At 41.3% G+C, this 105,889-nt stretch carries 89 protein-coding genes, 1 tRNA gene and 2 pseudogenes; 46 read left to right on the top strand and 46 right to left on the bottom strand.

Going from position 1 to position 105,889, the window contains the following annotated elements; all coding sequences use genetic code 11:
• Nucleotides 1-174 precede the first annotated feature (174 nt).
• On the top strand, nucleotides 175-543 hold the full coding sequence (gene rpsF, locus QUD05_RS31550) for a 30S ribosomal protein S6 (RefSeq protein ID WP_289799482.1): 369 nt from the start codon (nucleotides 175-177) through the stop codon (nucleotides 541-543).
• Between the two features lie 201 nt (nucleotides 544-744).
• Nucleotides 745-1,305 (top strand): Npun_F5560 family protein, encoded by a 561-nt coding sequence (locus QUD05_RS31545; RefSeq protein ID WP_094348024.1) that lies wholly within the window; start codon nucleotides 745-747, stop codon nucleotides 1,303-1,305.
• Nucleotides 1,306-1,789: 484 nt separating this feature from the next.
• On the opposite strand, the gene QUD05_RS31540 is transcribed toward QUD05_RS31545, so the two are convergent.
• On the bottom strand, nucleotides 1,790-2,143 hold the full coding sequence (locus QUD05_RS31540; RefSeq protein ID WP_094348023.1) for an STAS domain-containing protein: 354 nt from the start codon (nucleotides 2,141-2,143) through the stop codon (nucleotides 1,790-1,792).
• A 477-nt stretch (nucleotides 2,144-2,620) separates the two neighbouring features.
• Between QUD05_RS31540 and QUD05_RS31535 the strand changes: the two genes are divergently transcribed.
• Nucleotides 2,621-3,250, top strand: a complete 630-nt coding sequence (locus QUD05_RS31535) for a DedA family protein (RefSeq protein ID WP_289799481.1) — start codon at nucleotides 2,621-2,623, stop codon at nucleotides 3,248-3,250.
• Between the two features lie 121 nt (nucleotides 3,251-3,371).
• Here the strand turns inward: QUD05_RS31535 and QUD05_RS31530 are convergent, their stop codons facing one another.
• Nucleotides 3,372-4,574: an argininosuccinate synthase gene (locus QUD05_RS31530; RefSeq protein ID WP_289799480.1), complete on the bottom strand. Its 1,203-nt coding sequence runs from the start codon at nucleotides 4,572-4,574 to the stop codon at nucleotides 3,372-3,374.
• A gap of 820 nt (nucleotides 4,575-5,394) precedes the next feature.
• Nucleotides 5,395-6,156 carry an Npun_F0296 family exosortase-dependent surface protein gene (locus QUD05_RS31525; protein WP_289799479.1) on the bottom strand — a complete coding sequence of 254 codons (762 nt, stop codon included), beginning with the start codon at nucleotides 6,154-6,156 and terminating at the stop codon, nucleotides 5,395-5,397.
• Nucleotides 6,157-6,649: 493 nt separating this feature from the next.
• On the opposite strand from QUD05_RS31525, the gene QUD05_RS31520 reads away from it, so the two are divergent.
• The 4 genes and pseudogenes from QUD05_RS31520 (at nucleotide 6,650) to QUD05_RS31505 (ending at nucleotide 11,649) form a co-directional block, all read left to right on the top strand.
• Complete coding sequence (locus QUD05_RS31520) at nucleotides 6,650-7,912, top strand: anhydro-N-acetylmuramic acid kinase (protein WP_289799478.1); 1,263 nt, start codon at nucleotides 6,650-6,652, stop codon at nucleotides 7,910-7,912.
• Nucleotides 7,913-8,032: 120 nt separating this feature from the next.
• Nucleotides 8,033-8,479 carry a hypothetical protein gene (locus QUD05_RS31515; RefSeq protein WP_094348018.1) on the top strand — a complete coding sequence of 149 codons (447 nt, stop codon included), beginning with the start codon at nucleotides 8,033-8,035 and terminating at the stop codon, nucleotides 8,477-8,479.
• A gap of 224 nt (nucleotides 8,480-8,703) precedes the next feature.
• Entirely contained in the window at nucleotides 8,704-9,717 is a 1,014-nt protein-coding gene (locus QUD05_RS31510; RefSeq protein ID WP_289799477.1) for a glycosyltransferase family 2 protein, read from the top strand.
• A gap of 378 nt (nucleotides 9,718-10,095) precedes the next feature.
• Nucleotides 10,096-11,649: pseudogene (locus QUD05_RS31505) on the top strand (serine/threonine protein kinase).
• A gap of 459 nt (nucleotides 11,650-12,108) precedes the next feature.
• On the opposite strand, the gene QUD05_RS31500 reads toward QUD05_RS31505, so the two are convergent.
• From QUD05_RS31500 to QUD05_RS31475, 6 genes are all read right to left on the bottom strand, one after another.
• On the bottom strand, nucleotides 12,109-12,306 hold the full coding sequence (locus tag QUD05_RS31500) for an NblA/ycf18 family protein (RefSeq protein ID WP_289799476.1): 198 nt from the start codon (nucleotides 12,304-12,306) through the stop codon (nucleotides 12,109-12,111).
• A 682-nt stretch (nucleotides 12,307-12,988) separates the two neighbouring features.
• The gene (locus QUD05_RS31495) at nucleotides 12,989-13,726 is read right to left on the bottom strand and encodes a PP2C family protein-serine/threonine phosphatase (RefSeq protein WP_289799475.1); all 738 of its coding nucleotides are present in this window, start codon (nucleotides 13,724-13,726) and stop codon (nucleotides 12,989-12,991) included.
• A 15-nt stretch (nucleotides 13,727-13,741) separates the two neighbouring features.
• Entirely contained in the window at nucleotides 13,742-15,427 is a 1,686-nt protein-coding gene (locus QUD05_RS31490; RefSeq protein ID WP_289800127.1) for an ABC1 kinase family protein, read from the bottom strand.
• A gap of 152 nt (nucleotides 15,428-15,579) precedes the next feature.
• A complete protein-coding gene (locus tag QUD05_RS31485) occupies nucleotides 15,580-15,906 on the bottom strand; it encodes a DUF6825 family protein (protein ID WP_181931036.1) in 327 nt (108 codons plus the stop codon).
• A gap of 96 nt (nucleotides 15,907-16,002) precedes the next feature.
• On the bottom strand, nucleotides 16,003-17,616 hold the full coding sequence (abc-f, locus tag QUD05_RS31480) for a ribosomal protection-like ABC-F family protein (protein ID WP_289799474.1): 1,614 nt from the start codon (nucleotides 17,614-17,616) through the stop codon (nucleotides 16,003-16,005).
• Nucleotides 17,617-17,919: 303 nt separating this feature from the next.
• Nucleotides 17,920-18,357 (bottom strand): hypothetical protein, encoded by a 438-nt coding sequence (locus QUD05_RS31475; protein WP_289799473.1) that lies wholly within the window; start codon nucleotides 18,355-18,357, stop codon nucleotides 17,920-17,922.
• 299 nt (nucleotides 18,358-18,656) lie between these two features.
• Between QUD05_RS31475 and QUD05_RS31470 the strand changes: the two genes are divergently transcribed.
• The 3 genes from QUD05_RS31470 to QUD05_RS31460 all read left to right on the top strand — a co-directional run bounded on the left by QUD05_RS31470 (nucleotide 18,657) and on the right by QUD05_RS31460 (nucleotide 20,146).
• Complete coding sequence (locus tag QUD05_RS31470) at nucleotides 18,657-18,995, top strand: DUF433 domain-containing protein (protein WP_289799472.1); 339 nt, start codon at nucleotides 18,657-18,659, stop codon at nucleotides 18,993-18,995.
• A complete protein-coding gene (locus QUD05_RS31465) occupies nucleotides 18,992-19,360 on the top strand; it encodes a DUF5615 family PIN-like protein (RefSeq protein ID WP_289799471.1) in 369 nt (122 codons plus the stop codon). Before QUD05_RS31470 ends, QUD05_RS31465 begins: the two co-directional genes overlap by 4 nt.
• Before the next feature lie 84 nt (nucleotides 19,361-19,444).
• Nucleotides 19,445-20,146: a Uma2 family endonuclease gene (locus QUD05_RS31460; protein ID WP_289799470.1), complete on the top strand. Its 702-nt coding sequence runs from the start codon at nucleotides 19,445-19,447 to the stop codon at nucleotides 20,144-20,146.
• A gap of 12 nt (nucleotides 20,147-20,158) precedes the next feature.
• Here QUD05_RS31460 and QUD05_RS31455 read toward each other — a convergent pair whose 3' ends face one another.
• Entirely contained in the window at nucleotides 20,159-22,900 is a 2,742-nt protein-coding gene (locus QUD05_RS31455) for a CBS domain-containing protein (protein ID WP_289799469.1), read from the bottom strand.
• A gap of 150 nt (nucleotides 22,901-23,050) precedes the next feature.
• On the opposite strand from QUD05_RS31455, the gene psbZ reads away from it, so the two are divergent.
• The 7 genes from psbZ (at nucleotide 23,051) to QUD05_RS31420 (ending at nucleotide 30,127) form a co-directional block, all read left to right on the top strand.
• Nucleotides 23,051-23,239: a photosystem II reaction center protein PsbZ gene (psbZ, locus tag QUD05_RS31450; protein ID WP_289799468.1), complete on the top strand. Its 189-nt coding sequence runs from the start codon at nucleotides 23,051-23,053 to the stop codon at nucleotides 23,237-23,239.
• Between the two features lie 192 nt (nucleotides 23,240-23,431).
• The gene (gene ribH / locus QUD05_RS31445; protein ID WP_289799467.1) at nucleotides 23,432-24,010 is read left to right on the top strand and encodes a 6,7-dimethyl-8-ribityllumazine synthase; all 579 of its coding nucleotides are present in this window, start codon (nucleotides 23,432-23,434) and stop codon (nucleotides 24,008-24,010) included.
• Nucleotides 24,011-24,158: 148 nt separating this feature from the next.
• Nucleotides 24,159-24,230 (top strand) — tRNA-Gly (locus QUD05_RS31440).
• 683 nt (nucleotides 24,231-24,913) lie between these two features.
• Complete coding sequence (locus QUD05_RS31435; protein ID WP_094348002.1) at nucleotides 24,914-25,321, top strand: hypothetical protein; 408 nt, start codon at nucleotides 24,914-24,916, stop codon at nucleotides 25,319-25,321.
• A gap of 4 nt (nucleotides 25,322-25,325) precedes the next feature.
• Nucleotides 25,326-26,591: a glutamate-5-semialdehyde dehydrogenase gene (locus tag QUD05_RS31430; RefSeq protein WP_289799466.1), complete on the top strand. Its 1,266-nt coding sequence runs from the start codon at nucleotides 25,326-25,328 to the stop codon at nucleotides 26,589-26,591.
• Between the two features lie 423 nt (nucleotides 26,592-27,014).
• Nucleotides 27,015-28,586: an alkaline phosphatase D family protein gene (locus tag QUD05_RS31425; RefSeq protein ID WP_289799465.1), complete on the top strand. Its 1,572-nt coding sequence runs from the start codon at nucleotides 27,015-27,017 to the stop codon at nucleotides 28,584-28,586.
• 689 nt (nucleotides 28,587-29,275) lie between these two features.
• Nucleotides 29,276-30,127: a universal stress protein gene (locus QUD05_RS31420; protein WP_289799464.1), complete on the top strand. Its 852-nt coding sequence runs from the start codon at nucleotides 29,276-29,278 to the stop codon at nucleotides 30,125-30,127.
• A gap of 176 nt (nucleotides 30,128-30,303) precedes the next feature.
• Here the strand turns inward: QUD05_RS31420 and psbM are convergent, their stop codons facing one another.
• From psbM to QUD05_RS31395, 5 genes are all read right to left on the bottom strand, one after another.
• Nucleotides 30,304-30,420, bottom strand: a complete 117-nt coding sequence (gene psbM, locus QUD05_RS31415; RefSeq protein WP_084227279.1) for a photosystem II reaction center protein PsbM — start codon at nucleotides 30,418-30,420, stop codon at nucleotides 30,304-30,306.
• Nucleotides 30,421-30,669: 249 nt separating this feature from the next.
• The gene (locus QUD05_RS31410) at nucleotides 30,670-30,966 is read right to left on the bottom strand and encodes a 2Fe-2S iron-sulfur cluster-binding protein (RefSeq protein WP_289799463.1); all 297 of its coding nucleotides are present in this window, start codon (nucleotides 30,964-30,966) and stop codon (nucleotides 30,670-30,672) included.
• Between the two features lie 185 nt (nucleotides 30,967-31,151).
• Nucleotides 31,152-31,289 carry a photosystem II reaction center protein K gene (locus tag QUD05_RS31405; RefSeq protein ID WP_006195022.1) on the bottom strand — a complete coding sequence of 46 codons (138 nt, stop codon included), beginning with the start codon at nucleotides 31,287-31,289 and terminating at the stop codon, nucleotides 31,152-31,154.
• 78 nt (nucleotides 31,290-31,367) lie between these two features.
• Nucleotides 31,368-32,516 carry a tRNA guanosine(34) transglycosylase Tgt gene (gene tgt, locus QUD05_RS31400; protein ID WP_289799462.1) on the bottom strand — a complete coding sequence of 383 codons (1,149 nt, stop codon included), beginning with the start codon at nucleotides 32,514-32,516 and terminating at the stop codon, nucleotides 31,368-31,370.
• A gap of 540 nt (nucleotides 32,517-33,056) precedes the next feature.
• On the bottom strand, nucleotides 33,057-33,509 hold the full coding sequence (locus QUD05_RS31395; protein ID WP_099102673.1) for a hypothetical protein: 453 nt from the start codon (nucleotides 33,507-33,509) through the stop codon (nucleotides 33,057-33,059).
• 377 nt (nucleotides 33,510-33,886) lie between these two features.
• Here QUD05_RS31395 and cobS point away from each other — a divergent pair, with 377 nt between their 5' ends.
• Nucleotides 33,887-34,666, top strand: a complete 780-nt coding sequence (gene cobS, locus QUD05_RS31390) for an adenosylcobinamide-GDP ribazoletransferase (RefSeq protein ID WP_289799461.1) — start codon at nucleotides 33,887-33,889, stop codon at nucleotides 34,664-34,666.
• A 53-nt stretch (nucleotides 34,667-34,719) separates the two neighbouring features.
• On the opposite strand, the gene QUD05_RS31385 is transcribed toward cobS, so the two are convergent.
• The 4 genes from QUD05_RS31385 to QUD05_RS31370 form a co-directional block, all read right to left on the bottom strand.
• Complete coding sequence (locus QUD05_RS31385; RefSeq protein WP_289799460.1) at nucleotides 34,720-35,175, bottom strand: PPC domain-containing protein; 456 nt, start codon at nucleotides 35,173-35,175, stop codon at nucleotides 34,720-34,722.
• Nucleotides 35,176-35,261: 86 nt separating this feature from the next.
• A complete protein-coding gene (locus tag QUD05_RS31380) occupies nucleotides 35,262-35,939 on the bottom strand; it encodes a ComF family protein (protein ID WP_289799459.1) in 678 nt (225 codons plus the stop codon).
• Between the two features lie 26 nt (nucleotides 35,940-35,965).
• Nucleotides 35,966-36,454, bottom strand: a complete 489-nt coding sequence (locus tag QUD05_RS31375; protein WP_289800126.1) for a GNAT family N-acetyltransferase — start codon at nucleotides 36,452-36,454, stop codon at nucleotides 35,966-35,968.
• A 382-nt stretch (nucleotides 36,455-36,836) separates the two neighbouring features.
• Complete coding sequence (locus QUD05_RS31370; protein ID WP_289799458.1) at nucleotides 36,837-38,003, bottom strand: AI-2E family transporter; 1,167 nt, start codon at nucleotides 38,001-38,003, stop codon at nucleotides 36,837-36,839.
• A 286-nt stretch (nucleotides 38,004-38,289) separates the two neighbouring features.
• Here QUD05_RS31370 and QUD05_RS31365 point away from each other — a divergent pair, with 286 nt between their 5' ends.
• Together QUD05_RS31365 and QUD05_RS31360 are read left to right on the top strand one after the other, a co-directional pair.
• On the top strand, nucleotides 38,290-38,631 hold the full coding sequence (locus tag QUD05_RS31365) for a hypothetical protein (RefSeq protein ID WP_099103054.1): 342 nt from the start codon (nucleotides 38,290-38,292) through the stop codon (nucleotides 38,629-38,631).
• Between the two features lie 286 nt (nucleotides 38,632-38,917).
• Nucleotides 38,918-40,342, top strand: a complete 1,425-nt coding sequence (locus QUD05_RS31360) for an LCP family protein (protein WP_289799457.1) — start codon at nucleotides 38,918-38,920, stop codon at nucleotides 40,340-40,342.
• Here QUD05_RS31360 and QUD05_RS31355 read toward each other — a convergent pair.
• Nucleotides 40,314-41,407, bottom strand: a pseudogene (locus QUD05_RS31355) (anthranilate phosphoribosyltransferase family protein). The gene QUD05_RS31360 and the pseudogene QUD05_RS31355 sit on opposite strands and share 29 nt — an antisense overlap.
• An 834-nt stretch (nucleotides 41,408-42,241) precedes the next feature.
• Here QUD05_RS31355 and QUD05_RS31350 point away from each other — a divergent pair.
• On the top strand, nucleotides 42,242-42,469 hold the full coding sequence (locus QUD05_RS31350; protein WP_289799455.1) for a hypothetical protein: 228 nt from the start codon (nucleotides 42,242-42,244) through the stop codon (nucleotides 42,467-42,469).
• A 239-nt stretch (nucleotides 42,470-42,708) separates the two neighbouring features.
• Nucleotides 42,709-45,054 (top strand): GNAT family N-acetyltransferase, encoded by a 2,346-nt coding sequence (locus tag QUD05_RS31345; protein WP_289799454.1) that lies wholly within the window; start codon nucleotides 42,709-42,711, stop codon nucleotides 45,052-45,054.
• Between the two features lie 363 nt (nucleotides 45,055-45,417).
• On the opposite strand, the gene QUD05_RS31340 is transcribed toward QUD05_RS31345, so the two are convergent.
• The 4 genes from QUD05_RS31340 to QUD05_RS31325 are packed head-to-tail and all read right to left on the bottom strand — an operon-like array spanning nucleotide 45,418 to nucleotide 50,042.
• Nucleotides 45,418-46,059: an FHA domain-containing protein gene (locus QUD05_RS31340; RefSeq protein ID WP_289799453.1), complete on the bottom strand. Its 642-nt coding sequence runs from the start codon at nucleotides 46,057-46,059 to the stop codon at nucleotides 45,418-45,420.
• Entirely contained in the window at nucleotides 46,037-48,226 is a 2,190-nt protein-coding gene (locus QUD05_RS31335; protein WP_289799452.1) for a substrate-binding domain-containing protein, read from the bottom strand. Before QUD05_RS31335 ends, QUD05_RS31340 begins: the two co-directional genes overlap by 23 nt.
• Entirely contained in the window at nucleotides 48,219-48,899 is a 681-nt protein-coding gene (locus tag QUD05_RS31330; RefSeq protein WP_289799451.1) for a response regulator transcription factor, read from the bottom strand. The genes QUD05_RS31335 and QUD05_RS31330 overlap by 8 nt, the downstream gene beginning before the upstream one ends.
• Nucleotides 48,900-48,920: 21 nt before the next feature.
• Nucleotides 48,921-50,042, bottom strand: a complete 1,122-nt coding sequence (locus QUD05_RS31325; protein WP_289799450.1) for a sensor histidine kinase — start codon at nucleotides 50,040-50,042, stop codon at nucleotides 48,921-48,923.
• An 815-nt stretch (nucleotides 50,043-50,857) separates the two neighbouring features.
• On the opposite strand from QUD05_RS31325, the gene QUD05_RS31320 reads away from it, so the two are divergent.
• The 9 genes from QUD05_RS31320 (at nucleotide 50,858) to QUD05_RS31285 (ending at nucleotide 60,144) form a co-directional block, all read left to right on the top strand.
• Nucleotides 50,858-51,697, top strand: a complete 840-nt coding sequence (locus QUD05_RS31320; protein ID WP_289799449.1) for a Pvc16 family protein — start codon at nucleotides 50,858-50,860, stop codon at nucleotides 51,695-51,697.
• 30 nt (nucleotides 51,698-51,727) lie between these two features.
• Nucleotides 51,728-53,389, top strand: coding sequence for a phage tail sheath family protein (locus QUD05_RS31315; protein WP_289799448.1), 1,662 nt, complete (start codon nucleotides 51,728-51,730; stop codon nucleotides 53,387-53,389).
• Nucleotides 53,390-53,485: 96 nt separating this feature from the next.
• Entirely contained in the window at nucleotides 53,486-53,941 is a 456-nt protein-coding gene (locus QUD05_RS31310; protein ID WP_094347975.1) for a phage tail protein, read from the top strand.
• Between the two features lie 174 nt (nucleotides 53,942-54,115).
• A complete protein-coding gene (locus QUD05_RS31305) occupies nucleotides 54,116-54,631 on the top strand; it encodes a phage tail protein (RefSeq protein WP_289799447.1) in 516 nt (171 codons plus the stop codon).
• 87 nt (nucleotides 54,632-54,718) lie between these two features.
• Nucleotides 54,719-55,066, top strand: a complete 348-nt coding sequence (locus QUD05_RS31300) for a hypothetical protein (RefSeq protein WP_251959044.1) — start codon at nucleotides 54,719-54,721, stop codon at nucleotides 55,064-55,066.
• 231 nt (nucleotides 55,067-55,297) lie between these two features.
• The gene (locus tag QUD05_RS31295; protein WP_094347971.1) at nucleotides 55,298-55,681 is read left to right on the top strand and encodes a hypothetical protein; all 384 of its coding nucleotides are present in this window, start codon (nucleotides 55,298-55,300) and stop codon (nucleotides 55,679-55,681) included.
• Entirely contained in the window at nucleotides 55,624-55,827 is a 204-nt protein-coding gene (locus QUD05_RS34220; protein ID WP_313931140.1) for a DUF6760 family protein, read from the top strand. Before QUD05_RS31295 ends, QUD05_RS34220 begins: the two co-directional genes overlap by 58 nt.
• Entirely contained in the window at nucleotides 55,824-57,770 is a 1,947-nt protein-coding gene (locus tag QUD05_RS31290; protein WP_289799446.1) for an FHA domain-containing protein, read from the top strand. The genes QUD05_RS34220 and QUD05_RS31290 overlap by 4 nt, the downstream gene beginning before the upstream one ends.
• Nucleotides 57,771-57,963: 193 nt before the next feature.
• Nucleotides 57,964-60,144, top strand: a complete 2,181-nt coding sequence (locus QUD05_RS31285; RefSeq protein ID WP_289799445.1) for a CHASE2 domain-containing serine/threonine-protein kinase — start codon at nucleotides 57,964-57,966, stop codon at nucleotides 60,142-60,144.
• Between the two features lie 150 nt (nucleotides 60,145-60,294).
• Here QUD05_RS31285 and psbA read toward each other — a convergent pair whose 3' ends face one another.
• Nucleotides 60,295-61,377, bottom strand: coding sequence for a photosystem II q(b) protein (gene psbA / locus QUD05_RS31280; RefSeq protein WP_289796474.1), 1,083 nt, complete (start codon nucleotides 61,375-61,377; stop codon nucleotides 60,295-60,297).
• A 426-nt stretch (nucleotides 61,378-61,803) separates the two neighbouring features.
• On the opposite strand from psbA, the gene QUD05_RS31275 reads away from it, so the two are divergent.
• Nucleotides 61,804-63,144: a transposase gene (locus tag QUD05_RS31275; protein WP_289794346.1), complete on the top strand. Its 1,341-nt coding sequence runs from the start codon at nucleotides 61,804-61,806 to the stop codon at nucleotides 63,142-63,144.
• A 284-nt stretch (nucleotides 63,145-63,428) separates the two neighbouring features.
• Here the strand turns inward: QUD05_RS31275 and QUD05_RS31270 are convergent, their stop codons facing one another.
• The gene (locus tag QUD05_RS31270; RefSeq protein ID WP_289799444.1) at nucleotides 63,429-63,881 is read right to left on the bottom strand and encodes an Hsp20/alpha crystallin family protein; all 453 of its coding nucleotides are present in this window, start codon (nucleotides 63,879-63,881) and stop codon (nucleotides 63,429-63,431) included.
• 499 nt (nucleotides 63,882-64,380) lie between these two features.
• Between QUD05_RS31270 and QUD05_RS31265 the strand changes: the two genes are divergently transcribed.
• Together QUD05_RS31265 and QUD05_RS31260 are read left to right on the top strand one after the other, a co-directional pair.
• Nucleotides 64,381-64,692, top strand: coding sequence for a hypothetical protein (locus QUD05_RS31265; protein ID WP_289799443.1), 312 nt, complete (start codon nucleotides 64,381-64,383; stop codon nucleotides 64,690-64,692).
• Nucleotides 64,693-65,296: 604 nt separating this feature from the next.
• Complete coding sequence (locus tag QUD05_RS31260; RefSeq protein WP_289799442.1) at nucleotides 65,297-65,956, top strand: hypothetical protein; 660 nt, start codon at nucleotides 65,297-65,299, stop codon at nucleotides 65,954-65,956.
• Nucleotides 65,957-66,150: 194 nt separating this feature from the next.
• Here the strand turns inward: QUD05_RS31260 and QUD05_RS31255 are convergent, their stop codons facing one another.
• Nucleotides 66,151-71,820: an alpha-2-macroglobulin family protein gene (locus tag QUD05_RS31255; RefSeq protein ID WP_289799441.1), complete on the bottom strand. Its 5,670-nt coding sequence runs from the start codon at nucleotides 71,818-71,820 to the stop codon at nucleotides 66,151-66,153.
• A gap of 495 nt (nucleotides 71,821-72,315) precedes the next feature.
• Here QUD05_RS31255 and pbpC point away from each other — a divergent pair, with 495 nt between their 5' ends.
• Complete coding sequence (gene pbpC, locus QUD05_RS31250; RefSeq protein ID WP_289799440.1) at nucleotides 72,316-74,676, top strand: penicillin-binding protein 1C; 2,361 nt, start codon at nucleotides 72,316-72,318, stop codon at nucleotides 74,674-74,676.
• 36 nt (nucleotides 74,677-74,712) lie between these two features.
• Here the strand turns inward: pbpC and QUD05_RS31245 are convergent, their stop codons facing one another.
• Complete coding sequence (locus QUD05_RS31245) at nucleotides 74,713-76,317, bottom strand: sensor histidine kinase (RefSeq protein WP_289799439.1); 1,605 nt, start codon at nucleotides 76,315-76,317, stop codon at nucleotides 74,713-74,715.
• Nucleotides 76,318-76,363: 46 nt separating this feature from the next.
• A complete protein-coding gene (locus tag QUD05_RS31240; protein ID WP_289799438.1) occupies nucleotides 76,364-76,867 on the bottom strand; it encodes a hypothetical protein in 504 nt (167 codons plus the stop codon).
• 477 nt (nucleotides 76,868-77,344) lie between these two features.
• Between QUD05_RS31240 and QUD05_RS31235 the strand changes: the two genes are divergently transcribed.
• The 3 genes from QUD05_RS31235 (at nucleotide 77,345) to QUD05_RS31225 (ending at nucleotide 80,365) form a co-directional block, all read left to right on the top strand.
• The gene (locus tag QUD05_RS31235; RefSeq protein ID WP_289800125.1) at nucleotides 77,345-78,109 is read left to right on the top strand and encodes a red chlorophyll catabolite reductase; all 765 of its coding nucleotides are present in this window, start codon (nucleotides 77,345-77,347) and stop codon (nucleotides 78,107-78,109) included.
• A gap of 411 nt (nucleotides 78,110-78,520) precedes the next feature.
• Entirely contained in the window at nucleotides 78,521-79,939 is a 1,419-nt protein-coding gene (locus QUD05_RS31230; protein WP_289799437.1) for an aldehyde dehydrogenase family protein, read from the top strand.
• A 267-nt stretch (nucleotides 79,940-80,206) separates the two neighbouring features.
• Nucleotides 80,207-80,365, top strand: a complete 159-nt coding sequence (locus QUD05_RS31225; RefSeq protein WP_289799436.1) for a hypothetical protein — start codon at nucleotides 80,207-80,209, stop codon at nucleotides 80,363-80,365.
• A gap of 100 nt (nucleotides 80,366-80,465) precedes the next feature.
• Here QUD05_RS31225 and QUD05_RS31220 read toward each other — a convergent pair whose 3' ends face one another.
• From QUD05_RS31220 to QUD05_RS31210, 3 genes are all read right to left on the bottom strand, one after another.
• Entirely contained in the window at nucleotides 80,466-80,627 is a 162-nt protein-coding gene (locus QUD05_RS31220; protein WP_289794484.1) for a hypothetical protein, read from the bottom strand.
• 195 nt (nucleotides 80,628-80,822) lie between these two features.
• Complete coding sequence (locus tag QUD05_RS31215) at nucleotides 80,823-81,095, bottom strand: hypothetical protein (RefSeq protein WP_289794483.1); 273 nt, start codon at nucleotides 81,093-81,095, stop codon at nucleotides 80,823-80,825.
• 129 nt (nucleotides 81,096-81,224) lie between these two features.
• A complete protein-coding gene (locus tag QUD05_RS31210; protein ID WP_289795575.1) occupies nucleotides 81,225-81,632 on the bottom strand; it encodes a transposase family protein in 408 nt (135 codons plus the stop codon).
• Nucleotides 81,633-81,884: 252 nt separating this feature from the next.
• Between QUD05_RS31210 and QUD05_RS31205 the strand changes: the two genes are divergently transcribed.
• From QUD05_RS31205 to hisS, 3 genes are all read left to right on the top strand, one after another.
• Nucleotides 81,885-82,175, top strand: coding sequence for a GIY-YIG nuclease family protein (locus QUD05_RS31205; RefSeq protein ID WP_289799435.1), 291 nt, complete (start codon nucleotides 81,885-81,887; stop codon nucleotides 82,173-82,175).
• Between the two features lie 7 nt (nucleotides 82,176-82,182).
• Complete coding sequence (locus QUD05_RS31200) at nucleotides 82,183-82,389, top strand: hypothetical protein (RefSeq protein WP_289799434.1); 207 nt, start codon at nucleotides 82,183-82,185, stop codon at nucleotides 82,387-82,389.
• Between the two features lie 309 nt (nucleotides 82,390-82,698).
• Nucleotides 82,699-84,087 (top strand): histidine--tRNA ligase, encoded by a 1,389-nt coding sequence (gene hisS, locus QUD05_RS31195; protein ID WP_289799433.1) that lies wholly within the window; start codon nucleotides 82,699-82,701, stop codon nucleotides 84,085-84,087.
• Between the two features lie 235 nt (nucleotides 84,088-84,322).
• Here the strand turns inward: hisS and QUD05_RS31190 are convergent, their stop codons facing one another.
• On the bottom strand, nucleotides 84,323-84,778 hold the full coding sequence (locus QUD05_RS31190) for a hypothetical protein (protein ID WP_289799432.1): 456 nt from the start codon (nucleotides 84,776-84,778) through the stop codon (nucleotides 84,323-84,325).
• Between the two features lie 1,114 nt (nucleotides 84,779-85,892).
• On the opposite strand from QUD05_RS31190, the gene QUD05_RS31185 reads away from it, so the two are divergent.
• On the top strand, nucleotides 85,893-86,468 hold the full coding sequence (locus QUD05_RS31185; RefSeq protein ID WP_289799431.1) for a TMEM175 family protein: 576 nt from the start codon (nucleotides 85,893-85,895) through the stop codon (nucleotides 86,466-86,468).
• A 26-nt stretch (nucleotides 86,469-86,494) separates the two neighbouring features.
• Here QUD05_RS31185 and QUD05_RS31180 read toward each other — a convergent pair whose 3' ends face one another.
• The 6 genes from QUD05_RS31180 to QUD05_RS31155 form a co-directional block, all read right to left on the bottom strand.
• Entirely contained in the window at nucleotides 86,495-87,688 is a 1,194-nt protein-coding gene (locus QUD05_RS31180) for an MFS transporter (RefSeq protein WP_289799430.1), read from the bottom strand.
• 196 nt (nucleotides 87,689-87,884) lie between these two features.
• Nucleotides 87,885-88,598, bottom strand: coding sequence for a rubrerythrin family protein (locus QUD05_RS31175; protein ID WP_289799429.1), 714 nt, complete (start codon nucleotides 88,596-88,598; stop codon nucleotides 87,885-87,887).
• A 238-nt stretch (nucleotides 88,599-88,836) separates the two neighbouring features.
• Nucleotides 88,837-89,931: an alkene reductase gene (locus tag QUD05_RS31170; RefSeq protein ID WP_289799428.1), complete on the bottom strand. Its 1,095-nt coding sequence runs from the start codon at nucleotides 89,929-89,931 to the stop codon at nucleotides 88,837-88,839.
• Between the two features lie 75 nt (nucleotides 89,932-90,006).
• A complete protein-coding gene (locus QUD05_RS31165) occupies nucleotides 90,007-90,747 on the bottom strand; it encodes an SDR family oxidoreductase (RefSeq protein WP_289799427.1) in 741 nt (246 codons plus the stop codon).
• A 392-nt stretch (nucleotides 90,748-91,139) separates the two neighbouring features.
• The gene (locus QUD05_RS31160; protein ID WP_289799426.1) at nucleotides 91,140-91,595 is read right to left on the bottom strand and encodes a hypothetical protein; all 456 of its coding nucleotides are present in this window, start codon (nucleotides 91,593-91,595) and stop codon (nucleotides 91,140-91,142) included.
• A gap of 650 nt (nucleotides 91,596-92,245) precedes the next feature.
• Nucleotides 92,246-93,556, bottom strand: coding sequence for an efflux RND transporter periplasmic adaptor subunit (locus QUD05_RS31155; RefSeq protein ID WP_289799425.1), 1,311 nt, complete (start codon nucleotides 93,554-93,556; stop codon nucleotides 92,246-92,248).
• A 496-nt stretch (nucleotides 93,557-94,052) separates the two neighbouring features.
• On the opposite strand from QUD05_RS31155, the gene psaK reads away from it, so the two are divergent.
• From psaK to QUD05_RS31135, 4 genes are all read left to right on the top strand, one after another.
• Nucleotides 94,053-94,313 carry a photosystem I reaction center subunit PsaK gene (gene psaK, locus QUD05_RS31150; protein WP_289799424.1) on the top strand — a complete coding sequence of 87 codons (261 nt, stop codon included), beginning with the start codon at nucleotides 94,053-94,055 and terminating at the stop codon, nucleotides 94,311-94,313.
• A 116-nt stretch (nucleotides 94,314-94,429) separates the two neighbouring features.
• Nucleotides 94,430-94,681, top strand: coding sequence for a hypothetical protein (locus tag QUD05_RS31145; RefSeq protein ID WP_289799423.1), 252 nt, complete (start codon nucleotides 94,430-94,432; stop codon nucleotides 94,679-94,681).
• A gap of 373 nt (nucleotides 94,682-95,054) precedes the next feature.
• Nucleotides 95,055-95,642 carry a LemA family protein gene (locus tag QUD05_RS31140; protein WP_289799422.1) on the top strand — a complete coding sequence of 196 codons (588 nt, stop codon included), beginning with the start codon at nucleotides 95,055-95,057 and terminating at the stop codon, nucleotides 95,640-95,642.
• A 6-nt stretch (nucleotides 95,643-95,648) separates the two neighbouring features.
• Nucleotides 95,649-97,580 carry a M48 family metallopeptidase gene (locus QUD05_RS31135; protein WP_289799421.1) on the top strand — a complete coding sequence of 644 codons (1,932 nt, stop codon included), beginning with the start codon at nucleotides 95,649-95,651 and terminating at the stop codon, nucleotides 97,578-97,580.
• 130 nt (nucleotides 97,581-97,710) lie between these two features.
• On the opposite strand, the gene QUD05_RS31130 is transcribed toward QUD05_RS31135, so the two are convergent.
• The 7 genes from QUD05_RS31130 to QUD05_RS31100 all read right to left on the bottom strand — a co-directional run bounded on the left by QUD05_RS31130 (nucleotide 97,711) and on the right by QUD05_RS31100 (nucleotide 105,703).
• Nucleotides 97,711-97,872, bottom strand: a complete 162-nt coding sequence (locus QUD05_RS31130; protein ID WP_289794484.1) for a hypothetical protein — start codon at nucleotides 97,870-97,872, stop codon at nucleotides 97,711-97,713.
• A 195-nt stretch (nucleotides 97,873-98,067) separates the two neighbouring features.
• Complete coding sequence (locus QUD05_RS31125; RefSeq protein ID WP_289795576.1) at nucleotides 98,068-98,349, bottom strand: hypothetical protein; 282 nt, start codon at nucleotides 98,347-98,349, stop codon at nucleotides 98,068-98,070.
• 119 nt (nucleotides 98,350-98,468) lie between these two features.
• Entirely contained in the window at nucleotides 98,469-98,876 is a 408-nt protein-coding gene (locus QUD05_RS31120) for a transposase family protein (protein WP_289795575.1), read from the bottom strand.
• 439 nt (nucleotides 98,877-99,315) lie between these two features.
• Entirely contained in the window at nucleotides 99,316-99,840 is a 525-nt protein-coding gene (locus tag QUD05_RS31115; RefSeq protein ID WP_289799420.1) for a hypothetical protein, read from the bottom strand.
• 73 nt (nucleotides 99,841-99,913) lie between these two features.
• A complete protein-coding gene (locus QUD05_RS31110; RefSeq protein WP_289799419.1) occupies nucleotides 99,914-100,927 on the bottom strand; it encodes a condensation domain-containing protein in 1,014 nt (337 codons plus the stop codon).
• A 20-nt stretch (nucleotides 100,928-100,947) separates the two neighbouring features.
• Nucleotides 100,948-104,988, bottom strand: a complete 4,041-nt coding sequence (locus QUD05_RS31105; protein ID WP_289799418.1) for an aminotransferase class III-fold pyridoxal phosphate-dependent enzyme — start codon at nucleotides 104,986-104,988, stop codon at nucleotides 100,948-100,950.
• On the bottom strand, nucleotides 104,978-105,703 hold the full coding sequence (locus tag QUD05_RS31100; RefSeq protein WP_289799417.1) for an acyltransferase domain-containing protein: 726 nt from the start codon (nucleotides 105,701-105,703) through the stop codon (nucleotides 104,978-104,980). Before QUD05_RS31100 ends, QUD05_RS31105 begins: the two co-directional genes overlap by 11 nt.
• Nucleotides 105,704-105,889: the final 186 nt, after the last annotated feature.

Genomic DNA, 105,889 nt, shown 5'->3' with positions numbered 1-105,889 from the left:
GGGACATCCAAAAAATCTAAACTTTGGCGATTTGGCTAATGAAACAAAATTGAAAACTGGTAAGATTATAGTTCCTTGTTGCTTCAGATGTTGATTAATACTGGCATTNNNAATAAANAGNNNGGTATAAATTAATATCAGCAGCCACTTTTGTCCATGAGGAAACTGAAAAATATGACTACAAATTACGAAACAATGTACATCCTCCGTCCTGACCTCGGAGAGGAACAGGTAGAGCAAGCGGTTACAAAATATCAGAATTTGCTTCGCGATCAAGGCGCCCAGGAGATCCAAATTCAAAATCGTGGTAAGCGCCGTCTGGCTTACGAAATCAAAAAACACCGGGATGGCATTTACATCCAATTAAACTACAGTGCGCCTGCAACTGCGATCGCTCCTTTTGAACGCGCCATGCGTCTGAGTGAAGAAGTAATTCGCTATTTGACAATTAAGCAGGACATTGAAGAAGAAAAACCCCCTAAAGAGGAAAAAGAAAAGCCCACTAAAGTAGCTGCACCTGCACCTGCAACTGCAACAGTTTAGGAAATGAGGAGATGAGGGAGATGAGGGAGAAATAATTAATCCCTAATCCCCAATTCCCGATCCCTATTCAATAAAATTTTGTCTTTTTCTTTTTTCGTGACTTGTTTGGGAATGCTAAATTAACAAATACTTGCCAAAGGTAGTACTCCCGCAGTTATACCTAAGAGTGGACAAGATTCTGAATGGGAGCTTTAAGCTACTGTGAGCCAATCTGATACACCTAATATTCAAGTTCTCTCGACGGAAGTATCGCAGCTACGCCAGGAGTTGCAACTTCGCGATCAATTAGTGCAGCAACTTTCTCAAGAACTCTTCCGGCTGGTAAAGGGTAACACTAGTTTTATGCCTCAGCAGCCGGAATTTGAGCGCGATCTGACCCAGTTACACGCTTTACAAGAACAACTGCAAGCTGTAGAACAGCAGGTGGCATTCTACCAAGAGCAAATTACAACTCGTGACTCCGAAATTTATCAATTGCGACAGTCAGTTCAAGAACTTACCGATCGCACTCGGATGTTGGAGCAAGTAGTACAAGAGTTGCCTCAAATTTACCGTCGGAAGTTTGAGGAGCGGATGACGCCAGTGAGAGAAAAGGTAGCAACGCTACAACGGGAAAACCGCCAACTGCAAGCAGAACTGCAAAGTGTGAGTTACCGTTTAGCACTCAAAACTCGCAATGCTAGTCACAGTGGTATTGATTTACCAAATTTTCCCCGCCCAGCATCCGAACAAACTAATATTTCAACTCCCCAGAATGCCTAAAGTTACCATTATGGTGGAATCTAAGAGGTAAGAAATTGGTGTATCGAAGCATCTTGGAGGCATCCAAGTAGTAGATCGAGGCAAAAATAACTATAGAGTTAGAAATAACGTCAAAGCTCATATTCTAACCTTTCTTACCTCCTGCTTCCTTTCACTAGTTACGCCGTATATAAAACAATTAGCTTAGAGTAATTTGAAAAACCCTGTCTTTAAAAGGCTGGGGAGTATCACAAACAGTTGCATTTGCTTTGACCAATTTTAGTCATTTCTGAACTTGACTGCTTTAGGTAGATGATTATCCAATAAGCAGATTCATTCATCTGTAATTTATACTGCCTAGCTCAAAGCCATGAGTTTCCCTCAACATTCTTCTCTAGACAATAAAGAATATCAGCCTGCTAGCACCAGACTGTTATCTTAAGAGAATGTGAAAAAATGCAAATATTGCTTGACTCCGCCATCCTTCTATAGGTAGATTTATTAGTTAGTCTGCTAGCACCAGACTGTTATCTTTGACGGTGGTAAAAATATCTTGGTAAGTGTGAAAAATTTCAAACACTGTATCGAGTTGGGTAAGTTCCAAAATCAACCGTACAGGAGCTTGTACATTGCATAGAACCAAGCGGCAACCACTCTGACGTGCAGCTTTTAAGCCTTTTACTAAAGGAACTAACCCAGAACTGTCCATGAAGTTAACTTCTGCTAGGTCGATAACCCAGAGTTGATAAGCTTGAGGGACTACTCCAGCCATCTGTTCGCTCAAAGCCTTACCGCCTTCCAAATCTATGCTTCCTTGGGGTTTAAACAAAATCACTTGAAGTTCTTGTGTGAAAGCCATGAATTTAACAGGGTAATTGGAACACTTGACAAAAAATTGAAAAAGACATCAATACTTACTTCTTCTCTTTCAACGGTGAAATGACCTTTTACCCAGATATTTGGGCAATTGCAGTCCTACAGTTGAGAGAGATTATTTCAGTATTCATGTCGTATAATTTGTGATAACTTTCATCAATATAGGCATAAGCGCCTAACAATTTCGGTATCAACCGTATCTTTTACAAGATTTTCACAATTTAAACGGATATTTATAAATTTTCTATAAATTTTTTAATCTTTTTTCAATAAATTATGAACATGTGGTAAAAATTCCAAAAATATTCAAAAGTTAATAGCTACCATAGAATAAAAGCTATGGATTATTCAGTATTAAACTAATGACTTAATGACTCTATGTATTAGTTTGATTGACACCCCACCCAAAAACAAGCAAAGATATAGTAAAAGTAAAAATTTGTAAAGACGGCGGTGCGGAATGTCTTTAGAGCTGATTTCACTAGAAAATATCCAGGAAGTTGCTCATAATTACGGGTATTGGGCAATTTTTTTCGGAATTTTGCTAGAAAATTTAGGCATTCCCCTTCCTGGTGAAACCGTGACCTTAGTAGGCGGGTTTTTAGCTGGCAGCGATGAACTAAATTTCTGGCTGGTTCTCGGTGACGCAATCATGGGTGCTGTCATTGGTGGCATTTGTGGCTATTGGATTGGTAGAGTTAGTGGTTGGGCTTTTCTGGTAAAAGTTGGCAGCATATTTCGGATTTCTGAAGTGCGGCTGCTGAGTATTAAAGATCAATTTAGTCAAAATGCTGCTAAAGGGGTGTTTTTTGGGCGTTTTTTGGCATTGTTACGAGTTTTTGCTGCACCACTAGCTGGTATAGCTGAAATGCCCTTTGGAAAATTCTTTTTATACAACTTGTTAGGAGCAGTTGCTTGGGCTAGTTTGATGGTGACATTAGCTTTTTTTGCAGGCAAAATTGTCTCTTTAGAACAATTGGTTGCTTGGGTGGGTCAATTTGCGATCGCAGCGTTACTAATCCTCGCTGCCTTAATTATTGTCCCCCTGTGGCTGGAATCTCGCCAGGTTAAAGGTGCAGCAGAAGAGTAGTCAAGCATAAACTAAGTGAAAAGTGAGGAGTGAGGAGTGAAGAGTAAAGTAAAAAGTGAATTTTTTTAACTTTTACTTTTGTATTTTGCTTTTTTAACTCTTAACTCCTAACTCCTAACTCTTAACCCCTAATCTGCTTTGACCAAATGCGAGTCGGTAGTCCCCAAACGTATATAAAGCCTTCAGCAGCTTTGTGGTCAAATTTGTCTTCAGCTCCGTAGGTTGCCAAATCGGGAGTGTAGAGGGAATTATCACTCGAACGCCCAACTATCGTAGAGTTGCCCTTGAACAACTTCACTCGTACAGTTCCAGAAACTTGCTCTTGTGTCTTTTGAATAAAGGCATCGAGTGCAACTTTGAGCGGACTGTACCACAAACCGTTGTAAACAATTTGGCTGTAAGTTTCTTCAATCCCACGCTTGTAATGGGTAACGTCTGCCGTCAAAGTCAAGCTTTCTAAATCCCTATGTGCCTGAATTAGCACCAACATTGCGGGTGATTCGTAGATTTCCCGCGATTTGATCCCCACCAAACGGTTTTCAATCATATCGATCCGTCCGATGCCGTGATTTCCCACCGCCTGATTGAGTTCTTCAATTAGCTCAACTGGCTTTTTGGATATGCCGTTGAGGGTTGTGGGAATACCACCGTGGAAACCAATTTCGATGTACTCTGGCTCGTTGGGAGTGTGAGCGATCGCTTTGGTCATCTCATAAATTTCTTCTGGTGGCTCAAATGAGGGATCTTCGAGTAAACCAGCTTCAATGCTACGACCGAGCAAATTCTTGTCAATACTATAGGGAGAAGATTTTTTGACTGGTGAAGGAATACCAAATTTTTCCCCATAAGCGATCGTTTCCTCACGACTCATTCCCCATTCTCTGGCTGGTGCGAGGATCTTCAGGTTGGGGTTTAAGGCAGTGACAGAGACATCAAAGCGAACTTGATCGTTGCCCTTGCCAGTGCAACCGTGAGCGATCGCATCAGCACCATATTTTTCGGCTGTTTCTACTAATACCTTGGCAATTAGTGGACGAGCCAGGGCGGTTCCTAGAGGATAACGATTTTCATAAAGGGCGTTGGCTTGAATCGCTCCAAAGGCGTAATCTTTAACGAAACTGTCTTTGACATCCGCCACTAGGGATTCACTTGCACCCGATTTCAGAGCTTTTTCTCTGATTGGCTCTAATTCATCTCCCTGACCTAAATCTGCTGCTAGGGTAATCACCTCTTCCACACCCCACTCCTGTTTGAGGTAGGGGATGCAAACTGAGGTATCCACTCCGCCAGAATATGCCAGGACAACCTTTTTGGCGCGACCCATTAATTTCTCCAGTTAGGACAACAAAGAATGAGTCATTATTATATCTAAACTAATCCACGTATATTTTATTCATGCAACAACCTATGGGAGGATTTTGGAGCTAGGAGTCAAAGTTAAAGTTCACTCTCAATACGGTTAGGTTAAGCTCTAAGTAGGATTGAGTAGACCTGCCTTGAAAATAGAGGCTAAAACAACGCAAAATCATTACCAGATTATTTTCATTGTTCCTTGTGAGCGCAGCTCATGGAGTCTCTTGCACAAATGTAAAATTTGCCCACCCTACGGAATCTTGCTACATCCCCCAACCCCTTCTCCCAATTTTGCAAGAATGGGAGCCAATTTCCAAGTTCCTCTCCCAAGCTTGGGCTACCGTGTATATACAAGTCCTAAAATCCTTGTCTGGTAAGATATAAGCTTGAATTGGCAAAGTTTTAAGTTAATTTAGTTGATTGTCAATAGTGTCAGATTATTGATAGAGAGATAACGGAAAATCAAGGATTTTAAAAATAATTTTCCGTTCTTTTCTGTCTATTTGATTCCCAACTCGACTTGTGTATACACGGTAGAAAGCTTGGGAGAGGGATTTAGGTTGAGGGCTTTTAATTCCTGCAAAAAGTCTAGTTAAAGAAAATTTTTCTCAGCTTGCTACGCGTAGCATTGACTTTAAAAGAAGCCCCGATTATAAATGGCAAAAGGATTAGGGTGAGCTTACTTGGTAAGCTCACCCTGATTTTTATTTAATATTAACTAAGTTTTGAAATGCTTGTACAAGCTAAGAGTAGAGTGTGGAGAAAATCTTACTGAGCTAAAATTGATATATTTAATGAGATTGCCTTACACTTTGCAACTTTTCGTTCTTGCGCTTGCGTAGAAACATACCACCTACAGCCAGCATACCTAATGTAATACTAGGCTCAGGAACAGACTTAGGGTCAAAACCTGTAAATTTGTCAGTTCCTAGATGGAAAGAATGGTTGTCGCTTTCAAATCCACCACCACCTGTTTGGGTAATGACAATCTTGTTGAAAATATCGTTGCTACTATCTGAGTAGAAGTGAAGGTAGCCATTGCCTTCACCGCCATGCTGTGATGCACGAATTGGAGCAACTGGGTTCACATCCTCAGTTGTAAATGATTTGATTAGATTATCGCCATTGTAGAAGGAAAAAACGTTACCAGAACTAATAGCTCCCCAGTCAATACCGAAATAATTGAGGGAACTTGCAAGGTTAATTGTGACATTATCGCCGTTGAAAACTGCCAAATACTTCCCATTATTGACCTCACCATTTGCCCCAGCAGGTGCCCATACATCTGACCTCACACTGCTGCTTCCACTGTTATTCTCAAATGAGTATTTAGCAAAACCAGTGGTTGGTGCTTGACCATTATTGAAGTTAACAGTTGTCGTACCAGGAAGTTGAGTAAACTCAGAAAAAGCACCTTGGTCAGTTTCTCCATTAGGGCCTGCAATGCCAGTGGTTATTTGGAAGGATATAGCCTGGGCAGAACCTGCATAGATAAATGAGGAGATTGCAGATAGAGATAGAGCAGCGATACAAGCAATTTTTGTAAGAGACATAATTTTGAAATTCTGTATTTTTAATTGTTGAAAAGTTCGTTGTGCGACTTGGATTTATTATGTAGTGTCTTCTAGAAGAAACAATAGGATGAAACTACTGGATTTTTATTTATTGAAAAATTCCTAAATTTAGCCAATAATTTGCCCTGTTTTTGAACATAAATAAGTAGTTTCACTTGCCGGAAAAGTGGATATAATATCTGTTCTTTATCTGAAGATAAAAAATGTGAAGTTAGCTAGTATATATCAAGAATTTGTATCTTTGGATGTTGTCTTGATTAAGGATAAATCAAGATAATAAACAAAACTATTTGAAATTCTTTGTTTGCTGATAAATAGAAATAGATTCGTGGTCATTGCTTTTGGTTTTGAGCTTCTTCCCTCGCTCTATTTACTTTTTCTTTTGTAGTCAACTATGCAACTTGAGTGTTTTGACATAGTTAGTAACATGAATTAAACTAAACTCTTGCAACCAACAAAAGAATCTCGATCGATGCATCCAACTGAAAAAGCTGTTGTCCCTACTCGCGTTATTGGTTTAATTAGTGGCACATCCGTAGATGGCATAGACGCTACGTTGGTAGAGATTTCCGGCACAGAATTGGATCTCAAAGTTGAGTTGCTAGCCGGGGCAACATATCCTTATCCAGCCCAACTTAGAGAAAGAATATTAGCAGTTGGTGCAGGTGTTGCCATCTCAATGGCAGAATTAGCGGAAATAGATGATGCGATCGCTCAAGTCTTTGCCCAAGCCGCCCAAAATATTCAAATTGGTCATCAGCCAGCCACTCTCATTGGTTCCCACGGTCAAACGGTTTATCATCGACCACCCAAAGAGGGAGCAGGGGGAGCAGGGGAGCAGGGGAGTAGGGGAAGAGAAATGATCGCTACCCACGGGCTAAACCCTAGCTATCCGTTAACAGCACTGGGCAGTCCCTTGGGTTACAGTCTTCAACTAGGGCGGGGTGCATTAATTGCCCATCTTACGAACATTGCAACTGTGAGCAACTTCCGCGTTGCTGATATTGCTATTGGTGGTCATGGTGCGCCTCTCGTGCCCAGAGTCGATGCTTATTTACTCAGTCATCCCCAGGAGGGGCGTTGTATTCAAAACATTGGTGGTATTGGCAATGTTGCTTATATTCCGCCTCGGCATGGTGACTGGCTCTCAAAAATTCTTGGTTGGGATACTGGCCCAGGAAATAGTCTGTTGGATCTAGCGGTGGAGCATTTAAGCGGTGGTGCTAAAACTTATGATGAAGATGGCAATTGGGCAGCAAGTGGTACTCCTTGCCATCAATTAGTAGAACAATGGCTCAATCAAGACTACTTTCATCTACCGCCACCCAAATCTACTGGACGCGAATTATTTGGTGTGACTTACTTGCATCAGTGTTTAAAAGATGCTCAAGCATACCAACTCAATCCTGCTGACGTACTGGCAACTCTCACAGAACTTACAGCTGCTTCAATTTTTCATAGTTACCGCACTTTTTTGCCAGAAATGCCACAACGAGTACTATTATGTGGTGGTGGTAGTCGCAATCTCTATTTGAAACAAAGATTACAGTTGTTGTTGGCATCAATACCAGTTTCGACAACAGATGAAGTCGGCTTGAGTGCAGATTTTAAAGAAGCGATCGCCTTCGCGGTTTTAGCCTATTGGCGACATTTGGGTATTCCTGGCAACCTACCTACTGCCACAGGTGCAGCTCAAGAAGTACTTTTGGGAGAAATTCACCAAGGTCAGTCCTGAGTCAGGAACAATAAACAAGATAAAAAATTTCTTCATTCTTCACTCGCAACTCAGCACTCGTAACTTAGCACTGCTATAACTATAGTCTTGGCGGCACTTGAGCAAGACAGGGAATAAAAGGTGGCTCATACTTTTTTATTGGAACCAGGACGCTGGGCAATGGAAGGAAATTGGCTGGAACGTAATGGTATGCCAATCAGCGTCAAGGGTATGACCTTGGTCGCTTGGAATCGAGATAACTGGTTTACTATGGCCACAAAACTGATTTTCCCGGGTAGCGATCGCTCTGAAATCTCTCTGCAATATAAAGGGCGGTTGCATGATGGAGAGCGTCAGTATACTTTTCTACTACAACATAATATTTTGGGGCAGGTTGAAGGCGAAGGCTGGATTGGTCTGGATACTATCGTACAGCGTTACTGGGTACTAGGCGATCGTCAGCGTCGTAGTGGCTTTGAAACCCTACACCGGATTTCGCAAGATACATATTACCTTAGTAGTGGTATCTTGGCTGGTCATTTTTTAACTAACACAATGGAAGCTAGCCTAGAGCGTCAGTCAGCTTAAAAGCATTTCTGCCTCAACGCTTTGCTGCTCTTCTAAGCCAAAAACCGCCGTTCAAAAACTCTGGCAACGCACTGGTTTACCAACGCCTAATATCTCCTGCCCAACTTTAACCACTCATCGTTTATTCTCACCGACCGACTGAGTTGTATAGTAAAAAAGAAATGATCAAATTATGGTCAGGATTTTAGTATTTTACCTAACCATGTAGTCAGGAGTTCAGTTTCGTGAATCCCAAAGTCTCCGTTATTATCCCTGCTTACAATACTGAAACTTATATTGGGAAGGCAATAGAGTCAGCCTTAGAGCAAACACTCACTGACATTGAAGTTATCATAGTCGATGATGGCTCAAGTGATAAAACTGTAGAAGTCGCTAAAAGTTTCACCGATCAACGTCTCAAAGTGATAGTTAATCAGCAAAATCTTGGAGCGGCGGCGGCACGTAATCGCGCCTTCAGAGTAGCCCAAGGAGAATGGATTGCTGTACTTGATTCAGATGATTGGTATGCTCCCGAAAGATTGGAAAAGCTTGTATCTCTGGCAAATAAAACAAATGCAGACATGATTGCTGATGATGTTTTTTTTATCAAAGACGGTACAACATCTCCTTGGAGTACATTGATTCAAGAAAGTGGAGAACGTATAGATAAAATCTTCCAAATTGATATCGTTTATTTTGTAGAAACTGATGTCTTCGGTGAACCAGGATTGCATCTTGGTCTAAGCAAGCCTCTATTCAAACGAGAATTCTTGGTTAAACACGGCATTGAGTACGATGATGAAATTAGAATGGGTCAAGATTTTTGGCTTGATATGAAATGCTTAATTAAAGGAGCTAGGTTTTTTATTGAACCAAAACCCTATTATTTCTACCGTTCACGCCCTGGCTCTCTTGTATATCAAAGCCAACTACCACGTCTCAATCAATCTTGCAAAGCTGCTACCTATTTCATGCAACAAGACATTGTGAAAAAAAATCCTGCTCTAATGCGTGCTCTATCTTATAATCTCTCAGTCTATAAGAAAAATCTAGCTTATCTTCAAGTTGTAGAACCTATAAAACAAGGAAAATGGTTAACAGCATTCACACAAATTAGGAAATATCCGGGTTTCTTTTATGATTTTATGTCTCGACTTAATAGTATTGTCGAACGTCGAATTCAATACTATTTGATGAATAATAAATCAAGTTTTGATATATATCCTAACCAGCAGAAAAAACGAAAAACTATCACTTAGGATATTACACTTTTATAAATAAAAAATACGTCCTTACATAGTAAGAATTAGCTTGAAGGTTAAAAAGATTGTTAGGTAATGAGAAAATGTTTTAAAACTATTGGGCGAATATAATTCTCTATTACACAAACAAAGCCTACTTCCGTAGACTAATGCGAATTTAAAGGTTTGTTAACTTACAAAGGCAGGTAAGGTTTCGTGTAGCCAAACTAGTGCCGTCATCTTCGTCCCAATACAAAGCAACGTGTTGTAAAGAAGAGGAGATGCTAAGAGTGATAGCGCATTAGTCAAAATTGGGCAAACTAAAACTACACCACAATTTTTGAATGCACTTGTCCTCCCAAACATTTACAACCTGCTTTTGGAGTCGAATTTTCTATGTCAGACCCCAACATTGGTCGCTTACTCAGCAAACGCTACCAACTCCAAGAGTTAATCGGTACTGGAGCAATGGGTCGGGTTTATCGTGCTAAAGATACATTGTTGGGAGGTGTACCTGTTGCGGTTAAGTTTCTGGCTCTATCAATCCAAAATGAAAAGATGCGATTGCAAGACCGTTTTGAGCGAGAAGCAAAAACCTGTGCTTTACTAGGGCAAAAAAGTATCCATATTGTCCGAGTTATGGACTATGGCGTAGATGACAATAACACGCCGTTCTACGTCATGGAATACTTACAAGGACAAAGCCTGAACAATATTATTCGCAAGCAACGATTACCTTTACCAAGATTCCTCAGTATGGCGCGTCAACTCAGCCTGGGTTTACAGTGCGCCCATGATGGCATCCCGGTTGATGGCACTATTTGCCCAATTATCCATCGTGATGTCAAGCCAAGCAATATGCTGGTGATTCAAGATCCCAGTTTTGGAGAATTGGTCAAAGTTCTAGATTTTGGTATTGCTAAGTTATTACAGTCAGATGGCGACCATACAAAATTTTATTTGGGGACATTGGCTTATTCTTCTCCCGAACAGATGGAGGGTAAGGAATTAGACAACCGTGCTGATATTTATAGTTTGGGCGTCATGATGTTTGAGATGCTCACAGGCAAAATGCCACTGGTGGCACCAACTCACTCTTTTGGTGCGTGGTATAAAACACATCACTATCAAAAACCACGTTCTTTTGCTGAGGCTGCGCCTGGATTAGAACTACCAAAAGAAATTGAAAATTTGGTGATGAGTTGTCTAGCTAAAAAAGCAGGCGATCGCCCCCAAAGTATTACTGAAATCCTCAAAGTTTTAGCATCTTTAGAAAAGCCTGAGCATACACGCAAAATTCAGCAAGCCACCCATGCCCTAGTTCCCACTACTATAGCTAGCACCGAGCTTGAACAAAAGACCAAAGCCGATTTACGGGTATCCTGGTCAAACGATGAAATCGCTCGTGCCATTTCCTAGCCCAAAAATAAACCAATTGCCGATATTGTGTTTCCCCAGCCCATTCAGACCAATGGGGAGGTTTTACCAGCTTTGTGGGTGATGCTACCGCAAGAGGAAATTCAAAAACGCTTACTCTGTACGCGCTATAACCAATTTCTGTTCATCTCTATCCCCCATCCCATGCTGCTATGGATTACTGTCATCTACAATCGCAAGCATGGCGCTAAATGGTTGCCTTATTACCTCGATCTCAAAACCAGCCTTGGTCAAGAAATTGCTCGGTTACTACAGCAGACAGGTTACTACCGCCTTTTATTCTTTGCCCGAGAAGCACCAAATAGCTGTAACCACATCTTACTTTCCAGCGTCGCTTCTGCCCAGCGGCAACGACTGCAAGAGTGGGTCGCAATGAGCAATACGTTGATGTCCTCTGCCGACCCGCAAATTAGTAAGAGTTTGCTCAAAAACGAGTACGAAAAGATTAAGCCTCAAATTATAACAAAACTGGAAAGTATTGATACAGATTCTCCATACGATCTTTCCAGCTAGGCATAATTTCTTTATGTTACGTGTTTTATAGGTAGCCGCTCCAAGAATGTAACGTTTTATAAACAAAAGATATATAAAGATGCAACTTCTAGTTATATGTATAAAGAGTGAAATCACTAGCTGCTAAAGCAGTGGTATCCAAATAGTCTCTAAATCTTCCTGTGCAAATATTCCAGTGGATTATCAATTTATGCAGGTGTGATTCCCCTGCTAGAGGAAACAACAAAAAGTTTGGCTAAAGCAAACAAAGGATTTAGTCTGCAATGCTAAAGTTAGTCTAGACTGCAGCAGATATGCCGTAGACAATGTTTACTCATTCTTAGTTAATCTCGTAATATTGAACTTTTGCGTCATATCGTGGAATTACTTATCGAAGTTGACGCCCCGACATCCCCAGCTCTTTTCCTCCTTGGAACCAAGCAAGAGAAGGAGGTCGCCCACTGCGACATTAGAACGACTCTATGCCATAGTGGAACCTGAATCTAAGCCCCACTGATGCTTCAGAAGCTCTTGATAAGTTGCCTCGCGCACGACCATTTGCTCATAGAGCTTTACTAAAAAGTCTTTAGCTTGCTCGTGGCTCATACTTTGCACCTGAGTTGAAAATGAGCAGATGCTGAATTGCTGTTCCAAGGATAGTTTCATTGGTTGATTCATAATTACTCCGAAAAAACAACGCGTAAAGGTGATATCGCTCACAGAAGTCCAAATGGGATAATATTTGGACTTATATCTGTCCAACATTTGTTCCTCCGTATTACGAAAGATAACAATTGTTTGACAGATTGCCCACATCCAAAGTGTGGACTTTTTTCTGCTTTGATATCTTGCACCTAATCCTACTGATATACCACCCAAGTCAGCTGAACCATATTCCGGAAAATAAGCTCTATTTGGTCNNNGATAGGTATAACTACCTCCTCATTCCTTCCTGCTTTGCACAAATATCTTTTAAAGAGAATATTTGGTGCTATGTAAAACCCGTCNNNGTCTTTGTGTTTNAAAAAGCCTAAGATACTGTCTCCGCAAGGGTGGAAGAAGCTTCGGAGGAGGAAAATTGTAAGGAGGTTGGGGAATTAATGGTAATAAGCGTGAATTATAGTCGCTTTACCTTATTACGTGCAAGATGTCAATTTACCAATTTATACAAATTTAGGCTCTTTGGGTGATTTTAGAGGCTAAAAATATTTGTATCAAATTGTAAAAAGGAAAAATGCTCACGCTGAACAAATTACTGAGTATATTTACCAGATTTGTCCTTTGTCCTACCCTGCGGAAAGCCGCTGGCGCGTCTATGTCCTTAGTCATTTGTTTAAAGTTACTAAGCATCGACTAATGACTAATGACTATTTTCTTCAAGCGAGACGATGACAACTGTGATGTTATCGTGCCCTCCATGCTCTTTGGCAGCCTCAACAAGAGAGATGGCAGCTTTATCAAGCCAAGGACTATCTTGGAGGCAGTTAGCAATCTTCTGCTCGACAAGTTCTTCTGTAAGACCATCACTACATAAGAGCAAGCGATCGCCAACTTTTACATCTAGTGGTTGCACATCGATTTGATGCAAGTCTTCGCGCCCCAAACAGCGCGATAATACATGACGAAAAGGATGTAATCGTGCTTCATCTAAACTTATGTCACCAATTTTAATTGCTCGTGCTACCCAAGTGTGGTCTTCCGTTACCTGTTCCAAGTGCGACTCTCGGAAGCGATACAGCCGCGAATCGCCAACATGAGCGCACCAAGGCGACTCTGGAGAGCGAAAAATCACTGCTACAACAGTTGTCCCCATGTCGGCGCGTTCGGGATGATTTTGCTGATCCTGCAAAATCGCTTCATTGGCACCCCACAAAGCTTCCTCTAGTAATTCTTGAGAAGACTTAGAAGTTTCCCAATTTGCTACCAAATATGCCTGAATTTCTCCAGTAGCAATCCGACTTGCCTCTTCACCTCCAGCATGACCACCCATGCCATCGGCGACAACAAAAAACCGCCCTTCTGGGTCTATATAGTAAGCATCCTGATTATTAGAACGAATAAGTCCCGGATCGCTAAAACCCGTGAAATTAAGTTTCATAATTTTTTGCAACAATTAATACATACGATCGTAACGGTCGAGGCGTAAAAGTAATCGGATCATGATCGCTGAAAGCGCCGCTGCGATTAAACCAGGTAGCAGTGCCAACCATACATAATCCTTAACCACTAAAATAGTAGCTGAAAGCGTGAAACCGCTGATTAACAGAGCATAGCTTATTGAGAGCTGAATACTACTCTGTCGCCGCAGCAGGCGTTCGGTTTCTATAGACCGAACGCGCAAGCGCATGTCTCCCTGCTCTAGCTTCTCTAGTGTATCCTCTAATCTACGTGGTAGACCAAAGGCGGTACTACTTACCTGAGCTGCTTGGCGACTTAATTCGTTAAGAAAGCTATTCCCCTCAGAACCATTCATATCGGTCATAAGTTGCATTGCATACGGTTTGGCAACTTCCATAAAGTTAAACTCTGGATCTAAGCCTTTGCCTACCCCTTCTAAGGTAGAAAAGGCACGCATCACAAAAGTGAAAGTTGCAGGAAATCTAAATGGCTGATTATAAGCTATTTCGTAAAGGTCGTCACTGATTGCTGCAACTGACTGGTTCTCAAAAGGCTTATCCATAAAATTGTCCAGCATATACTGGACGGAACGCCGCACTGGCCCCATATCATCAGTTGGGGCGATCGCACCTAAATCTATCAGAGATTGCACAACGCGATCGCCATCTTTTTGAGCAATGCCAAACAGTGTTTCCATCAGTCCTTCTCGGACGTTGGACTTAATCCGCCCCATCATCCCAAAATCGTAGAATATTAGAGCGCCATTTGCACTAACGGCAATATTACCTGGGTGAGGATCGGCGTGGAAGAAGCCACTATTGAGTAATTGTAGTAAGTAGGCTTGAGCGCCTTGACGAGCGATCGCTTTTCGATCTAAACCCGCTGCTTCTAAAGCTTCGTATTGACTAATTTTAATTCCAGGAAGATATTCTAAAGTCAGCACTCTGGAAGTAGCGTAACGCCAGTATATTCTGGGGACATTCACCCAATCGTAGCCACGAAAGTTCCGGCGAAAAGTATCGGCGTTACGACCTTCGTTAAGATAATCAATTTCTTCCCAAAGAATGCGACAACATTCTTCGTAAATACCCAACCAATCTCGTCCCCGTCCCCATTTGGGATGGTTTTGAAAGTAGCGGGTAATTCCTTTGAGAATCTGTAAATCTATTTCAAATAACTTCTTTAGTCCAGGACGTTGCACCTTGACAACAACTGATTCTCCAGTATGTAGTACAGCTTTGTGTACTTGCCCCAAGCTAGCAGCAGCTAAGGGAATAGGTTCAAAATTATGGAAGAGTTCAGGAATTTTCTTGCCTAGTTCTTTCTCAACGATCGCTTCTACTTGCTCATAGCTAAATGCCGGTACTTTGTCTTGTAACTTGGCTAATTCTTCTACATATTCACCAGGGAATATATCAGCACGGGTTGAAAACAGTTGCCCAACTTTGATAAAGGTTGGCCCTAAATCTAGTAGGGTATTGCGAATCCAGACCGCTTGGGTTTTTCGTCTTGTAGTTTGCTTTGCGTCAGTCACACCACCCGGATAACTCCAAGATTTGTTGTATAGCCAAAGTTTGAACAATAAGGTCAAGACAAAAGACCAAATGTCCACAAAACGCCTTCTGCTAGAGTATTTTTCCCGATTCCAACGGTATGCCTTCTCTGAATAACCTTGTTCCATATACTTTGTGTACCGTTGGTTTGCAACCGAATCACTTGGAAGAAAAGACACTCTGATTCCTAAACTGTTTTTTTCTTAAGTGTCCTTTGTCATTTGTCTTTTGTCATTCGTACATAATTTTTCACCAATGACTAATGACCAATGACTAAAATTTATGCAGAAGTTCGGCGATAATGTTGCAATTCTGTTCGTAACAGGGCAATTTCTGCTCGTAATTCGTCAATATCTGCTTGCAAGTCACCGGAATCAGAGCTAGCTTGCCCACTACCTGCGGTAGCTTGACCAGCATTAGCTGATTCTGCTGCCCGATTTGCCCGCTCTAGGACTTCTTCTGTAAACTGGCGCAGCTGCTCTCTAGCTTCTGCATCAAATTTGCCCAGATCGCTCAAAGCATCGGTCAAGGCGACCTCTAAACGCTCATTAACTACTTCTGCTACCGCTCTGCCTACGAAAAAGGCTTGCACAAGGGGATTACTCATAAATTTTTGTTACGTTGCACCGCAAGAGAATTATAACTTGCCTGTATGCTTTGCGGCTTCTATTGTTGAGCTAGAAATTTACATGAGGCGATCGCTTTATTTATCACATTCCAGCAACTCTCGATAATATTGCTCTGGTGTACTCGGTAAATAAGTTGTCATTTGCAAAGTTTGTTCCCTGAACTTGAAACCTTGGGTAATGTTAATTCGGCTGAGGAAATCGATATCGTGGGATATTACCCAAAGCGCTCCTTGGTAATCATTGATACCTAAGACCATTTGTTCAACAGTTTCAATATCTAGGTTATTTGTTGGCTCATCGAGAATCAGTAGATCGATTTCTAAGATACTGATCATAGCGATCGCTAATCTTGCTAATTCACCCCCACTCAGTATGGAAGCGCTTTTGTGAACGTCATCATATTTAAAGAGGAAGTGTCCCAACTGTTGACGCAAAAGCTGATAGCTGAGATTCGGATTGGCAGCTTGCATATTTTCCAGAATTGTGTATTGGCGATTTACCAATTCGTAAGTTTGATCGAGATATACAGCTTTCATCGTTGGTGTGAGCAAAACCTCACCTGATTCTAAAACTGCTGTTTGGTTTTCCATTCCCAAAATTGCCTTTACCAGACTCGATTTACCAGAACCGTTTGCGCCGATAATAGCTATGCGATCGCCAGATGATATATGCAGTTGAATATTTTGAATCAACAGACGTTCTGATACTTTAAGATTTGCACCCTGGATATTGATTAGATTTCGGTGCTTGTGATTTTTTTCTTCTAGCTGAATACTCGTTACTTTCGTAGTTTTGACCTTCGTCTCTGCAACTTTTTGATTGGCCTTTGCTACTGCTGCTTCATGTTTCTTCTTTGCAGTTCCGGTAGACACCTCAGCTTTGGTTTTAATCAGTCCGGCTGCCATTCTATCAATACTACCATTCAGAAACTTGGCGCGACCGTTGCGACTAGATTGGGCTGCGCGTTGCTGTTCTTGCATAGCTGTGGCTTGGGTACGTTTGAGTTCCTTTCTGGCGGCTTCGTGCGATCGCAATGCTGCCTCTAACTCTATTTCTTTCTGTTCTCGATAGTACGAGAAATTACCGCCATATATTTTCAAGCCAATAGGTGTAAGTTCCCAGGTAACTTCTGTTACTTGGTCTAAGAAAAAAGGCTTATGAGAGACAATTACATACGCACCTGTGAAATTCAAAAGAAAGTGTCTTAAGCTTTCTAATGCTTGCAAATCCATGTGGTTGGTTGGCTCATCGAGTAATAGCAAGTTTGGTTCTTGAGCTAAACCGATTGCCAAAAAAAGTTTAGTAAGTTCTCCACCACTCAAGTTAATAATTGGTAAAGATAAGTCAATTTTGGTGTGGAATTGTGTTTGCAGAATATCGTCAATCTTCCACCAATCATCAGAGATAGAAATCAAAAAATTAAGTATTGTATCTGCTGTGATTTCTTGTCTGACAGTACTTATTTGTGGCAAATAATAGACAATACTATTACACCAAACTGAACCTGTACATGGGTTAATTTGACCTGCAAGTATCTTGAAAAGGGTTGATTTTCCTATTCCGTTGCGACCAACCAAAGCGATGCGATCGCCCGCGTCGATATTCACATAAACCCCTTGAAATAAAGTTCTGTCTAAGCTGAGATTATAGGCTAAATTCTCAGCTACCAATATTGATTTTTTCGGCATTATTTTCAAACCTCAATTCGCAAAATTTCACCCGCGTATTTACAAAAGCTGTGGGTAGATTAGACATAAATAAACTCAGCCGCAGACACTCGTCAAGCGGTTATATGGAGATAGGAGTGATGACAATATTTTTAGTGCATGACTATGTGAAGTAACCCTGTCAAACTAGTTGCGTTTATTCTTCGTTGACATTTGTTGCTTTGGCGCAACAGGTATTTGGTACTACTTCATTTCTGCTATCTCGTTGGAGTTGTGATGAGGTTTGATATTGACTACAGTGTAGCACGAAGGTATTTCGGAAGGCTAGCGATCGCTTTTTCTATTTCCACACTCCCCAGCCCTACTACAAAGACTTACAGCAGTTTGATTCTGTCTTAAATACTCTTGTGGGGTGGGCATCTTGCCTGCCCCAGGACGGGCGAGACGCCCATCCCACAAGAAGAAATAACTATTGTTAAAAAGGTTGATTAATTGAATAACTGCTGCTGTTTTAAGTGTATTTGCGTAATACAGAGCAAATTTAGCATATTTTATTGTGAATTTTGCTGTGGGTTCGGCTGTGGATTGGGTTATAAATTTTGTAGATTGGGTTATAGATTTGGCTGAAGACTCATTTACAACTGTACTAATACTACTAACATTAGGATTTGGAGCTAGCGCAGGAACTGGGATAATAGCAAGCTTTCTAAATCCATTAGTTTTGTTAGCACTAACCGGAACCAGTTTACCTACACTTTCCATGCTGCTTTATTCACCCCTAAAAAGACGTAGGTTAATTACTAAATATCGCCAGTCTGAAGAATCTTTAATTAAACCGTAATGAAACAGATCCCCGACTTCTTAAAGAAGTCGGGGATCTAGTCTTGTTTGTGACAAAGATAAGATTGCGCTCTCTTTTTTTATGCCTAACTTAAGAATGCAAAGCCTTTTTTTTGCAAAGCCTTAATGTAGTGCGGTAAGCGATCGCTATGCCGTCAACCTTATCGTTGGAACAAAAAGATTACTATATATAATAACTAACTATGAATATAGGTCAATCTATGTCTACCAAACATATCGCAGAGTATTTCAACTTTCTCTCTTCTGAAGACATTAGACTGAAAGACTCAAGAATTGGGATTGAAACAATTCTTTATGAATACATTGATTGTGGGCGTTCTCCAGAAGAAATTGCCCAAATTTATCAAACAATATCTTTAGAACAAGTATATGCAACAATTCTTTATTATCTGCAAAACAAAGAAACTGTCAGTGCTTACATGAAACACTGGATAGAACACGGTCATAGAATGCGAGAACAACAGAGGCTTAATCCCCCGCCAGTGTCGGATAAACTGCGCCAACTCCGAATTGAAAGACAAGCTAAACAGCAAGCATGACACTGCAATATCTGATTGATGAAAATGTCAATCCTGTATATCCAAATCAAATTAGGCTAAGAGAACCTGGTATTGCGATTAAAGTGGTAGGAGAATCAGGAACTCCACCAAAAAGTACACTCGATCCAGAAATTCTGTGTTGGTGTGAGGATAATAATTTTATATTAGTGACAAATAACCGAACTTCTATGCCAGGACATTTAGCTGATCATATCGCTGTTAATCGTCACGTACCAGGAATTTTTATCCTCAATCCAAATTTAAGTATTGGTGAAAATATAGAAGAACTCATAATAGTTGCTTTGGCATCAGAAGACGATGAATATCAAGACAGAATAGTTTATTTACCCTTACCCTACAAATAGGCGATTACCTGCGGTACGCTAGGCGATCGCTAACTCAAAGACTGTTAAAATAAATCCATAACTACTTGATGCCGTATCCATTCTATGACCATTGCTCAAGAATTAGATTCTCAAGAAGGCATCTGCCAAGATGTTATATTTCCCCCTGGTGATTTATATAGTGATGAGCCTCCCTTGGAAAGCGAACTGCATTTACGGCAAATAATCCTACTTTTAACTTGTCTGGAATGGTTGTGGCGAGATCGAAATGATTTCTATGCGACGGGAAATCTAACTATCTACTACAGTCCACGCCAACGCAAATCAGAATACTTCCGAGGGCCAGACTTTTTTGTTGTGCTGGGAACTGAACGTAAAACCCGCAAAAGTTGGGTAGTCTGGGAAGAAGATGGCAAATATCCGAATGTAATTTTAGAAATTTTGTCTAACTCAACAGCTAATACTGATAAAGGTTTAAAGAAAACAATTTATCAAGACACCTTCCGCACGCCCGATTATTTTTGGTTTGACCCTTACACACAAGAATTTGCGGGATTTCATTTAGTAGATGGAGAATATCAAACTCTACAAGCAAGTGAACAAGGATATTTGTGGAGTCATCAGCTTGGATTATATTTGGGAGTTTATGAAGGTTTGTTACGGTTTTTTACGCGAGATGGGCAACTAGTACCAACACCGGAAGAAACGGCAGAACAAGCTGAACAAAAGGCAGAACAAGCCGAACAAAAAGCTGAACGTTTAGCAGCAAAACTGCGGGAGTTAAATATCGATCCAGATACAATTTAGATCGGAGCTATTTCATTTAGGATAGTGTTGCGCTAAAAACTCCTCAGCTTCAGTCCTATCTTTAATCACTCCATCTAAGGTAGCAGCAACTACATCATCTAATATTTGCCGATACTGCGGACCTGGTTTGTAGCCAAGTTTCTTTAAATCATTACCATTCAATAGTGGCTGCACATTAACCCAAACAGTTAAATATTCCCAAATCTGATGTCTAAGCGATCGCGGACTTTGCACAGCGATTAAAATCAGGATTGGTAAATCGTACTTTCGCAACATATGTACTACTTGACTGGGACTTTGACATTTAGGCAAAGATTCCATCATCTCAAATTGCGCAGAAGCCAAGTTTTGCAAGCGTTTAATGCCATCTTCTTGTAGTTGCAGATTTTTTGCTACTTTCGCCCGATATTGTGGTGTGAGATGGGCGATTAATGTTTCTAAGCGCATTTCCCAATGAATGAGGGTTGGTTGCAAGTCAAATCGCCGCAAACAGCTTTCTAGCAAACGTAATTGTCGTAGGACTTCCACATCTAGCTTTAGGGTAGGATGGATGCATTGCAATGCCCCTAAGTTATCGAGCAACTGCAAAGCTGATTTCCAGTAGGGGGCTTCTAGGATGTGTTTTAGTTCTGTTTTCAGTCGAGTTTGCAGGGCTGGGGTTCTGCTATTCTCTTGAGCAGTGCGATCGTAAACACCACTGTTAATGGCATAGCGGATAAACTCTTCAGTTTGCGCTTCTATCTGAAATCCGAAGCGCACGGCAAAGCGCACGCCACGAAAAATGCGGGTGGGGTCTTCGATAAAGCTGTTGGCGTGTAAAACTCGAATTTGTTTAGCTTGTAAATCGAGTAATCCGCCAAAAAAATCGAGTAATTCACCAGCACGGGGAGTAGTAAGCCGCAAAGCGAGGGCGTTGATAGTAAAATCGCGGCGATACAAATCTTGGCGAATAGAACTCGCCTCAACTTCTGGATTCGCCGCTGGATAAGGATAAAACTCTGTTCTAGCGGTGGCAATATCCACCCAAAGAGAATCTAATTCTGGGTCTTTGTGCCATAACAAAGCGGCAGTTTGAAAAGCCCCGTGGATTTCTAAACGAGCCGTAGGGTAAAGTTGTTGGAGTGCTTTTGCTAACTCGACACCAGCGCCGACATCTGCTGATTTGTCAAAGCCATCAACTACGAGGTCAATATCTTTAATCATCAAAGTACCTGATGCTGCTTCAGCTAATAGCAAATCCCGCACAGCACCACCCACTAGATAAAGATGCCAACCCCGTTTCTCTGCCTCTTGCGATGCTGTGGTGAGTAATTGCCACAGTTGCGGAGCAAGGCGATTTTGCAATTCAGTGCTGAGAGGAATTTTAAATTTTGTTAGCGCAGCGTTAGCAAGTCCGAGAGCGTCATTTTGAATTTTGAATTTTTGCTCTTCTTCTTGGTCTTCATCCCTTTCTTGATGTAATTCCCGCAAGACATCAGTACGGGTGACAATGCCCACTAACTGCTCATTTTCCAATACTGGTAAGCGTCCGATATCATAAGTCACCATCACCGACTCAATTTGTGGCAGTGTTGTATCGGGTGTAATTGTTTTGAGATTCTTGGTCATATAGCCCTTGACTGGCGCATGACTAAATCCGTGGTGCAAGGCAATATCAAGATCCCGGCGTGAAATAATACCTACTAGTTGCTCTTGAGTATCAACTACAGATAAACCAGAGTGTCCATAACGTAATAAAATGCGCTGTGCTTCAGCAATTGTGGTTTCAGGCAGAATCGTGCGGACAGGAGAAGACATCAAATCCCTAGCAGTGGGGGGATGGGGAATTTGTGCTTTTACCCCGTCAACGAGTTGTTTTAAGATTGCTTGCGAATCAACTCCCCTTAGATTTAGCGATGCGGCTTGCGAATGACCGCCACCGCCCAAGAGTTGAAATAATAGGTTAAGATTTGTTTTGGGAATTTGCGATCGCCCAATTACAGTTAAGCGTGAATCCTCTTCACCTAAAGGATACTCATTAGCCAACAGTAGGGCATCAATTTCGGTTATTTCTACAAGTTCCGATGCCAAACTCGACAACCCCGGCACAAAAGACTCGGTTTTTAGAGTTACCCAAGCAACCGTATATCCGCGTAGACAAAGATATTCTAAATTTTCCAACGCCTCAGTTAATAACTGCTGCAATTGCAAAGACAAGCCAGGGTCACGGTAAGTAGAAATTACTGATAAACTGGCACCTTGTTGCATCAACCAAGCCAAAGCTAAAGCATCTCGTGGGGTGGACTGGTCAAACGTTAAGGAGCCAGTGTCAACGTGGATACCCAAAGCCATCACAGTTGCTTCAGCAGGAGTGAGAGAAATTTGCTGTTGTTGCAATTGCTCCACGATGAGAGTTGTGGTAGCTCCTACTGAGTCAATATGCGATCGCGTAGCGAGAATATCTGATTCTTGTCCTAAGTGATGGTCATAAACTATAATCTCTCTCAGATTGGGTAAATCTAACCACTCAGCAGCTTTACCCAAGCGATCGCGCTGTTGTGTATCCACCACAGTCAGAGAGCGAATTTTTTCTGGATTCACCGAACGGCGTTCAATCAGAGGATATTCATCCCGATGCAATGCTAAAAAATCCCGTACAGGAGGATGAGAGCCGCCAGTTAGCACAATCTTGCTTCCCGATAGTAGGCGCGTTAAGCCTACTGCGGCTCCTAATGCGTCAAAATCAGCTGTTGTGTGGCAAAGAATTAAATCCATAGTTAAGAGTCATTAGTCACTTGTACTTAGACAAAGGACAAATGACAAAAATGTTGCAATTTCTGCTAGCTTAAAAATAATAAGAAAGTGTCAGTGTCGCCCTTTAGGATATTCTATCCTTAGTATTTCGCTGTATTGGGAGAAGCAAAAATGACCATAATATTCCAATTTGCCTTAATAGGTCTAGTCCTATTGTCCTTTGTCTTGGTTGTGGGCGTTCCAGTTGCTTACGCCACTCCCCAAAATTGGGGTGAATCTAAAAAACTGCTCTGGGTTGGTTCTGGGGTCTGGATTGCTTTGGTGTTTTTAGTTGGTTTGTTAAACTTTTTTGTCGTTTAGGCGACGGCTTTGCTCTGGCGCAGGCACATAATATAAGAACTAGAGGGGCAGAAAAGTCAAGGTCAAGGGTTAAGGGAAACAAGGGATTTTTTCTTTTTCCTACTAACTTTATTTTGACCGCGCTTTCCTGCTCCTCTACATTTAAATAAGAAATGTATATTGGCCAGAAGTATAGTTGATAAAGAGGCAGTCATGGCAGTTTTCGAGGGAACTTTTACCCAAACGGAGCCTTTGCGGTTTGCAGTGGTGATTGGTCGATTCAATGACCTCGTTACCGGAAAGCTGCTAGAGGGATGTCAAGATTGTTTAAAACGCCACGGTGTAGACCCTAATCCCCAAGGTAATCAGGTGGACTATGTTTGGGTTCCGGGAAGTTTTGAGGTACCTTTAGTAGCTCGCCAATTAGCACTTTCCCATCGTTATGATGCTGTAATTTGTCTTGGCGCAGTCATTCGAGGACAAACACCCCATTTTGATTACGTATCCTCAGAGGTTTCTAAAGGCATTGCCGCCGCTAGCTTTCAAACTGGAGTGCCAGTAATTTTTGGCATTTTGACAGTAGATACTATGCAGCAAGCCCTAGAACGGGCAGGCATAAAAGGTAATCATGGCTGGGATTATGCTCTAAACGCCCTAGAAATGGCAAGTCTGATGCGGCAATTGCGTTCTAACCTAGCAGAGCCATATTCTCGTAATAGCCAGTCTTTGCCAGCCGCTTTTCCAAGTGCCAGCGTTGGCAATTTAACTTTGGAATCAGAAGAACTCGGCTAGTCCGTCATTAGTCATTTGTCCTTTGTTATTCACTAATGACCAATGACGAATGACTAATGACAAATGACCAATGACCAATGACCAATGACTAAATAAAAGGGTTGACAATTAAGAATAAATCTGAGATATTGATATATGGCAATTGATTGCGGGTGTAGCTCAGTGGTAGAGCGTCACCTTGCCAAGGTGAATGTCGCGCGTTCGAATCGCGTCACCCGCTTCCAACTAAAACCTCTTAAATTTAAGAATTCCAAGAGTTTTAGTATTTTTAGGGTGCGCTAAAGCATTTGTAGATTAGCTATGCACCCTTGTAAACCCCTTCAAGTGTTTACAGGTCAAGAAAACTAGCCACAATCTATATATTTAGACAAAGAGTTTCACACTACAATAGATATTTTAGTAATTCCTGCTCTGTAAACACTTGTAAACTCGAAGGAATAGATATTGGACATAATGCCGATCTAACCTTGAGAACTGATAGTAATATATAGTTACAGTGACCCAAATAAAAATTAGCGGGTTTGTTGATGTGTGTTGTTTACGAGCGTAGCCTTCCCAAAGGATTTGCTTTAGGAGTGGTTGCCACCTATGCTTAAAATTGTACCAGGTGTGTCAGCATAATAAATCCCCAAAAACGCAACCACATTACCTTGAAAGCGACAGATGAAGAGAAGGAAATTTTTAAACAAGATCGCCAGCTACGGGGAAAAATTACAAATAGATAACTCCGTACTGATTTGGCAATTAGTAGGATACTTAAAGTTAGCTGCATCTACTGTTTGTAATCAGGGCAATGTTTGCATCACCTTTTTATGTGTATAAAGACAGAAACCTTTAAAGTGTTTACCAAGGCATTATATTCTCATAGTTCGTGTAAAACACGCTCAAGTTATTAGAACGCTTGTGCAATCTCAAAAACCCGAAAAAATCGATTTCAATACCGAATACCCCTGTCCCTGTCGTCGCCGGGGTCAGTTAATTCCGATTACGCTGACAGAAGCATTTGGTTGCGATCGCTGTCAGCAAATCTTTGTTGTAGAAGATAATGGTCATGTCCTAGAACAGCTTTCCACCACCTATCCCTACAAACGGGCTTGGCGTTGGATGGGAAATAGTTGGCATGTTGTCCATCCCCGCTTGGGAGAAAGCTATCTGCCTATAGCGCTGGGCATTATTTTCGTGCTAGTGATTATATGGCTGCCTTTAGCACTGCGATTGGCAAATGGTTCCAGCATTATTGCTTGGGCAATGGTGGCGGTGCTATTGGCTATCTTACCAGCACTAATGGTCTGGCTTACCTACAGACGTTAACTCAATGACTGTTGAAGTTTTGGATGACCACCCCGAACCGATTACTAGTGCCCAACGAGCCTATCAAGCTTCCCTAAAGTTGGCGCTTACAAAGGGAGCAGACCGAAGTCGTGCAGTATTGGCAATGGCAAAGGCGATTGAGCGCTCATTTGACGACATTCTAGAAGCCAATACCTTGGATTTAGAAGCCAGTCGGGAAATGGCGGTGCCTGAGTTGATATTGGATTGGCTGAAGCTGACTCCCACCAGGCTAGAGATGACAGTAGATATTTTACAACGGTTGGGGGAATTATCAGATCCGCTGCGACGCGTTAGAACCGCTGATTATCAACTGGAAGATTCCCAGAGTTACACCCAGTTAATGCCTTTGGGAGTGATTGGATTTATTTATGAAGCGTTTCCCGATTTAGGGGCGATCGCAGCGGGTTTTTGTATCAAAACTGGTAATTGTATAATTCTCAAAGGTAGTACCGAAGCTAGCCATTCCAACGCCGCTATCGCTGAGGCATTGCAAAATGCGATCGCAGAAGTTGGTCTAGCTCCTGGTTGTCTAGAACTGATCACAGCAGAACATGGGGCTTCGGTTCGGGATCTAGTCACCCAAGACCAGTACGTGAATTTAGTGATTCCCTATGGACGTTCTAGCTTAGTGCAGCAGGTAGTCAGACAGTCAACTTGCCCAGTTTTAAAGTCAGCGATGGGTAACTGTTACCTCTACTGGTCGCTGAATAGTAGCTTAGAAATGGTACGCTTGATGATTCTTAATAGCCATCAAAGTGAACCCGATCAAGTCAACGCTATTGAAAAAGTACTAATTCATCGTCAAGCTTTGCCATCATCTTTAGCTGTCTTGTGGAACAGCTTGATGGAAAAAGGCTTTGAAATAAAAGGGGATGCAGAATTAGTCCAAGCCTTTCCCCAGTTGCAGCTGGTGAAGGAAGGCGAATGGGGAAACCCTTATTTAACGAGGACAGTAGCTTTTAAACTAGTGGATAGCTTAGAGGCTGCGATCGCCTGGATTAATGAATACAGCAGTGGTCATGCTGACTCCATCGTGACTGAATCTTATCAGGAAAGTCGGCAGTTTGCCTTGGGAGTTAACAGTGCCTCTACCTACATCAACACTTCCCCGCGTTTTTCCCGCAACCCTTCGCGGGGAGATTCAGTATTTCTCGGCATGTCTAATCAAAAAGGTCATCGCCGGGGATTTATCAGCCTGGAAACCTTGACTACCGTTAAGCACATTGTTCAGGGAAATGGCAGATTTTAAATAATTCGTAATTCGTAATTATAAGAGGGTTTGCCAAAAGTGCCTGTAGCGGCAGTTCTGTTTAGGTTAGGGTCTAAATGTCCTACAAAATTCTCCCAATAGCCCAATCCAATTTTAAACTTAACACAATCTTAATTTCTGCTTGATCCTGGGTTGGTAACTTTTTTGTGGTTGGTTGAGCAGCTATTAGGAGACAAGTTAAATCAACATAATTAGTAATTACTAATTCATAATTCATAATTATTAGACGATTTAGAATCTGCTGTTTCTATAAGAAGCAGCCATATTTGTTTAGGTTTAAATCCCCATACAAAACGCAATTACGAATTAGGAATTACGAATTATTTAAACTACTATTTGTGCTTTTCACAACTGACCCTCCTAAAGTTTGCCAACTGTATTTACATATGGGAACGGGTGAATATGGAACTTATGGATGGCACGCGCCTGCTAGCAAATCGGTGCAAACGGCGGAATTTTTTGTTGGGTGCAGGATTGTTAACAGGGTTAACAATCGCTAGCCAATGGCATCCGGTATTGGCTAAATCAAGGTTTTCTAGCTATCCGTTCAGTCTTGGTGTTGCATCTGGCGATCCTTTGCCGGATGGTGTTGTTATCTGGACACGACTGGCTCCCAATCCACTCTCTGGAGGTGGAATGCCACTGGTAAATGTTCCAGTGCGGTGGCAAGTTGCCCTTGATGAAAACATGAAACGGGTGGTGCGGCGAGGAACAGTACTAGCGACACCAGAGTTAGCACACTCAGTCCACGTTGATGTCCGTGGACTAGACCCTGACCGTTGGTACTGGTATCAATTTCAAGTAAGTAAGGAAGTTAGCCCCATTGGACGGACTCGTACAGCACCAGCATTTTATAGCTATACCCAACAACTGAACTTTGCTTTTGTCTCCTGTCAAGATTGGCAAAATGGCTACTATACGGCTTATCGGCATTTAGCTGAGGAAAATCTTGACCTTGTGGTTCATCTGGGTGATTACATCTACGAATACGGGCCACAATCTGGTGGGCCGCGCCAGCATAATAGTCCAGAAATTATCACTCTTAAAGACTACCGCGATCGCCACGCCCTCTACAAAACTGACCCAAATCTTCAAGCTACTCATGCGGCTTTTCCCTGGATTGTCACTTGGGACGATCATGAAGTTGACAACAACTACGCCAACTTAATTCCCGAAGACAACCAAACCCAAGAGGCTTTTAGAAAACGCCGAGCCAATGCGTACCAGGCTTACTACGAACACATGCCCTTACGTCAGTCTTCATTGCCCAAGGGCCCAGATATGCTGCTTTATCGGCGGTTCACCTACGGTAATTTGGCTGAGTTTAATGTACTAGACACAAGGCAATACCGCACTAATCAACCTTGTGATGATGGAATTAAGCCTCGCTGTCCCCAAGCTTTTGATCCAAATGCTACCATGACAGGCTCAGAGCAAGAGCAATGGCTACGGAAAGGGTTAGACCAATCGCGATCGCGCTGGAATGTGATTGCTCAACAGACTATGTTAGCCGAGTACAATTTCAATAGTAGTGCAAGTGCCGATGTCTTCAATGTGGATCAATGGGACGGTTACGTGGCTGCACGTAATCGGCTTTTGAGTTTTCTCAACCAGCGCCAACCCTCTAATCCAGTGGTAATTACTGGAGACATCCATTCTAGTTGGGTACACAACCTCAAGCTTGACTTCAATAACCCCAACTCGCCGACGGTAGGCACTGAGTTTGTAGGAACTTCAATTACATCTGATTTTCCCACCGCATTTATCGCTCCAGTTCAAGCTTCCCTAAGCAACAATCCCCATACTAAGTTCTTTGACGGTGCTTACCGAGGATACGTCCGCTGCAACCTGACTCCAAAACGCTGGCAAACTGACTATCGCGTTGTATCAAGCATCGTTGAGATGAATGCCTCTGTCAAAACCCTAGCTTCGTTTGTGGTTCAAAACGGACAACCAGGGGCACATCTAAGTTAAGCAAATCTCACAAGTCATCAAACAAACCCTCCAGATTATATTTGGAGGGTTTCAATATAGTATTAAATATGATTTCGACTATTAGAATATCCGAATTTGGATGTTGTTATCCCGCATTTTGCAGATGTTCGGATATAGCAATCCTATCTGATTTACCAAAACTGTACAACACTTAAAAAAGCAGAGAATATGGGAAACTCAGGAATAATGTATACTATCCAAGTCGAGAAGCGTAGGCATAGCCCGCACTTCGGCTCATTTCGGCTACGCTCAATGACCAACGCTCAGTGACCGTCGTAGACATCGCCTCTTCAGGCTTATACTGAATCAATTTTACTATAGAATTATTTTGGCATTTGTTTGCAATACTTAACTAAGTTCTAATTAACAAAAGTAAACATAGATTAAAAATAATAACTAACATCGTAATTTATTAAGTTCATCAGACTAAGTTGAGAGTATGCTGAATAGTTGAAGTCTGGTTAAAAGTTTAAGTAACTAAGTGCAAATAAACTTAAATATTTGTTTAGTTTTTTATCCTTTGTCATTTATTTGAGTGTTAAATACTAAAAAATAAAGTTTATTTATGCCAACTTACTAACTAGGCTGTCAAACAAGGTGGTGAAAATCCGACCAGAGCCAAGTACCAACAGCGAAAACAAAAGTAAACTTCACAAAAATTACGTAAGATGATCAGAAGAATTTTGCTGGCTGTATCGGGATTGGGACACGCAGAGGAAATGCTCAAAACCCTGAAAGAAATCCCTTCAATTCAATCTGCAAAAGTTACGATTTTGCATGTTGTTCAAGCACAAAATGCTGCTGCTACCATGACAACTAAATGGGAAAATGGTGGCAAAATTCTGGCGAATGCCATTCAAACCTTGAACTTAGATCCTAGCCAAGTTTCTTCAATTTTGCGTGAAGGCGATCCCAAAGATGTAGTTTGCCAAGTAGCTGATGAAATCGACGCTGACTTGATTATTATGGGTTCACGCGGACTGAAGCGACTGCAATCGATTTTATCGAACTCAGTCAGTCAGTATGTTTTTCAGCTATCTTCTCGCCCCATGCTGCTGGTAAAAGATGACATTTACGTTAAAAGAATTAAGCGCATTATGGTGGCGATAGATAACTCTGATTCAGCAAAAAACTGCTTGAAATTGGCATTGTTTTTACTGCGAGATATTCCAGGTGGCGAGTTAATTTTGGCAAATATTAGTACAGATTTAGGTGGTAAAAAATCGGAAATAATCAAGGTTAACTCAGACAAAAATCCAGTTTTAGCAGCCGCAGTTGCAGAAGCGGAAAAACTAGGCATCCAATCTCGTTCTTATATCAGCAGTGGCAAACCTGGTGAAGAAATTTGTCGATTGGCAGAAGAGTTGAATATAGACTTATTATTACTCGGTTCTCCAGATCGTCGTCCATCGATCGCTAAGAGTTTTGTTGATATAGATAGACTCATCGGATCTTCCTTGTCTGACTATGTTCGAGTCAATGCCACTTGTCCGGTATTGTTGGCGCGGACAATCGCTTAAAGTAAACAGTGCTGAGTATAATAATTGCTGTAATGGAATAGTAAAGAAATAAGATTTGTCTTGTCTTTACTATTTAGCAGCCAGCACAGGCTACGCTAACAGCACTAAATTGATGGTTGATAAATAAAAACCCCTACACTTTTGGTGCAGGGGTTATTTATTTTATACACAAACTCTTAACTATCTTTTCCACCTTCGCGGCTAGCAGTTTGGATGTAAAGAATTAGTAAAAACACGGCGGGGACTAGTACGAACAAAATGCTCGCTATGAACCCCAGGTCATTAACTTGCATGGCAAGAAAACCTCTCTTTAATTTCCAGTCAACAACATTAGGATAGCATTATCGATGACAGAGTTATACCAATTCAAAATTCAAAACTTGTACTGAGCTTGTCGTAAAGCCTGCGGCATAGCTACGCTTCGGGCGTAGCCTTTTTGCCAGGAGAAGTATTCAAAATGTCGGCGTAGCGTCTCGTAGAGAGGAAACTCAATTTTGGTAAGTATTTTGACTACTGACTGGATACATGACAGATTTGAGAACTTAAGGCTTCGTGACTACGCTGACTGAGCCATTCACTAAAGTTTGACAGGCAAGGCGATAATTTTCTGGCTTTTTCTTGAATTTCCGGTTTTCTACTTCTGTGCGGGGGGAAAGATTTTCTAGTCCTTCGACTATCTCGACAACGCAAGTACCACATTGACCATTACCACCGCAATTGGTCATTTTACCAATAAATGTATATATATCAATGTCATTTTGTATCGCCTTGAGCCGGAGATTAGCACCATCTGCTGCCACTACTTCTTTATTTTCTTTAACAAATTTGATATTACCCATAATTGATTCCTCTTTGACTGTAACCTTGCCTTTCAAGGCTTCATATTGACATAGCTTGATTAACATCTTATTTATTATAATAATTCATTGCAAAATATTAATAAATATTAATTTTCTCAAACACGAGGCTGCAAAAAAATAGGACAGGTAAACTACCTGTCCTATAAATTGAAAAATAGATTAACTTATCTAAATCCCACAGCTGCTTGCCAAACGAAAGCAAGCAACAAGAAGAATACCGGGATAACTGGGAGAACGTCTACCAAAGGATCGAAGATTTGGTAAGCTTCTGGCAGTTTTGCTAATAAAAGTGCTGCTTCCATGTTTGTTTAAATCCACCTATCCAACACAGCTTTCATAATTGAGAAGTATCTTAACATGGTTTGAGTCTCGATCATTGGTCAATAGTCATTTGTAATTTCACCCTCATCTAATGCTGATTCAGATGAGTTGAGCCAGTGACCAAATTCTGTAACAAAGCGATCGCTCAATATTGCTTCTCTAATTTTTTGCGTAAAGCGAATTAGTTCGGTAATGTTGTGAATGCTCAACAAGGTATAAGCCAAAATTTCTTGCGATCGCACCAAATGAGATATGTAAGCACGGCTAAAATTTTGACAAGTGTAGCATGGGCAAGTTTCATCTAATGGCGTAAAATCTTCACGAAACTTAGCATTTTTTAAATTCCAGCGTCCGCCTTGGACTATCGCTGTACCATGTCTTGCCCAACGGGTGGGAATGACGCAATCAAATAAGTCTATACCAGATGCGATCGCGATCGCCATTTCCCGATAAGTACCCACACCCATTAAGTAACGCGGCTTTTCGGGTGGTAAAAGTGGTGCTGTCACTTTGACAATCTCAGCCATCAATTCTGGCGGCTCTCCCACACTCACGCCACCAATGGCATATCCGGGCAAATCTAACTTAGCTAAAGCTTCCGCCGCACGGCAACGCAAATCTAAATACACGCCCCCTTGCACAATCCCAAACAATGCCTGATCGCTGCGTTGATGAGCTGTTATACAGCGTTCTAACCAGCGGTAAGTGCGCTCAGTTGCAGTTTCTACCTCTTGGCGAGTCGCTGGGTAGGGCGGACACTCATCAAAGGCCATAATCACATCAGCCCCCAAAGTATTTTGAATCTCAATGGAGCGCTCTGGTGTTAAGTTAATAATTTTTCCATCATGGGGCGAGCGAAAAGTTACGCCTTCTTCAGTAATTTTTCGCATCTCGCTTAAGCTGAAGACCTGAAACCCACCCGAATCTGTGAGCATTGGGACGTTCCAACCCATAAATTTGTGTAACCCACCACCCCCAGCCACGATCGCTTCTCCTGGTTGTAGGTGAAGATGATAAGTATTGGATAAGATCATTTGCGCCCCAGTATCTCGTAGTTGAGATGGAGTAATAGTTTTGACATTTGCCAGCGTTCCTACTGGCATAAATCTGGGGGTTTCTACAAGACCATGAGGAGTGAAAAACACTCCTGCTCTAGCTTTTGTCTGACTACAGCAAGCAAGACATTGAAAAGAAAAATTCGCACTCATGCCATTTGGAATTTTAGATTTTAGACTTCGGCTGCGCTCAGTCGAACGATTTTGGATTGTGAAACACTAATAGTAAAGAGTTTCAGAAATCCATAACTAGTACAACGCGGCAAAAATAAACCTATCATTCAAAACAGTCAGAAAGCTCAAAATAAAAGCTTTTTGACTTTTGCCTTGCGGTACTAGCAGCCATAAAACCAAATGGTATTAGGGCAAGTTGAAGAAAAATTCAGAAGTCAGAATCAATCAGTGGGGGATTCAGACCCACCACTTTCTGCTNNNNCTACTAAATTTTCAATTTGGCGGGGGTGCAAAAACGCGGTTTATTCATCCGCCATTTGTAAAGAATTCATTCTTAATTCTGACTCACTTCGACTACGCTCAGTGACCTCCTGACTCCTGAATTCTGTTTCGATTAATATTATTTGGCCATAATTTAGCCAAACACCAAAATTGGTAATTTAGTTTGAGCGAACACTTAAGCATTCATTACTAAGATAGTTACCAACTTTACGAGTATATACTCTAAATAATTGTTATTTAGAAAGAATCAGAACAGTCATCGTCAATTTCTGCATCCCACCTGGCTGAGAGTACTTGTTCCATCATCGCTTCTATGGCGCTGACATTGAAGCTTCGCTCTCGGCGCTCTTGTAAAGGTGTCGATCGGGGAATTAACCGCAGACACACTCCATCTTGCATCAAATCGAAGTAGGTTTCTTGTTGCGACGACTGTTTTAGTTCCAAGTAATCAAAACTACAAACATTCAGATATAGCGCGCGGTTAGCCACTAAGGTAGACCTTTGCGGATTGGCAAAAACTTCCATCACATCCCCTTCACCCTCGCTCAGTACCTTATCTTCTTGGGTGTAGATGTAGTGGACTCGACCTAAATCTGCCAGCAATCGCCGGATGTCGAGCTTATTCACAATGATGCCCGTGTTAATAATGCACGGAGCTGGTATCCTGGTGTCGGGTAGATGGTGACTCATAGGAAAATTGCGATTGAGCTAAGGAGAGCAACAACATAGCTAAACTGTCATAATTGAATAGCTTGTTTACTCCCTACATTTAAAAAAATATCAATTTTGTGGGGCAATCGTCTAATAATTTGGAGTAAGTTTTTAGTTAACGAATACAAAACACAAATTTTGCATCCCTGATGGAATTTTAACTTCCTAAGTTACTCGTTTTTGTATAAAAAAGTACCCAAAATTATTTGTTTACCACTTAGACCAGCATAACAAAATTTTCAACGAGAATGTTTAATGGAAGTAAATCTTATTTAAAGTTTTAAAGTCTAGTGATGTCGGTTGTACCGAAATTATGACTATTATCCAGCAATTTACCAAAAATTAATGTAATTCAGATGACGAAACAGCAACAGTGGTGGAAAAAACTGCTGTTAAAGCTGGCAGCTAGTATCATATTTTACACAATAATTCCACTGCCGTATTTAAACGGATTGGACTTTCGGGGAGTGGCACGTATTGCTTCGCTTGTCGGGTTAATAATTGGGGGAATTTTAGGATTGCTAGATACGGGGATGGATTATATTGGTATGCCCGTGTTAACTCGTAGTGCTTTGGTAGTAAGTGTTTGGATTGCCATAACTGGAGGATTGCACTTAGATGGGGCAATGGATACTGCCGATGGTTTGGCAGTAGGCGACCCAGAGCGGCGACTGGAGGTAATGGCAGATAGTGCTACAGGAGCCTTTGGAGCAATGGCTGCGATCGCCTTGGTGATACTGAAAATAACAGCTTTGACCGATATGCCAGAAAACCGTTGGTTATTGCTGATGGCTGCTTGTGGCTGGGGACGTTGGGGACAACAATTAGCGATCGCCCGATATCCTTATCTGAAAGCAACTGGTAAAGGCGCATTTCACAAACAAGCCATTCGTTCTTACAAAGATTTGTTGCCGGGATTGTTGTTGTTGTTTAGTTTGAGTGGTTTACTTTGGCTAATAGATAAACAACAGCTATTTCTTGCACTGACAATGATAATTGCTGGTAGTGCGATCGCCACTTTAACTGGTGCATGGTTCAACCACAAACTAGGTGGACACACTGGAGACACCTACGGCGCAGTCGTTGAGTGGACTGAAGCCTTATTTCTCTGCGTATTGACCGCTGTAGGAAGTTAGGAGTGAGGAGTGAAAAGTGAGGAGTTAAAAATCCTAACTCCTAACTCCTAACTCTATTTAATCGGTTGCAACTTTGTCACTTTGAGTTTAAAAGCCCCAACCCCAGTTTCTCCAAAAGACCGGACACGAATAACATAATTCCCTGTCTCTACGATGCGAGTAAAGAGTAAGGAATTGCTACTACCATCAGGGCCATCATCATTTTCTGCCAGAGTTGAACCATCAGGAGCCAGCAGTGTGATGATGCTGTCAAAGTTTTCCGATGACAGGTCAACTGCTAAATTATCGCCCTTCTGCAACTTCACTGTGTAATCACGGGCAAACCCACCTTGACCGGTGGGAATATCTTTGTCAGACAGGCGATCGTCAATTTCAGTACTGTTAGATAAAGGAATTGGACTATACAATTTATTTTGAGCAAAAGCTGCACTGGTACTAATGCCTATTGCCAGCAACGTGGCAGGAATGATGATGAGTTGTTTTAAACCTGCCGCCAAAACTTTATTCATACATTTCAAGCAATTTTTCTACAAAAATAGGGTAATTCGGTCAATTTATGTACTTATCTGTCAAAGCTTGCCCATTGCTTCTTAATTTATCCGTCTTTGACGGCAGTGGCTACAGCTACTAATCCTAAGACCACAATTCCATACTGACGAAGTGTTTGCACAGCAGACCTGGCAGTAGCACCAGTAGTATAAATGTCGTCCACTAACAGCACAGGGACATTTGGAGGACGATGGCGAAATTCTTGCCCAATAGCAAAAGCTTGGTTCAAGTTTTTTTCTCGTTTAGATACCGACAAACCAAACTGCGCTTCAGTTTCTCGCACTCTTGCTAAACCGTTTAGTTGCAATTTTAATCCAGTTATTTCGCAAAAACTTTGTGCTATCAGTGCGGCTTGATTGTATTTACGTTGTTTTTGTTTGCTAGCGTGAAGTGGGATAGGAACTACTACAGGCTGGCTATCTCGCTTCGGTGAATTTAACAACCATGCTTCCCCTAACCATTGACCTAAAGGACGAGCTATTTGGGGTTGATTTTCGTATTTCATCGCTGCGATCGCTCGTTTCACTGTGCCACCATATTCTCCCCAGCCAAACACAGGTATAGGCTCTTGCCATAGAGAAATCGGGTCTTTACGTTGACATTTTTGCAGTTGTCTGGTGCAGTTCTGACAGAATTCTTGGGAAGTTGAGCGTTGACATAGAGGGCAATGGGATTGGAGAAAAAGATTGAGTAAGCCTGTGAGATTTTTAATCCAAGCGTGCATTTAGAATTGTCCTTTGTCATTAGTCATTAGTCTTTGACCAATGACTTAAAATACACGCGATCGCACCTTGTTGTTTCTACTCCTGTTGCTGGAGTGTAGCCATTGCTTTCATACAGCTTGACTGCTTCCACCAAAACACTGGCGGTTTCAATCCAAATTTGTTGAAAACCACGCTTTGCGATCGCTGCTTCTAGCTGTTGTAACAAATATTTCCCTAATCCTAAACCCCTGATGCTGGGCAAAAGATACATTTTGCGGATTTCTACAGCTTTTTCGCCTCGGTGTATGGGGTAGTATGCTCCAGTACCTACTAACTGACTTTGGTGTTCAATTACCCAAAACTCTCCCCCAGTAGCTAAATAACATTCCTCTACTCGCAGCACATCTTGGTCAGCACCCTTGGGTTCCCAAGCCAGACCGTATTCTGATAATACATAACTGATGACTTCAGCGGCTCTTGTGCGATCGCTTTTCACCCAATCACGAATTAAAAAATCTTGATAATAGTTTTTCATTACCATTTGCTGGTCAAGTTTACCCAGAAAAATTTTCCGCATCTATATCCCAATTTACTCAGCAAATCGCAATTCTTGCAGAGTTCATTTCAAGCTGTAATCTCAAGGCGTGAATTTAAAAGCTTAAAAGCTATTTAGAATATTGAAGCGAAACACCAATTGGCATTCATTTCTTGTGGCAAGGACTGACTTTTCACGGTATTTGGAAAATTTTTATATTAAACAATCGCTGGCAACAGAATTTAAGAAATAAGAGGGGTAAAGGGTAAAAGGTTGATAATAGTCTCCCACCATAGGAGCAATAGCTTTTTACCCTTTACCTTGCCCCTTAACGTTCAGGGTAAATAACTGATGATACACTTCCTGCTCCTGCCTTCTTGTATTAAGGCAATGTTGGTTCAGAAATGCTCAAAGTTTTGTTGGCGTCAGCTTTCGAGGACTCATTTGCTGGAACGGATGCAGTTGTCTCCCCAGTGGTGCTGTCGTTTGTCCCCCTACCAGGACGCAAGGCACTTAAAGCAGTCTTAATCACAACAGCTGTAGGTACTGCCACAATTACACCCAACAGTCCGCCAATTCTTGCCCCTGTTAAGACCGAAATTAAAATCCAAACTGGATTTAAACCAGTAAAACTACCTAAAATTCGGGGGGCAATTAAGTTTTCGAGAATTTGCTGTACAATTACCGCTGCGATCAACACTCTCACACCCATTGAAAAATCTTGCAACGCCACCAACAGTGTAGTCATTGCAATGCCTACAGAACCGCCAAAGGGGACGAGAGCCATCAGGCCAATAGTTAGTCCGAATAGCAATCCAAACGGCACTTTCAACCACAAAAAGGTAGGAATAAGGGCTGAAGCCATACAGGTAGATAAAATCAACTGGGTGATGAAGAAATTTTGGAAGCTTAGGCGGACTGTTTTAGAGAAAGGCTCGCGAAATTTATTAGGTAGCCATTCGACTAAACTTTGCCAGAGTTCACCCCCGTGCTGTAAAAGATAAAAAGTCAAAACCATCGTCAAGAGAATATCTAGCAGACTAGTAACTGTCAGTACAGCTAGATTTAAAACTTGTCCAGCGATCGCTTGTAATTGTCCTTTGACGCGATCGTTGATTTGCACCACCAGAGCATCGAGGTTAATCGGTAAGCCAAAAGTCTCAGCTTTTCCGTTTAAGATCATTAACTGAGAGCGTCCAGAGTCGATTAAATCTGGTAAACGCGCCACCAGTTGTTGAGCTTGGGTAAGAGCCAGGGGAAAAAGTGTCACACCCAACGCCAATAAAATCGATAAAGCCAAGAGAAATACTAAAATAGCGACTTGCTCTCTTCTAGCACCATGATGCTCCATCCAGCTCACGGGGTAGTTGAGCAGAAATGCTAGCACTGAGGCTCCGACTAAAATGACTATGAGAGAATGGAAATAATTGAAAAATACCGAAATTGCCCAACCATTGATAACTAGCAGCGGAGCGAATAGCGCGATCGCCCCGATTCGCGCTATTGGAGTAAATGTTTGCCACCAGTCGAGTAGCTTACGTGTCTGCATTTTGAGCTGATTGCGGAATATAACTAAATGAAATTTTTCTTTACAGCTTATTATCTCTAACTATACGAGTCTTATTCATCCTTCTAGTTTAGGAGTTAGACTAACCCCAATGAAGAATTTTGAACCAAAAGAGAATTGGGAGTGGGGAATGGGCAATGGGGAGTGGGGAAGCAGAACAGCAGGGGAGCAGGGGAGCAGCACTTCTCTACGAGAGGCTTCGCCAACGACTACGCTCAGTGACCGGGGAGCGGGGGAGCAGGGGGAGAATAATAATGCCCCATCCCCAATGCCCAAAACACAGTTGCTTTTACATTTAGTTCCGATCGTCGGCTTTTTTCCATCCTTGTGGACGCTCTATCGGGGCCAGGGTAGTCGGGAACAACTTGCTATTAGTCGTCTGTCTATTACTTTGGCAATTACTTGGTTGTTGAGTTATCTATTATTAGCTACCGGAGCAGCAACTTCAGATTTTTTTCCGCTACGTCTATTTATCCTCAATAGCTTTCTCACATCAGGTTACTTTTTAGTAAGTATTTGGTTGATTTTGCGCCTAATGCAGGGCAAATCTAGTCGTTTACCAGGGTTTAGTAATTTAGCTGAACGAGTGCTTGGCAAGTATTTATCTTAATTTTTTATGGTGACAAATTGTCGGTGTTTTTACTGATTTTTGGAAAATTTCTGGCTGATTTCTCTATATATCTAGTCAAATCCAGTTTATTATTGCCATACTTCAGTAAAACATCTCCAGGTTGTCCCAAAAAAAGAATAAATGCTGCTATAAGTGTTGTGGTTGACACTACATTAAAAAAGTTAGCACCGATAATTAAGAGTTAGCTATTATGGGTTGATTTGTTTGGGTGTTTTTAATCTGCAAAATTACTGAATTTGATTAGTGAGTAAGTGTGAGGAAGTCTGTGACCATTCAAAGAAGTTCGGCGGAAGAAAACCAGTCGGGAAAAGCCTCAAAGTCCAATAAAAAAATTCCCCAAAACTCGACATCAGGACGGTGGCTGTGGTTTTGGGTAGGTATGGGTGGTATTGCGATGGTATCTGCAACTGCGGGGGCGCTTTTAGCAGTGTCTTTGACCAGTACGCCTTTGCAACAAGCGCAGCTAACTCCAAAGGATGAGGCGGCCTTTGATAGCGATCGCATTTCTGGAGGTGTGCTGCGATTTTCAGAATTAACTCGTCCAGTGAATCTTTTGGTAATGGGAATGAGCGTACTTCCCCCAGATGTCCAAAACCCTCCTGAAGATACCAAAAACCTCAAATACCTACCCCAAGTCAACTCCTTTGATGGTCTTTCTGATGTGATGCTCTTGGTCAAATTTGATCCAGAGACGAAAAAAATAAATATGCTCTCCATTCCCAGAGATACCCGCACGGAAATAGAGGGGTATGGAGTGAAAAAAATTAACTCCGCCAACGTTGAAGGTGGCCCAGCTTTGACTGCCAGAACTGTTAGTAATCTCTTAGGAGGAGCGGGAATTGATCGCTATGTCCGAATTAACGTTTTGGGAGTTGGCAAGCTGATTGATGCTTTGGGTGGCGTAACTGTCTACGTTCCTAAAGATATGAAATATCAAGATGATTCTCAGCATTTGTACATCAATTTGAAGGCTGGTAAGCAGCATCTCAATGGCGACCAAACATTGCAATTACTGCGTTTTCGCCATGACGAACTCGGTGATATTGGTCGGATTCAGCGCCAGCAAATGGTCATGCGTGCTTTGATGGATCAAACACTCAACCCAGCAACTGTTGCTCAATTACCTAAAGTTCTTGATGTTGTGAAAGACCATATTGATACTAACTTGACTGTTGAAGAGTTAGTGGCGCTAATGGGTTTTGGGGTGCGGACAAATCGCTCTAATATGCAAATGTTAATGCTGCCAGGTCGCTTTAGCGAGAAGAATGAGTATGATGCTAGCTATTGGTTGCCAAACAAAAATGGGATTGCGAAACTGATGGCTCAACACTTTGGCTTGGAGTCAGAACAGGAACAGCTGGCAACTACAACTAACCCCCGCTCTTTGCGTGTAGCAATTCAAGATAGTACAGGTGGCGATCGCTCTGAACTGCAACCGTTAATTAGAGCCTTGGAAAAATCTGGATATCGCAACATCTATGTTGCCAAGGCATGGGGTGAACCCCTAGATGTAACTCATATTGTCGCCCAACAGGGAGATGGTGACAGTGCCGAATCAATTCGCAGCACTTTGGGATTTGGTGAAGTGCGCGTGGAAAGCACTGGCAACCTTGGCTCAGATATCAGTATCCAAGTAGGTAAAGATTGGTTGGAACAAAAATCTATTTTGGAGAAGTCGTTGACACCCTAAAGGATATATCTGCTGACACTGAATTTACTATCTGGCTCAGTTCTTGGAGTTTAGCTACTACTACACCATTGGTTAATAATTCTTCTGCTTTCGCTAAACCCTCTACCATATCTGAACAAATACCACTCCGCCATAAATAAAATCCGCCATTCCACAGGGCTGTTTGCATCAATTCACCTGGTTTACCTGCCAAAACCTCTTGAATATCTGCCACCAGTTCTTCAGTAGTTCCAAGGGGTACGTTCTTGGTAGTAAAGCCGTAATCACGCGGTACGAGGTGCAATCGTTCTACCTCTTGGGGTGCTACGGATGAAGATAAGCTGATGATTGCAGTGCGATCGCGCGGTAAGTCGCAACTACCTTCCAATCCTTTGACTAATGTAAATTTTGTCACTCCCCGCAGTCCTAGAGCGATCTGAAACATCCCTTCTGTTGGCGGATGGACAAACCCAGCAATTACGTGAGCATCGCCAGCATAAGGACACCAGATTAGCTCCATTGTCGCCAACGGTGGACGTTTGCCAAGTTGGTCACGGTACTCCCAAATACTTGTAGTTAAGGGAAAATGCTGAGGTAGATAAATAAAGCCGATTCCCGTTTGCTCAAACACTTGCTGAGTTTTTGCTAGGGGTAAGTTAGTCCAATCGACTCCTAAACCCTGCCAAATATCTATCAGCGGTAAGCCGTACTTTGTTGGTAAGCGATCGCCACCATGCATTACCACTGGTTGTCCCACTGCGGCGAGTAGTAAAGCTGTTACGGGACTAATTGGTGCTGTGCGTGTTCTACCATCATAAGGGATGCCAAGAGCGATCGCTGGTCGCCCAGAGGCTATGGGTTGCAATTTTGGCCCCAGTTCCTCATAAGCATCCAACATTCCGGCTAACTCTTCCCCCGTGGGACGCTTGATTCGATGAGCAATCAAAAACGCCCCAATTTGGGCTGGTGTCGCTTCACCCAGCAGCATCATTTTAGTAGCGGTGGCTGCTTGGGTGCGAGTTAAATTCTCGCCTGTGTGGTTTCCGCTGCCTACTTTTTGCAGAATTCCCGAAATACATTGCTCATTTTTCCTTTGTCCTCTGTCCACCGTCATGTGTCCATTGTCCTTTGTCTTTCGTGATCAGCGAAAATGGCTAATGACCGAATATTGGATTTTGGATTTAATAAAGAAATGCGAGTTCGACTAACTAAAAATAGCAGGATATTGAGCAGGTAAGTCTTGGGGGTAGATGTAGATAGATATCAAGAAATGGTTGTTAAAGCAAATAAGTATACGCAGTCAATCAATTTACGATGTTTGGATTAACCTCTCCTTATAAACAAGAGGCTTAAATATTGAAAAATTTTTGTTTTTCTTCTCCGTGAAACCAGAGGCTTGAGACCAAATATTTTAGATTTCAGATTTTCATTTAATCCAAAATCTAAAATCGCCTCGGTCAAACCCGCAATTAACTTGATAATTAAATTGAAAACATTACGATGTCTAAAGTCCGTAAAATACATTGATAATCAGGACTTACAGGCAGTTTTAGTTGGCATAAATTTCATTATCAAGCCGAAAACGCTAAGAATAATGACTTTTATTATTGCCCAGCCAAGGTTTCAAGCTGATTTACAGACGTATTTGGCATCCTATCTGCTGAAGAACAAAATTTTTATACTACTTTAGATAGATTGTGTTACATGCTTAATTACTGGTAGTTATTAAACAACAAGCGCCTGAGGGCAAGAAATCTTAGTACGTCATTCGTGTCAGCGCTGTCGCCGCCGCAAAAACCCAGGTTTTTTCTACACTTGAAAAAAAGAAATTTCTTGTCCCCAGTCCAAGTATAGTTGACGCGTCAAGACTAAAACAGTTAACACAAATCAAATCACTTTTGATCCAGGAGAGGAATCTAAATGATTATTAACGACTTGACATACTTAGAGCAAGCTGAATCCGCAGATACAAACACTGTAGTAGGCGGTGGCGACTACGGCAAAGGCAAAGACTGGGGCAAAGACAAAGACAAAGATAAAGATAAAGACAAAGACAAAGACAAAGACAAAGACAAAGACTGGGACAAGTGGGGTAAGTGGGGTAAGTGGGGTAAGTGGAGCAAGTGGGTCAAGGTCTATGTCAAATAATAGAAATTGAGTGAGTGTTGCGTAACCCAAATGGTTGTGTAACTTTCCAGCGCGCTGGAGCTTAACTTTTCTCACCATTTCGGAATCACCGCAACCTCATACTTGCAAACCTGGGTTATTCCACTTTAGCTTTTGATAATTCACAAATCTCCTGGTTGTTGAAAGTCGATACTTGGCCGCTTTCAAGAACCAGAAGATTTTTTGCAACTGCGTCACTTTGCATCTGCCAGAGAGTCAGCATGAAAGACATTGAAATTGAGATCGTTGATAATTTTGAAACGTTCCAAACGATTAGAAACCATTGGGACTCCGTATACAAAACTGATCCTGAAGCTCAATTCTTCTTGTCTTGGACTTGGCTATCTGGTGTGCTGAAATGGTGCAGCCAGTTCCGTGCAACGTGGTTTATATTAGCGGCAAAATCAACTGCCCCAACTTCAGAGTATGTGGCATTTTTTCCGCTAGAAATTGCGATCGCAGAACATCCCGAAGGCTGTCTCCAGAGTCGTCTCTCAATGATGGGAGTTGCAGATTCAGAGCATCTTGGGTTTATTTGCTTGCCAGAATATGAAGCAGCAGTCACTTCTGCCTTTGCCCAGTTCCTTCAGCAACAGCAGGAAACTTGGGCTATTTTTGAAGTCGAAAAGATTCAAACTAACATTGGGCGAATGAGTCGGTTCCTGGATCAATTCTCCACAGAAGCCTTTGAATTGGCACAACAGGAACGGTTGAGCGATTTAGTAGATCAAATCGACAATAGCATTGTTCCGTACATCGCTTTGCCAGACGACTGGGAACAGTACCTACAAACCGTCGTTAGCTCCAACACTCGGCAGAAAATCAGACGCCTATTGAGAAAAGTTGAAAGCTCCAACGACTTCCACGTGACTCAGGTCAACGCAGAGAATTTAGATGTTCATCTAGAGATCCTCTTAGGATTTTGGCAAACCAATTGGGAAGGTAGAAAAGGCGCAGACTACTGCCAAAAAATCGTAGAGAAAATCGGGTTTTTTTTGCGTCATTGCTTTGAACACCAAAGCTTATACTTACCAGTTCTCTGGCATGGAAAGCAACCGCTGGGCGCGATCGCGAACCTAATGGATTTTGATCGCAAAACGGCTCTCTTCTTCATTGCAGGTCGCGACGACACCGTGAAAGAGTTTTCTTCTGGTCTGGTTCTTCATGCTTACGGGATTAAATATGCGATTGACAATAAATTTAAAGTCTATGATTTCCTGATGGGCAACGAGGCATACAAGTTTTCGTTTGGCGCTAAAGCCCGCCAGATCAAAACTATGGCGATCCAACCCAAGGGATCGCACCAAAATCAAGTGCTAAATTTAAGAACAATTCCAGAAGCGCTCCACCATTTTATCCATTACCAACAAACTAACCGACTCGATCGAGCAGAGCAAGGCTATCGTCAAATTCTCAACGTGCAACCTCAACATCCAGACGCACTCTATCGGTTAGGAATCTTGATGCACCAGAAAGGAAATTACTCAATCGCTGAAGAGTTGTTCAGAGATGTCCTTCAGGTGCAACCTCAATATGTGAAAGCCTGGTTTAGTTTAGGCAACTTGCATCAAGCTCAAAATAAATTACCAGAAGCAGAAGCAGCATATCAGCAAGCTTTAGCACTCCCCTCCGAATCCTCAATGCTTTCATCAGCAATCCATCATAATCTTGGCTATACGTTGCAACAACAGAATCAATGGGAAGCTGCGATCGCACATTACCAAAAATCCCAAGAACTCCAGCCCAACTCCATCGAAGCAGAAGTAATTTTGGCAAATGCCCGCTATGCTCAAGGAACATTATCCCCAGAAAAGCAGCTGCATTACGCCACCCTCAACTATGAATTGGGTCGCAGACGAAAACAGGTAGGTGATTTCAAGGTTGCGATCGAATACTATCGCCAATCCATCACAATGCAGCCCACTCTAGCAGAAGCTCACTATCACCTGGGCATGACATTCCAAAAACTAGGAAACTTGGACGACGCGATCGCATATTACCAAAGCGCCCAAGCCCTGCAACCCGACTATCTTCAAGCCGAAGTGAGTTTAGCGAATGCTATTTATGCTCAGGGAAAGCTGCCCTTAGAAAAACAAGCGCATTCTGCTGCCCTCAATTATAAATTAGGCAACCACTGCAAACAGGCAGATGATTTAGAAACTGCAACGGAATACTATCGGCAATCTCTCGTCCTCAATCCAAACCAACCAGAAGTTCACTATCATCTAGGATTTGCCCTAGAAGAACAAGGAAACTTGGACGAGGCCATCGCACATTACCAAAGCGCCCAAGCCTTGCGACCCAACTACCTTGAAGCCGAGGTAGGAATCGCAACCGTCCTCTATGCACAAGACAAGCTATTGGCAGCCGATCGAGATCACTATGCTGCACTCAATTACGATTTGGGCAAGGTTCACCACCAATCAGGAGATATGAAGACTGCAATCAAATACTATCAGCGAGCGATCATACTAAAGCCAGATTTGACAGAGGTTCGCGATCGTCTACGCCAAGCACTGCAAGAAGAGGACGGTATTAAAATTAAGGTCAGTGTTGCGAAACAATAGAAGTCAAGTGCCCGATTGAAAATCGCTGTAATATGTATGGCACTTTATTGACTTGATTCTTAATAAACTCAGGACTCTTTCAAGTCCGTTAATTCTTCAAACCTATACATGTCAGATTTTTCAGGCTTTATCAACAGTCGAACTCACGTTAAATCATCACAAAGACGCGATAAATGCCTTCTCTACAAAGGGATTTCCAAGAAATAAATTATTCAATTTTGTGGGGTAGGCAACATGAGCGCCCCTAATCAAGGGCTATCGTGTCGCCCACCCCACAATAAATAGTTGGATATTTTTTTATTTGGAAGTCCCAAAACGACTGATTATTGTAGAGATGGCGATTCATCGCGTCTCTTTGCAAAACTACACTACATATATAGTGAAATTAACTAGATTATCTTGACCAAATCGCAGCAAATCACCGTTGAGTAGGCGATACTGCATACCGGGAGTCAGAGGATTGTTGTTCAAATAAATACCATTTGTACTCATGTCAACAATCATGTAAGAATTTTGCGACCAGTCCCAATCGACTCGCGCATGACGACGAGAGACTATTCCCTCACTGGGAATGCTGGTCAAGTCAATTTCTGGCGGCGCTATTCCTGGACTCTGACTGCGGCGACCAATATAACCTCCTTCCCCAATGAGATGAAATTCTCTGCCAGTGCTATGAATCAGCTTTAAGGCTGGCGCTCTTTGAGGCGGGGGNGTATAAACAGGTGGTGTTGGTTGATAGGGAACTCGTGGCTGATAGACTGTTGAATAATCAATGGGGGCTTGTTGAGGAGCTTGGTAGTTAGGTTGGTCTGTAGGCGGCCGCTGATACTGAACAGGTGGTTGACTAGGTTGTTGTTGAATAGGTGGAGGTTGAGTAGGTGGTTGTGGTGTAGGAGAAACTACATTACCCACAGGGGTGGAACACCAGGGACAAACCTTAGCATTGTTAGGCAGGGCGCGGTTAAAATATTCGCAACTAGGATTAGGGCACCGATTTGCAGGCATAAGAATTTATATCATCAGGCATAGGTTGTAAAGCTACAAGACCTACTTTACTAAGTAAACACTGACCCTGACGAGTAGTTAGCATCTGGGCAAATGTAGAGCCACCAGGCAAGCGGCTGCTGTCTTTAGGGTACACTACAAAAATAGGGTATCCCAAGGGGTAGCTTTGGAAAGTTGTGACATCAACATAATAATCATCATGTTGACACAAATCATCTGAGGGAGTAATTGAGCGCCGATCGCGCTTTTGAAACAGAGGTTGAATAAGGGACTTTTTACCATCTGCGATCGCTAGAGGATAGCCAGTACACTGACTCGAAGTTTTACTGATAATCCCAAAACTGATAATACCAGTAGTTCGCCCATCTAAAGTTTCACTGCGTATCAGGTTTTGGGTTTTTGTTGTATCAAGTTTAGTAACTTTCGCTGCAAATAAAGCTTCGTCTTGAGGGGCATTTTGCAGAACTATTTGTTGAAATTTACTAATTGCTTCCGGTTCGGTTGGGGCAAAAGGTTTCACTGGCAGATTTGGAAGTTTGGGATTAATCTGCTGCCAATTAGTAATTTTACCTGTGTAAATTTGACGCAATTGCTCAAGATTAATTTTCCCCCCAAGAGCATTGGCAAGATTTGAGTCTCTTTTATTAAATGCGACAAAAACAAGTAACCCATCATAGGCTATTGCTTTTTTTGCAAGTTTATCTGTAATGTTGTCTACCAAACTAGTAATGGCAAAATCTTTTTTGTTTGTTTGAACTTCTTCAAGACTTTTAATTGGATTATTTATATTTGATGACAAAACAGATTTATAGTCAAATGTTGCTGTCGCATCTGGCTTTGGTCTGGTCAATAAATCTCCTAAACGACTGTTGTCCACTAATTGCGTTAAAACAAAACTCCATGTACTATCTTTTTCTCCTGTATAAGTAAATTGTCCAGAAGGAACGTTAGGGACTTCAGAAAAATTCCGCACAAGTTTAGACCATTGGATATATTGCTTAGGATTATCTGTTTTCCTGCCCCACAGCCAATACCAAATTCCCCCACCAAGTAGTAATAAAAATAGGATCACTAGCAAAATTAAGGGCATTGGCAAAGGCTTTTTTAGTTCTTGAGAACCTGGAGAACGCACTGAACTTGAACTTTTAGCACGATCTTCTTGAGGAAGTTCTAGTAGTGCTTTCCGAGCCGCTTCTGCACTCTCAAAAGGAGTTTCCAGCCCAATTAAACGATAAATAAATTGCTTTAAATAGCTATCAGTATCCGGCCATTGTTGACGATCTCTAGGGTCGAGAGGCTGGTTAGATGAAAAATTAGTTGTCCGTCCTACCCATAAATAAAAGGCTAATAATCCTAATGATTCTAAATCTTGCTCAGGTCTAGCAGGAGCAGGTTGAGGAATTCTTGGGGGAATAAATAAGTTTTCCCAAATAGCTAAATCACAAAAGTATATAGAAAACTTTTGATTATTTTCTACTTTAATTAAAGTACTATCTAAATTGATATTGCCGTGAGTGATACCTAGTTGTGTTTGATTGGAGGGGAAACGCAGTTTTTGGGTGTGGAGAAACTGGAGAGTTTGTAAACCTTGGTTTAGTACCTCACGCACCTCAAGAGATGTCATTGCTCCCTTTTCTATGAGATACTTACCTAAAGTTTGAGATGATTCGATTCCTTGAGTAATAAGATAACAGCGTTCTCCTTTTTCATCTGCGATCGCTTCTTTCGTTTCTACCAGACGGAAGTTTTGAATTCGACTATCGGCTAAACTTACTCCACCCACCCGTTTAAAAGTCTCTTTCCGCTTTTGAGTCTCACTTTCATTAAAAGAACGATTGGGGAGCAGATATTCTTTGATGATTACAGGTTGTTTGTCTTTAAGTTGAACACCTGAGTATAAACGGCCTAAACCCCGCACACCAACAAAACTAGTTATTTGATAAGTTCCCTGACTTCCTTTAATCTCAGCCTCCTGTGGTAAAGTTGCTGGAAAACCACATTCCAAGCAAAACTTAGCACCCTTGATTTGCTGCGCCGTTTGGAAGGGGCGATCGCAACTTAAGGGAGAATTGTACGAGCAGGGGTATTCTTGATAAAAAGATTCAAATGAAGCCATATCCAAAAAGTTTCGTAAATTGCGCCGACTACTTCCGTCGCGCTCAAGCATGAACTAATCCTAACTTGAGGGCAGTCACAATCGCTTGAGTCCGGCTAGTAACCTTCAATTTTTCAAAAATACTGGTGAGATGCGCCTTAACAGTAGCAACTGTTACATACAAATGTTTAGCGATTTCTTCATTAGAAGCACCTTGAGTTAACCAATATAAAACCTCTTGCTCTCTTTCAGTTAAATGCACCTCATGACAAGCTTTTACACAAGAATCTGAATAAGCTTGAAAAAACCGGAAAAATCGACTAGCAACTTCTGAAGGTAGATAAATTTCTGACCTAGTTACAGTATCAATAGCTTCACACAATTGGGTTGCTACACGATTTTTAAACACATAACCTGCGGCTCCCCCCTGCATCGCTCTAAAAATCCAGTCGTCTTCTTGATGAGCCGACAATACTAAAACTTTGCCAGTGTAAGCAGCTTCTTTAAGACGTGCCAAAACTGTAATTCCATCACATCCTTTCAATTGCATATCCAGCAAAATTAAATCTGGACACTTCTGGGTTGTAAACTTTAAAACCTGCTCAACAGAATCTGCATCACCAATAACTTCTACAGGTAACGCAGAATTAATACTATAAAAATTTAGGAGAGTACGTAATCCTTGACGAAAGCGTTCTTCGTCATCTACGAGTAAAACTGACAGTTTATTACTATTATTAATCATATTTTTATGAGGAATTATGAATTAATTCACGCTCCTTGAACGAGGTAAAATAATCGAGAATTGTGCCCCACTTTCTGATAAAACTTGTGCCCAGATACTTCCTTGATGATCCAAAATAATTTTTTTAGCAATAGTTAAACCCAGTCCTGTGCCTCCTTTGCGTCGAGAATAAAATGGGGTAAATATTTTTTGTAAGTCTTCTTGAGACAATCCTGGCCCTTGATCGGAGATTTTAATTAATACTTCATCTTGAAAAATTTGCCAACTACAGCTAATAGTTCCTGAATTAGGGCTGAAATGAACAGCATTACTGAGGATATTATCAAAAACTTGTTTCATTTGTAATTTGTCTATTTTCAGTATTGTCGATGTGTCGGGAATCAATATTTTCAGTTTTTTCTGACTAATTAGAGGTTGTAAATTTGTGATACTTTCACCCACTAAACTTCTTAAATCTTGATGTGTTACCCTTAATTTTGTACTTTGACCGCAATCAATTAGTTCATTTAAATTAGTATCTAAATCTTGTATACTTTCGCCGATGATTGTTGCTTGCTCTTGCCAAGGGCTATTTTCTAAACCTAAGCTGAGATTATGTGCATACAATCCGATGAGTCCTAGAGAGTTACGTAATTGATGACCGACTCGATGTAAGATATCTTCTAGGAGTTGAATTTCAGTTTTTTGTCTGCCATAGTCCAAGGAAATATCTACATACTTACTCAGCAGCATCGCAGAGCGTTTTACATATAGTTGTAAACTCGCCGAGAGAGGTTCATGAGTAATGATTTGAATATATTCAGTTTTCTGATTTCTATAGGATATGGGGCAAATGTAAGAAATAGATGAAAAGTCCTTAAGCTTAAATTCCTGTAAAGTCAAAACAGGCGGAAAATCTGTAAGCCATGCTTCCGAATGCAAATAAGCTAAAGTTTTTTGAGAAAAAGGAGCTTGATCTTGACTATAATTTATAACTTCTTGATTAGTTCTCAATAATGGATTGTGATAGACAATCCGAGCAAATAAAATTGGATATTGACTAGTTAATTGCTCAGACTCAAGCTGACAAAAGCCTTGGATGTCTGAGGGACTCAAATAATTAGAGCCATTGTCTAGTTTTTGGACAGAAAAGCCTAGTGTCATAGTTTCACTCGCTTTTTGCAACCAAATGTTTTTACTTTTCTGCTGACCAGTATAAAATTATGCAGTCTCAGTAATGTTTATTTTTTTGTTAAGTTATCTTTTGGGATAATTCATCCAAATAATTATTAAGGTTTGTATTCACACGTATATCAAGCTAACTTTGCTGTGTAAAGAAGTTTGTAGTAAAGACTTTAGTCCTGATGTTAAGCACTGAAATGCTTACTACGTACCCAAGCTTTCGTTAGCTTAATGGACTACTTGGGCGGGCTTTTCAGCCATTAGTGTCGAGTTAAGATGAAATCACTAGGGTCAACTAGTATAGCTGGAGACTGGATGAAAAGTCTTTTTATCTTTAGGTTTTATCCTCCTCAAATTAAAATTGAACAAAAATAATAAACGGCTGCCCGAATTCAATAAACGGCTGCCCAAATTCAATAAACAACACCTTGAATTCGATAAACGACTGCCCGAATTCAATAAACGGCTGCCCAAATTCAATAAACAACACCTCGAATTCGATAAACGACTGCCCGAATTTAATAAACGACACCCCGAATTCGATGAACTTACCTTTAACATTTGGGCTTCTGCCTTAATTAACTTGACACCAATGCTTTTCAGCCCACTCCACATAAAAAAATGTAGTGTGTCTAATTAAGAACTGCTCTAGATTAATCTACAAACTGAATTTGCTGCTTTACGGATTCTTGACCCGATACCCCATTTAAAAAATATCGACAAAAGTCTAATTAACTTTAGAAGCCCGATACATATACTGTAGAGGCATCTGGATTAGCTACCAGCAGCACACCTTCATGCTTATCTTCGTTCTTCAAACTTTAGCCGAAATTCTCGCTGGAGGAACCTCACTTACCAGTACAGAGCAAATTGACTTTAGCCATCCTGGTAATCGGAGGGAAGAGGGAGCAGGCCCGACTCTCAATTTATATATTTTTGATATACGTGAGAGTAAGCAGGTACAACATTCTGGTAGGCAAGTAGAACGCAAGCTAACACGCGCTTTACAACCTGCCACTGTAAATTGGGCACCAGCTTGGTTTGATGTTTCGCTGCTATTAACAGCCTGGGATAGAACAGCTTTAGGTGAGCATCACTTTATTAGTGAGGCGTTGACTGTGCTGTTGCGCCATCGCACCTTGGAAGAGGAGTTTTTGGTTCCTGAATTACGCGGCTATGGTAATTTGAACATGACAGTTGCCCTAGAGCCGCCAATTGAGATTGGCTCTTTATGGAGCGCTCTCAGTGTGCCATTGCGTTCAGCCTTATATTTGACAGTTACAATACCCTTCGAGCCACAACCGACTCCTGTGCCTTTGGTTTGGGAGCGAATTTTCAATTTGCGAAATCAATTGTCTCGCGATAGTGACAGTTTAGTATTAACCAGACGAGTTGCGATCGCAGGTATTGTCAAAAGTGCGGTGACAAATCTGCCGTTGGTAGCGACAGAAGTAGCTGTGAGGGGAACTGAAAAATCCATATTAACTACTAAAGAAGGGCTGTTCTTCTTTGAAGACCTTCATTTAGGTAATTATGTTTTGACTCTGAATCATCCTGGCTATTTACCCCAAAACGTCAATGCATTGGTAGATAACCAAAGTAATACTTTCAAAGAAATATTTCTAACTCCTGAATAATTAGATTTTTACTGACTTGGAGAGACTTTCATGGCTAGACTTGATTACTTTGCTCCTGGTGTCTACATTGAAGAAATTGACCGGGGTAGCCGACCAATTGAAGGTGTTAGCACGGCGGTTGGTGGATTTGTCGGCTTTACAGAAGATGTTCGGGGTGGGGCTGAATTATATAAGCCTGTGCTAATAACCAATTGGACGCAATATCTTAATCATTTTGCCCGTCCCAATTCTGATGGGTTCACCGACTTCAACGCCTATTTACCATTTTCAGTCTACGGCTACTTTATGAATGGTGGCGGTCGCTGTTGGGTAACAAGCATTGGAACTCAGTTACCAGGCGCACCTAGACCTGCGACTCCAGAACCGGCTACCCTCAGAATCAACTCTAGAGGTAATCGTCCAGCCCTCCGTTTTACTTTGCGTCCTGAGCAAGCATCAGGTGGATTAGTAAATATTGTAATTATTGATGGTTCGCCCCGCGCCTTACCCGAAGGTACTGAAGGAGAAGCGCCTCCAAATACAGGCGAATATTTCACCATCCAAATTCGTCGGGGAGATGAACTTCTAGAGGAATACGAGAACTTGACAATGAACCGCGAACCTGCTGGCCAGGTAGCAACTTATGCGCTGGCGGCATTGAGAAATTCGATGTATGTCACCGTAGAAGACATCACTCAAAGTGGACAGCCTTTAGCTCGTCGTCCCGTGAATGGTCAATATGAACTAGCGCCACCCATTGTTGCCGCCACACCGGATAGATTTTCGCAAAATTTAGAAGGGGTTCGAGACGATCGCACCGGGGTACGCGGTATCTTTGAAGTTGATGAAATCACAATGCTGGCTTGTCCTGATGTGATGCGGGCTTATCAAGAGCAAGTACTGAATTTAGATCAAGTCCACGGTATCATCGAACTGATGATTAGTATGTGCGAGGGTTCTGCCAGTGGCGATATTCCCAATCCGCCCAACCGCATGGTTGTATTGGATTCGCCACCGGAAGCCGTCAAACCGCAACAAGTAGTGGAATGGTTGAACAGATTTAACCGTCGTTCGATGTTTGCGGCCCTTTATTATCCTTGGATTAAAGTACCTAATCCACGCGATCGCGGTAATCCAATTTTAGTACCTCCTTGTGGCCATGTGATGGGTGTTTGGGCACGCACCGACGAAACCAGAGGAGTTTACAAAGCCCCAGCCAATGAAGTTCCCAGAGGCGTAATTGGTTTGGGCTATGACACAAACTTCCGCGAACAAGAACTATTAAACCCCTTGGGGATAAATTGTATTCGCAGCTTCCCCAATCGAGGTATCCGCATTTGGGGCGCACGCACTCTAGTTGAGCCAGATAAAACAGAGTGGCGTTACATCAGTGTGCGTAGATTAATTAGCTATATCGAGAAATCCCTAGAATTAGGGACTCAGTGGGTAGTTTTTGAACCGAACGACCAAGATTTATGGGCGCGTGTAACCCGCACCGTCAGTAACTTCTTAGAGCGCATTTGGCGTGAAGGTGCTTTATTTGGGGCATCTCCAGCACAAGCATTTTATGTTAAGTGCGACGAAGAATTGAACCCACCAGAAACCAGAATTTTAGGACGTTTATATATTGAAGTCGGTGTTTGTCCCGTCAGACCGGCTGAGTTTGTTGTTTTCCGCATCAGCCAATGGAATGGCATTGAAGATAGCGAATAGGGCATTGGGAATAGGGCATTGAGGAGAGAATTCTTATAATTCCTAACTCCTAACTCCCCATTTCAAAATTAACTACACACAAAGGAGTCTAAAAGTATGGCAGGCGAATTTTTAACCTCTTGTAAATTTTACTTCGAGGCTGACGGAATTACTGATAAATTCATCAAAGAAATTAGCGGACTAGGCGTTGAAAATACCCCAGCACAAGAAGTCCACGGTTCATCTAAAGGCGCTAAACTAATGCGTCAAGCTACACCAACTGTTGTTAAATTTACCAACATCACAGTAAAAGTCATCGCCACTGATGATATCGACCTTTATAAATGGTATCAAGACTGTAACGAAGACATGGGCGACCCTCGGAAGTGGTCACAGAATCGTAAGACTGGTTCAGTGGTTGCTTACGACCAACAAGGCTCAGAAAAAGCACGGTGGAACATTGTTAATTGTTATCCCTGTAAATACACCGGGCCGACCTTAACTGCCTCTGGTGGTGATATGGCGAATGAAACAGTTGAATTGGTTCACGAAGGAATTAAACGAATCAAATAATGGTAATTACGTAAAGCCTGCGGCATAGCTTTGCTTAGAACGTAGCAGTAGCGAGTCGCAAGCTTCATTACGAATTACGAATTACGAACTTGTATTGAGCGTCTTGCCCTGAGCGTATCGCTAAAGCGAAAGCTCCGCTAACGCGCAGCGTCTCCGTTAGGAGAAGCCGTTGGCGTGGTCACTGAGCCTGTCCTGAGCGTAGCCGAAGGGCGTAGTCGAAGTGCAGCCTCTCGTAGAGAAGGGAGCCGAAATATTACGAATTATTTAACAGTGGTACAATCCGCAAGCCGAATTCCAGAAGTTCTGACAGCCCATCGGTTCTATTTAGAACTGACGTTAGAAGGTCAAAACGATGCCAATTGTTTCTTTTTGGAGTGTCAAGGCTTCAAAAGAACCCAAGAGGTTATTGAAATTACTGAAGTTACTTCTCAAACCTGGGGTACAAAAGGGCAATCAAAAGGTCAGGTGGTGAGAACTAAGCTTCCTAGCAATCCCAAGAGTGGTAATCTCATTCTGCGTAGAGGTACCACCAATTCTATGGATTTTTGGAAGTGGTTTGAAAAAGTCCAGCAGGGTAATTGGTCACAGCAACGTAGACTTGTTGCTTTGTCTATTTATAATCAGGCAAATCAAGAAGTGGCTAGATTTGAATTAGCCGAGTGCATGGCCTGCAAGTTACAAGATTGCTGATGTCAACGCCCGCAGCCATGACATCGAAATTGAGGAGGTGGAGGTTGCTTTTGAGGAATTTAAACGCGTGAAATAATTAGGAGAATTATGTTTCCCACAGAGTTTGAATTTACATTGCCAAAGGGGTATCTAGACTCTGAAGGCAACCTCCACCGCAAAGGTGTAATGCGGTTATCAACAGCGATAGACGAGATTGCACCCTTGCGTGACCCACGCGTTAAAGCGAATCCCGTTTATGCCACAATTATTATCTTGTCACGAGTGATTACCCACTTGGGTGCTTTATCAGAAGTTACTCCGGCAATCGTGGAAAACTTTTTTTCCCAAGATTTAAATTACCTCCAAGATTTTTACCGTCGAATCAATGGCTTGGAAGGCGAAACTTCCATACCGGAAGATACAGTAAATTCTCCCGAAGCACTTCTTCATAATTGAATTGGGGAGTGCTGAGTCCTGAGTGCTGAGTCCTGAATGCTGAGTGCTGAGGTTAAAGTTCCGAGTTCAAAGGCTCAACTTCCGAGTTCAAAGGCTCAACGTTCAATCAAAAAGGCTCAACTTCCGAGTTTTAAGCTTGAAACAATAATATTTCTTCCTAACTCCTAACTCCTAACTCCTAACTCTTAACTCCTAACTCCTAACTCAGCACTCAGCACTCCCCAATAACCTATGCGCCGTAAAAAGGATACTCTCTGCACAGAATTTGCTTTCACTCTTCCTAGAGGATTGAGTGATGGCGAACAACGAGTACATCGTCATGGGGTGATGCGTTTAGCCACCGCCAAAGATGAAATTTTGGTGCAACAAGAACGCAAAGTTCAAGAAAATCCGGCTTACGGTGTCTTGGTAATGCTTGCAAGGGTTATCACTCGCTTGGGCAGTTTCAATTCTGTTAGTCCTGATTTACTTGAAGGACTTCTCCTACATGACATTGCCTATCTCCGAGAATTTTACAATCGAATCAATCAGCAAGGCAATGTACACATTCCGACACAATGTCCCCACTGCAATACTCAATTTTCAGTGGAGCTAGAACTAGCGGGGGAGTCGTAAGCTACCCCTCTGATACTTTATATGAGGAGGTAGCTTTTATTGCTTATCATTTCCACTGGTCACAAGATGATATTTTAAATTTAGAACACACTACCCGTCAGCGCTGGGTGGCAGAAATCAATAAAATTAACCAAAAATTAATATGAAAGTTAAAGTTAGCTACTCACCAAATTTAAGTGAAGTCAATGAAGTTGACCTTACCACAGAAACTCCAACAAGAGGAGAATGGATAATAGGTCGTTCTCCTGATTCTGATTTACTCTTAGACAGCCCTGATATCAGTCGGGTACATGCTAAGTTTTTTGTTAAAAATGGAAATTACTACTTTTCTGACCTTGGCAGTAGAAATGGCTCAATAGTTAATGGGAAACAGGCTGAAAAAGATCGACCATATTCTTTGAGTGATGGAGATATTATTCGGATTGCAGATTATGTTTTGATTTTGGAAGCAGTTGCTCCCGTTTATGAGCAACCAGAGACAGTCTTTAGAATTATAGATCCTTCACTGTTTTCTCGGCCGCGATCGCCTGAAAATATCAGCACTCCCAATGTCGTTAATCCAGGGCCTATTAGCCAAGAAATAGAAACACCTTCCCCAGAAATTAGCGAAATCTCCGAAGTTGTTTCTACTCCAAGTGATGATGTCATCCCAGTTGTGGAGATAATCGCCCCTGAAAACATCATTCAGCCAGCAGAAGCAGTTAGCGAAGTTCCCCATGATGTGCGTAATGAAATTGTGGATTTGCGGACATTAGTTGCAGCAGATAGTGAAGAAGTAGAAATTCCAGAAGTCAGCGAAGCCTCAGAAGTTTCTTTGCCTGAGCCTGATGACGCCATCGCTGCACCTGAAAACATCATTGAAACTCCCGAAAATGAAAGTGTCCTTCCAGAAGCTAACCACGATGAGGCTGTAGACTTTAAAGCAGCACGGGTGACAGAATCGACTTTCGTACAACAGCGTGATATAAGTGCTAGTCCAGAAACTAATTACGACGAGAATGCAGAGTTAGAGGCAGCACTAGAAGCAGAAGTTACCTTCGTACAACCACGTGATATTTTCAACGAAGTTCCTGTACAAAGTGCTATTCCAGAAACTACCTACGATGAGAATGCAGAGTTGGAGGCAGCACTAGCAGCAGAAGTTACCTCCGTACAGCCACGCGATATTTTCCACCAAATATCTGAGTCAGAAAGTGACATTCCCGAAACTACTCACGATGAAGTAGTGAATTTGGATATGCCAGTTGCAGAAGAAGTCAGTGAAGTTGTTGAAAACGCAGAAATTCAGCCGCCAGAAGCATTGAGCCAAGCAACACGGGATATAGATGAGGCGATAGATTGGGATGCGTCAGTTACAGCAGCAGATAGTGTAGATGTTGACGAAGTAGAACCTACTTCTGCGGTGGATGAAACAATAAACGAAGTTTCTGAAGCATCAACTGCACCTGATGATGCCGTTGCGGAAGTTTTAAGCAATCAATACATTGATTTGAGTAATGCAAGTACTGAAGAAGTTAGTCTATACGTTGATGGCGTTGCTGCACAAATAAGTGAAATTTCTGACTCAGCTGATATTCCATCTTTGGAAACAACAGAAAGTGGAGCTACTGAGAGCATCAGTCAAACTATTGAAGAATTACCTGAAGTAGAAGAAGCTCGTTTTGATGAAACTCCAGAAGAAACAAATGTTAGTGAGTCTCCTCAAGCAATCATTGAAAGAAATATAGTACTGATTGCTCATGAAAGCAAGAAATCAGAACTTGTTGAATTGGTTTCTGAGCATCAAGAATTTTTCTCGCAGAGTTTTACTATTACTTGGCCATCTGTTAGTGAAATTTTACATCAACAGGCAGGGATAACGATTAGTCAACAAACCCCCGCACCAACTTCTGGAGGATATCAAACAATTGCTTCATTGGTTGGAGCCGGAGAAATTGTAGCAGTTATTTTCTTGCGAGATTTGCTGCAACCTCAGCCAGGTCAAGCAAATGAAGAAGCACTGTTAAGATTATGCACTATTAATCAAGTTTTATTGGCTACTAACTTGTCAACAGCAGAGGCGATTGTGCATTATCTGAAACAGATATAACAATTCTAAATGAGTTATGAACAAAAATATCCCCGATTTCTTCAAGAAGTCGGGGATTTGAGCATTTTGGTGTTTAAAAGTAAAATATGATTACTATATTTTTTGAAAAGTTGCAAATTGCGTAGAATAATTTCAATATTAAAAATTAATCTCAAAATATACGTATATTTTAAAGTAAAACCTATTTAAAAAAATGGTTGTAACTTTTAAAAGTTTATTTAGACAGCCAGTTATTCTTTCAAGTGCGATCGCTACAATTTTACTAGTAGGAATTCAAAAACTAGGGGTTTTCGAGCCTCTAGAAATGAAGGTCTACGACCAAATGATGCAATTACGTGCCGACCCAGGCCCAGACACTCGTTTGTTGATTGTTGCGTTAAGTGAAAAAGATATCCAAAAATGGAATTGGCCCCTGTCTAGTGAACTTCTAGACCGACTATTAGGAAAACTTGAAGAATATCAACCGCGAGTCATTGGTTTAGATATTTTTCGTGACTTACCAGTGCCGCCTGGTCATGACAAGCTACTGCAACGCCTCCAACAGAGTGATATCATCATTCCTATTTGCAAACATTCGGGTTCTAACAATCCGGGAATAGCACCCCCAAAGGGCGTTGAAGCAGAGCGAGTGGGATTTAATGATGTCGTAGAAGATACTGACGCTACAATTCGCCGCAACCTCTTATTAGTAAGTGCAGAAGAATCCGATTCTTGTCAAAGTACTTATTCTTTTAGCTTACAACTAGCACTCAAATATTTAGAAGTTGGAGGCATCCAACTAGAATTTACCCCCAAAAAAGAACTACAACTACGTAATACTGTATTTAAACCCCTACAAAGTAACGCTGGCGGCTATGAAAAAGCAGATACCAATGGCTACCAAATCCTGTTTAATTACCGTTCTGGTCATCAGATTGCCCAGCAGGTAACTATTACAGAAGTACTTGCAAATCAAATTAAACCAGATTTAGTTAAAGACCGCATCGTTTTGATTGGTTCAACAGCTAATAGTTTAAATGATATTTTTAATACGCCTTTTGCTAGCGGGAAGTCAGATAATTCTGGCAAAATGGCCGGAATTGAAATTCATGCCCACAGCGTTAGTCAAATTCTCAGCGCTGTTCTGAACAAACAACCTCTACTTTGGTTTTTGCCTGAGTGGGGTGAAGTCCTTTGGATATGGGGATGGACTATAGTTGGTGGGTTGCTGGTATGGTGGATTCAACATCCGCTAGGCTTAGGATTGGCAGCAGCAACAGCCCTTGCAGTGTTATTTGGAGCCAATTTTGTCATTTTTACCCAAGCTGGATGGTTTCCAGTCATACCTCCGGCGTTGGGGTTAGTATTTACCGTCGGCAGTGTCCTTGCCTATAGTGCTTATCAAACCAAGCAAGAGCAAAAAGAAATTACCCAACGGGTTCAAGAACACCAACAATTAATTCTAGAATTGCAAGGTCTTTTACGGCAGCGTGGCAACGCCTCAAATGAAGCGCCAACGGTAATTGTTGATTCCATTGGGCAAGAAATTGCAGTAGGAACGCTACTAAACAACCGCTACAAAATTACTCAACCCTTGGGTTCTGGAGGATTTAGCAATACTTATTTGGCTGACGATATCCAGCGTCCTGGTAATCCGCAGTGTGTGGTTAAACAGTTGCGACCTCCTCGCCAAGATGCAGAATATTTAAATGTTGTCAGACGCCTATTCGACGCGGAAGCAGAAATTTTAGAAACTTTGGGTAAGCACCCACAAATTCCCCAACTGCTAGCTTTCTTTGAAGAAAATCGGCAATTTTCCCTAGTGCAAGAATTTGTTCGAGGACACGCTATGGATAAAGAGCTAACTGCTGGGAAGCGACTAAAACAAGCTGAAGTTTTGGAGATGCTCAAAGAAGTTTTAAACGTCCTTGTTTTTGTTCACAGCTATGGTGTAATCCATCGAGATATCAAACCTAGTAACTTAATTAGGCGAGAATCAGATGGGCACATTGTTTTAATTGACTTTGGCGCTGTTAAGCAGATTCAACCCCAGCAGCAAGAAGCTCAAACTATTTCAATTGGCACTCCTAGTTATGCACCTTCGGAACAAATGAGTGGGTTGCCAAAACTCAACAGCGATATTTATGCGTTGGGAATTATGGGAATACAAGGTTTAACAGGGGTAGAACCCAGAGAGTTTCGTAGAGACACAAATACTGGTGAAATAATTATCCAAAGTGTAGCTGATGCTAATCAACAAATTTGGCAACATTGGCGCGAATTCACTGAGGCTACAGACGAGTTAGTGATGATTTTAAATAAAATGGTACATTTCGACTTCACTCAACGATATCAGTCAGCCGCAGAGGTGCTTAAAAATCTCGAAAATGTTTAGTAAAAAGGTTGTATTCATTCTGAACATCGATTACTAATAAGGCTCGTTTCATATTGATTATTCTCCCTAAGTGCTAGTGTTAAAATGGACACTAAAAAGCGCTCTCCGTAAAAGGAGAGCGCTTTTTGATGATTTAGCGAAACTTCAGAATTAACCGTTGATAGCAGGAGCAGTAAGAGCAACAGGAGCAGAATCGCCAGCAGCCAAATCGAGAGGGAAGTTGTGAGCATTGCGCTCGTGCATTACTTCCATACCCAGGTTAGCCCGGTTGATTACATCCGCCCAAGTTGCAATCACACGACCTTCAGAGTCAATGATTGATTGGTTGAAGTTGAAACCGTTCAAGTTGAACGCCATTGTGCTTACACCCAAGGCGGTGAACCAGATGCCGATTACAGGCCATGCTGCGAGGAAGAAGTGCAGTGAACGGCTGTTGTTGAAGGAAGCGTATTGGAAGATTAACCGACCGAAGTAGCCGTGGGCTGCAACGATGTTGTAGGTTTCTTCTTCTTGACCGAATTTGTAACCGTAGTTTTGTGACTCGGTTTCGGTGGTTTCACGAACTAAGGAGGAAGTTACGAGTGAACCGTGCATTGCTGAGAACAAACTTCCGCCGAACACACCTGCTACACCTAGTTGGTGGAAGGGGTGCATCAAGATGTTGTGTTCTGCTTGGAACACGATCATGAAGTTGAAGGTTCCTGAGATACCTAAAGGCATACCATCAGAGAATGAACCTTGTCCGATGGGGTATACCAAGAATACTGCACTTGCTGCTGCTACTGGTGCTGAATATGCAATCGCAATCCAAGGACGCATTCCTAACCGGTAGGATAGTTCCCATTCACGTCCCATGTAGCAGAATACGCCTATCAGGAAGTGGAAGATTACCAATTGGTAAGGACCACCGTTGTATAACCACTCATCTAAGGATGCTGCTTCCCAAATTGGGTAGAAGTGTAAACCGATAGCGTTGGAGGAAGGTACTACTGCACCGGAAATTATGTTGTTTCCGTATATCAAGGAACCTGCTACTGGTTCGCGGATTCCATCGATGTCAACGGGAGGAGCGGCGATGAAGGCGATTACGAAGCAAGCTGTTGCGGCTAGCAAGGTTGGAATCATTACTACGCCGAACCAACCGATGTAGATCCGGTTGTTGGTGCTGGTGATCCATTCACAGAATCGATCCCATACGTTAGCGCTTGAGCGCTGTTGTAAGGTTGTTGTCATTGTTTTATGATTGCGGTTAGTTATTTATGAATCAGGCGGTAAGGTCTTTGCCTGTGAAACTACTTTACACTGCTTTACATTTTTTAATCAAGTTCTATTACTACAGTAAACCTGATACTAGTTATCAGGTTTGCTTATTTAAAAGCAAATTTTTTTAAGATGGGTAGATATAGTCCAACCCAGTCATGGCGCTTTGCAATGGTGTACTCACCTACGGGAGGCAATGTCTTCTCTAGGAGACGCTACGCGTAGCTTGCTTCTGCATAGAGGTACAATGAGCTACGCCTACGCACCCTTGGGTTCTGTTGCTCACTCATACTATGGTATACATCAATACCTTAGCCAAAATAAGAGGATGAGGAGAGAGGGCCGATGTAGTAGAGTTATTGTCTCTCACAACGACAACTCAAAAACTACAATCAGCCCATGTCCGATATCTTATCACTGCTACAATGCTTGCTACCGCAGATAAACGCTACGACGATGCGGCAATTGAACCAGATAATCCTGGCTATGTTAGCGATGAGCGGACGAGTCACGATGTTGGGAATTTCCCGTTGGGCAGGCATTGGTGGTAGTTATCGGACGATGTTGCGGTTTTTTCATACAGTAATACCTTGGGCTACATTGTTTTGGCTATTTTTCCGCAAGCATTTGTTCCGTGCGAATGAGGTATATTTGCTTGCAGGAGATGAAGTTGTAGTCAGTAAATCGGGTAAAAAGACTTATGGATTAGATAGATTCTTTTCTAGCCTAGCCAATAAACCGATATCAGGATTATCTTTCTTTGTATTATCATTAGTGAGTGTTGAACAGAGGCACTCGTTTCCGATTCAGATAGAACAGGTAATAAAGAAAGATACTCAAACAAAAAGTACCTCGACAATCGAAAAACCAAACAAAAAAGAAAAGCGTGGGCGTGGACGACCAAAAGGAAGTAAAAACAAAAATAAAAAGGAAGTGATATTAACATCTGAATTAATACTAATTCAGAAAATGATTGGTTCACTATTCAAGTTATTAGCTAACTCTATTTCCCTCACCTACTTGGTAGTAGATGGTCATTTTGGTAACAACAATGCTTTGCAGATGGCACGTCTTGTCAACTTGCAGATAATTTCCAAATTGCGCCATGATTCAGCATTATACTTCCCTTATGAAAATCCTGACTCCAGTAAGCGCTCTCGTCGTAAATACGGTGATAAGCTAGACTATCGTAATATACCTGACAAATACTTATGTAAAAGTGCTATTGAGGATGATATTCAAACTGATATTTATCAAGCCACTCTTATTCACAAAGAATTTGCCCAAGCTCTCAATGTAGTGATTTTGGTCAAAACCAATCTTAAAACTAATGCTTGCAGCCATGTAATTATTTTTTCTAGCGACCTAACTCTGTCATTTGAAAAAATTATCGACTATTACAAACTCCGTTTCCAAATCGAGTTTAATTTTAGGGATGCCAAGCAGTTTTGGGGATTGGAAGATTTTATGAACCTGAGCCAAACTGCCGTGACTAATGCTTCTAATTTAGCATTTTTTATGGTCAATTTATCCCACCATCTTCTCGCTGATTTCCAGCAACTCAATCCCGGTTCTGGCATTATTGACCTTAAGGCTTACCATCGTGGTTTTCGATATGTTCGTGAAATGTTAAAAATGCTTCCCGAAATCCCTGAGCCTATTTTATTAACCCAGATTTTTGCCAAGCTTACTTCTTTAGGACGTATTCATCCCGTTTCCACTGGCGTTGAACCCTCGTAAATTGGCAGAGGTATTGATACATAAGTAGAATTAATTTATAAATCTTAAAAATAAAGGCGATCGCTCTCCAGTTCTTTTAGATAATTAATGTACACAAAACTTACATACCTGTTGCGGATAGTATTTACAAAAAAAGCCTGGTCACTTGCATGACCAAGCTCTTAACTATTTCAATCAATCATTGCAGGTAAAGTAGTGCGTAGGCGTAGCCCGCACTTCGGCTCATTTCGGCTACGCTCAATGACCAACGCTCAGTGACCGTCGTAGACATCGCAAGCAAATCATTAGTTAGCAGATGGTTCCAAATTCACCTTGACAACTTTGTTCTTTTCTAGCTCAGTTTTAGGCAGTGTTAGATTCAAGATACCATCTTTATAATCTGCCGTAACGTCAGTATTTTTAATCCGAGCAGATAGAGGAATTACGCGTTGAAATTTACCGTAATGGAACTCACTTCTGGTAACACCTTTTTCCTCTGTTTTCGTTTCAGACTTCCGCTCACCACTAACGTAAACAGCATTTTCTGTTACTTGTACATCCAGGTCTTTAGCTTCTATTCCTGGCAGTTCTATCTTTAGATGAATCGCATCTTCAGTTTCTTGAATTTCAGCAGCAGGAACTTTGCTTAACCCTTTGTCAAACAATACAGATGGTAGTCTGGTATCTTCAAATAAACTATTGATTTGGTGTTGTAGAGTGTCAATTTCTCTCCAAGGATTCCAACGAACTAGTGTCATAGCTCTTCCTCGCATTAGTTAGTATTGTTTAATAAGTTTTGCACTTAACCTTGTGCTTACATCTTCTATATTATGCAGAGTTAAAGCTGCTGTAAATTCGGTTGTTAACACCAATTAATTGATGATTGCCGTACTAAACTAGATAAAAAAATGTTACGGGTTACTCTAATTTGTCTGTTCGGTAAACCCGAATAGACAAATTAGATTAACTAAATCAATAAACCTGCTGTTGAAGGGATAGCGCAGAAATATGATGCCTCAGTTGGTCTATGTCTACAACTGAGTAACAACGCTGCATAAATTTTTAGATAACCTCAGTTAAATATATATCTGTTCAAGTTGAATGAAACCTAGGATGCGCTCAATTAAATCACCCGAATGGGTGAGGAGCAAATCAACCGTTCAGGTGAACTGGGTGCAGGAAGTTAAGACAGATAAAAAATAAGACTCTATTACTCAAGAACACTAATTGCACTTTCCTATAACTAAGGATAATCCTATGAAACTCTCTATCTTGATTGATTCTGTACTCATTGTTACTTCTATTGCTTTATTGCCTGGAATCGGTGGCGTTCAAATAGCTACTAGCAATAGTGGCGAACCTATAGCTATCAATTCTAACAATTCATCTAACGTCAGCTATCTCAAACCCTCTCAATACCAAACAGGAAACCTGACTGCATTAAATGTGGTTAAGACTGCTGTCAACCCTAAAAAGTTACCAGCACAAGCTTTGAATGATAAAGGTTATCTAAACGCTGTCGAGTCGCATCTGACATCATACACTACCACTAATGATTTATCTTACTAAGTACAGACTTGCGGAGGTTCGTAATGGATTTATAAAATGCTGTACTATCATCTGGTTGCTTTGACAAGAAAATTCATAATTAAACAAGAAAAGCTGCTGTCTCCCCCTAATCACCATCTCATTTGCAAAAATTACTTTCACCCCTCCAACACCTTGGAGGGGTTTTTAGTTGGTGCTACGGTTGCTACTTGCTCTAGCGTCGTCCCATGCACAGTAGCACTGGAATGCTTTCTGCTCCCACAGCGGCGTGATATCATGTCCGCTTGATTGCTTATTAAACCCGAAGAACCCCACCCCGCCAAAGCTGTGCTTTGTCTCCTCTCCCCGCAGGCGGGGAGGGGGTTGGGGGTGGGGTTATTTTATTATGGGTAATTTGGCGGACATGATATGACTCATCACAACTTTTAGAAAAAAGGGACAGGTCATAAATTATTTACTGTTCTATCAAATTAACGTTGTTAAGTTACTCAGCAGGTGTAGTTTTCACCTCCAGGCTGTGTTATGTATTGTGACGCGAAACAGGAGTATAGATACGTTGCTAAAGCTTTCTCCCGAATCTCCTCTATTTATTGTATTAATCATTATTAGTTTTCTAGTAGTAACTTTGTCAACTTGGTTATCATCTAAACCATTTGTTTTAAAACCATTTGGAGTTAATGAGATTGTCCAACTACTCACATTACAATTATTTATCTCTTTATTGCTAGAGCGTTCTTTAGAAGTTTTTATAACTACTTGGCGTGGCCCATTCGTTGAACAATTAGATATTAGTATTCAGCAAGAAAAGGCTCTCATTTCTGAGAAAATAAAACTTATGGAAGGACAACAGCAACAGTTTCCTTCTTTGGAATCAAATCAAATTAGTGGACTCCCACCAGAAGGAATGAGTTTAGAACAGCAAATAATCCAAAATTTTACGCAAAATCAACAAAACTCATTAAAAATTTTCAGGCCACAAATGGATGATATAAATGAAAAAGAGCGCCAAAGAGCAGCTTATAAATCTGATACACGAACAATTGCTCTATGGACATCTCTTTTATTCGGTCTTTTAATGAGTGCAATAGGTGTTCGCTCAATTGAGCCACTTGTAGTTATTGATTTAGATAATCCCATACAAGTAATTATTTTCCGTTGTTTAGATGCACTGCTGACAGGAGGTTTAATTGCAGGAGGTAGCGAGGGAATTCATAAGCTCATAAAAGTTTTTATCGACTTTATGGAAGCTACATCTAAACAAATCAAAAATCAGGGATCGTCTTGATGAAACTTTGAATGCAGGATGATATTATCAATATTTTGATAATTATAGTAATATCTATTCTACATATAGGTAACATCTTCCCATAAATAATCTTTAATTTCTACAAAACTTTTATTGAACATATACAGATTTTGATTGTTATTATTTGTTGGCTGAGGTGAAAAGGCGATCGCATTGGTTATAGAACCGAGTTGTCATGACTTATCCTCAATCACCAATGTAGACTCAGCAGTACGCCCAAATTCTTCTGGCGCATATTGCAAGTGAACTTCTCCACCAGGCCAAGAAAATGTACCAGGAGTAACAGAACGGACTAAGTAATGGAGGCTATAAACTCCTGGTTCCAGGTGGTCGGCGTAGGCGATAATGCGATCGCGGTACACATTCTTAAACCCAAGTTCCCAGCTATCAGCTTTTGCTTGTAATGCAGCGGTAGCGGTTTGAAAACTCGCATCCACCGCCTCAAAACCTGATGGTAAAGGATCTTTAATCACCAAATGATCCACAGAACGATCGGCGATGATTTCTAAACCAATATCAAACACCTGTCCAGAGGCTAAAGTCAAGGGTTTATCGAAAGCATAAAGACCTGTTTTTTGCAAAACTTTCTCTTTATTTACTTGACTAATTTCTCGTGTTATGCGTAGTCCGTTAAATCTGCCTGGTTGATTTCCTTGCAAGCGATAATTGTAAGCAACCAGATAGTGCAAAGTGCCATTACCTGATTTTTGCAGGGTTAAATCATTACGCCCACGAGGTAATTTATTCATGGGCATATTTAGCTGTAAGCTGGGATTTTGATAGCCATTAAAGCGATTTTCTCCTAACTTATTACCAGCTAATTCCACTGTGGCAACAAAATTAGGTGGTGTGGGTTGCAGTTGACTATAATCTACCAAAGCTGTTAAGGCTTGGGCATTATTATAGTTGGTTTGCCATGTACCATCGCGTCGCAATGCTAGAAGACTTTGTAATAACTTATCTATAACTTCGGGTTTACTTTGTTTGGCAATAAATAATCGTAAAGCTTGCGCTTGCGTCGTAGTAGATGAACTCATCCATCCCCAACTGCTGGGTAAACTCACAACTGCTGTGCGGCCAGTTTCATAGATATTCTGTTGCAGCTTATTCACTAATTGCTGAGATTCATCTTGCCATTCTGGGAATTGAGATAAGTATCGCGCTAGTTTAATTTGAGTTGCTACATCAAAGCTATTGCGCTGTTCATAAATATCTGCAAGGAAAGTATTGCGTTTGTCTCCTAATTCTGCTAAGGAGATTAAAGCATTAAGTTGCAGTTGCCTTTTACAGAGTAGTTGTTTACAAAAGTCGTATTCTCCGGGGTTTGCCAGAACTTTTTGTAAATAAGCTTTCAGGCGAGATACCATTGCAGAATCGACTAAATTAGGGAACACCTGACTAGCTTTGGCCAAAGATTCACCCGTATAGGAAGAAACCCAAGGGTCGGATTTTTCTTGTCCAGGGAAAGCAGCAAAACCACCATCAGCTATTTGGAGTTTTTGTAATTTTTCAATTGCTTGACTCGCTTGTTGGCTAGGATTAAATTCTGCAAAGTTCTGACCGTATTTTTGGGTAATAGTTTGCAAATTAGCAGCAATTATTAACTGACTCGCCGCCGGTTCTGTGAATGGTAAATCATCATCTTCTAAAACTTGTTTTGCTGGTGCTTTAATTTCTGGAATCAAAGTACTCGCCAACTGAATATCTAAACCTCCCGCATCAGGGAAGGTATTTTTATCAACATTCAGGGGAATCTTCACCTGTTTTTCAGTGACACCAGATTCAACGACTTGTTCTGTAATTTCAATTGGCTTAATTTCCAAAGGTACTTCAAAAGCATCTGCGGCTGTACTATTTAGCTGAGTCGTAAAGCGAACTTTACCAACTCCCACACTATCCGCCAGCATGGGAAAACGATAAGCGTGAGTTGCGGATTCAGCTTTGATTTGTAAAGAAGTAGCTGTGGGGTTTTTCTCAGCAAACTTCACCGTACCGCTAAGTTCGCCATTAATTGAGAGATTTCCTGTATTCCCGGTGTTATTAGTTACAGATAAACCAGCAAGGATGCGATCGCCAGGACGGGCAAACTGTGGCAAGATGGCATTAGTTAGCAGTGGCTTGGTGCTGATAAACGTCGCATCGCCATTACCAAAACGCAGATTTCCATCGGTGGCGACAGCCATAACTCGCCATGTAGTTAAGTCATCCGGGAGTTTAAAAGTTATCTGTGCATTCCCATTTGCATCGGTGAGGACAGAACCGTTGTAGTAAGCTAAGGCTTGAAAATCGGTGCGAGTGCGAGTATTGGCTGCACCAGTTGAGAAACCACCGCCATAACCCCAACCTTTCGGTTTAGCTACATCTTGTGCTTGTAATATGACATCTGGGCGATTATCGCTAAAGCGCGTAGAAATTGGCTGTTCTGCATAAACTGTATCTACCAAATCTGGCGGACGATAACCAGAAAGTTGTAACACCGCCTCGTTTACCACCATGACAGTAAACTGTCCTTTGGTGGGGTTTCCTTGATTGTCCTTCAATTCTAGTTGTACCGTTTCCTCTGCACCAGGTTCTAATGATGCTTGCACTGGTTTAACTTGCAGTTTTAAATACTTATCTTCTAAATTCACTTTAAAAGGTGTAAAACCAATCTTCACCAAGTTATCTAAACTTCCCGCTTCCACTTGGTTGATGGGTTTACCTTGTCTTACTAAGACAGCTTCAATGGCTGCATTTGGCAACATTTCTGGTGTAACTTGAAACTGAATTTGTGGTGCGCCTCCCTGAACTTTGATAATCTGCTGATAAAGGGGTTTATCTTTAATCACAGCAAAGTATAATTCTGCATCTGGATATGGAGATTGAATTAGTGCAGTAGCCGTGTCACCAGGTTTAAACTCTTTTTTATCTAATTTAACTTCTAAGACATCATCTTCCTTAGAACCCCAAAATACCGGATTTTCTCCAGTTGCCCAAATTTGTAAATCTGTGGAACTTAATTCGCCTTTGGCATCGCTAAAATTAACTCTAATCCGATATGAAGCGGATTCCGGTGCTGTTAAACTTACCGATTGTGGATTACTTGCAGATGTAATTTCTGCTTGTCCTACTGTTTTATATTCAACTTGATTTTTTGGAGTTCGGCTACCTTCCACTAACTGCGTGACACTGCTATATTTAATCTGTTGTAATTCCAGACGCACCCGTTGACCAGTGATTGGTTTTCCTGTAGGGTCAGTAACAATCACTTCAATCGGGAAAGGCTTATTAGCATCAGCGATGAAATTACTTTTTAACCCGATGAGACGATTACTGGGTAAGGCTGTAAATGTTTTGGAATTCGCTACCGACAGATTAGAAACATCTGCAACTTGCACATCCACCTGGTAAGTCATCGGATATGGTAAATCATTAGCCACATTTACAGTTTGACTACTTTTACCATTAGCATCTAGTTGGGCATTAATTTGCAATACATCAGTAGATATAGTAGGGGTTTCCTCCGGCCATAACCATTGCCTACCAAAAGTAAATCCCTCCCAACCTTTAGGAACAAAATCAGTCTGCTGGCGAGTGATAAAATATTTTACTTCTCCACCTTCTACAGGTGCGCCAAACAAATAATTGCTTGTAGCATTAATATTAACTTTCTCGTCAATGAGAGCAAATTCTTTATCTAAGTTGAGTTCGACTTTAAAATTGGGTGGTTTAAACTCAGCTACCCGAAATTCTCCAGAAATTTCTTGTCCATTTTTACCTTTAGCCTGGATTGTATAGTAGCCTAAGCGCTGAGTAGTTTTGATTGGCAGTTCCAGAGAAAAACTGCCAAATTCATTTGTGGTTTGCGTACCTAAGCTGGTTTTTTGCCCATCGGGATTTACCAAAGTTAATTGGTAGGCAGCATTTTTGTCTTGCTGAATCGCACCATTTTGTAAATAGTCTGCAAAACCAGTTAACCAAGCCTTTTCGCCTGGTTGATATAACTGTCTATCCGAGAAAATTATCCCGCGCGATTGTGGCTTTTTATCTTGCCAACCCGCATCAATACCGTAGCCATAAACACCGCTATATTCTTCAGTTCTAGCAAATGCCCAATCTTGATTTTCACGGGCAATTACTAATAACTGTGGTGATTTGCTAGAACTTTCATTCCCAGCATAACATTGCTGTAATCCTTCACGAGCAATTCTAAAAATTCCATTGTCATCAGTTTTACCTGTTGCACAAGGTAAAGGTTCGGGGCGAGATTTTGCTTGTAATTTTGATTGATAAATTTCAACGGCAGCCGCTTTAACTGGTGAACCATCTGTAAGATGATTGATGCGAATTAATCCTGACTCAGGAAACCACTGAGTAAATACGCCCAAATTTGTCAATTCAACTAAGCCATAAGTCGTAGGTTCGCGCCACAGTTCCTTCCCATTCTCCTGATATTTATTCGTGCGGGCTTGAACTCCATAAGCTAACATCCCTGTAGCAGCACTAATTTTTTCTCGCAAAGGAACGGCAATATCAACTGATTGATTTTTCTTACCCGATACCTTAAAGCTTTGCCATTCAGAAGGTTGTGGTAATAACTCACTACTATTATTAAAATAAACTAAATCTGTCGGTTGAACTACTCGATAAGCGGCTTTATATTTAGATTCTGGCAGATTTCCCGTACTAATATTTAGCTGTAAATCTTTACTTGTAGGGAAAATATTCAAATCTGATGGTACCCAGATATCTCCAGCTAAATCTCCAGTGTCATATTTAAGTGTGACGGGTTTACCCAAAGTCTGCCCAAACTTATCTTTGAGATTTTCGCCGATAGTAATTGTATAAGTCTTGGCGGGTTCTAGCGCATAAGGATTGATGCCGACAATTTTATCTTCATCATTAACTTGCAGAATTCTCGAAATTTCTTTTGGTGCGGGATTGATGGTAATGTTTTCTTTAGCTGAATCTGCTAATAAAACGTTATTAAATTCTAGCTGGGGACTGCCTTTAACAAATCTTCCAAATGTTCCGCCTGAATCTGGCTGCCCGTAAAAGTTAATTTTCTGAAATGCTAAAGGCGAATAAGTTGCTAACTTAGTGGCAAATTCTTTCTCTGTAGGTAGATTGCCATAAGCAGGACGTATGCCTGGAGAAAATACTAGCCGATAACTAGTTGCTTTTTCTAGATTTTGCTGTGGATTGAGGTTATAAATCCAATTGCGTGCTGAAGGATCAAATTTTTCTAAAGGGTCTTCTTCATTTTTTAATGGTTTTTCTTCTTTGTTTAATTCAACTTTAAAACCTGTACCTTTACTTTTACCTTCGGGAATTAGCTGTAAATGTTCTTGTACAGAAGTTAAATCCAATTCAACATTTGAAGTAAACTGTAACTTCTGTTGTAAATCAATTGGTTCGATATCAGCCTTCTCTATGGGATTGACACCGGGTAAATTAGTCAGTTTGATAGATTCAGTGTTGAAAGTCCAAGGCAAATCTTTGTCTAGGCGATGATTTTTTAAATCGGCTAAACCTGCTTTGAGAGTGACTTGAAATCTTGTCGCTATTGGCAAAGCTTTCTCAGCTTGAAAACCTACCATGCGCGGTGTTAAAAAGCGAAATTGACCGGGTAAAGGCGGCCAAAGGGCAAATTTTTGTAATATTTTTTGCTGTTCTGGACTATCAAGATTTTCAACTGGGATTAAAGCTTCTTTAAAACGGATGCGGATTTGGTTGAGGGGTTTTGCATCTGCAATGGGACTAATTTGTTCAATCCAGTCTGGTAATTTTGGTGGTGTGAGTGAGGAAACTGCTGGGAGTTGTTCTTTACTTGAGTTGATACCAAAAAAATTACACCCTGCCATCCCTAATATAAATGTAAAGAGAAGGAGAAAGTGTATTGTTCTCTTCCGGCTTGAAGAACGCCTAATTTTTTTTAAAGAACTGCCAATAACCCTAAAAAGGCGATAGGTTATTTTATGCTGGAAACGCAGTAAAACTCTGATAATCATTTTTCTAGTAATTAAAAATAAAAAATTCATGCACTATAGCAAATCAGAACTTGCATTACCTGATGGAGTCGGAAATGCCAACATTAATAAAGGATGCAAGATAACTAGTTATTTTTACACAAGCTGCGGAGGTAACGTATGTTTATTTACATAAATAACTAATCTAGTGTTATTGTTCCAAAAATAACTACAATTCTTAACTATAAAGAAGTATTTAAATTTCGCAAACATTAATTTACATCTGCTCAGTTAGTAAAAATTAATTATTAAGGATTTGAAATATTTACTGATGTAGATGTAATCGCTGCGTCAAGATTAAGGTAGGTTTTCTTGGGCAGGGATTCCCTGATGAAACTCATTTTACGATCGCTACTCAAACTTAAGCGCACTAGTAAAATTATCCTAGCTGTGCTGTTAATCTGTCTGGTGGTACGCTTACTCCCTTATTTTGCGCCCATTCGGGCCGCAGATATTGCCCAAAATCAGTTGGCAATGCAATTTAGCGATCGCAATGGTTTACCATTAGGAACATTGCTCACCCGTGACCAAGAACATACATCAGTAGTACCCCTAAATCAGGTTTCGCCCCAGTTTATTCATGCTATTTTAGCCGCCGAAGATGGCAGTTTTTATCATCATGGGGCCTTGGATATGAAAGCTGTTATCCGCGCTAGCAAAGAAGCCATTCACGCGAAACGTATTGTTTCCGGTGCTTCCACAATTACTATGCAGTTGGCGCGGATGTTACAACCCGTCCCGCGTACTCTGTCAGGTAAAATGCAAGAGATTTGGCTATCTTGGCGGTTAGTAGCAGGGATGAATAAAGATGAAATTCTCTCTGCATATATCAATCGCCTGCCAATGGGCGGGAATATATATGGTGTGGAAGCAGCCGCGCAGACTTATTTTTCCATCCCTGCTAGTGAATTGAATCTTGCTCAAGCTAGTTTGTTGGCTGCTATTCCCAATAATCCCACATATTTCAATCCTTACGAACATTGGGAACGGCTGAAGCAGCGACAAAAATACGTCCTTAATCGGATGATACAGGAAAAGTATATTAGTGGAGCGATTGCTACCCGAACACACACCGAAAAAGTTGTGTTTCAATCTCGCCAGCGGGGAATTATCGCTGCACCACACTTTTTATTTTGGTTAGCCAATCAGTTTGATAAGACGCAAACAGAACAAAATTCCCCCATCCGCACGACTATAAATCGCCCTTTGCAGCAGTTTGTCGAAGCACAGGTACAGCAGATAATTTCTTCCCTAGCCGCTAACAATGTTCATGATGCAGCTGCGTTGGTGATTGATAACCAGACTGGTGAAGTTTTGGCTTATGTCGGTTCACCTGATTACTTTAATGAAGCCAAACTGGGACGCAATGATGGAGTGCAAGCGCTACGTCAACCAGGTTCTACCCTCAAGCCTTTTGTCTATGAACTAGCTTTAGAAAAAGGTTTAATTCGCCCAAACACCATTTTGGCAGATGTACCCGCCCATTATGCAATTCCCGGCGCGAAACTTTACAGCCCCACAGATTACACCGAAAGATTTCTTGGCCCGGTGCGGGTGCGAATCGCTTTAGCAAATTCTTTAAATGTACCTGCAATAAAGGTGTTAGAAAAAGTTGGTGTGGAAACTTTTTTAGAACGACTGCATCAACTGGGATTTGAACACCTCAATCAAACTCCAGAACATTATGGTTTAGGTTTGACTCTAGGTAGTGGCGAAGTCAGTCTTTGGGAATTAGCCCGTGCTTACCTGACCATAGCACGACAAGGAGAGGCGATTCCTTTAGTAAGCACATTTTCCAATTCCCCAATTCAAAATCGTTCGACTGAGCAAAGTCAAAGTCCCAAATCTCAAATCGTTCGACTGAACGTTCGCGTAGCGTCTCGGAGAGAAGTCGAAGTCCAAAATCCGACAATATGGCAATTAATCACCAATATACTCAGTGACAGCTATGCTCGTGCAACAGCATTTGGTGTAGACTCGGTGTTAAATTTACCCTTTCCTGTTGCTGTTAAAACTGGCACTTCTTCCAATTTTCGTGATACTTGGACTGTTGGCTTCACCACAGATTATACCGTCGCTACTTGGGTAGGCAATTTTAACGGTGAACCGATGCGACAGGTTTCAGGTGTGACGGGCGCAGCACCTTTATGGAATCGAATTATGTTACATCTGCACGAACATCAAGAACCAGCAGCTTTTCCATCTCCAAAAGGTTTAGTGCAATTACCTGTTTGTGCAATTTCTGGATTACGACCCACACCAGATTGTACCTCAGTGGTGCAAGAATATTTCTATCCTGAAGATAAAAGTAATTACGAACGTGACAATCAATTCAATTTACCACCAGAGTATGATGAATGGTTAGCAAAACAACAGCAGTCAAATTTTACTTCTGCCAGGTTGAGAATTTTATCTCCGCATCATGGCGATTTATTTTTAGTTTATCCTGGTGAAGAAGCACAGCAAAAACTCGAATTTAAGCTAGCGGGAAATAAATCTACACCAGTGGAGTGGTGGTTAAATGGCGAAAAGTTAGATACAAACTCAGCTAATTCTTTATTTTGGAATTTGCGTCCTGGTAAGTGGACTTTGGAAGCGAAAAGCGGGGAAATGAGTGACAAGATAACTTTTCAGGTGGAGTTAGCTAATGTTAAACCTACGCGTCGAGGATTTTCTATTAGTAATAATTAAAATAGCAAAAATGCCTCTCTATCAATGGGTAACTATTTAACGTGTCTGCTTGATAGGAATCTCAATGATAAACTCTGTACCCTTACCAGGTAGAGAAATACACTGAATTTTTCCTTGATGTTTTTCCACTATAATCTCGTAACTAATAGATAATCCTAAACCAGTACCTTTACCTATAGGTTTAGTAGTAAAGAAAGGGTCAAATAATCTAGCTTGATCTTTTTCAGTTATTCCTAAACCATTATCTTTTATACTAATAACTACAAACTCTTCATTTTTAACTTGAGTATGAATAATAATAGAATTAAGCTGTCTTTCAATATCTCTTTTTAAACACTCTACTTCCCGTTGATGTAAAGCATCAATAGCGTTACTGAGAATATTCATAAATACTTGATTTAATCCTCCTGCATAACATTCAACAAGAGGTAAATCACCATAATCTTTGATAATTGCAATTTCCTGCTGTTTATGATTTTCTTTGAAACGATACTGTAAAATTAATAGGGTGCTATTAATTCCTTCATGAATATCAACAAATTTCATTTCTGCTTCATCAAGGCGCGAGAAGTTACGCAAAGTTAGTACAATTTCACGAATACGTTCAGTACCAACTGCCATTGATGATAAGATTTTCGGCATATCATCAACAATAAACTCTAAATCTATCTCATTAATTAAAGTAGTTATTTCTGATTTCTCACTAGAATATTGTTGCTGATACAGTTTAATTAAAGTTAGTAATTGCTGACTATATTCTCTAATATGCATCAGATTACCATAAATAAAATTAACTGGATTATTGATTTCATGAGCAACACCAGCAACTAGCTGACCTAATGAAGACATTTTTTCAGTTTGAATAAGTTGTACTTGAGTGTGTTGCAATTCTTGCAGTGTATTTTGTAGCTGAACATTTTTATGTTTTAATTTTGCCGTTCTCTCCGCAACTTGCATTTCCAATCGAGAATTTGTTTCTTCTAAAGCGGCTTGAGCAATTTTTTTAGCTTTTAAGTATTGCTGTAATAAATGCAATACTAAAAGCCATGCCGGAATCAGCATTGCTAAACTTATAATAGACTCCGAAATTGCCCATAGGATGCTTTGATAATATTCATCAACTTTCTGCTGTAATTGAAGCGATATATTAGACTTTCTTTTCATCACCCCATCAGCATAAATTTGCTTCTGAGTTTCATATTCGCGGCTAAAAAGTAGTTGTTGTGCTGTCTCTTTTTGATTTTTCTTAACTAAATCAAAAGATTGATATTCCATTGCGACTAGGCGCTGATTAGCAGCATCAATTTTCTTTGTATCCTCATTTTTATATGCTTTAGGAGCTAGTTTAATCGATTCTTTAATAGCAATATCAAGCTTAGGTTCAAATTGGCGATATCGTTGTTCCCAAATAGTGTTTCCTGTAGCAGCATTCATGCGGGCTGACATGGTTAGTACTTCATCAAAATAAGTAATTCCATCACTTAATATTTGAAGTTTAAATTCATTTTTAGTAATACTATTGAAGTTATAATATGCTTGCAAGTTTAGCCAAATTTGAGGAATGAATAAGAGCAGAGTAAGCAGTACTGTGACGGTTATTAGTTGAGAGGAAGCAAATCTCAGTTTATAAGGTAGGTGCATTTTAATACTCTTTTTTTAGATATATTTTAATTAATTTTTGTCGCCATTAATACTCTTGCATAAGTCTAGATTCATCAGTATTGATACCGAAAAAGTTTCTCAAAAATCCTATGGTTTCATTTTGGTAAATTTCAAAGTCAATTTCATTTATTTGTTTAATTTTAATCTTTCTGCCATAAACAAATCCTAATTTAAAACTCATAAAGTCTAGCCTGGAAAAATTATAAGGAACTGGATATATAAATTTAGCAAAGAATTGATAGATGAACAAATGTAGTTGATTGGTCTTTAAGTCATTACCCATTGTAAATCCTATGACAAAAGCTTCATCTTGAGAAGAAATCCCTCTATCTAAAAGTATGTGAATATAATCATGATGGAGCAGACTAATTTTTCCAGGTAATGCCATTATGCTATTAGGATTCTCTAGCAGCCAAATGACAAAAGGCATTTTCGGCTCACAATGTAACCTAAATACTAATGAATGTGCTTTTTTCAAATTCATTTGAGCGATATCTATTTGAAAAGCTTTATCTAAATTAAAAGCCATATTATGTATATTTATAATCAAACAACTAACTTATTAATATTTGTTTTTCTTATAATTTGTCTATAATTCTCAACAAAATTATTTTGATTTTTATAATTAAGTATATAAAAAATAATTTTACATAAAATTCCAGTATTATCACTGAAGCTTGTGCTAAGAGCAAAAGCATCTAAATGAAAAATCATCGACTGAGATATAGTAATCCTATTTGATTTGTGAAAATGCGCGGTTCCAGATCCCCTACTTCTTCGAGAAGTCGGGGATCTAATTCTTCACAAATGATTTAGGATTGCTATAAATTGCTGCAACTCTGCTGTGAAAAAGATGTTGCTGCAATAGCTCGATCGCGCTTTGTTGATGGACTATTTCTCACAGTCTTGAATTCGATGAATGCGTTGCTCGATACAAGTAACGAATTAGATCCCGGAAAGTGTCAAACTAAATATGAAGTTTATAGAAAAACTGCAAACTCAAACCATGACTCAGCAACCAACTGATTTAGACAATAAAGCTGTATTTGAGCAGTTGTGGGAGATTACAAAGGAACTCCGCCAAAAATTAGAGGCTCGTTTTCAGTTACATCCAGACCCTTCTGTAGAAAATTTACAGCAATACAGCAGTCTTGATGGCAACATGAAGGGTTCGCTAACCGCTTTTTCTGGGGAAGAAATTGACTGGCTAGTGCATTCGTGGTTGGGAAACCCGGAAAAATCAAACTTTGGGACTATGCGTCTCACTACTTGGTTGAAGTCCCATATTCAGGTTCCTCATTTGGCCTTCGAGTTTGGCACACTTCCAAATATTTTCTTTTATATAGATTACATTCCCCGAACTGAGCTTTTAACCGATTTGGCATCTCTAGATCGCTACTATGAGCCAGTTAATGAAACATTCTTAAAGTTACAGCAAGATTCGCGGCTCAAGGTATTTACTAGCAAAAGTGCGTATATTCGCCTATTTCAATCGCCTGTTAGCTTGTGTTACACAGGCGCACCTACTTTTGAAACTCTCGAACTAACTCGCACACTTGCACACGAAACACTTGATCGCTGGTTAACTTGGGTAGATGCAGCTGAACCTGTGCCAGAAGATGCACGAGAAACTTTAGCTGCTCGTGATTTAGCGCTCCGCCGTATCAGTGCTGAACGCGATCCAGGTAATAAATTTGCCGCACAGATATTTGGCTCCGAATTGACAGAGAAACTTGTGCGATCGCTCTGGGGTGGCGATCGCATTCTCTAAATTAGTCATTTGTCATTGGTCATTTGTCATTAGTCACTTGTGCTGAGTTTCGACTGCGCCGTAATCAAGCGACTTGTGCCGAGCGAAGTCGAGGTAAGTCGAGATTCAACTACCGCGTAGTCATTGGCGTAGCCTCTCGTAGAGAAGTATTGGTCATTTGTTATGACTCTCAATCTTCTATGTCCACTAATTTAGAATCATACTGCGCTTTAGCATCGCAAGTTACCTGTTATGCAATCAACCTTCACTTGCGATCGCCAATCACACTTTTACCCTGCTAATACTATGCTGGAAAGAGAAGTAGACCGCAAACACAGCAAACCACCATTGAGTGCTTAAGCAACTGGGGATGATTTGAATTTGGGAATGGAAATTGGGGATTAGGAAGTAATAACAAATGACAAATGACAAATGACAAAACCAATAGAAGTCCGCAATCCCCGAACTGGAAAATTTGACTACGTAATTATCCCGCAGCCTCCAAGGTTGGTGGTACAGCAATGTAAGCGGACGCGTCGGGCACAAGTTCGCTGGCAGAAATTGGGCTTAGAGGGGAGAATTGAAGCTTTACAGCAGTGGAAAGATGCGATCATATCTGGACGCGATCGCCTCACGGAAGCATTGGTAAATGATACAGGAAGATTGTCAGCCTCGGTATTAGAAATAGACTCCTTACTCTCCAGCATTGATCGCTGGTGTCGGTTAGCACCGGAATTGCTGCAAGAATCGGCAAAAAATACAGCCATTCCCTTTATTGCCTTGCAACAAACATCTGTTCCTTATCCCTTAGTTGGGGTAATTAGCCCGTGGAATTTTCCGCTGTCACTGTCTACTGTTGATACCATTCCGGCATTGTTGGCAGGTTGTGCTGTCATTGTCAAACCCAGTGAAATCACTCCCCGCTTCGTAGCACCGCTGATTACAGCACTCAATACTGTTCCCAAATTGCACGAGGTATTAACTTTTGTGGAAGGAGCAGGTGCAACCGGATCTACTTTAATTGAAAATGTAGATTTGGTATGTTTTACAGGCAGTGTCGCCACAGGGAGAAAAATTGCACAGGGAGCTGCAAAACAGTTTATTCCAGCTTTTTTGGAATTAGGAGGAAAAGATCCTGCGATCGTTTTAGAATCAGCCAATTTAGAATTAGCAACCTCAGCAATCTTGTGGGCTTCCGTCGCCAACACCGGACAGTCATGCCTCTCAATTGAGCGAATTTACGTTGCAGACTCCATATTTGAAAAGTTTTACCATCAACTAGTAGCCAAAGCACATCGCCTTGAGCTAGCCTATCCCACAGTCGAAAGTGGAGAAATTGGCCCGATCGTTGCCGAAAGACAAGCAGCCATTATTAGCGATCATCTCATAGATGCAGTTGAAAAAGGAGCAGTAATTCACTGCGGCGGTGTCATCGAGGATTTAGGTGGGGGTTGGTGGTGTCGTCCAACAGTGCTTACCCAAGTTAATCATTCCATGAAAGTGATGACCGAAGAGACTTTCGGCCCCATTATGCCAATAATGCCCTTTTCTACAGTAGAGGAAGCGGTGTCTTTAGCAAATGATTCAATCTATGGATTAAGTGCTGCTGTATTTGCCTCGGAAATAGAAGCCTTAGAAGTTGCCCACCAGATAGATGCAGGTGCGATTAGTATCAATGATGCTGGACTCACCGCCATCATGCACGAGGGAGAGAAAAATGCCTTCAAATTCTCCGGTATGGGAGGTTCACGCATGGGTGTGGCGGCGCTGAAACGGTTTATGCGAAAAAAAGCTATTTTGATCAAAACTAACGCTACTAATGACCCTTGGTGGTTTGGGAATGGGGAGTGACCAATGCCATCATCACCATGCAACTCATTACCGTAACTAATAGCGTAGCTTGCAGCCGTACTCCTTTGGAGAAGCAAGCTACGCAAAGCGTCTCCAAGAGTTGGCATCGCATCAATGCTTCGCTTCAATTTTGGCATCTCTTATATTCTTATATATTTAGAATTAGGAAGTTGCCTTCAAACTATTAAGAAAACCTCTAGGTCAGTTTTTACAATAGCGTTACACTCTATAACGGACTAAGCCTTTATGTAGATCCTGTAGCGCCTGATGAACCTAGCCGATATCCTTAAAGACTCAAACTACAAACTGTCGCAGTTTACTGAGGCGGAAATTGATCAGTTAGAGCAGAGCATTACTCCCAAAGCAACCAAAAGTGGCGAAGTTCCTTATATCGTTTGTTTGGTGCGTCATATCATGTCCGCATAATTAGTTATGCTAACCACAGTCATTGCACCCCACCCCTTAATCCCCCTCTCCGCTCTTCGGGAGGCAGGGTGGATTAATTGTCGGGCGAGAAAAAGTTTTCTCACTCGACCATTGGACTCACAGGCATTGGGCAAAAGGAGTCGGAGTGGTCAAATAGCGCATCAAAAATCATTTGAAGTTGGTTAGCCATCAGCCTTAACGCTTCGGGAAGAGTCCGACAATTTAACTGACGAGCCAGGGAAACTAAAAACTGTCTGACCATCGCCCAATTAGCTGGTGAAAAACCGCCAGTATGAATACAGTTATCTTCATTTAAAGTTACATCCTTGACCCAATGAAGTTGATTTTCAATTGACCAATGACCACGAATAATCTCCGCGAATTCTGAAGCTGAATAATTTCAGCTACTTAAATAAAAGTGTTGTTCATGATAGTCAACAATCTGGCGACGACAATTCTATCCTTGAGGTCGAGTTCCATATCTGTTAACCTCAATTAAACTTTTAGCGCCAACCCAATCAGGTAGTGACTCAAATGGAATTGGATAGACTTTGACTTGACGAGTAGTCTTTCGTCCATGTAAATTTTCATCATGGTAATTGGTATCGATAGCGATTGAGGATTCAGCTAGCTCAGTAGCTACTTTCAGGAGATTTGGCTGGTTTCTTTTAATAGTAATAATGTAGTCATTTTCTCCCTCGATAATCAGCTCAACAGTTTTTTTTGGCAATGTAGTGCATCGGCTGTAATCACGATATGATGCCCATAAAGCTTTTTAATTAGCTCTTCTACCACACTAATCTCACTGTTTTTGTTATTTTCCATAGCTTGATGTCTGATTACCCATCCTTGCTGATGACTATAAACTGAAAACTGAAACGATACTCACAAAGTTTTGATAGGATTGATTTCCCCCGGTTACAGTACTTTTAATACATTTCCCATCGATGGCAAATAATTCTTTGAAATTAATTGGCAAACTCTTTTCTGCCCAGACGTTAAACAGTTCAGCTAATATCTGAAAATCAATTGACATCATAATATTTCTGAATGTTGATGCTGACGGAAATTGAATATCTGGAGATAAATCTAATAATTTGATTAGAGATAATCGATGATTTTTTGTGAACTCAGCTAAAGGTTTATACCCCCAATATCCTGTACAACTACCTAACAAAACTATAGTTAGTATTATCCAAAGTCTATGTCTAATACCTCTAGCATGTCGATAATCGGGAACCCCTTGGATTGCTTCGATTAAATTCATTCCTAACTTTCCTCTGGGAGAACCGTGTTTTTCTTAAGGAATCATCCTTCTATGTTATATTTTCTCTCTCGACAATTAATCCACCCTGCTCTCCGCTCTTCGGGAGGGGAGACAAAGCGTAGCTTTGGCGGGGGTGGGGTTCTTCGGGTTTAATAAGCAATCAAGCGGACATGATATGATTCTGAACTTCAAGCTCAAGCTCGGAGAATTCTGGATGCGATCGCTTTCATTCCTTTTGAACAATGCCAAACCTTGACCTGTGAATTTGGCAGTATTCCGGCTCGTCCTGGCATCTATGCAATCAGGCACAGAACTGACGGATTGCTGTACATCGGTAAAACCAAAAGCTTGCGGGGGCGTTTCAGTGGTGGACACAAAGCTTTTTTGTGGGCGTGGCTCGATAAGTATAACGATGAAGATGTGCGAATCGCAGTGCAATTGATTTCACATTGGGAAAACCCTACGTTACTATTGGAGCTAGAAGCCATTATTTTAAGAGCTACCGAACCTCCTTACAACGTCCAAATTCCAACCGAAGGGTAGTAAAGCGATGCAAGCAAAACTCCAAGAGCAACTTTCCCCCAATGATGCCGAAGTTATTTTGGGATGCTTACCTGAACGAATTCACGCCGCTCTAATTACTCGTGCTACTAAAATTGAATATCCAATCGAAGCAGTTATTGAGATGGCGATCGCAAGTTTTCTCGATACAGAGGCATTGGGTTTTGCAGATTGCAAGCCAGGGCGTGGACAATAAAAGCGTCAACTGGCGATCGCAAGCGGCGGGACTGACGAAAGATATTGGTGTGGATACAGAAGAACATTAGAAGCCTACGCATTTATCGTCGGCGTAGCCTGCCGCAGGCATCGCTTGAAAAAAAAGCGGAATTCGTTATGCTTCACATCAAGTTATAATTTCATTTCTCCCCTCAAAGATAAACGCTTATTATTCTCCAGTCCGCGCAGGTGGTCACTGAAGTCGGTCGTTGTGCGGACTTTGTTTATGTAGCCACGACTTCCAGTCATTAGGCTTTTATCCCCAATCTCAACTTAGTAAGGTACATACATGGCCAAAGGTGACAAAATAAACTTTTCTACCCCTAGCGGGTTTCCAGAATTTCTTCCTAGCGAAAAGCGTCTAGAATTATATTTGCTAGATATCATCCGTAGAGTTTTTGAAAGCTATGGATTTACGCCCATCGAAACACCTGCTGTAGAACGTTTAGAAGTGCTACAAGCTAAAGGAAATCAAGGCGATAATATCATTTATGGAATTGATCCTATATTGCCACCAAATCGACAAGCCGAGAGAGATAGATCGGGCGAAACAGGTTCGGAAGCAAGAGCTTTGAAGTTCGATCAAACAGTTCCTTTAGCGGCGTATATTGCCCGTCACCTGAATGAATTAACCTTTCCCTTTGCCCGCTACCAAACCGATGTAGTTTTTCGGGGAGAACGGGCAAAAGATGGGCGTTTTCGTCAGTTCCGTCAGTGTGATATTGATGTAGTTGCGCGTCGTGAACTCAGCTTGCTCTATGATGCTCAGATGCCTGCAATTATCACTGAAATATTTGAAGCAATTAATATTGGTGATTTTCTGATTCGCATCAATAACCGAAAAGTTCTTACTGGCTTCTTTCAATCATTGGGAATTGCTGAAAATCAAATTAAATCTTGTATTGGTATTGTTGATACTCTAGAAAAGATTGGTGAAAGTAAAGTCAAACAAGATTTAGAAAAAGAAGAAATTGCCGCAGAACAGTCACAAAAAATTATTGAGTTTATTAAAATTGACGGTTCCGTTGATGAAGTCTTAGATAAGCTCAAGCACCTCGCCCAAAATCTGCCAGAAACCGAGCAATTGAGTTTAGGAGTTACCGAATTAGAAACAGTAATTGCTGGGGTGCGTAATCTTGGAGTTGCCGAAAACCGTTTCTGTATTGATTTATCCATTGCCCGTGGTCTTGATTACTATACTGGCACAGTTTACGAAACAACTTTATTAGGACATGAAGCTTTAGGTAGTATTTGTTCTGGCGGGAGATATGAAGAATTAGTCGGGGTCTTTTTGGGCGAAAAAATGCCTGGTGTTGGTATTTCTATCGGCTTAACTCGTTTAATTAGTCGTTTGTTAAAAGCTGGTATTCTAAATACCTTAGCTGCTACACCAGCCCAAGTGATGGTAGTGAATATGCAAGAAGATTTAATGCCTACTTATTTAAAAGTTTCTCAACATCTGCGTCAGGCGGGAATTAATGTGATAACTAACTTTGATAAGCGTCCCTTGGGTAAACAATTTCAATTAGCAGACAAGCAAGGAATTCAATTTTGCGTAATTATTGGTTCTGAAGAAGCAGCAGCACAAAAGTCATCGCTCAAAGATTTGAAAACAGGCGAGCAAGTAGAAGTGCTACTAGAAAATTTAGCTGAGGAAGTTAAAAGAAGACTTAAGTAGCTAGGTATAATTCAACATAAAATAAAATCCTATTTTGGAGTCAGCGATTTATCGCTCAAAGCAAGGATTATAAGGACTAAAGTCCTTACCCTTCTCCTAATGGAACGTGAGTTCGACGGATAGAAAAGCCCAAAAAGTTAGCTAGATATGAATTTGCTTAATTGGGTAGGCGAAGTGCGATGGCTACGCCCGCCGCAGGCATCGCTAAGATTAATTGAACCCCAATACGGTTTAGTTAGTGCCAAGGTTCTCTATTGCTACTGGGTGATAATGCCCATTTGTAACAACCGCCACCAGATTGACCAAGCCCACCATCACAACTATCTAGTGCATAACAGTCTGTCTTAGATGCTACCCAACCAGCAGGAACCCAATTAAATTGCCCAGAGGTATTTTCCATCCAATAACAGGAAAACCAAGGCTCTCGATTTGCCTGAGCGTCTGTTGCCCATTTGTAACAACCGCCGCCAGATTGACCAAGCCCACCATCACAACTATCTAGTGCATAACAGTTTTGCTTCGATGATACCCAACCAGCAGGAACCCAATTAAATTTCCCAGAGTAATTTTCCATCCAATAACATCCGTTTGTAGCAGCCGAACTATGTTCTACTGCGGTAAATCCCGAAACGACCAACATCAAGCTGGATAAAGGAAAAACTAAAATAGACTGAATTATCTTTTTTTTCATGGTTTACATCTAATTGATGAATAAAGCCCTATTACTTGCAGTGAAAGCATCTTGGCTTTGCTGATTAAGAGTATGAATTGATCTCATGCAGAGCCGCAGAGTCTCAGAGAGTAAAAGTTTGAAATCTTTGATTTTTTAATTTCATACTTCAATTCAGTACTCAGATTTCTCAGCAACTATGAACAAAACGGAGGTGAAAAACTGCTAAAATTCTTATAAAATAAGCATTTCAGCGATTTTAAAGTATGATTGCACAGGAACCGTTCAATAATTCAGAGAAAACTGCTCAGTCAAAAGCCTGAAATGGCGTAAAATCTTTCTGAACTGGTAGGTTGCCCCGATTTATTGAACGGATACTTTTCAAACATCCTCTATTTTGAAAGCTACAACAAGAATGTGAGGAACTTGTGAAGAAATAGCTGGTTATTACGCGGATTTCACACCAACTTTGAAAAACCAAGGGTAGACCCTGCTACCTGCCCAGGATTATTTGGTTCAATTGCCGCATCGTCGTAGCGTTGATCTGCGGTAGCAGGCATTGTAACAGTGATAGGATGTCAAGCATGGGCGGATTGTAGCTTTTGAGTTGTCGTTTGGGAAGACAACAACTCTACTACAGAGCGCCCAACTCTCTCTTCATACTCTTTTTTTGGCTAAGGTATTGTTAACTGAACCGTATTGTCATATACCCTACTTATTTGGAAGTCATTTATGAGTTTATCGGATGTCCCTAATCTCTGGGTTCCTGTAGCACTTTTAGGTTTCATTGTTATCGCTGCTGTATTTTTCAGCCGCAGCAATTGATATTTAAAGGATTACAGTTGAGGTAGAGGTTCAGTTGTATGTTTGCTGTTGTCACACCCGATACAATCCATTTGCCCCCAGGTGCGGTAGTACGCCTACCTGGAAGTTGGCAAGATTATCATGTTTAAAAATTGCCTACGAGCGTAATACTAGCGCTGCTATTCGGGAATTACGGCAGAAATTGGCAAGTGAGAATTAAATATTTTGATTTTGCGAGTGCAGAGAATCTTCATCAACGGCGGCTACTTGGTACGATAAAGTACAGAGCCTCACAACTTAACTCTCAAATAAATAGAAAAGGAATGCGTACATGGGAAAAGGGAGATTAGAAGCATTCAGCGATGGGGTGATTGCCATCATCATCACCATCATGGTGCTGGAAATCAAAGTACCGCATGGGTTGGATTTAGCTGCGCTACGCCCACTAATCCCGGTATTTCTGAGCTATGTGTTGAGTTTTATTTATATCGGCATCTACTGGAACAATCACCATCACCTACTACAAGCAGTCCGACAGGTTAATGGGCGTATCCTTTGGGCCAATTTGCATCTGCTGTTTTGGTTGTCATTAATCCCCTTCGTCACTGGTTGGATGGGCGAGAATCACTTTGCTCCCATACCAGTTGCCCTTTATGGTACGGTGTTGTTGTTGAATGCGATCGCTTACTTTATTCTTACCCGCACCCTAATTTCTTACCACGGCAAGGATTCGACTCTAGCGATCGCAGTTGGTGAAGATTTCAAAGGAAAATTATCAGTAGTTGTCTATGCTGTAGCAATTCCACTTGCCTTAATGAACTCATGGTTTGCCTGTGCATTATACGCTTCAGTCGCAGTCATCTGGCTGATCCCCGATCGTCGCATTGAGAAAACCCTCACACCCTAAACTAATTACGAATTACGAATTACGAATTACCTACAAGTGCAATACCTAAACACAAAAAATATCAAAACTGCAAAACCAGTCGCGGCGTAAAACACACTACTAATTCCGCCAAAACCAAAGGCATAACCCATCAATAACGGGCCTAATGTTTGTCCTAATCCATAGAATGTCCCGTTTACCGATATAATCGTCGCCAAATATTCTCTTGGTGCTAAATCTGCTAAAAGCGTTTGGCTGCTAGGAAAACCGATACCAAGTCCAATCCCAAAAATTGTACTTGGAATTAATAGTAACCAGATATTTGACACAAAGGGAACTATTAACATTGCTAATGCATAGAAAACATAAGATGCACTAATTAAAGTTGTGGCGGGAAATCTTCTCGCTAATCTACCTAACTGGGAAGATGTAATCGTAATTGCCACGGAAACACTAGAAAGGAGCAATCCAATAATTGTGGGTGGCGCTTTAAAGGTATCGTTAATCAGTTGTGGTAAATATGTGACATAAGCACCGTAAAGAAAAACAAAGTTAGCAGCACTGGCAATAAAAATTCCAAATAGCTGACGATTTTTCAGAACTTTTATGGCATTGCTCAAATACTCTTTGAGGTTACGCTCGCCTTTTGGTTCGGGATTCTTAAGTGCAAACAACACCAACAACCCAAGAGGAATCGCTAATATCGGCAACATGAAGGGATAATACCAGCCCATTGTAGCTAATGCACCACCGATTATTGGATAACTTGATGTGCCGACACTGCTGATACTGGCATTGTAACCCATTGCCGTAGTCCGTCTGTCTCCTGTGTATAAATCGCCGATTAAGGTGATACTCAAAGAAAGCAAAGAAGCAGCACCAATTCCTTGCAGCAAACGCAACCATAGTAATAAATTAAAATCACGGGCGAAGGCGCAAGCAGTACCAGCCATGCCAAATATAAATAGCGAAGGAACAATAATTATCTTTCTGCCCAATCTATCGGCAAGAATACCAATAATTGGCCCTAAAATCAGAGATGGGAATGTAAATGCTGTAATCAACAAACCCAAATTTTTCGGGTTAATATTTAAATCTTTAGCTAACTTAGGAAAAGCCGGAGTCACGCTAGAAACTCCAATAACAGCAATTAGTACAACTGCACAAATAATCTGAAAATTTAGCTCTAGATAAACTGGTTTCTGTAGTTCAGATTGGCTGTTATCTTCTGGTAAGTGCATGATCAAACCCTATGTATAAATAATTCTGAACGCGAAGCATCTCAAGAGATGCTTCGCGTTTATAGCAATCCTAAATCATTCGTGAAAAATTAGATCCCCGACTTCTTCGAGAAGTCGGGGATCTGGACATCGCACATTTTCACAACTCATTTAGGATTGCTATAGTTGCTAAAAAAGTGCCTAATTGATTGTCGTCTTAAGCTGCAACTTTTTCCTCAAATGGTTTAAAGGTTTTTTTGCTAGCACCGCAAATTGGACATTCCCAGTCTTCAGGAATTTCTTCAAAAGGTGTCCCAGGCGCAATTCCCGAATCAGGATCGCCAGCAACGGGATCGTAAATCATGCTGCATTGTCTACAAATCCATTTCCGAGTTTTAGGTTCTTCACCAGCAACCCTGGTTGCTGCTTGTCCACCATTTAATACTTCTAAGGCTTCAGTGTAGCGATCGGCGTGATAATTTTCGATGAATTTTAACAAGCCAAAACGGTGTGCAGCTTCCCGAAATGTGTTGGCATGATCGGTAGATTCTTGAACTTGTTTGAGAAATTCTTCAGCTGCGGGATTGTCGCGATCGCGTTGGGCATCTGCGGCAAACTCTGGATACATTGTGGTATATTCGTAAGTCTCGCCTTCAATTGCCAAAGATAAACAGCGAGATACAATTTGCCGCTTTTGTTCATCAGTTAAAGCAGCTGCATCTTCTACCACAAGTTCTGGATGTAGTAACTTAAAATGTGCAAAAGCGTGTTCAGTTTCTTGATCTGCTGTTTCTTTAAAAAGTTTCGCCAAGTCTGTAAACCCAAGCTGACGTGCCACCTCAGCGAAAAACAGATACTTACGATTTGCCATCGATTCACCACCGAAAGCAGCTTCTAAGTTTTGAAGTGTAGTAAAGTTGGACAAATCCATAATTTTTTAATGCCTGATAAGTGATATTTAGTGCAAAAGCACAGACTCTACAACGGGATAATCAGCCGTTATTTGTATAAGTTATAAATGCTTTATACAAACTTTGTCATCCCATATTTAGCAATCCGTTCTAATCGGAAGCTAGCACGGCTGTGTTCTCCTACTTGGACAATTATAAAACCGAAAAATTGTGCAACTGACAAATTATATTTTTGATTTAGAGATGACTGTAATTGCTTCAAGTTGTCTGAAGTTCTAAAAAGGGATAGTCGGTGTATCCTGTAGCATCAGGGGCATAAAATGTCTTTGGATCTGGAGCGTTAAAATGTACGTTAAGTTCTAAACGTTTTGGTAAGTCAGGATTAGCAAGATATAACTTGCCAAAAGAAACTAAATCTGCATTGCTACTAGTAAGAATGCTATCTCCTGTTTGGCGATCATAGCCACCATTAGTAATCAAAGTACCTTGGAATATTTGTCGAAAGTAGGGTGTAACTGGGTTCATGACTTCGCGGGTTGCTAAATCGACTTCGTTCGGTTCCATCAGGTGAAGATAGGCAAGTCCAAAGGGGTTAAGAGCATTGATTGCATAACCAAAAGTTTCTTGAGGGTTAGAGTCATGCATTCCATAAAAAGTGTTACTTGGTGAAAGTTTGATACCAACCCGGTTCGCACCCCAAACGCTAGCGACTGCTTCCACAACTTCTAAAAGGAATCGGCTACGCTTTTCTATTGAACCGCCATACTCATCTGTGCGCTGGTTAGAGCCATCTTGGAGAAATTGATCGATTAAATAGCCAAATGCACCGTGAAGTTCAATCCCATCAAAACCAGCCGCCAAGGCATTTTCGGCACCTTTGCGGAATTGCTCGACAATTTCAGTAATTTCTGGAGTTTCTAAAGCACGGGGAGTTTCCAACGATACTTTACCTATGGGTGTGTGAAGAGAACCAATTCCAGCGATCGCACTGGGAGCAACTGGCAATTCTCCATCAAGTAAAGCCGAGTGAGAAACTCTCCCAGAATGCCAAAGTTGCAAAAAAATTCTGCCCCCTTGTTCGTGTACTGCATTAGTTATCAACCGCCATCCTGCCACTTGTTCTTCTAAATAAATTCCTGGGCAGTTAATGTATCCTAAACTTAGAGGTGAAACCATTGTACATTCAGTAACGATCAGCCCAGCACTAGCGCGTTGGGCGTAGTAAGTTGCCATTAGCGAGTTGGGGATGCTTGCAATTGCCCGCAAACGCGTCATCGGCGCCATTACGATTCGGTTTGGTAGGGTGTAAGGGCCAAGCTGAACTGGTGTGAAAAGATTGATATTAGAATTCATGACTTAAATTTCTATTACGACGTTGCACATTACTGACTGAGGTTTTAAAATGGGGATCGCTAGAAGAGCTTTTGCTCACGCGATTCCACCGTTGACACGGATGTTTTGCCCAGTGATCCACCTAGCTTCGTCGCTAGCGAGAAAGGCTACTACATCGGCGATTTCTTGCACATCTCCCAGTTTGCCAAAAGCAGCCATTTGGGCTAAACGATCTATCTGTTCTTGTGTTTTGCCTTCTCGGAATAGTTCTGTATCGGTGGGGCCAGGAGAAATAACATTAACTGCGATCGCTTTTGCACCCAATTCTTTAGCTAGTACCCGCGTGATTTGTTCCACAGCACCCTTGGTTCCTACATAAGCACTATAAGTTGGCAGCATCATCATTGTAGTTGATGAGGAAAAGTTGATAATCCGTCCCCCTTCTGCCATGTGTTGCGCCGCTTGCTGGCAAGTAAAATAAGTACCTTTGACGTTAATGGCAAAAATCGCGTCGAAATCTTCTTCTGTCACCTGAGTAATTGGTTTATAGAAGGCGATTCCGGCATTATTGACCAAAATGTCAAGTTTACCAAAACGTTCAAGTGTTTGCTCAAATAACCGTTGGATGTCGGGTATTTTGCTAATATCAGCTTGGATAGCGATCGCTTCTACTCCCAACTTTTCAATTTCTGCAACAACTTCTTGTGCTTTGCCTGCATTCCCCGCATAGTTAACGGCAATAGATGCACCGTTACCAGCTAATTTTAGTGCGATCGCTCGTCCAATTCCCCGCGATGCACCAGTGATAATTGCAACCTTCCCTGTCAAAGATGCCATAGATTAATCGAGTTTAATTTTGGTTAACTAAAGTGATTATCTATTGTTAAAGGTATTGTACTAAGGTTAAATTTAGCGATCGCAGCTAAAACTGCCGACTTCATTCCAGCCAAAATCCCGCCAGCGAATTCAAGTAACTCTCAGGCGGGAGAAATGAAAATACGGCGTTGCTGAATTAAGGGATGATTTTTGTGGGGTGGGCATCCTGCCTGCCCGGAAATACAAGGGACGCTCATGTTGCCCATACCACAAAAATAGTAAAATTATCCCGCAAATATGCAACCCCGAAAATACTTTGCAAAAGGTGAGGATACGTGCCCAACATCTTTTATAAATTGTCTGTCTTCGTTAACCAAAAGCTCATCTGGTTTATCATATCTGCGTAGATTAAATTATTTGAAGAAGGGATTTTCTGAACCTATCACGGATTCAATCTCAATTGGACATGTTGGCTCAGATAAGAGTGTTCCATTAAATGTATAAGTAGTGCCTTGGGAATTGATAGCATTACCACTTATCCTCCGGTCTGGAATAAAGTCTCCTCTTACTTGACCGCTAAGTGCGATACTTTCTTCTAAATTTGGATTTGTTACTGCTTGCCAATTTCTCTGATCCTGACCTAGATTTGTACGGCTATAAGTAGCATTTAGTCCAACAAAGCGAAGGCTGTTACCATCGGCGTTAAATTCCAAACAAGCAGTAAAATTATCTCCCTGACTTGAATTAACATTGACATCGTAGCTTTTGCCCTCCACTCCAGCTTGTACTGGCGCAGCCAACAACGTTATTTGTCCAAGTAAACAAGTTAAAACTAAACCGCACTTAGATTGGATGATTTTCACTGACATAATATTTACCTCTGTTACGTAATCAAGTAATTGCTTACTGTTACTCATTGGTGACAGGTTAAGGTCATTAACTTGTCACCAATAAGTAGTGGTGATTAAATTTAGTCAAAATCGAGGTTACAAACGTAAATTTCCAGCCTGTGATGCCTTCGCATAGCGTTTCATAGACAAGACTAGCTACGCTTACGCATATTTAAAAACATCGTTCATCCTTGGCATAAAATTTAGTATAAAGCTTAATGAGATACTCAATAGCATAGATAATTTACAGCGTAATCACTATTGACAAAACGAGTTATATCTTAAAATTTCACCAATGCTTTCTTTTTAGGAGAAAAGAGTGGACGTGAGTTCAGAGTGTATTGCATAGATAGATACCTAGAGACTACTTTACAAGTTCTCCAACAAAGAGTGATCGCTATAGTTAACGCTCTTATACCAATTTTTTATGAAGCTGCATAGAATTCGATCCCCCCTAGCCCCCCTTATTAAGGGGGGAACCGGAAAAACATCTATCAAAGTCCCCCTTTTTAAGGGGGATTTAGGGGGATCAAGATATGTGTAACTTCACATTAAATTGGTATTAGGTGAAGATTGGTAGGAGACAAGATTGAGACTTCTCCCCTGCTCCTCCTTTCGACTCCCCTTAATTAAAATTCTGGAACGATCGCAACACCATCCCTGAGATTAAGCAACCCTGAAATAATAACTTTATCTTCTGGCTGTAATCCTTCAATAACTTGGTAATTGTTACCTTTAATCTCGCCTAGCTTCACTCGCCTTTGCCGAGCTACTTGTTGGGATACACCTTGGGGAGATGTCTCTGTTTCAACTACATAAACAAAAGTGTCCCCACCGACACGAGTCATTGCTGTTGTGGGAATTAAAACTCCGGGGCGTTGATTCCAGAATACTCTAGCTCTGACTAATTGATCTGCACGTAGCTGACTGTTAGTGTTGTCAAAAAGTGCTTTAATCAGTATCGTTTGTGTTTCATTGCTGGCATTGGGTGCAATAAAAAATATCCTACTTCTACCAAGCTTTTGACCTTGTGTGTTCATCACCTCTACTGGCATACCCTTACGCAATTGGGGCCCTTGCTGTAGTGGTACAGAGATATTCACTTCTAAAGGTCGATTTTGCGTGATATTAACTAATGGTGTAGAAGTATTAACTAAATCACCGACTTTCACAGGGATGTTGCCAACTGTGCCACTAAAAGGAGCGGTAATTTTGTCAGACTGGGGCTGTTGTGTTTGAGTATTTACATTAGATTGCTGCAAGGATTTTTCAGCCTGTAAGATGGTGGCTCGTTGTGCTTGAATCCTGGAATCAATTGCATCCAGGCTAGTCTTAGCATTGGCCAGCCGATTAGCAAACTGATTGCTAGTCTGTCGAGACACGGCTCCTTGTTCAGCTAGACTGACAAACTTTTCGTAGTTCTGCTGGTACAATTGCAGATTCGCAACGTAGGATGGTCGTTCTGCTTCTAAAGATTTGAGTGTGGCGCGGGCATTTGCCAGTTGCATTAAAAATGCTTGAGGCACAGTATTGCTTCCACTGATACCTGCTGGTTGTGTAGGATCTACTTGGAGAATTGCCGCTCCTTCGACGACAGGATCTCCAGATTTGACAAGTATCTGGGTAACTTGACCCTGAATCCTCGGTTGGAGCGTGACTGAGCGCAGGGATTTTAGACTAGCAATAAAATCTGAACTTTCCTCAATTATGCCGCTTTGTACTGTTGATATTTTGACTCTTACCCCTTGAGGTTGAGCGTTAGTATTTGAAGGTGCTGAATTTTGTGGAGTCAGTAAACGCCAGACTAGAGTTGCTCCGCCCCCTAACAATAGGAGTGCGGCTAAACTCAACCAAAGCCACCGCCGTTTTCCAGAAGGTGGCTCAAATGACGTTTGTGGAGCTTTTTCTCCAAAATCAGTTTGAGGCTCAGGGGATGTCATGGCTTTTGAGGAACTTAAGGAACAAATTAACTAGAATTCAATCAAAATTTCATCTGTCGATCTTGAAATTACTGATTTAGCATGAGGTTTTGCGGCAAATTATATGTTATCCCATCCAAATATACAGTTTTGATGATTCTGTCTAAATCTACCAAAAGGTGAATCCGCTCCTTGAATTTCTTAAGTATTGCTATATCCTTCAAAAAGTCAGGATATTTTTATTCGTAACTCCGGCACAAATTGCGATGGATGCATTGCAATAATTTCATCAGAATCACTGGTGTTTGAGTATAAATAAAGACTACCAGTTTGCTTGTTTCAGATATTTAAATTCAAACTAGCTACCACAGTCAGCTCGCTGCGTTGAACTCATATTTTATTAAGTAGTAAGAATAACTGTTAAATATTGATGCAAAATCGGGTAATTTCTTGAATTTGCTTCGGAAAGTTTCAGATTATGTTTTCAACCATTAATAAATTTCAGGAGCAAATCTAGGTGTTGACTTCAACCTTACTCGCTGCTGCAACCACACCTCTGCAATGGAGTCCTACAGTTGGACTGATTATGATTATTGCTAATATCGTTGCCATTGCCTTTGGCAAATCTAGCATCAAGTATCCCAACGCAGAACCAGGACTACCCTCAGCCAATTTCTTTGGTGGTTTTGGTTTACCAGCCCTTTTAGCAACTACCGCCTTTGGTCATATCTTGGGAGTAGGTACTATTTTAGGGCTGCATAACCTGGGAAGAATTTAGGTTCTTACCCAAGTTAGCCTTTATTTGATGATTCTTTTGTCTCCAGCTTTGAGCCAGAGAGTTACTTCTCTGGCTCTTTTTTATGAGACACTAAGTAATATCAGTATCTCAACGGCATGACAGATATAACAGATTTATCAAAAAGAATTGCCAGCAAAGGCGATAATCCGCTAATTTTGCCACCTGTCAACTTGCAGTCACCAGAAGACTTAGAACTTGAGCGAAAACTGCGAGAACTTAAGTTTAAACAAGAACTAAGAAAAGATTGGATTTTATTTATTGTCAGGGATGTAATAATTTTTCCTGCCGCCATCCTTTTTATTTTTGCTGTCAGTGGTTATTCCCTATTTACTCAGATTCATCGGTGACATATCTGGCTAGAATTTTTAATCGACTACAGAGGCACAGAGTACACAGAGATGATAAGTAGGTACACATAATTAAATACAATAAAATAAACTCTTAGTTTGAGTGAGCGATTTATCGCTCAGAGCAAGGATTATCAGTACTAAAGTCCTTACTACAAACTTTAATTTATTTCACTCTGCGTTCTCTGCGCCTCTGCGGTTATTTAAAAAATCCTACATCAGTAAACTTGCGTAACTAATTTTACAGACGACGAAGCCAACTTGCGACAAGTAGACTCATCTCTATATCCACATAAATTCTGTTGGATATGAGGATTACCGTAATTGGTAAATCTGCAAAAAAGTAAGTACCTGATGGAAATAATCTAAAAATATGGGGCTTTTAATATTTGCTGTTGCTTTAGTTGCCATTGTTGCTGTAATTATCATTAATAGCTACAACGATTTAGTTAAGTATCGCAACCGTTACAAAAATGCTTACTCTCAAATCGATGTTCAATTACAGCGCCGCTATGACTTAATTCCCAACTTGGTGGAAACAGCCAAGGGGTACATGAAACATGAGCGAGAAACCTTAGAAGCAGTTATTGCCGCCCGAAATTCTGCAATTAATGCTAGCGGTCGCGCCGCCCAAAATCCTGGAGATCCCCAAGCGATGCAACAATTGGGCAATGCTGAAGGGGCGCTGACGGGTGCGTTAAGTCGGTTGATGGTACTTTCAGAATCTTATCCAGAATTGAAAGCCGATCGCGCTATGACTCAGGTAATGGAAGAATTGTCTTCCACTGAAAACCGGATTGCTTTTGCCCGTCAGGCTTTTAATGACGCAGTGACACTTTACAACACCAAGAGTGAATCTTTCCCTAGCAACCTGGTGGCAAATACATTTAACTTTACTGTTGCAGAATTGCTCCCCGAAGCTACTCCAGAAATCAGAAATGCCCCACGCGTGTCTTTTTAGGTGTCTATGAATTTCTTTGAACATCAGGATCGGGCACGCCAAAATACGCAACAATTAATTGGGTTATTTTCCCTGTCGATCGCAGTTATGATTATGGCGATTTATATTGCCAGTTTATTTCTGTTTCGCATGGCTCCTCGTGTTTGGTGGCATCCAGGGTTATTTCTTTATGTAGCTGGGATTACAATAATTGCGATCGCAATCGGAAGTTTGTACAAAATTGCCTGTCTCCGGCAGGGTGGAAGCGTAATTGCCCAAGAGTTAGGAGGAAGACTCCTGCTACCAGAAATGGCCGACGAACAAGGGCGACAACTATTAAATATTGTCGAGGAAATGGCGATCGCTTCTGGTATTTCTGTCCCACAAGTTTATCTCCTCGACAGAGAAACAGGCATTAATGCCTTTGCTGCTGGATTTACGCCCAATGATGCTGTAATTGGAGTTACCCGTGGAACTTTGGAACACCTGAGCCGGGATGAAGTACAAGGAGTTATCGGCCACGAATTCAGTCATATTCTCAATGGAGATATGCGGCTGAATTTGCGTTTAGTAGGATTACTGCATGGGATTTTGTTCATTTATTTAACCGGAGAATTGCTGTGGCGTCTTCGCGGTAGCTTCCGTTTAGGAAAGGAAGACAAGGGTTTACCTATCTGGGCATTTGGTTTGGCACTAATGGCAATTGGCGGTATCGGATTACTTTGCGGACGCTTGATTAAAGCCGCCGTCTCTCGCCAACGCGAATTTCTCGCTGATGCTTCAGCCGTACAGTTCACTCGCAACCCCAACGGACTTACCGGAGTCTTTCAAAAACTCCAACAGATGGATTCACGGTTAATATCGCCGGGTGCAGAAGCCTCTAGCCACATGTTTTTTGGCAATGCCCTCAACCCCTCTTTCTGGGAAGATATGTTTTCTACCCACCCACCCCTAGCAGAACGTATCCGCCGCGTTGGGGGTTTGAACGTCAGCAATTTAGCAGCAATGCCATCTCGCAATCAAATGCGTTCTCCTTCCCAAGAATCCCTAACAATGGGCTTTGCTGGTGGTTCTAACGCCACGCCAGAACAGGTTGTAAACCAAGTTGGAAGCGTTACACCAGAGCATTTTGCCCATGCTCAAGCGCTGTTATCGCAGTTACCAGAATCCCTGCGTTTGGGTGCGCGTGAGCAACAAAGTGCAATGGCGATCGCTTTGGCGCTAGCATTAGATACGGAAAATCTCCAAATTAAAGAACGTCAAATTGCTTGGTTACGAGAAGTACAACCTGCTGATTTGGTAGAGAAAACCCTACAATTAAGTAGCGAAATTAATCAGTTAGATCCCAGAATTCGCTTACCACTTGTGGATTTGGCAGTACCCGTATTGCGCCAAAACTCTGCCAAAGAATGCCAAAGGCTATGCAAATGCATCCACGGTTTAGTTGTAGCCACCGGAAGTTTATCGCTGTGGCATTTTGTGTTGCAGTTAATAATGTGGCATCGTCTGCAACCTAGTATAAATCCCACATCTACTACACCAGTAGAATTCACCTCCATCGAACAGATTTGGCCAGATAGTCTATTAGTTCTGTCCGTAATTGCTCGTGTCGGACACTCCCAACCCGATGCGTCTACTGAAGATATCGCCTATGCTTTTCGTTCTGGAGTTTTTCGACTTCCCAAAGCCGGAGAGCAAGAAAAACCAGAAATGCCATTAACTTGTAATTTTACTGAACTAAAGAAAAGTATTGAGCGCCTGCGTCTTGCCACTCCCAAACTCAAACAAGCTATTGTTGATGCTTGCGCCCACACGGTACTATTAGATAACAAAGTTACTCCTTCAGAGGCAGATTTACTCAGAGCGATCGCCATGACGCTAGACTGTCCTATCCCCCCATTTTTAAACCCTCAGCCTAGTGTTTCAAAACAGAAACAACCTTCTACAAAGCGAAGTTAATGTAACGACTGAGACACGATTATTTATAATATCATGTCCGCATAATTAGTTATGCTAACCACAGTCATTGCACCCCACACGCCAGTCGCTCATGCAGGGTGGATTAATTGTCGGGCGAGAAAAAGTTTTCTCACTCGACCATTGGACTCACAGGCATTGGGCAAAAGGAGTCGGAGTGGTCAAATAGCGCATCAAAAATCATTTGAAGTTGGTTAGCCATCAGCCTTAACGCTTCGGGAAGAGTCCGACAATTTAACTGACGAGCCAGGGAAACTAAAAACTGTCTGACCATCGCCCAATTAGCTGGTGAAAAACCGCCAGTATGAATACAGTTATCTTCATTTAAAGTTACATCCTTGACCCAATGAAGTTGATTTTCAATTGACCAATGACCACGAATAATCTCCGCGAATTCTGAAGCTGAATAATTTCAGCTACTTAAATAAAAGTGTTGTTCATGATAGTCAACAATCTGGCGACGACAATTCTATCCTTGAGGTCGAGTTCCATATCTGTTAACCTCAATTAAACTTTTAGCGCCAACCCAATCAGGTAGTGACTCAAATGGAATTGGATAGACTTTGACTTGACGAGTAGTCTTTCGTCCATGTAAATTTTCATCATGGTAATTGGTATCGATAGCGATTGAGGATTCAGCTAGCTCAGTAGCTACTTTCAGGAGATTTGGCTGGTTTCTTTTAATAGTAATAATGTAGTCATTTTCTCCCTCGATAATCAGCTCAACAGTTTTTTTGGCAATGTAGTGCATCGGCTGTAATCACGATATGATGCCCATAAAGCTTTTTAATTAGCTCTTCTACCACACTAATCTCACTGTTTTTGTTATTTTCCATAGCTTGATGTCTGATTACCCATCCTTGCTGATGACTATAAACTGAAAACTGAAACGATACTCACAAAGTTTTGATAGGATTGATTTCCCCCGGTTACAGTACTTTTAATACATTTCCCATCGATGGCAAATAATTCTTTGAAATTAATTGGCAAACTCTTTTCTGCCCAGACGTTAAACAGTTCAGCTAATATCTGAAAATCAATTGACATCATAATATTTCTGAATGTTGATGCTGACGGAAATTGAATATCTGGAGATAAATCTAATAATTTGATTAGAGATAATCGATGATTTTTTGTGAACTCAGCTAAAGGTTTATACCCCCAATATCCTGTACAACTACCTAACAAAACTATAGTTAGTATTATCCAAAGTCTATGTCTAATACCTCTAGCATGTCGATAATCGGGAACCCCTTGGATTGCTTCGATTAAATTCATTCCTAACTTTCCTCTGGGAGAACCGTGTTTTTCTTAAGGAATCATCCTTCTATGTTATATTTTCTCTCTCGACAATTAATCCACCCTGCACACGCCAGTCGCTCATGGGGGAAACCCCCAAGACCGCGCTGGCTCCCCTTAATCCCCTCCCCGCTCTTCGGGAGGGGAGACAAAGCGTAGCTTTGGCGGGGGTGGGGTTCTTCGGGTTTAATAAGCAATCAAGCGGACATGATATAACTCAACAAATAAAGTCCGCAAAAACGGACTTTTCCATTATTAAATGACCGCTTTCCAGAACAAGAACCTTTTGCCTTACGATTTGATCGGCTAAAAGATATCAAATGGGTTCTATATTGCTCTATGCAACAGTTGGTAAACAGGCATCCGGCTTATTTGCAATTAATTTGAGCCACTAACTATGAATTATTTCCCAATAACTCTATTGATAATCACGCCCCGAATTTCGCAAAATCTTGTTTTCAACAACAATTATGAATCCAGATAATTTTCCATCTGGTAGCTTAAACTTTTGTAACGTCCTGATTCTTTCAGTATCACTAATTAAGTTGATAGTTTCTAATGCTAATGGAAAACCTGTTATCTTATCTGATACTCTAATCATGATAATATTATCACTATATTCTTCTACTATCATCTGAAAATTGCAATAAGGATAATCGGGACTTTCAAAAAGTACCTTACCTACCCCCACAGCCTTGCCAAAAAAACTTATGTTAACAATTTTACCATCAGGATATTTATTCTGATTAGTTTGTACCCATTGATTATTAATAATATTTTGATTTAAAAGTGATGTGAATCTCTCAATTTCATTACCATTTTCATCTAGGCGAATCCAGTTTCCTTCCCAAGTGCCTACAAATCTTGGCAAAACTTTAAAAGTTTCTAATTTAATTTGAAGATTTGGATCAAAACTAGGCAAATTTGTCATTGGGTTATTCATGATTGTTTAGAAAAATCTCATTTTGTCAGCAAATATAATTTTAGATTCAAAGTATTCATAAATACTTTTGATATTATATAGAATTTCTCTTAAAGTTTTTTAACTTTTGCATACTAGCCACTGCTAATTTTTGTTCTTCTCCAATCTGTTTTTGTCCATCTACTTGAGTCAGTTTTTCGGCGATCGCATCTAGGCTGATATCGGGCTGTTTTATGACAGTGTGGAAAATGGTTTCCAATTGCTGCATCCAGAGCCGAATTGTAGAGGCACTATAAATATCTGCGTTGTAATTACACTTCAATGATAGTTTCCCATCGCTCTCAACCATATTCCAAGTTAGTTCTCTCCGAGCAATGCCAAGATAATTTGTCAAGCCCTCAACTTTCAGCCCAAAAAATTTTAGTTCAACACCAAATTTATCCATACCAACTAATGTTGTAATCAGAGGTGGTCGGCTGGGATCGCGCTTAATATTCAGTTCCTTGAGCAATTGGCTAATCGGATAATTTTGATGCTCATAGCCCTGCAAAACTACCTTTTTAATAGTATTGAGATAGTCACTAAAACTTTGGTTTTTAACTACAAAGCGCAATGGCAATACATTAGCACAATAGCCAACTAGGTCTTTATCTTCTACACAAGTTTGTCCAGCCGTAGGAACACCAATCACGATGTCATTTTGACCAGATAAGTGATGTAATAACAAATTTAAGACAGCAATTAAGGTCATAAACAAGGTACATCTATGCTGATTGCTGAAGCTTTTTAACTCACGCAAACATTCAGCATCAACGAGTAGCGTTTGTTCAACCCCAGCATAAGTTTGTACTTGGGGACGCGGGTAATCTGTTGGCAACTCTAAGACGGGAATTGAATCAGCAAATTGTCCTAACCAGTAAGATTTGTCTGCTAGCATTTTCTCAGTTTGAATTTGCTGTTCTTGCCAGTTTATGTATTGCCGGAATTGCATTGGTTCTTCCATTTCATCTGGAATATTCTGACATTCTGCTGAATATATCGCACCCAAATCCTTGAAGATGACATCAATTGACCAGCCATCAATAATAATGTGATGAACTGTCAGCACCAATAGATGCAGTTGTGGCTCTAGCTTAAGGATATGGACGCGTAATAGAGCCCAACACTAAAGTCGAAAGGTTTGCGTCCCTCTTTTTCTAGCCACTTAGCGACTTGAACTTTGCAGGTGCTACTATCCCAATTTGAGAAATCAATTATCGGAATATCGATTTTCACAGAAGGTAATATCTGCTGACAATTACTTTGAGTGCTGATAATAGTTCGTAAAGCCTCATGGCGATTGACAATTTTTTGCACAGCCTGATACATTGCCTCTAAGTCAAGTGACCCCTGTAATTGCAGACTTACAGATTCGTTGTAGGCAATTGAACCTTCTTCGCTCATCTGCGCCAACACCCAGAGTTGTTTTTGAGCCTCAGTTAGGGGGATTTTTTGTGCTGCTTCAGCGACAATTACGGACTGTTGGGGTAAAACTGCAAACATCTGCGAGGTAGCAGGAATAGTCATTACTTCTCTAAATCCGCTCTCCTCTAATAAGGTTTGCCATTGGGAAGCATCAAGCAATGGGTAAGATGGTCGCAAATTGGAATCGCCAAATTTCCACCACCCCTGAGTTAATCCAAATATTAAATCCAGCCAACGCTGGCGAGTTGTCCCTTCCATCAGCACTAGCAGTCCCCCTGGAAGCAATAACTGCAACACCTGTTTCAGGGAATTACGCAAATCTGCGGTGGCGTGCAAGACATTAGCCGCCACAATGATATCGTATTGATGAGAATCAAAACCTTGAGCTTCAAGCTCTTGTTCGATGTCTAATATTTCATAACCTACAAATGGATAATCGCCAAATTTCTGCCTAGCTTTGGCAAGGAATAAGGGGGACAAATCGGTAAATAGATATTTTGTTTGTCGTTCGGGCAGATGAGGCAGGATATGGGCTGTTGTTCCCCCAGTCCCAGCGCCAATTTCGAGAATTCCGACGTTACTACCCTTGGGCAAATTTTCCAGTGCGATCGCAATTGTTTTTTGTACCATAGCGTTCATGATTCGTGCTACGGGTGAATCCTGATACAGCTTGGTTAAACTTGTTGAGTCGCCATTGGGGAATAATAACTCTAATGGGTGACGTTTTCCTTGTAACACCTGTGCTAGTTCTTGTCCGCAACGCTGTAGCAAAGATAACTCTGCTTCTAAAGCTGGGTACTCACTTAAAATTTCCCCGGCCTGAAAATGTTCAATTTTCGGGACTCGCATCACTTCCCAGCCATCGCTAACTGGACGCAGTATTCCTTCTTCTGCCAATATCTCCAGGAGGCGACCTAGTAAGCGTTGGTGTTGGTTAACCACACCCAACTGTTGAGCGATCGCTACCAATGTAAACTCCTTACCTGGGTGAAACTCCCAACCCATTGATTGGAAGGCTTTGAGGATATAAGTCAGGCTCAAAGCTTCTAGTTTAGTTAATCCTTGTTGATAAGCTTCTAAGTCTTCCTGGACAATTAATTGTTGGAATTGGGGTGTAAGGCGATCGCTAATTTCTTTTGGGCTTGGGAAGTGAAGTGGTGCTTTCTTTGACGGCGTGACAGGTAGTTCACTTGCTGGCGACTTACTCCCACCTTTGAGCAAAAAACCTCCTTGTCGCAGTTCCTTGATACTATCTTTGACTGCCTGGATGATGCGATCGATATCTGCATGGGTATGTGCAGTTGAGAGAAAGCAGTTACGCCCTTCCCAAATGTAAATGCCTTTTTCTAGTAAATGATAAAACAGCAAGTCTATATTTTCTGAGGAAGCGAAGCGAAATAGGGAGCCAAAATGGACTAACTCTATCGGTACATTCTCCGCTTGGAAGTAAGCATTCAGGGTTGCCGCTAACTCAGAGGTATTATGGTTTAATTGCTGTTGCAGGCCAAAACCTTCTTGCTTGAGATGTTGCAATACTGCCCGTGCTGCCGCCATTCCTAGATGATTTTTATTAAAGGTTCCAGCGAAAAAAGTCTTTTGTGCTTGAGGATAGGAGGCATTACCATAGTTCCATATCCCGCCGTCAATGCCATTCATGTAATCCCTCTTACCAGCGATGACTCCCATCGGTAGTCCGCCGCCGATAATTTTGCCATAGATTACCAGATCCGCTTCAATCCCACAGTAAGCCTGAAAGCCTCCTGGATGGATGCGGAAACCTGTAATTACTTCATCGAAAATTAGGGCAATTCCCTCAGCTTGTGTCAATTGCCTCAACTGTTGTAAAAACCCTTGGGGTTGTAAATGAGGATGGCGACTTTGCACTGGTTCAACCAATACAGCCGCCAGTTCGCCAGCATGAGTCCGTAAAATATCCAGGGATTGGGGATTGCCATAATCCAGTACCAGCACATCGGCAACTGCATAAGGTGAGATCCCTACAGTCATTGGTACAGTATTCGTCTCACCTTGGACTGCCCTAGCTAAGACTCCATCGAAATGACCATGATAGGAGCCAGTAAATAGAGCAATCTTATTCCGGCCAGTCGTTGTCCGTGCCAACCGCAGCGCTGTCATCACCGCTTCTGTACCTGTATTACAGAAAGTGACTCGCTCCATATTAGTTAATTCACAGATTAACCCAGCTACCTCTGTTGCCAGATTGGATTGAGGCCCTAGTTGTATTCCTTGGTGAATCTGTTCTGTCAAGGCTTGAGTTATAAATGGTGCATCATGACCAAACAGCAACACCCCAAACCCCATCGAGATGTCGATATACTCGTTACCATCAATATCCCAAAATTTTGCACCTTTTGCTCGTTCTCCAATAATCGGATAGACCATTTCTTTGATGGAAGGGCGGAATCCAGCCACAGCCCTACTATCAGCCAGAAGAGAGCGGCTGATTTCGGCTCGTTGCTTAGATTGTTGCGTCCGTTTGGTATAGCGGGCGATCAGTGCTTGTAAATGGCGCTGTTGTTGTGGGTTCAGTTCCCTAATTTGAGTTTCTGAAACTAGCTGCTGATTTGGTTTGCCGTTCTGGTAATAATTAACAGTAGGTGCAGTTGCTTGCTGTGGGGATAAAGAACCTCCATTTGAGGGTGATGATACCTGCGCTTGATTACTTCCCTTACCCTGTAATAGTTCTAGCTGCTGAGACATTAGCTGAGACATCACTTGAAGTTGCTGTGACATAATTCGCTCTAATGCTGACTCATGCAAAGTTTCTGGTGAATTGGGAATTACTGTATTCGCAATTTGTGGGGTTAATTGCTCTGGCTGTGTAGGCTGAGACTCTAATTCCGGGGAAGGTACATTCTGAGCAATGTAAGTTGCTAACGCCTCAATGGTTCTATATTCTTCAAATAGCTGGCTAATAGATATCTTAATGTTATATGTGTTTTCAATCGCTGCGATCGCATCAATGAGGATCAGCGAATCAGCCCCCATTTCCAAAAAAGGTGTGTGAATATCTATTTCATTAGGATCTAATTGCAGTAATTTACTGATAATAGAACCCAATGTGACTAAAATTTGCTGTGGTGGTTTGGTGTGAGAAATTGCATCTGTCTGGAACTGGGATACCTTGGCATCTAATTTCTGTTCATCCATGACTTGAGTTGTATCTTGAATCCAGTAACGTTGACGTTGGAAGGGATAGGTAGGAAGCGATCGCTTATTTCTGGAATAATCTCGATCGAATCCCCTCCAGTTAATATTTACCCCTTGCACGTACAGAGCAGATAAGCTCGAAAGCAACACTTGCCAATCCTCTTGTCCTGGGGATAGGGAAGGGAGCCAGGTTGCATGACTTTGCTGGCATTTTTGGCCCATTCTGGAGAGGATGGGCTTGGAACCGATTTCTAAAAATAAGTTATAGCCTTGAGCAAATAAACTATTTATCCCCGCCATGAATTTTACTGGTTCTCTGGTATGCCGTCGCCAATAATTGGCATCAGGGATATATTCAGAGGGCAGCATTTCGCCTGTGAGGTTAGAAATTAGGGGTAGGCGTGGAGTTTGAAACTTTACTTGGCTGGCCTCAGTCTCAAAGCTATCCAGCATCGGGGCGATGAGTGGGGAATGAAAGGCGTGAGAAACTCGCAACTGTTGAGTTTTGATTCCTTGGGCTGACTCAGGCGGCAACTAGTGCCCTGACTGGCGATCGCAGACCGGAAATGACAATATTCTCAAGTCCATTAATCGCGGCAATGGCAACTTCTGAGGAGTATGGTTGAATTGCTGCTTTTACCTGACTTTCAGAGGCAAAGACAGCGACCATTTCACCAGTTTGGGGCAATGACTGCATCAAACTAGCTCTTTTTGCCACTAGCTTTAGACCTTCTTCCAGGCTAAATACCCCCGCCACACAAGCGGCGACATATTCACCCAAACTGTGACCAATTACGACGTGAGGGATAACACCCCAAGACTGCCATAATTCGGCGAGGGCATATTCTAGGGCAAATAAAGCGGGTTGGGTATAGGCAGTTTCGTCTAAAAGTGAACTTTCAGCATCGGTTGCATAGAGGATTTCCAGCAACGGCTTGTCCAAATAGGGACGGAGAATTTCATCGCAACGTTCGAGAGTTTTGCGGAAGGTAGGCTGGGTTTCGTAAAGTTGACGACCCATGCCTACGTATTGTGACCCCTGTCCGGTGAATAAAAAGGCTATTTTCAAGGACTTGCGGCTGGCAACCTTACCAGCCAATATTCCAGTCATTGCCTGATTCTCAGTTAAATTACTGAGGCGATCGCCTAACTGTTTGCTTGATTGCGCGACAATTGCCAACCGATGGGCAAAATGCGATCGCCCCGTGTTGGCACTAAAGCAGACATCTGCCAAAGATACATCAGACATCTCCGGAAAAGATTTAGAAACTTTAAACTCATCTGCAGACCTAACCCCCCTACCCCCCTTCCCTACAAGGGAAGGGGGAATTAAAGCCTCTCCCCGAAGCGGAGAGAGGTTTGGAGAGGGGTCATCAGCCGCAAAGAAATCAGCATAACGTTGCGCCAATTCCTGCAAAGCCGCCTCATTCTTAGC

The organism is Nostoc sp. GT001 (genome assembly GCF_030382115.1).
Lineage (GTDB): Bacteria > Cyanobacteriota > Cyanobacteriia > Cyanobacteriales > Nostocaceae > Nostoc.
Note: the sequence above shows the minus strand (reverse complement) of the source record. Positions and strands in the feature narration are given on the sequence as shown.

What these genes read in the sequence shown, in the direction of transcription:
- rpsF (WP_289799482.1), top strand. Translation starts at nt 175, where the DNA reads ATGACTACAAATTACGAAACAATGTACATCCTCCGTCCTGACCTCGGA.
- QUD05_RS31540 (WP_094348023.1), bottom strand. Translation starts at nt 2,143, where the DNA reads ATGGCTTTCACACAAGAACTTCAAGTGATTTTGTTTAAACCCCAAGGA.
- QUD05_RS31535 (WP_289799481.1), top strand. Translation starts at nt 2,621, where the DNA reads ATGTCTTTAGAGCTGATTTCACTAGAAAATATCCAGGAAGTTGCTCAT.
- QUD05_RS31530 (WP_289799480.1), bottom strand. Translation starts at nt 4,574, where the DNA reads ATGGGTCGCGCCAAAAAGGTTGTCCTGGCATATTCTGGCGGAGTGGAT.
- QUD05_RS31525 (WP_289799479.1), bottom strand. Translation starts at nt 6,156, where the DNA reads ATGTCTCTTACAAAAATTGCTTGTATCGCTGCTCTATCTCTATCTGCA.
- QUD05_RS31520 (WP_289799478.1), top strand. Translation starts at nt 6,650, where the DNA reads ATGCATCCAACTGAAAAAGCTGTTGTCCCTACTCGCGTTATTGGTTTA.
- QUD05_RS31500 (WP_289799476.1), bottom strand. Translation starts at nt 12,306, where the DNA reads ATGAATCAACCAATGAAACTATCCTTGGAACAGCAATTCAGCATCTGC.
- QUD05_RS31495 (WP_289799475.1), bottom strand. Translation starts at nt 13,726, where the DNA reads ATGAAACTTAATTTCACGGGTTTTAGCGATCCGGGACTTATTCGTTCT.
- QUD05_RS31490 (WP_289800127.1), bottom strand. Translation starts at nt 15,427, where the DNA reads ATGGAACAAGGTTATTCAGAGAAGGCATACCGTTGGAATCGGGAAAAA.
- QUD05_RS31485 (WP_181931036.1), bottom strand. Translation starts at nt 15,906, where the DNA reads ATGAGTAATCCCCTTGTGCAAGCCTTTTTCGTAGGCAGAGCGGTAGCA.
- abc-f (WP_289799474.1), bottom strand. Translation starts at nt 17,616, where the DNA reads ATGCCGAAAAAATCAATATTGGTAGCTGAGAATTTAGCCTATAATCTC.
- QUD05_RS31475 (WP_289799473.1), bottom strand. Translation starts at nt 18,357, where the DNA reads ATGGAAAGTGTAGGTAAACTGGTTCCGGTTAGTGCTAACAAAACTAAT.
- QUD05_RS31470 (WP_289799472.1), top strand. Translation starts at nt 18,657, where the DNA reads ATGTCTACCAAACATATCGCAGAGTATTTCAACTTTCTCTCTTCTGAA.
- QUD05_RS31465 (WP_289799471.1), top strand. Translation starts at nt 18,992, where the DNA reads ATGACACTGCAATATCTGATTGATGAAAATGTCAATCCTGTATATCCA.
- QUD05_RS31460 (WP_289799470.1), top strand. Translation starts at nt 19,445, where the DNA reads ATGACCATTGCTCAAGAATTAGATTCTCAAGAAGGCATCTGCCAAGAT.
- QUD05_RS31455 (WP_289799469.1), bottom strand. Translation starts at nt 22,900, where the DNA reads ATGGATTTAATTCTTTGCCACACAACAGCTGATTTTGACGCATTAGGA.
- psbZ (WP_289799468.1), top strand. Translation starts at nt 23,051, where the DNA reads ATGACCATAATATTCCAATTTGCCTTAATAGGTCTAGTCCTATTGTCC.
- ribH (WP_289799467.1), top strand. Translation starts at nt 23,432, where the DNA reads ATGGCAGTTTTCGAGGGAACTTTTACCCAAACGGAGCCTTTGCGGTTT.
- QUD05_RS31430 (WP_289799466.1), top strand. Translation starts at nt 25,326, where the DNA reads ATGACTGTTGAAGTTTTGGATGACCACCCCGAACCGATTACTAGTGCC.
- QUD05_RS31425 (WP_289799465.1), top strand. Translation starts at nt 27,015, where the DNA reads ATGGAACTTATGGATGGCACGCGCCTGCTAGCAAATCGGTGCAAACGG.
- QUD05_RS31420 (WP_289799464.1), top strand. Translation starts at nt 29,276, where the DNA reads ATGATCAGAAGAATTTTGCTGGCTGTATCGGGATTGGGACACGCAGAG.
- psbM (WP_084227279.1), bottom strand. Translation starts at nt 30,420, where the DNA reads ATGCAAGTTAATGACCTGGGGTTCATAGCGAGCATTTTGTTCGTACTA.
- QUD05_RS31410 (WP_289799463.1), bottom strand. Translation starts at nt 30,966, where the DNA reads ATGGGTAATATCAAATTTGTTAAAGAAAATAAAGAAGTAGTGGCAGCA.
- QUD05_RS31405 (WP_006195022.1), bottom strand. Translation starts at nt 31,289, where the DNA reads ATGGAAGCAGCACTTTTATTAGCAAAACTGCCAGAAGCTTACCAAATC.
- tgt (WP_289799462.1), bottom strand. Translation starts at nt 32,516, where the DNA reads ATGAGTGCGAATTTTTCTTTTCAATGTCTTGCTTGCTGTAGTCAGACA.
- QUD05_RS31395 (WP_099102673.1), bottom strand. Translation starts at nt 33,509, where the DNA reads ATGAGTCACCATCTACCCGACACCAGGATACCAGCTCCGTGCATTATT.
- cobS (WP_289799461.1), top strand. Translation starts at nt 33,887, where the DNA reads ATGACGAAACAGCAACAGTGGTGGAAAAAACTGCTGTTAAAGCTGGCA.
- QUD05_RS31385 (WP_289799460.1), bottom strand. Translation starts at nt 35,175, where the DNA reads ATGAATAAAGTTTTGGCGGCAGGTTTAAAACAACTCATCATCATTCCT.
- QUD05_RS31380 (WP_289799459.1), bottom strand. Translation starts at nt 35,939, where the DNA reads ATGCACGCTTGGATTAAAAATCTCACAGGCTTACTCAATCTTTTTCTC.
- QUD05_RS31375 (WP_289800126.1), bottom strand. Translation starts at nt 36,454, where the DNA reads ATGAAAAACTATTATCAAGATTTTTTAATTCGTGATTGGGTGAAAAGC.
- QUD05_RS31370 (WP_289799458.1), bottom strand. Translation starts at nt 38,003, where the DNA reads ATGCAGACACGTAAGCTACTCGACTGGTGGCAAACATTTACTCCAATA.
- QUD05_RS31365 (WP_099103054.1), top strand. Translation starts at nt 38,290, where the DNA reads ATGCCCAAAACACAGTTGCTTTTACATTTAGTTCCGATCGTCGGCTTT.
- QUD05_RS31350 (WP_289799455.1), top strand. Translation starts at nt 42,242, where the DNA reads ATGATTATTAACGACTTGACATACTTAGAGCAAGCTGAATCCGCAGAT.
- QUD05_RS31345 (WP_289799454.1), top strand. Translation starts at nt 42,709, where the DNA reads ATGAAAGACATTGAAATTGAGATCGTTGATAATTTTGAAACGTTCCAA.
- QUD05_RS31335 (WP_289799452.1), bottom strand. Translation starts at nt 48,226, where the DNA reads ATGCTTGAGCGCGACGGAAGTAGTCGGCGCAATTTACGAAACTTTTTG.
- QUD05_RS31330 (WP_289799451.1), bottom strand. Translation starts at nt 48,899, where the DNA reads ATGATTAATAATAGTAATAAACTGTCAGTTTTACTCGTAGATGACGAA.
- QUD05_RS31325 (WP_289799450.1), bottom strand. Translation starts at nt 50,042, where the DNA reads ATGACACTAGGCTTTTCTGTCCAAAAACTAGACAATGGCTCTAATTAT.
- QUD05_RS31320 (WP_289799449.1), top strand. Translation starts at nt 50,858, where the DNA reads ATGCTTATCTTCGTTCTTCAAACTTTAGCCGAAATTCTCGCTGGAGGA.
- QUD05_RS31315 (WP_289799448.1), top strand. Translation starts at nt 51,728, where the DNA reads ATGGCTAGACTTGATTACTTTGCTCCTGGTGTCTACATTGAAGAAATT.
- QUD05_RS31310 (WP_094347975.1), top strand. Translation starts at nt 53,486, where the DNA reads ATGGCAGGCGAATTTTTAACCTCTTGTAAATTTTACTTCGAGGCTGAC.
- QUD05_RS31300 (WP_251959044.1), top strand. Translation starts at nt 54,719, where the DNA reads ATGTTTCCCACAGAGTTTGAATTTACATTGCCAAAGGGGTATCTAGAC.
- QUD05_RS31295 (WP_094347971.1), top strand. Translation starts at nt 55,298, where the DNA reads ATGCGCCGTAAAAAGGATACTCTCTGCACAGAATTTGCTTTCACTCTT.
- QUD05_RS34220 (WP_313931140.1), top strand. Translation starts at nt 55,624, where the DNA reads ATGTCCCCACTGCAATACTCAATTTTCAGTGGAGCTAGAACTAGCGGG.
- QUD05_RS31290 (WP_289799446.1), top strand. Translation starts at nt 55,824, where the DNA reads ATGAAAGTTAAAGTTAGCTACTCACCAAATTTAAGTGAAGTCAATGAA.
- QUD05_RS31285 (WP_289799445.1), top strand. Translation starts at nt 57,964, where the DNA reads ATGGTTGTAACTTTTAAAAGTTTATTTAGACAGCCAGTTATTCTTTCA.
- psbA (WP_289796474.1), bottom strand. Translation starts at nt 61,377, where the DNA reads ATGACAACAACCTTACAACAGCGCTCAAGCGCTAACGTATGGGATCGA.
- QUD05_RS31275 (WP_289794346.1), top strand. Translation starts at nt 61,804, where the DNA reads ATGTCCGATATCTTATCACTGCTACAATGCTTGCTACCGCAGATAAAC.
- QUD05_RS31270 (WP_289799444.1), bottom strand. Translation starts at nt 63,881, where the DNA reads ATGACACTAGTTCGTTGGAATCCTTGGAGAGAAATTGACACTCTACAA.
- QUD05_RS31265 (WP_289799443.1), top strand. Translation starts at nt 64,381, where the DNA reads ATGAAACTCTCTATCTTGATTGATTCTGTACTCATTGTTACTTCTATT.
- QUD05_RS31255 (WP_289799441.1), bottom strand. Translation starts at nt 71,820, where the DNA reads ATGGCAGGGTGTAATTTTTTTGGTATCAACTCAAGTAAAGAACAACTC.
- pbpC (WP_289799440.1), top strand. Translation starts at nt 72,316, where the DNA reads ATGAAACTCATTTTACGATCGCTACTCAAACTTAAGCGCACTAGTAAA.
- QUD05_RS31245 (WP_289799439.1), bottom strand. Translation starts at nt 76,317, where the DNA reads ATGCACCTACCTTATAAACTGAGATTTGCTTCCTCTCAACTAATAACC.
- QUD05_RS31240 (WP_289799438.1), bottom strand. Translation starts at nt 76,867, where the DNA reads ATGGCTTTTAATTTAGATAAAGCTTTTCAAATAGATATCGCTCAAATG.
- QUD05_RS31235 (WP_289800125.1), top strand. Translation starts at nt 77,345, where the DNA reads ATGACTCAGCAACCAACTGATTTAGACAATAAAGCTGTATTTGAGCAG.
- QUD05_RS31230 (WP_289799437.1), top strand. Translation starts at nt 78,521, where the DNA reads ATGACAAAACCAATAGAAGTCCGCAATCCCCGAACTGGAAAATTTGAC.
- QUD05_RS31225 (WP_289799436.1), top strand. Translation starts at nt 80,207, where the DNA reads ATGAACCTAGCCGATATCCTTAAAGACTCAAACTACAAACTGTCGCAG.
- QUD05_RS31220 (WP_289794484.1), bottom strand. Translation starts at nt 80,627, where the DNA reads ATGGTCAGACAGTTTTTAGTTTCCCTGGCTCGTCAGTTAAATTGTCGG.
- QUD05_RS31210 (WP_289795575.1), bottom strand. Translation starts at nt 81,632, where the DNA reads ATGAATTTAATCGAAGCAATCCAAGGGGTTCCCGATTATCGACATGCT.
- QUD05_RS31200 (WP_289799434.1), top strand. Translation starts at nt 82,183, where the DNA reads ATGCAAGCAAAACTCCAAGAGCAACTTTCCCCCAATGATGCCGAAGTT.
- hisS (WP_289799433.1), top strand. Translation starts at nt 82,699, where the DNA reads ATGGCCAAAGGTGACAAAATAAACTTTTCTACCCCTAGCGGGTTTCCA.
- QUD05_RS31190 (WP_289799432.1), bottom strand. Translation starts at nt 84,778, where the DNA reads ATGAAAAAAAAGATAATTCAGTCTATTTTAGTTTTTCCTTTATCCAGC.
- QUD05_RS31185 (WP_289799431.1), top strand. Translation starts at nt 85,893, where the DNA reads ATGGGAAAAGGGAGATTAGAAGCATTCAGCGATGGGGTGATTGCCATC.
- QUD05_RS31180 (WP_289799430.1), bottom strand. Translation starts at nt 87,688, where the DNA reads ATGCACTTACCAGAAGATAACAGCCAATCTGAACTACAGAAACCAGTT.
- QUD05_RS31175 (WP_289799429.1), bottom strand. Translation starts at nt 88,598, where the DNA reads ATGGATTTGTCCAACTTTACTACACTTCAAAACTTAGAAGCTGCTTTC.
- QUD05_RS31170 (WP_289799428.1), bottom strand. Translation starts at nt 89,931, where the DNA reads ATGAATTCTAATATCAATCTTTTCACACCAGTTCAGCTTGGCCCTTAC.
- QUD05_RS31165 (WP_289799427.1), bottom strand. Translation starts at nt 90,747, where the DNA reads ATGGCATCTTTGACAGGGAAGGTTGCAATTATCACTGGTGCATCGCGG.
- QUD05_RS31160 (WP_289799426.1), bottom strand. Translation starts at nt 91,595, where the DNA reads ATGTCAGTGAAAATCATCCAATCTAAGTGCGGTTTAGTTTTAACTTGT.
- QUD05_RS31155 (WP_289799425.1), bottom strand. Translation starts at nt 93,556, where the DNA reads ATGACATCCCCTGAGCCTCAAACTGATTTTGGAGAAAAAGCTCCACAA.
- QUD05_RS31145 (WP_289799423.1), top strand. Translation starts at nt 94,430, where the DNA reads ATGACAGATATAACAGATTTATCAAAAAGAATTGCCAGCAAAGGCGAT.
- QUD05_RS31140 (WP_289799422.1), top strand. Translation starts at nt 95,055, where the DNA reads ATGGGGCTTTTAATATTTGCTGTTGCTTTAGTTGCCATTGTTGCTGTA.
- QUD05_RS31135 (WP_289799421.1), top strand. Translation starts at nt 95,649, where the DNA reads ATGAATTTCTTTGAACATCAGGATCGGGCACGCCAAAATACGCAACAA.
- QUD05_RS31130 (WP_289794484.1), bottom strand. Translation starts at nt 97,872, where the DNA reads ATGGTCAGACAGTTTTTAGTTTCCCTGGCTCGTCAGTTAAATTGTCGG.
- QUD05_RS31125 (WP_289795576.1), bottom strand. Translation starts at nt 98,349, where the DNA reads ATGCACTACATTGCCAAAAAAACTGTTGAGCTGATTATCGAGGGAGAA.
- QUD05_RS31120 (WP_289795575.1), bottom strand. Translation starts at nt 98,876, where the DNA reads ATGAATTTAATCGAAGCAATCCAAGGGGTTCCCGATTATCGACATGCT.
- QUD05_RS31115 (WP_289799420.1), bottom strand. Translation starts at nt 99,840, where the DNA reads ATGAATAACCCAATGACAAATTTGCCTAGTTTTGATCCAAATCTTCAA.
- QUD05_RS31100 (WP_289799417.1), bottom strand. Translation starts at nt 105,703, where the DNA reads ATGTCTGATGTATCTTTGGCAGATGTCTGCTTTAGTGCCAACACGGGG.